113 protein-coding genes, 1 tRNA gene, 3 rRNA genes and 1 other annotated feature (2 of these 118 running past the window's edge) are annotated in these 115,343 nt (G+C 52.5%); of the genes, 8 read left to right on the top strand and 109 right to left on the bottom strand.

The features are described from left to right. The 4 genes from ABIE48_RS34395 to ABIE48_RS34380 all read right to left on the bottom strand — a co-directional run. Positions 1-1,026, bottom strand: the 5' portion of a protein-coding gene (locus tag ABIE48_RS34395; RefSeq protein ID WP_145029986.1) for an Mrp/NBP35 family ATP-binding protein. 78 nt of this gene lie to the left of the window's left edge; the window shows 1,026 of its 1,104 coding nt (coding positions 1-1,026); it begins with the start codon at positions 1,024-1,026; the stop codon falls past the left edge of the window. Between the two features lie 72 nt (positions 1,027-1,098). After that, positions 1,099-1,866: an N-acetylmuramoyl-L-alanine amidase CwlD gene (gene cwlD, locus ABIE48_RS34390; protein ID WP_076176766.1), complete on the bottom strand. Its 768-nt coding sequence runs from the start codon at positions 1,864-1,866 to the stop codon at positions 1,099-1,101. A 69-nt stretch (positions 1,867-1,935) separates the two neighbouring features. Then, positions 1,936-3,105: a sulfate adenylyltransferase gene (sat, locus tag ABIE48_RS34385; protein WP_192717552.1), complete on the bottom strand. Its 1,170-nt coding sequence runs from the start codon at positions 3,103-3,105 to the stop codon at positions 1,936-1,938. 33 nt (positions 3,106-3,138) lie between these two features. Then, positions 3,139-3,831 carry a phosphoadenylyl-sulfate reductase gene (locus ABIE48_RS34380; protein WP_076176764.1) on the bottom strand — a complete coding sequence of 231 codons (693 nt, stop codon included), beginning with the start codon at positions 3,829-3,831 and terminating at the stop codon, positions 3,139-3,141. A gap of 335 nt (positions 3,832-4,166) precedes the next feature. Between ABIE48_RS34380 and ABIE48_RS34375 the strand changes: the two genes are divergently transcribed. Further along, positions 4,167-4,400 (top strand): hypothetical protein, encoded by a 234-nt coding sequence (locus tag ABIE48_RS34375; protein WP_145029988.1) that lies wholly within the window; start codon positions 4,167-4,169, stop codon positions 4,398-4,400. A gap of 109 nt (positions 4,401-4,509) precedes the next feature. Here the strand turns inward: ABIE48_RS34375 and rpsI are convergent, their stop codons facing one another. From rpsI to ABIE48_RS34080, 59 genes are all read right to left on the bottom strand, one after another. After that, positions 4,510-4,902, bottom strand: a complete 393-nt coding sequence (gene rpsI / locus ABIE48_RS34370; RefSeq protein ID WP_076176762.1) for a 30S ribosomal protein S9 — start codon at positions 4,900-4,902, stop codon at positions 4,510-4,512. 19 nt (positions 4,903-4,921) lie between these two features. Beyond that, entirely contained in the window at positions 4,922-5,359 is a 438-nt protein-coding gene (rplM, locus tag ABIE48_RS34365) for a 50S ribosomal protein L13 (protein WP_145029990.1), read from the bottom strand. 135 nt (positions 5,360-5,494) lie between these two features. Beyond that, positions 5,495-6,319, bottom strand: a complete 825-nt coding sequence (truA, locus tag ABIE48_RS34360) for a tRNA pseudouridine(38-40) synthase TruA (protein ID WP_145029992.1) — start codon at positions 6,317-6,319, stop codon at positions 5,495-5,497. Between the two features lie 260 nt (positions 6,320-6,579). Next, positions 6,580-6,945, bottom strand: a complete 366-nt coding sequence (rplQ, locus tag ABIE48_RS34355) for a 50S ribosomal protein L17 (RefSeq protein ID WP_076176759.1) — start codon at positions 6,943-6,945, stop codon at positions 6,580-6,582. A 33-nt stretch (positions 6,946-6,978) separates the two neighbouring features. After that, positions 6,979-7,923, bottom strand: a complete 945-nt coding sequence (locus ABIE48_RS34350; protein WP_076176758.1) for a DNA-directed RNA polymerase subunit alpha — start codon at positions 7,921-7,923, stop codon at positions 6,979-6,981. 135 nt (positions 7,924-8,058) lie between these two features. Continuing rightward, positions 8,059-8,454 (bottom strand): 30S ribosomal protein S11, encoded by a 396-nt coding sequence (gene rpsK / locus ABIE48_RS34345; protein ID WP_009589209.1) that lies wholly within the window; start codon positions 8,452-8,454, stop codon positions 8,059-8,061. 19 nt (positions 8,455-8,473) lie between these two features. After that, on the bottom strand, positions 8,474-8,842 hold the full coding sequence (gene rpsM, locus ABIE48_RS34340) for a 30S ribosomal protein S13 (RefSeq protein ID WP_076176757.1): 369 nt from the start codon (positions 8,840-8,842) through the stop codon (positions 8,474-8,476). A 21-nt stretch (positions 8,843-8,863) separates the two neighbouring features. Beyond that, complete coding sequence (gene rpmJ / locus ABIE48_RS34335; RefSeq protein ID WP_026688601.1) at positions 8,864-8,977, bottom strand: 50S ribosomal protein L36; 114 nt, start codon at positions 8,975-8,977, stop codon at positions 8,864-8,866. A 155-nt stretch (positions 8,978-9,132) separates the two neighbouring features. After that, positions 9,133-9,348 (bottom strand): translation initiation factor IF-1, encoded by a 216-nt coding sequence (infA, locus tag ABIE48_RS34330; RefSeq protein ID WP_017692098.1) that lies wholly within the window; start codon positions 9,346-9,348, stop codon positions 9,133-9,135. 2 nt (positions 9,349-9,350) lie between these two features. Next, the gene (locus ABIE48_RS34325; RefSeq protein ID WP_076176756.1) at positions 9,351-9,659 is read right to left on the bottom strand and encodes a KOW domain-containing RNA-binding protein; all 309 of its coding nucleotides are present in this window, start codon (positions 9,657-9,659) and stop codon (positions 9,351-9,353) included. Between the two features lie 10 nt (positions 9,660-9,669). After that, complete coding sequence (gene map, locus ABIE48_RS34320) at positions 9,670-10,422, bottom strand: type I methionyl aminopeptidase (RefSeq protein WP_094600163.1); 753 nt, start codon at positions 10,420-10,422, stop codon at positions 9,670-9,672. A 5-nt stretch (positions 10,423-10,427) separates the two neighbouring features. Next, complete coding sequence (locus tag ABIE48_RS34315; protein ID WP_076176754.1) at positions 10,428-11,072, bottom strand: adenylate kinase; 645 nt, start codon at positions 11,070-11,072, stop codon at positions 10,428-10,430. Positions 11,073-11,158: 86 nt separating this feature from the next. Further along, the gene (secY, locus tag ABIE48_RS34310; RefSeq protein ID WP_145029998.1) at positions 11,159-12,457 is read right to left on the bottom strand and encodes a preprotein translocase subunit SecY; all 1,299 of its coding nucleotides are present in this window, start codon (positions 12,455-12,457) and stop codon (positions 11,159-11,161) included. After that, positions 12,457-12,897 (bottom strand): 50S ribosomal protein L15, encoded by a 441-nt coding sequence (gene rplO / locus ABIE48_RS34305; protein WP_076176752.1) that lies wholly within the window; start codon positions 12,895-12,897, stop codon positions 12,457-12,459. The genes secY and rplO overlap by 1 nt, the downstream gene beginning before the upstream one ends. Before the next feature lie 47 nt (positions 12,898-12,944). After that, positions 12,945-13,130 carry a 50S ribosomal protein L30 gene (rpmD, locus tag ABIE48_RS34300; RefSeq protein ID WP_076176751.1) on the bottom strand — a complete coding sequence of 62 codons (186 nt, stop codon included), beginning with the start codon at positions 13,128-13,130 and terminating at the stop codon, positions 12,945-12,947. Between the two features lie 12 nt (positions 13,131-13,142). Continuing rightward, a complete protein-coding gene (gene rpsE, locus ABIE48_RS34295) occupies positions 13,143-13,640 on the bottom strand; it encodes a 30S ribosomal protein S5 (protein WP_076176750.1) in 498 nt (165 codons plus the stop codon). A gap of 26 nt (positions 13,641-13,666) precedes the next feature. Then, positions 13,667-14,035 carry a 50S ribosomal protein L18 gene (rplR, locus tag ABIE48_RS34290; protein WP_076176749.1) on the bottom strand — a complete coding sequence of 123 codons (369 nt, stop codon included), beginning with the start codon at positions 14,033-14,035 and terminating at the stop codon, positions 13,667-13,669. 84 nt (positions 14,036-14,119) lie between these two features. Next, positions 14,120-14,662 (bottom strand): 50S ribosomal protein L6, encoded by a 543-nt coding sequence (gene rplF, locus ABIE48_RS34285; RefSeq protein WP_145030000.1) that lies wholly within the window; start codon positions 14,660-14,662, stop codon positions 14,120-14,122. Between the two features lie 30 nt (positions 14,663-14,692). Next, positions 14,693-15,091 carry a 30S ribosomal protein S8 gene (gene rpsH, locus ABIE48_RS34280; RefSeq protein ID WP_076176747.1) on the bottom strand — a complete coding sequence of 133 codons (399 nt, stop codon included), beginning with the start codon at positions 15,089-15,091 and terminating at the stop codon, positions 14,693-14,695. A 33-nt stretch (positions 15,092-15,124) separates the two neighbouring features. Next, positions 15,125-15,310 (bottom strand): type Z 30S ribosomal protein S14, encoded by a 186-nt coding sequence (locus tag ABIE48_RS34275; RefSeq protein WP_013312154.1) that lies wholly within the window; start codon positions 15,308-15,310, stop codon positions 15,125-15,127. Between the two features lie 46 nt (positions 15,311-15,356). Further along, positions 15,357-15,899, bottom strand: a complete 543-nt coding sequence (gene rplE / locus ABIE48_RS34270; protein ID WP_076176746.1) for a 50S ribosomal protein L5 — start codon at positions 15,897-15,899, stop codon at positions 15,357-15,359. A 31-nt stretch (positions 15,900-15,930) separates the two neighbouring features. Beyond that, positions 15,931-16,284, bottom strand: a complete 354-nt coding sequence (gene rplX, locus ABIE48_RS34265; RefSeq protein ID WP_076176745.1) for a 50S ribosomal protein L24 — start codon at positions 16,282-16,284, stop codon at positions 15,931-15,933. A 76-nt stretch (positions 16,285-16,360) separates the two neighbouring features. Continuing rightward, positions 16,361-16,729 (bottom strand): 50S ribosomal protein L14, encoded by a 369-nt coding sequence (gene rplN, locus ABIE48_RS34260; protein WP_076176744.1) that lies wholly within the window; start codon positions 16,727-16,729, stop codon positions 16,361-16,363. 36 nt (positions 16,730-16,765) lie between these two features. Then, on the bottom strand, positions 16,766-17,032 hold the full coding sequence (gene rpsQ / locus ABIE48_RS34255) for a 30S ribosomal protein S17 (protein ID WP_025336666.1): 267 nt from the start codon (positions 17,030-17,032) through the stop codon (positions 16,766-16,768). Between the two features lie 44 nt (positions 17,033-17,076). Beyond that, the gene (rpmC, locus tag ABIE48_RS34250) at positions 17,077-17,274 is read right to left on the bottom strand and encodes a 50S ribosomal protein L29 (RefSeq protein WP_076176743.1); all 198 of its coding nucleotides are present in this window, start codon (positions 17,272-17,274) and stop codon (positions 17,077-17,079) included. Next, positions 17,264-17,698, bottom strand: a complete 435-nt coding sequence (gene rplP, locus ABIE48_RS34245; RefSeq protein WP_076176742.1) for a 50S ribosomal protein L16 — start codon at positions 17,696-17,698, stop codon at positions 17,264-17,266. Before rplP ends, rpmC begins: the two co-directional genes overlap by 11 nt. Positions 17,699-17,700: 2 nt before the next feature. Then, positions 17,701-18,366 carry a 30S ribosomal protein S3 gene (gene rpsC, locus ABIE48_RS34240; protein WP_105441900.1) on the bottom strand — a complete coding sequence of 222 codons (666 nt, stop codon included), beginning with the start codon at positions 18,364-18,366 and terminating at the stop codon, positions 17,701-17,703. A 13-nt stretch (positions 18,367-18,379) separates the two neighbouring features. After that, positions 18,380-18,712, bottom strand: a complete 333-nt coding sequence (gene rplV, locus ABIE48_RS34235; protein ID WP_076176740.1) for a 50S ribosomal protein L22 — start codon at positions 18,710-18,712, stop codon at positions 18,380-18,382. A 35-nt stretch (positions 18,713-18,747) separates the two neighbouring features. Next, positions 18,748-19,026 carry a 30S ribosomal protein S19 gene (rpsS, locus tag ABIE48_RS34230; protein WP_076176739.1) on the bottom strand — a complete coding sequence of 93 codons (279 nt, stop codon included), beginning with the start codon at positions 19,024-19,026 and terminating at the stop codon, positions 18,748-18,750. A gap of 70 nt (positions 19,027-19,096) precedes the next feature. Continuing rightward, positions 19,097-19,927, bottom strand: a complete 831-nt coding sequence (gene rplB / locus ABIE48_RS34225; RefSeq protein WP_076176738.1) for a 50S ribosomal protein L2 — start codon at positions 19,925-19,927, stop codon at positions 19,097-19,099. Between the two features lie 12 nt (positions 19,928-19,939). Continuing rightward, complete coding sequence (rplW, locus tag ABIE48_RS34220; protein WP_076176737.1) at positions 19,940-20,233, bottom strand: 50S ribosomal protein L23; 294 nt, start codon at positions 20,231-20,233, stop codon at positions 19,940-19,942. Beyond that, the gene (rplD, locus tag ABIE48_RS34215) at positions 20,233-20,856 is read right to left on the bottom strand and encodes a 50S ribosomal protein L4 (RefSeq protein WP_076176736.1); all 624 of its coding nucleotides are present in this window, start codon (positions 20,854-20,856) and stop codon (positions 20,233-20,235) included. The genes rplW and rplD overlap by 1 nt, the downstream gene beginning before the upstream one ends. 26 nt (positions 20,857-20,882) lie before the next feature. Continuing rightward, positions 20,883-21,506: a 50S ribosomal protein L3 gene (gene rplC, locus ABIE48_RS34210; protein WP_076176735.1), complete on the bottom strand. Its 624-nt coding sequence runs from the start codon at positions 21,504-21,506 to the stop codon at positions 20,883-20,885. A 36-nt stretch (positions 21,507-21,542) separates the two neighbouring features. Continuing rightward, a complete protein-coding gene (rpsJ, locus tag ABIE48_RS34205) occupies positions 21,543-21,851 on the bottom strand; it encodes a 30S ribosomal protein S10 (RefSeq protein ID WP_005544556.1) in 309 nt (102 codons plus the stop codon). Positions 21,852-22,175: 324 nt separating this feature from the next. After that, the gene (gene tuf, locus ABIE48_RS34200) at positions 22,176-23,366 is read right to left on the bottom strand and encodes an elongation factor Tu (RefSeq protein ID WP_145030007.1); all 1,191 of its coding nucleotides are present in this window, start codon (positions 23,364-23,366) and stop codon (positions 22,176-22,178) included. 119 nt (positions 23,367-23,485) lie between these two features. After that, the gene (gene fusA / locus ABIE48_RS34195) at positions 23,486-25,567 is read right to left on the bottom strand and encodes an elongation factor G (protein WP_105441901.1); all 2,082 of its coding nucleotides are present in this window, start codon (positions 25,565-25,567) and stop codon (positions 23,486-23,488) included. A 48-nt stretch (positions 25,568-25,615) separates the two neighbouring features. Next, positions 25,616-26,086, bottom strand: coding sequence for a 30S ribosomal protein S7 (gene rpsG / locus ABIE48_RS34190; RefSeq protein WP_145030011.1), 471 nt, complete (start codon positions 26,084-26,086; stop codon positions 25,616-25,618). Between the two features lie 42 nt (positions 26,087-26,128). Continuing rightward, complete coding sequence (gene rpsL, locus ABIE48_RS34185; RefSeq protein ID WP_076176731.1) at positions 26,129-26,551, bottom strand: 30S ribosomal protein S12; 423 nt, start codon at positions 26,549-26,551, stop codon at positions 26,129-26,131. Positions 26,552-26,694: 143 nt separating this feature from the next. Further along, a complete protein-coding gene (locus tag ABIE48_RS34180) occupies positions 26,695-26,946 on the bottom strand; it encodes a ribosomal L7Ae/L30e/S12e/Gadd45 family protein (RefSeq protein ID WP_105441902.1) in 252 nt (83 codons plus the stop codon). 160 nt (positions 26,947-27,106) lie between these two features. Then, positions 27,107-30,721, bottom strand: a complete 3,615-nt coding sequence (gene rpoC, locus ABIE48_RS34175) for a DNA-directed RNA polymerase subunit beta' (protein WP_105441903.1) — start codon at positions 30,719-30,721, stop codon at positions 27,107-27,109. Positions 30,722-30,804: 83 nt separating this feature from the next. Next, positions 30,805-34,350: a DNA-directed RNA polymerase subunit beta gene (gene rpoB, locus ABIE48_RS34170; protein ID WP_145030013.1), complete on the bottom strand. Its 3,546-nt coding sequence runs from the start codon at positions 34,348-34,350 to the stop codon at positions 30,805-30,807. A gap of 357 nt (positions 34,351-34,707) precedes the next feature. Then, positions 34,708-35,313, bottom strand: coding sequence for a class I SAM-dependent methyltransferase (locus ABIE48_RS34165; protein WP_105441904.1), 606 nt, complete (start codon positions 35,311-35,313; stop codon positions 34,708-34,710). A 136-nt stretch (positions 35,314-35,449) separates the two neighbouring features. Beyond that, positions 35,450-35,815 (bottom strand): 50S ribosomal protein L7/L12, encoded by a 366-nt coding sequence (rplL, locus tag ABIE48_RS34160; protein WP_076176726.1) that lies wholly within the window; start codon positions 35,813-35,815, stop codon positions 35,450-35,452. A 65-nt stretch (positions 35,816-35,880) separates the two neighbouring features. Continuing rightward, positions 35,881-36,384: a 50S ribosomal protein L10 gene (rplJ, locus tag ABIE48_RS34155; RefSeq protein WP_145030015.1), complete on the bottom strand. Its 504-nt coding sequence runs from the start codon at positions 36,382-36,384 to the stop codon at positions 35,881-35,883. 112 nt (positions 36,385-36,496) lie between these two features. Continuing rightward, positions 36,497-36,653: a sequence feature (ribosomal protein L10 leader region), on the bottom strand. 72 nt (positions 36,654-36,725) lie between these two features. Further along, positions 36,726-37,418, bottom strand: a complete 693-nt coding sequence (rplA, locus tag ABIE48_RS34150; protein ID WP_076176724.1) for a 50S ribosomal protein L1 — start codon at positions 37,416-37,418, stop codon at positions 36,726-36,728. A gap of 83 nt (positions 37,419-37,501) precedes the next feature. Then, positions 37,502-37,927 carry a 50S ribosomal protein L11 gene (rplK, locus tag ABIE48_RS34145; protein ID WP_076176723.1) on the bottom strand — a complete coding sequence of 142 codons (426 nt, stop codon included), beginning with the start codon at positions 37,925-37,927 and terminating at the stop codon, positions 37,502-37,504. Between the two features lie 66 nt (positions 37,928-37,993). Next, positions 37,994-38,527 (bottom strand): transcription termination/antitermination protein NusG, encoded by a 534-nt coding sequence (gene nusG, locus ABIE48_RS34140; protein ID WP_076176722.1) that lies wholly within the window; start codon positions 38,525-38,527, stop codon positions 37,994-37,996. A gap of 22 nt (positions 38,528-38,549) precedes the next feature. After that, the gene (gene secE, locus ABIE48_RS34135) at positions 38,550-38,738 is read right to left on the bottom strand and encodes a preprotein translocase subunit SecE (protein ID WP_076176721.1); all 189 of its coding nucleotides are present in this window, start codon (positions 38,736-38,738) and stop codon (positions 38,550-38,552) included. A 21-nt stretch (positions 38,739-38,759) separates the two neighbouring features. Further along, the gene (rpmG, locus tag ABIE48_RS34130; RefSeq protein WP_076176720.1) at positions 38,760-38,909 is read right to left on the bottom strand and encodes a 50S ribosomal protein L33; all 150 of its coding nucleotides are present in this window, start codon (positions 38,907-38,909) and stop codon (positions 38,760-38,762) included. 404 nt (positions 38,910-39,313) lie between these two features. Next, complete coding sequence (sigH, locus tag ABIE48_RS34125) at positions 39,314-39,958, bottom strand: RNA polymerase sporulation sigma factor SigH (protein ID WP_076176719.1); 645 nt, start codon at positions 39,956-39,958, stop codon at positions 39,314-39,316. A 161-nt stretch (positions 39,959-40,119) separates the two neighbouring features. Further along, on the bottom strand, positions 40,120-40,641 hold the full coding sequence (locus tag ABIE48_RS34120) for an NYN domain-containing protein (protein ID WP_076176718.1): 522 nt from the start codon (positions 40,639-40,641) through the stop codon (positions 40,120-40,122). Between the two features lie 5 nt (positions 40,642-40,646). Then, positions 40,647-41,393 (bottom strand): 23S rRNA (guanosine(2251)-2'-O)-methyltransferase RlmB, encoded by a 747-nt coding sequence (gene rlmB, locus ABIE48_RS34115; RefSeq protein ID WP_089549793.1) that lies wholly within the window; start codon positions 41,391-41,393, stop codon positions 40,647-40,649. Between the two features lie 43 nt (positions 41,394-41,436). After that, the gene (locus ABIE48_RS34110; protein WP_145030018.1) at positions 41,437-41,901 is read right to left on the bottom strand and encodes a Mini-ribonuclease 3; all 465 of its coding nucleotides are present in this window, start codon (positions 41,899-41,901) and stop codon (positions 41,437-41,439) included. After that, complete coding sequence (gene cysS, locus ABIE48_RS34105) at positions 41,898-43,304, bottom strand: cysteine--tRNA ligase (protein WP_145030035.1); 1,407 nt, start codon at positions 43,302-43,304, stop codon at positions 41,898-41,900. The genes ABIE48_RS34110 and cysS overlap by 4 nt, the downstream gene beginning before the upstream one ends. Positions 43,305-43,342: 38 nt before the next feature. Further along, on the bottom strand, positions 43,343-44,023 hold the full coding sequence (gene cysE, locus ABIE48_RS34100) for a serine O-acetyltransferase (RefSeq protein WP_116234485.1): 681 nt from the start codon (positions 44,021-44,023) through the stop codon (positions 43,343-43,345). 617 nt (positions 44,024-44,640) lie between these two features. Next, positions 44,641-46,101 (bottom strand): glutamate--tRNA ligase, encoded by a 1,461-nt coding sequence (gene gltX, locus ABIE48_RS34095; RefSeq protein ID WP_192717553.1) that lies wholly within the window; start codon positions 46,099-46,101, stop codon positions 44,641-44,643. Positions 46,102-46,176: 75 nt separating this feature from the next. Beyond that, positions 46,177-46,665 (bottom strand): 2-C-methyl-D-erythritol 2,4-cyclodiphosphate synthase, encoded by a 489-nt coding sequence (ispF, locus tag ABIE48_RS34090; protein WP_192717554.1) that lies wholly within the window; start codon positions 46,663-46,665, stop codon positions 46,177-46,179. Next, the gene (ispD, locus tag ABIE48_RS34085) at positions 46,662-47,372 is read right to left on the bottom strand and encodes a 2-C-methyl-D-erythritol 4-phosphate cytidylyltransferase (RefSeq protein ID WP_374954596.1); all 711 of its coding nucleotides are present in this window, start codon (positions 47,370-47,372) and stop codon (positions 46,662-46,664) included. Before ispD ends, ispF begins: the two co-directional genes overlap by 4 nt. 54 nt (positions 47,373-47,426) lie before the next feature. Further along, a complete protein-coding gene (locus ABIE48_RS34080; RefSeq protein WP_145030023.1) occupies positions 47,427-48,503 on the bottom strand; it encodes a PIN/TRAM domain-containing protein in 1,077 nt (358 codons plus the stop codon). A 227-nt stretch (positions 48,504-48,730) separates the two neighbouring features. Here ABIE48_RS34080 and ABIE48_RS34075 point away from each other — a divergent pair, with 227 nt between their 5' ends. Then, positions 48,731-49,126, top strand: coding sequence for a nucleoside triphosphate pyrophosphohydrolase family protein (locus tag ABIE48_RS34075; protein WP_076176710.1), 396 nt, complete (start codon positions 48,731-48,733; stop codon positions 49,124-49,126). Between the two features lie 105 nt (positions 49,127-49,231). Here the strand turns inward: ABIE48_RS34075 and pssA are convergent, their stop codons facing one another. From pssA to ABIE48_RS34015, 12 genes are all read right to left on the bottom strand, one after another. Then, positions 49,232-49,963 (bottom strand): CDP-diacylglycerol--serine O-phosphatidyltransferase, encoded by a 732-nt coding sequence (gene pssA / locus ABIE48_RS34070; RefSeq protein ID WP_145030025.1) that lies wholly within the window; start codon positions 49,961-49,963, stop codon positions 49,232-49,234. Positions 49,964-50,017: 54 nt separating this feature from the next. Then, positions 50,018-51,094, bottom strand: coding sequence for a DNA integrity scanning diadenylate cyclase DisA (gene disA / locus ABIE48_RS34065; protein ID WP_076176708.1), 1,077 nt, complete (start codon positions 51,092-51,094; stop codon positions 50,018-50,020). A gap of 13 nt (positions 51,095-51,107) precedes the next feature. Then, entirely contained in the window at positions 51,108-52,475 is a 1,368-nt protein-coding gene (radA, locus tag ABIE48_RS34060) for a DNA repair protein RadA (RefSeq protein WP_089549786.1), read from the bottom strand. Positions 52,476-52,701: 226 nt separating this feature from the next. Beyond that, on the bottom strand, positions 52,702-55,152 hold the full coding sequence (gene clpC, locus ABIE48_RS34055) for an ATP-dependent protease ATP-binding subunit ClpC (protein ID WP_192717555.1): 2,451 nt from the start codon (positions 55,150-55,152) through the stop codon (positions 52,702-52,704). 77 nt (positions 55,153-55,229) lie between these two features. After that, positions 55,230-56,288, bottom strand: coding sequence for a protein-arginine kinase McsB (gene mcsB / locus ABIE48_RS34050; RefSeq protein ID WP_145165258.1), 1,059 nt, complete (start codon positions 56,286-56,288; stop codon positions 55,230-55,232). Positions 56,289-56,316: 28 nt separating this feature from the next. Then, a complete protein-coding gene (gene mcsA, locus ABIE48_RS34045; RefSeq protein WP_145030031.1) occupies positions 56,317-56,841 on the bottom strand; it encodes a protein-arginine kinase activator protein McsA in 525 nt (174 codons plus the stop codon). 29 nt (positions 56,842-56,870) lie between these two features. Further along, a complete protein-coding gene (locus ABIE48_RS34040; protein ID WP_076176703.1) occupies positions 56,871-57,332 on the bottom strand; it encodes a CtsR family transcriptional regulator in 462 nt (153 codons plus the stop codon). 405 nt (positions 57,333-57,737) lie between these two features. Further along, positions 57,738-58,925 (bottom strand): GNAT family N-acetyltransferase, encoded by a 1,188-nt coding sequence (locus ABIE48_RS34035; protein ID WP_192717556.1) that lies wholly within the window; start codon positions 58,923-58,925, stop codon positions 57,738-57,740. Positions 58,926-59,315: 390 nt separating this feature from the next. Continuing rightward, positions 59,316-59,432, bottom strand: a 5S ribosomal RNA gene (gene rrf, locus ABIE48_RS34030). 98 nt (positions 59,433-59,530) lie between these two features. Further along, positions 59,531-62,459 (bottom strand): 23S ribosomal RNA (locus ABIE48_RS34025). Between the two features lie 117 nt (positions 62,460-62,576). Further along, positions 62,577-62,652 (bottom strand) — tRNA-Ala (locus tag ABIE48_RS34020). 126 nt (positions 62,653-62,778) lie between these two features. Continuing rightward, a 16S ribosomal RNA gene (locus ABIE48_RS34015) occupies positions 62,779-64,331 on the bottom strand. Together the 16S, 23S and 5S rRNA genes with 1 tRNA gene alongside form the textbook arrangement of a ribosomal RNA operon. Before the next feature lie 472 nt (positions 64,332-64,803). Between ABIE48_RS34015 and ABIE48_RS34010 the strand changes: the two genes are divergently transcribed. Further along, positions 64,804-66,051 carry a molybdopterin-dependent oxidoreductase gene (locus ABIE48_RS34010; RefSeq protein ID WP_192716649.1) on the top strand — a complete coding sequence of 416 codons (1,248 nt, stop codon included), beginning with the start codon at positions 64,804-64,806 and terminating at the stop codon, positions 66,049-66,051. Positions 66,052-66,073: 22 nt separating this feature from the next. Here the strand turns inward: ABIE48_RS34010 and ABIE48_RS34005 are convergent, their stop codons facing one another. From ABIE48_RS34005 to uvrB, 15 genes are all read right to left on the bottom strand, one after another. Then, the gene (locus ABIE48_RS34005) at positions 66,074-67,936 is read right to left on the bottom strand and encodes a transglycosylase domain-containing protein (protein ID WP_192716650.1); all 1,863 of its coding nucleotides are present in this window, start codon (positions 67,934-67,936) and stop codon (positions 66,074-66,076) included. Then, positions 67,933-68,544, bottom strand: coding sequence for a hypothetical protein (locus tag ABIE48_RS34000; protein WP_192716651.1), 612 nt, complete (start codon positions 68,542-68,544; stop codon positions 67,933-67,935). Before ABIE48_RS34000 ends, ABIE48_RS34005 begins: the two co-directional genes overlap by 4 nt. 275 nt (positions 68,545-68,819) lie before the next feature. Continuing rightward, on the bottom strand, positions 68,820-70,841 hold the full coding sequence (gene ligA, locus ABIE48_RS33995; protein ID WP_192716652.1) for an NAD-dependent DNA ligase LigA: 2,022 nt from the start codon (positions 70,839-70,841) through the stop codon (positions 68,820-68,822). Positions 70,842-70,875: 34 nt separating this feature from the next. Further along, the gene (gene pcrA, locus ABIE48_RS33990; RefSeq protein WP_192716653.1) at positions 70,876-73,203 is read right to left on the bottom strand and encodes a DNA helicase PcrA; all 2,328 of its coding nucleotides are present in this window, start codon (positions 73,201-73,203) and stop codon (positions 70,876-70,878) included. Positions 73,204-73,365: 162 nt separating this feature from the next. After that, entirely contained in the window at positions 73,366-74,052 is a 687-nt protein-coding gene (pcrB, locus tag ABIE48_RS33985; protein WP_192716915.1) for a heptaprenylglyceryl phosphate synthase, read from the bottom strand. Between the two features lie 195 nt (positions 74,053-74,247). Further along, positions 74,248-75,120: a phosphatidylinositol-specific phospholipase C/glycerophosphodiester phosphodiesterase family protein gene (locus ABIE48_RS33980; protein ID WP_192716654.1), complete on the bottom strand. Its 873-nt coding sequence runs from the start codon at positions 75,118-75,120 to the stop codon at positions 74,248-74,250. A 198-nt stretch (positions 75,121-75,318) separates the two neighbouring features. Beyond that, the gene (rfbD, locus tag ABIE48_RS33975; RefSeq protein WP_192716655.1) at positions 75,319-76,197 is read right to left on the bottom strand and encodes a dTDP-4-dehydrorhamnose reductase; all 879 of its coding nucleotides are present in this window, start codon (positions 76,195-76,197) and stop codon (positions 75,319-75,321) included. Further along, positions 76,194-77,222 (bottom strand): dTDP-glucose 4,6-dehydratase, encoded by a 1,029-nt coding sequence (gene rfbB, locus ABIE48_RS33970; RefSeq protein WP_192716656.1) that lies wholly within the window; start codon positions 77,220-77,222, stop codon positions 76,194-76,196. Before rfbB ends, rfbD begins: the two co-directional genes overlap by 4 nt. Before the next feature lie 23 nt (positions 77,223-77,245). Further along, on the bottom strand, positions 77,246-77,791 hold the full coding sequence (gene rfbC, locus ABIE48_RS33965; RefSeq protein ID WP_192716657.1) for a dTDP-4-dehydrorhamnose 3,5-epimerase: 546 nt from the start codon (positions 77,789-77,791) through the stop codon (positions 77,246-77,248). 367 nt (positions 77,792-78,158) lie between these two features. Beyond that, positions 78,159-80,672 carry a U32 family peptidase gene (locus ABIE48_RS33960; protein ID WP_192716658.1) on the bottom strand — a complete coding sequence of 838 codons (2,514 nt, stop codon included), beginning with the start codon at positions 80,670-80,672 and terminating at the stop codon, positions 78,159-78,161. 369 nt (positions 80,673-81,041) lie between these two features. Continuing rightward, positions 81,042-83,000 carry a copper amine oxidase N-terminal domain-containing protein gene (locus ABIE48_RS33955; protein WP_354520534.1) on the bottom strand — a complete coding sequence of 653 codons (1,959 nt, stop codon included), beginning with the start codon at positions 82,998-83,000 and terminating at the stop codon, positions 81,042-81,044. After that, on the bottom strand, positions 83,000-84,154 hold the full coding sequence (locus ABIE48_RS33950) for a S1C family serine protease (RefSeq protein ID WP_076174514.1): 1,155 nt from the start codon (positions 84,152-84,154) through the stop codon (positions 83,000-83,002). Before ABIE48_RS33950 ends, ABIE48_RS33955 begins: the two co-directional genes overlap by 1 nt. Before the next feature lie 237 nt (positions 84,155-84,391). Next, positions 84,392-84,601: a hypothetical protein gene (locus ABIE48_RS33945; RefSeq protein ID WP_105444814.1), complete on the bottom strand. Its 210-nt coding sequence runs from the start codon at positions 84,599-84,601 to the stop codon at positions 84,392-84,394. Positions 84,602-85,347: 746 nt separating this feature from the next. Next, positions 85,348-88,209, bottom strand: a complete 2,862-nt coding sequence (uvrA, locus tag ABIE48_RS33940) for an excinuclease ABC subunit UvrA (RefSeq protein WP_192716659.1) — start codon at positions 88,207-88,209, stop codon at positions 85,348-85,350. Between the two features lie 100 nt (positions 88,210-88,309). Continuing rightward, positions 88,310-90,301, bottom strand: coding sequence for an excinuclease ABC subunit UvrB (uvrB, locus tag ABIE48_RS33935; RefSeq protein ID WP_105444817.1), 1,992 nt, complete (start codon positions 90,299-90,301; stop codon positions 88,310-88,312). A 173-nt stretch (positions 90,302-90,474) separates the two neighbouring features. Here uvrB and ABIE48_RS33930 point away from each other — a divergent pair, with 173 nt between their 5' ends. After that, positions 90,475-91,272, top strand: coding sequence for a flagellar motor protein (locus tag ABIE48_RS33930; protein ID WP_192716660.1), 798 nt, complete (start codon positions 90,475-90,477; stop codon positions 91,270-91,272). Continuing rightward, on the top strand, positions 91,256-92,053 hold the full coding sequence (locus ABIE48_RS33925; RefSeq protein WP_116233521.1) for an OmpA/MotB family protein: 798 nt from the start codon (positions 91,256-91,258) through the stop codon (positions 92,051-92,053). Before ABIE48_RS33930 ends, ABIE48_RS33925 begins: the two co-directional genes overlap by 17 nt. A 103-nt stretch (positions 92,054-92,156) precedes the next feature. Here ABIE48_RS33925 and ABIE48_RS33920 read toward each other — a convergent pair whose 3' ends face one another. The 5 genes from ABIE48_RS33920 to ftsE form a co-directional block, all read right to left on the bottom strand. Beyond that, positions 92,157-93,455, bottom strand: a complete 1,299-nt coding sequence (locus tag ABIE48_RS33920; protein WP_354520530.1) for a PDZ domain-containing protein — start codon at positions 93,453-93,455, stop codon at positions 92,157-92,159. 90 nt (positions 93,456-93,545) lie between these two features. Continuing rightward, positions 93,546-94,970: a S41 family peptidase gene (locus ABIE48_RS33915; protein WP_192716917.1), complete on the bottom strand. Its 1,425-nt coding sequence runs from the start codon at positions 94,968-94,970 to the stop codon at positions 93,546-93,548. 136 nt (positions 94,971-95,106) lie between these two features. Continuing rightward, positions 95,107-96,402: a murein hydrolase activator EnvC family protein gene (locus ABIE48_RS33910; protein ID WP_192716918.1), complete on the bottom strand. Its 1,296-nt coding sequence runs from the start codon at positions 96,400-96,402 to the stop codon at positions 95,107-95,109. 77 nt (positions 96,403-96,479) lie between these two features. Beyond that, the gene (gene ftsX, locus ABIE48_RS33905; protein WP_076174530.1) at positions 96,480-97,391 is read right to left on the bottom strand and encodes a permease-like cell division protein FtsX; all 912 of its coding nucleotides are present in this window, start codon (positions 97,389-97,391) and stop codon (positions 96,480-96,482) included. Next, positions 97,381-98,067 (bottom strand): cell division ATP-binding protein FtsE, encoded by a 687-nt coding sequence (gene ftsE / locus ABIE48_RS33900; RefSeq protein WP_192716919.1) that lies wholly within the window; start codon positions 98,065-98,067, stop codon positions 97,381-97,383. The genes ftsX and ftsE overlap by 11 nt, the downstream gene beginning before the upstream one ends. Positions 98,068-98,280: 213 nt before the next feature. Between ftsE and ABIE48_RS33895 the strand changes: the two genes are divergently transcribed. Next, positions 98,281-99,720: a VanW family protein gene (locus tag ABIE48_RS33895; protein ID WP_192716662.1), complete on the top strand. Its 1,440-nt coding sequence runs from the start codon at positions 98,281-98,283 to the stop codon at positions 99,718-99,720. A 115-nt stretch (positions 99,721-99,835) separates the two neighbouring features. Here the strand turns inward: ABIE48_RS33895 and ABIE48_RS33890 are convergent, their stop codons facing one another. Next, entirely contained in the window at positions 99,836-99,991 is a 156-nt protein-coding gene (locus ABIE48_RS33890; RefSeq protein ID WP_163882621.1) for a hypothetical protein, read from the bottom strand. 167 nt (positions 99,992-100,158) lie between these two features. Between ABIE48_RS33890 and ABIE48_RS33885 the strand changes: the two genes are divergently transcribed. Further along, positions 100,159-100,404, top strand: coding sequence for a hypothetical protein (locus tag ABIE48_RS33885; RefSeq protein WP_354520527.1), 246 nt, complete (start codon positions 100,159-100,161; stop codon positions 100,402-100,404). A gap of 9 nt (positions 100,405-100,413) precedes the next feature. Beyond that, the gene (gene dnaN / locus ABIE48_RS33880) at positions 100,414-101,541 is read left to right on the top strand and encodes a DNA polymerase III subunit beta (protein ID WP_354520525.1); all 1,128 of its coding nucleotides are present in this window, start codon (positions 100,414-100,416) and stop codon (positions 101,539-101,541) included. A 109-nt stretch (positions 101,542-101,650) separates the two neighbouring features. Here dnaN and ABIE48_RS33875 read toward each other — a convergent pair whose 3' ends face one another. From ABIE48_RS33875 to ABIE48_RS33815, 13 genes are all read right to left on the bottom strand, one after another. Further along, positions 101,651-103,183 (bottom strand): MDR family MFS transporter, encoded by a 1,533-nt coding sequence (locus ABIE48_RS33875; RefSeq protein WP_076174539.1) that lies wholly within the window; start codon positions 103,181-103,183, stop codon positions 101,651-101,653. 37 nt (positions 103,184-103,220) lie between these two features. Beyond that, positions 103,221-103,958 carry a cytoplasmic protein gene (locus ABIE48_RS33870; protein ID WP_192716665.1) on the bottom strand — a complete coding sequence of 246 codons (738 nt, stop codon included), beginning with the start codon at positions 103,956-103,958 and terminating at the stop codon, positions 103,221-103,223. 115 nt (positions 103,959-104,073) lie between these two features. Beyond that, positions 104,074-104,799 (bottom strand): polymer-forming cytoskeletal protein, encoded by a 726-nt coding sequence (locus tag ABIE48_RS33865; protein WP_192716666.1) that lies wholly within the window; start codon positions 104,797-104,799, stop codon positions 104,074-104,076. Positions 104,800-104,803: 4 nt separating this feature from the next. Further along, a complete protein-coding gene (locus tag ABIE48_RS33860; protein WP_192716667.1) occupies positions 104,804-105,439 on the bottom strand; it encodes a YhbD family protein in 636 nt (211 codons plus the stop codon). Positions 105,440-105,675: 236 nt separating this feature from the next. Further along, positions 105,676-107,079, bottom strand: a complete 1,404-nt coding sequence (gene argH / locus ABIE48_RS33855; protein WP_089549762.1) for an argininosuccinate lyase — start codon at positions 107,077-107,079, stop codon at positions 105,676-105,678. 109 nt (positions 107,080-107,188) lie between these two features. Beyond that, positions 107,189-108,421 carry an argininosuccinate synthase gene (locus ABIE48_RS33850; protein WP_192716668.1) on the bottom strand — a complete coding sequence of 411 codons (1,233 nt, stop codon included), beginning with the start codon at positions 108,419-108,421 and terminating at the stop codon, positions 107,189-107,191. A gap of 26 nt (positions 108,422-108,447) precedes the next feature. Further along, entirely contained in the window at positions 108,448-109,404 is a 957-nt protein-coding gene (gene argF / locus ABIE48_RS33845) for an ornithine carbamoyltransferase (RefSeq protein WP_192716920.1), read from the bottom strand. 46 nt (positions 109,405-109,450) lie between these two features. After that, entirely contained in the window at positions 109,451-110,647 is a 1,197-nt protein-coding gene (locus tag ABIE48_RS33840; RefSeq protein ID WP_192716669.1) for an acetylornithine transaminase, read from the bottom strand. Between the two features lie 83 nt (positions 110,648-110,730). Continuing rightward, positions 110,731-111,564, bottom strand: coding sequence for an acetylglutamate kinase (gene argB / locus ABIE48_RS33835; protein ID WP_089549760.1), 834 nt, complete (start codon positions 111,562-111,564; stop codon positions 110,731-110,733). A gap of 33 nt (positions 111,565-111,597) precedes the next feature. Next, positions 111,598-112,827, bottom strand: coding sequence for a bifunctional glutamate N-acetyltransferase/amino-acid acetyltransferase ArgJ (argJ, locus tag ABIE48_RS33830; protein WP_192716670.1), 1,230 nt, complete (start codon positions 112,825-112,827; stop codon positions 111,598-111,600). Positions 112,828-112,844: 17 nt separating this feature from the next. Then, the gene (gene argC, locus ABIE48_RS33825) at positions 112,845-113,909 is read right to left on the bottom strand and encodes an N-acetyl-gamma-glutamyl-phosphate reductase (RefSeq protein WP_192716921.1); all 1,065 of its coding nucleotides are present in this window, start codon (positions 113,907-113,909) and stop codon (positions 112,845-112,847) included. Between the two features lie 268 nt (positions 113,910-114,177). Continuing rightward, positions 114,178-114,918, bottom strand: a complete 741-nt coding sequence (locus ABIE48_RS33820; RefSeq protein WP_192716671.1) for a class I SAM-dependent methyltransferase — start codon at positions 114,916-114,918, stop codon at positions 114,178-114,180. Positions 114,919-115,036: 118 nt separating this feature from the next. Then, on the bottom strand, positions 115,037-115,343 hold the end of the coding sequence (locus tag ABIE48_RS33815; protein ID WP_145028139.1) for a YitT family protein. Its footprint extends 581 nt past the window's final position; the window shows 307 of its 888 coding nt (coding positions 582-888); the start codon falls outside the window, past its right edge; the stop codon is at positions 115,037-115,039.

Here is a 115,343-nt window from a genome sequence, read left to right as displayed (position 1 = left end):
AGACGGCGAGAAGTCCGGTTCGGAGACATGGTTATCCGGCGCTCCAAGCGGCACCTGTGCCAGTAATTCCGTATGAAGCGTCTCCGCCAATTGTCCGCCTCCGCCCCGTCCGAATACGTAATCCCGCTTGCCGCAGTCTGAGCACTCGTAATAAGCCATATTTTCGACGACGCCCAAAATGTCATGATTGGTCTGAAGAGCCATCGCTCCGGCACGAGCGGCTACAAAAGCAGCAGTGGCGTGCGGTGTCGTGACGATGATCTCCTTGCTCTGCGGCAGCATCTGATGAACGTCAAGGGCCACATCGCCCGTACCCGGCGGCAAGTCAAGCAGCATATAATCGAGCTGTCCCCAACCGACGTCGCTGAAAAATTGGTGCAGCATTTTGCCGAGCATCGGACCGCGCCAAATGACCGGGTTGTTCTCACGGATAAAGAAGCCCATCGACATCACCTTCACGCCAAAGCGCTCCACAGGGATGATGGTGTTGTCCTCTACCACCGGCCCCTCTTCAATCCCCATCATATCCGGCACGCTGAAGCCGTAAATGTCGGCGTCAATAAGCCCTACGCGCTTGCCCATACGGGCCAAAGCTGCAGCCAGGTTGACGGTCACCGTCGATTTGCCGACGCCGCCCTTACCGCTTGCTACCGCGATGAAATGGACGTTCGGATCCTGCAGCAGCTGGTTGTGCTCCAGCCCGGCGGCATGTCCCTTGACGAGCTTATCCTCGTCCTCCTGGCGCATGCGCGCCGACTCGCCTAATATTTTCTCGCGTTCCAGCTCGTTAGCCTCCCGCATCCGGATGTGAATCTCCGCACCCTCTGCGTCCCCAAGCCGTTCCCGGATGTCACTCTCAAGCGCCTTGGCGTAATCCTCACGCTTGTCTAAGGTGATGACCGACAGTGAAATCCGGCTTTCCTTCACAACGATATCTCTTATCATTTGCAGCTCAATCAGGCTCTTCCCTGTGACAGGCTCGACGATTGGCTGTAATAGCTGTTGCACTTGCTCACGTGATAACATGCTGGCAGCACCTCTGCTTTATAGTATTCATCTTAAGTTCCATCTAAAGCCTCAGGTGCTATTATACCATTCTCAAGGATTTTCTGACGACACTTTCGCCTTCTCGCCGGACAAATACCGGAGAACCCCCTTGTAAACCGATGCGGCGACCTTGCGCTGGTAGCTCTCATCCCTGAGCAGCTCCGACTCCTGCGGATGGGACAGGAATCCTACCTCCACCAGAGCCGAAGGCATTTTCAGCGCTTGAAGCAGATATACTGTATTCACCGTTTTGGCCACCCTGTCCGTATTTTCGAGGTTCCGCTTAATCTCATCCTGAATTAATGCAGCCAGTCCTGCGTTGTCCGGATGATTCGGATAATAAAACGTCTGGGCGCCACGGTATCGGTTCGACGGAAAGCTGTTCATGTGAATGCTCAAAAACAGATCCGCATGCTTGTCCTCAATGAACTTGGCCCGCTGCTTCAAATCCTCTGTCTTGCGTTTGGAGTACCCTCTCGTATCGCCGGCCAGGTCGTAGTCGCCTTCTCGCGTCATCACGACGATCGCACCCGCCTGCTGCAAATAGTCGCGCAGATATAGGGCAATTGCCAGGTTGATGTCTTTTTCGATCACGCCCTGCTTGCTGACGGCACCTCCGTCCGGCCCGCCGTGACCGGCATCCAGTGCGATTACTTTCCCCGACAGGGGCAGACCCAAGGAACCCGTCGTTTTTGCGGCAGGTATTTGGTATGTGGCCACCGCAATAAAAACAATCAGCAGGCAGAGGCCGATCAGCGCTTTTTTGACCGTGCTTACCCGGATCCACAGCACCTGTTTCTTTCGTCCCTGCTTGGACATAAAAAATCCACCTCCGTTCCCCATATCGACTCTACACATCTATATGGGGCGAGGTGGACAAATAGTACTTTATGAAGATACTTGTGCGGACATCCCTTCGATCAAAATCTTAGCGACCTCGGGACGGGTAAATTCCGGTGGCGGGCAGACGCCGTCCCGCAGAAGACCGCGTACCTTCGTACCGGACAAGGTCAAATGATCTTCCTTCGGATGCGGGCAGGTTTTGCTGGATGCCATATTGCCGCACTTTTTGCAGAAGAAGCTGTGTTCGAAAAACAGCGGGGTAATGCCGAGTTCTTCCGCCGTGAAATTCGAGAAAATTTCCTGGGCTTCATAGGTGCCGTAGTAGTCGCCTACGCCGGCGTGGTCGCGGCCGACGATAAAATGGGTGCAGCCGTAATTTTTGCGGACCATCGCATGGAAAATGGCTTCTCTCGGGCCGGCATAACGCATAGCGGCCGGGAACACGCCAAGGAACGTACGATCGGCCGGGTAGTAGTTTTCGAGCAGGACCAGATAACTCTTCATCCGGACGTTGGCCGGAACGTCATCCGACTTGGTTTCACCAACGAGCGGGTTCAGGAACAGCGCGTCGACGATCTCAAGCGCACTCTTCTGGATATACTCATGAGCCCGGTGAACCGGGTTACGGGTCTGGAAGCCGACAACCTTCTTCCATCCCTTCTCTACAAAAATACGGCGCGTCTCCGCCGGATCAAAATAAAACTCGCCAAACTTGGCCGGTTTCGGACGGTTCAGCACCTGAATGCTTCCGCCCACATAGTTCGACGGGCGCTCAAACAGCTTCTTAACGCCAGGATGCTCGGAATCGCTTGCCTTGAATACCTTGGTCGCTTCAGCGGTCTGATCGACGCTGTAAATGCTCTCGATATTAAGGACGGCATACACCACCCCGTCTTCGGCTCCTACGAGGGCTGCCTTGTCGCCTACAGCGAGTTCCGCAGCCTTTTCATCGTCCACAGCCAGCGTAATCGGAATGCTCCATACCGTGCCGTCCGCCAGCCTCATGCGGTCGACGACCGACTTGTAATCCTGCTCGTTCATAAAACCCGACAACGGGGAAAAAGCGCCTACGCCAATCAGATCGATATCCGAAATCGTCCAAGTATTCACAGGAATCTGTTTAAAACCGGCCGCAGCCTGCAGCAGCTCTTCTCTGGCCTGGCCTTCAGCAATACGGTTAATCAAGGTACCTCCGTGAGGCTGAATCGCTGTCATCTTTTCGCTCCCCTTCTACTGCTCCGTTATTTATTACTTATGAAGTCCGCATTCAATTTTGTCACTGTTTGCCCAGCGTCCTGCACGAGGATCCTCTCCAGGGGCAACTGCACGCGTGCAGTGCATGCATCCGATACTCGGGAAGTTCATATCGTGAAGCGGGTTGTAGAATACCTGGTTTTCACGAATGTAGTGCCATACGTCGTCGGAAGTCCAGTCAGCCAGCGGGTTGAATTTAACAAGTCCGAATTTGTTGTCGTATTCCACCTTCTTGGCGTTAGCCCGGGTAGGCGCCTGATCGCGGCGGATGCCGGTAATCCAAGCGTCGTACTGGGACAAGATCCGGGTCAAAGGCTCTACCTTACGGATGTTGCAGCATGCGTTAGGATCGGATTTCCACAGCTCTTCGCCATGGGCAGCCGCCTGCTCTTCGGGTGTCAGCTTCGGCGATACTCTTACAAACTCAATGCCATATTTGGCGGCCAGGCGGTCTCGGGTTTCGTACGTTTCTTTAAAGTGGAAATCGGTATCGAGGTAAAAGATGTCGGTCGATGGGCTTACCTTTTGCAAAATATCAACGAGCACGACGTCTTCAGCACCAAAGCTGCAGGCAAACGTAATGTTCGGGAATGTCTCCACCGCAAGTCGGATCAATTCTTCAGCCGTAGCATGTTCCATTTCTTCGGCTTGTTTCTGGATCCATTGTTCTTTTTCGAGCAAATTCATACCAGATGCCTCCATTCTGAATAAAAGTATCGTTTGTAATTCACTATAATCCCTACTGAAATAATATGATTAATCACAAGTATAAAGTAAAACCGCTGGTTGTCAATTCCTTTTCGCCGTATTTTTTATCATTTTGGAATAAAGATTTTGAATAAGGGGCTCGTATGGCAATTTCTTCGCATTCCCCTATGCATAAACGTACTTTTGGGGATGACATACTAATCCGGTAAAGGGATTTGGGGCTGACAAGCTTTATACGCCGCTCTGTACAGAGGGCATCGGGCCACAGCAACATTGGGCTATATACACTAGATTATTGGGAAGGGGTGTTCTTGGTGATCGTATCTTCGCATCAACTGAAAAATGTGAGCGGACCGCTGTTTTGCGAAACCTGCAGCCAGCTATCCGATCAGTTCAATGTATGGTGGACGGACGGTAAAAATGATGATGGCCTGGACTACTGCAACATTCACGTGGAATGCGCCACCTGTCACAATGAGGTATTACACAAGTCGGCCGTGGGGGATATTCATAATTTGGAAGACGCAATTAACGTACTGAGCCAATAAAACGGCTGAGTGCACTTTTGGGCGCAACGGGATATTCCTTACGTTAAAGACAACAAAAAATCGCCCTAGACCAGTAATGGCCAGGGCGATTTGTACATAAAAGTAAATATTAACGTTTCGAGAACTGTGGCGCGCGACGAGCGGCTTTGAGACCGTATTTTTTACGTTCTTTCATCCGTGGGTCACGAGTCAGGAAGCCTGCTTTTTTCAGAGCTGGACGGTATTCCGGATCTGCTTTCAGCAGAGCACGGGAGATCCCGTGGCGAATGGCTCCGGCTTGGCCGGAAATCCCGCCGCCGTTGGCAATAACGAGCACGTCGTATTGTCCCAGCGTTTCAGTCAAAGTCAGTGGTTGTTTTACGATCAGTTTGAGGGTTTCCAAACCGAAGTATTCGTTGATATCACGTTTATTGATGACAATGCGTCCTTCACCCGGTACAAGGCGAACACGAGCTACCGAATGTTTACGACGACCTGTCCCATAGTATTGTACTTGTGCCATGAAACTGTCCTCCTTTTAATTAGCCGCGAAGTTCGTAAACTTCTGGGTTTTGTGCTGCATGCGGATGTTCAGTACCTGCGTATACTTTCAGTCTCAGCTTCATCTTTTCGCCCATGCGGGTTTTAGGAAGCATACCGTGAACAGCGGATTCCAATACACGTTCTGGCTTGCTGTTCAGCAGATCCTGAGCGTTTGTCACTTTCAAACCACCTGGATGCAGGGAGTGACGGTAGTATTTCTTGTTCTGAAGCTTCTTGCCTGTCAGATGTACCTTCTCAGCGTTGATGATGACAACGAAGTCACCTGTGTCAACATGAGTGGTGAATTGTGGCTTGTGTTTGCCGCGGATCAGAGCCGCTACTTCGCTCGCCAGACGTCCGAGCGTTTTGCCTTCGGCATCAATGATGTGCCATTTGCGCTCTACTTCATTTGGCTTGGCCATATAGGTCGTACGCATGAATAGTTCCTCCTTGGTTTCGTCCGAAAATCATTTATCTTCGTTCAATTGTCATTGTTAAAAAGTTAATTTTCATGTTAGGAATGTGAATCTCTTAACTGGGGCTGTGGGAAAGCCATTAAGAAAACACAACTTTTATTCTACAGTATCGCCAGGCAAATCGCAAGCTGATTTTAAATTATTTTCATCAGCCGCTTCATACTCGACGTTCCATAAAATCAGTCCCTTGGCGACGGCTGTAGGCCCTGCTTTGGACCGGTCCTTGGCTTCGAGAATCGCCGGCATATCTTCAGGCTTCTTGCGACCTTTCCCGATCTCCAGCAGCGTCCCCACGATAATGCGGACCATATGCTGAAGAAAGCCGCTCCCTGTGACGTAGATATGGATCAGCCCCTGATCCCGCGTCCCTGGACGGCACATGGAATCATCCACCACGAGCTCGGCCTCATACAGCGTCCGGATATGGGAAGGTTTCGTTGAATGGCGCGAAGCAAAGGAAGTAAAGTCATGAGTCCCGATCAGATGCTTCAATCCTTCCGCCATTGCCGCAATGTCCAGCTTGACGGGATGATGGAATTGGGTTCGTCTCTGGAACAGATCCGGAAACTGGTTGGCATTGATGGTATACCGGTACGTCTTCCGTTTGGCCGACCTTCTGGAGTGGAATTCCAGCGGAACCTCCTCCGCCTCCCAGACGATAATGTCTTGGGGCAGCCTCGAGTTGAGGGCGATGCACCAGCGCTCGACGGGAATATCGGAAGAGGTGATGAAGTTAAACACCTGGCCGCGAGCATGCACACCGGCGTCTGTTCGCCCGGAAGCATGGATCTTGACCTCTTCCCCTGTCAGCAGCTTGATCGCCTTCTCCAGGGCATCCTGGACCGTGCTGCCGTCCGGCTGGGTCTGGAATCCGCAGTAATCAGTACCGTCATAACTGACCTTCATGCATAGGTTGCGCATTTCTTAAACCTCCTGAATCCGATACCGCATGGTTTCCCGATGAACGGGGAATCCTATCCATTCGTACGTTTTTACACAAAAACGGCCCCACCGCGATATCACGGCGGAGCCGTTCCTGTATTCTGGCTCGGATGAACCGGCTGCTTCTTTTCAGAAAAAGAAGCTCCCTTCAGGAGCTCCTTAGACACGTCCCTAGAAGTGAAAAAAAGGGTTTGATCAGAATCATGGATTCCTTCCACCCTTTCCTCATCCTCATCAGTTTACGCGCGGTCAACCAGTTCCAAATAAACCATAGGCGCGGAATCACCGCGACGAGGTCCGAGCTTCAGGATACGTGTGTATCCGCCTGGACGCTCAGCGTAACGTGTAGCCAGCTCGCTGAACAGTTTTTGGATTGCGTCTTGCTCCCCATCTACCGTTTCACGACGAACGAATGCTGCCACTTGGCGACGGGCATGAAGATCACCCTTCTTTGCTTTCGTGATCAGCTTTTCAGCGATCGTGCGAACTTCTTTCGCTTTCGCTTCTGTCGTTTGGATACGCTCGTATAAGAACAGGTCGGTTACCAGGTCACGGAACAAAGCTTTACGTGCGCTGGAATCGCGGCCCAACTTTTGGTATGCCATGTTTTCCCCTCCTTCGCTAACAATCCTAAGATGCTATTCTTCTGTACGGAGTCCCAAACCGAGCTCTTCGAGCTTCTCTTGAACTTCCTCCAAAGATTTGCGGCCCAGGTTGCGGACTTTCATCATATCTTCTTCGGTTTTCGTGGTCAGCTCTTGCACCGTATTGATACCGGCACGTTTGAGACAGTTGTAAGAACGTACGGAGAGATCCAGCTCTTCGATTGTCATCTCAAGCACTTTTTCTTTTTTGTCTTCTTCTTTTTCGACCATGATCTCCGCATCTTTCGCTTCGTCCGTGAGACCCACGAACAGCATCAAATGCTCGGTCAAAATTTTGGCGCCGAGGCTAACCGCCTCTTCTGGTCTGATGCTGCCATCAGTCCATACTTCAAGCGTCAATTTGTCGTAGTTGGTCACTTGACCAACCCGCGTATTCTCCACGCCGTAATTCACGCGGCTAATCGGGGTATAGATAGAATCGACCGGGATGACGCCAATGGGTTGATCATCACGTTTATTCTTATCTGCTTGGACATAGCCACGACCGCGGTTAGCAAAAATACGCATATGGAGTCTCGATCCAGGACCCAGTGTAGCAATATGCAGGTCCGGATTAAGAATTTCCACATCGCTGTCCGCCCGGATGTCTCCTGCCGTCACGACTCCTTCGCCCTCAGCATCGATTTCGAACACTTTCTCTTCGTCCGAATGAATTTTCAGGGAAAGAGCCTTCAGGTTCAGAATAATTTCCGTTACGTCTTCCATGACGCCCGGAACCGTTGAGAATTCATGAAGCACACCGTCAATCTGAACAGATGTAACGGCCGCGCCAGGCAGCGAGGAGAGCAGAATCCGGCGAAGTGAATTCCCCAGAGTCGTTCCATATCCTCGTTCCAGCGGCTCTACCACAAATTTTCCATAGGCTCCGTCTTCACTGACGTCTACGGTCTCAATTTTCGGCTTTTCGATTTCAATCACGCAAGTACCCCTCCTTCAAACGTCGCTCCTATATGAAACTGTCACCTTGTTCAAGTGTATCCATGTAGTATGCCTAAACAACCATTATTAGCAGATTGTGCCGGTTTTATACCACATTCCCAGGTTGACTATCAATTAGACACGACGACGTTTTGGCGGGCGGCAACCGTTGTGAGGAATTGGAGTTACGTCTTTGATCAGGTTGACTTCCAGACCAGCAGCTTGCAAAGAACGGATCGCTGCTTCACGGCCTGCACCTGGACCTTTAACCATAACCTCAACTGCCTTCATACCATGTTCCATTGCAGCTTTGGCAGCTGTTTCAGCAGCCATTTGCGCAGCAAACGGAGTGGATTTACGGGAACCTTTGAATCCGAGGCCGCCGGAGCTTGCCCAAGAAATTGCGTTACCGTGAGGATCCGTGATCGTTACGATCGTATTGTTGAACGTGGAACGGATATGAGCCACGCCAGATTCAATATTTTTACGGTCACGACGTTTAGTACGTACGACTTTTTTCGGTTTAGCCATTGTCTTTTATCCCCCCTTATTATTTCTTCTTGTTCGCTACAGTACGACGAGGGCCTTTCCGTGTACGAGCATTGGTTTTAGTACGTTGTCCACGAACCGGCAGACCGCGGCGATGACGCACACCACGATAGCATCCGATTTCAACGAGACGCTTAATATTTAAGGAAATTTCACGACGCAGGTCACCTTCAACCTTAACCCCTTTGTCGATCGTTTCACGCAATTTGCTGACTTCATCTTCCGTCAAATCACGAACACGAGTGTCCGGATTGATGCCTGTTTCGCTCAGAATTTTCTGGGAAGTCGTTTTACCGATTCCGAAAATATAAGTCAAGGCGATCTCAACGCGTTTGTCACGTGGCAAATCCACACCAGCTATACGAGCCATTTTACGCTACACCCCCTTCTCTTAACCTTGTTTTTGTTTGTGCTTCGGATTTTCACAGATAACCATTACAGTACCTTTGCGACGAATGACTTTGCATTTTTCGCACATAGGCTTTACAGAAGGTCTTACCTTCATGTTCATTACCTCCCTAAAGTTTTGCCAAGCAAAACTCTCTTCGTAGGATGACTCGGAGTCAACCGGACCAGGTCCGGATAAAATGTTCACTACGTTAATTGCTGCAAACGGGATGTTTAACATCCTGAACGTTTCCCCTAAAGGAAACGGAATTGCTATTTACGATAAGTTATACGACCTTTGGTTAGATCATAAGGCGATAACTGAACGACCACTTTGTCGCCTGTCAGAATACGGATAAAGTGCATCCGCAGCTTACCGGAAACATGGGCAAGAATCTGATGACCGTTCTCCAGTTCGACCTTGAACGTTGCATTCGGCAATGGTTCAAGAACCGTGCCTTCCACTTCAATAACATCTTCTTTGGCCACAGTCAGTCTCCTTTCTCTTCAGCTTGGGATTCGGTGGACTTCATAAACTTCATCACTGCATAACGCAGCTTTCCGTTTGTGACCCGACCGCTTTCTTTTAAACTGTCAACAACCTCACTGCTGATAAACTTTTGGGGTTCCAGATGCAATAGATTCTTCTTCTTGCACTGGTCAAACTTTCGTTTGTCCCCGTCAGCTATATACACAAATCTGCTGTCAGCTATGGATACGACCACGGCGAGCTGTCCGGCATCCTTGCCTTTCAGGATCTTCACAATTTGACCGATTTGCGGGCTGCTTTGATTGCTCAAGAACGATCACCTACACATCCAGTTTTGTGAAAATCTCCATGCCGTCCGGCGTCACAGCCACCGTATGCTCGAAATGGGCACACAGGGAGCCGTCAACCGTAACGACCGTCCAGTTGTCTTCCAGCGTCTTAACATACCTTGATCCGGCATTGACCATCGGTTCGATCGCCAACACCATGCCGGGTTTAAGCCGAGGCCCTCGGTCCGGCGTGCCAAAGTTCGGAATTTGTGGTTCTTCATGCAGTTCTGCCCCAACACCGTGCCCGACATACTCCCGGACAACCGAGAAGCCGGCATCTTCAATCACGCGTTGAATGGCATGCGAGATCGTAAACAGGCGCACATCAGGTTTGACAAGCTCTAAGCCTGCATATAAAGACCTTTCGGTGACGTCCAGTAGACGCTGGGCTTCCTCCGAAATGCTCCCTACAGGATAGGTCCAAGCGGAGTCTCCATGGTAACCACGGTACTGCGCACCGATGTCTAGCGTAATAATGTCGCCTTCGTTTAATTTGCGTTTGCCGGGAAATCCGTGCACCAATTGATCATTGACTGAAGCGCAAATGCTGGCAGGAAAACCATTGTAGCCTTTAAAAGACGGCAGCGCATGTTGACTGCGAATGTAGTGGTCTGCAATCCGATCAAGCTCTCCGGTAGTGATCCCCGGCTCGATGTGTTTGGCCATGAGGCGATGCGTTTCCGCAACGATCCGTCCAGCCTCCCTCATAAAGCCAAGTTCCGTTTCGGACTTACAAATGATCATTACAATTAACCTCGCAGTACCGATACGATTTCATCGGATACCGTACCGATTTCCTGATCCCCATCGATCTGACGCAAAAGACCTTTGTTCTCATAAAACGTAAGGAGCGGTGCTGTTTTGTTGATATATTCGTCCAGGCGGGTACCTACGCTCTCTTCGTTATCATCCGAGCGCTGATACAGTTCGCCTCCGCATTTATCACATACACCTTCCTGTTTTGGCGGGTTGAAAATCACATGATAAGTTGCACCGCAGTTCTTGCAGATCCGGCGTCCAGTAAGGCGCGCCATCAGCTTGTCGCGGTCTACTTTCAGGTTGATGACATGATCAAGCTTCGTGTTCAGTCTGCTAAGAATTTCATCCAGCGCTTCCGCTTGCGAAAGGGTTCTTGGAAAGCCGTCCAATAAAAAACCTTTTTCGCAATCGGACTGCTGCAGACGTTCTTCAACAATGCCGATCGTTACATCATCCGGTACCAGGAGTCCTTGATCCATGTATTCTTTGGCTTTCTTCCCGATGGGAGTTCCCTGTTTAATCGCCAAACGAAATGCATCGCCTGTCGAAATATGGGGAATGCCGAATTCATTGACAATGACTTCCGCCTGTGTTCCCTTACCTGCCCCAGGAGGGCCCATGAATAGTATGTTCACGTTTCTCTCTCCCTCCAAACACTACCGTTACAAGAAACAACGCAATAAGCACCGGGAAGTTCAATGGACTTCACCGGGACCTATTACTATTTATTGATAAAGCCTTTGTAATGGCGCTTAATCAATTGACTTTCGATGGTCTTCATTGTATCCAATGCCACACCGATGACGATGAGCAGTGAAGTTCCCCCGATTTTCACCGAGCTCGGCAGACCGGCAAGCGTACCGAAACCGATCGGAAGCAGAGAAATAACGGCCAGGAAGATGGCGCCGGTCATCGTTAACCGGGACATTACGCGGGTCAGGTACTTCTCAGTCGCTTTACCAGGACGAATGCCAGGAATGTAGCCACCGTTTTTCTTCATGTTATCAGCCATTTGGTTTGGATTCATCTGCACGAATGTGTAGAAGAAAGTGAAACCAATGATCATCAGAACATACAGTACCATACCAAGAGGGTAGTCATATCTCAAGTTAGTTTGGATCCATTGGGCCCAAGCATGAGTTGACCAGAAGCTCGCAATAATCGTAGGAAACTGCAGCAAGGAGACAGCGAAGATGACCGGAATAACGCCCGCAGCATTGATCTTGAGCGGAATATGCGTATTCTGTCCGCCGTACATTTTGTTGCCTACCACACGTTTTGCGTACTGCACAGGAATTTTACGAATCGCTTGCTGGATGTAGATGACACCCGCAATAATCGCCACGATCACAATAAGTATGACGATCGTCTTGAGTGTATTCATAAATACCTGACCATCTTGAATAAAGTTGGAGCTCGCTGTACTCCGGATATACATCGGGATGTTAGCGATAATCCCTGCAAAAATCAGAATGGAAATACCATTACCGATTCCTTTTTCAGTAATTTGTTCACCAAGCCACATCAGGAATGCCGTACCTGCGGTCAATACGATCGCAACGAGAAGGTAATCCACGAAGGTGGCGTTAGGAATCATTTGCGTACCGTACAACCGGTTAAAACCGATGGCCATCGCAAACGACTGAATCAGGCCCAATACTATCGTACCATAGCGTGTCAATTGCGCCGATTTCTTCTTCCCGTGCTCGCCTTGTTTAGCCCATTCGGCAAGTTTCGGGACGACATCCATCGACAACAACTGCACGATGATGGACGAGGTAATATACGGCACGATCCCGAGGGCAAAGATGGAGAACTGATGAAGCGCTCCTCCCGAGAACGTGTTTAAGAGACCAAACAACTCGCTACCCTGCTGATTCGTTTGCTCCAGGACCGTTTTATCAACGCCTGGAACAGGAACGAATGAACCGATACGGTAAATGATCAGTACAAACAAGGTGAACAAGATTCTCTTGCGTAGGTCCTCAACCCGCCATATATTCTTCAGGGTCTTAAACATTAGATCACCTCGGTTTTACCGCCGGCAGCCTCGATTTTCTCTACCGCAGATTGAGAGAACTTGTTTGCTTTTACAGTCAATTTTACGGTTACTTCGCCATTACCAAGAATTTTGATGCCGCTCTTCGTGTTTTTCACGACGCCGCTTTCCACCAAAAACTCAGGAGTTACTTCAGTACCCTCTGCAAAGCTGTTCAGTTCCTCGATGTTCACGATCGCATACTCTTTCCGCGTAGGATTTACAAATCCACGTTTCGGCAGACGACGATACAATGGGTTTTGCCCACCTTCGAAGCCAGGACGCACACCGCCGCCAGAACGAGCGTTTTGACCTTTGTGACCACGGCCAGATGTTTTACCAGTACCGCTACTTGTACCACGGCCAACACGTTTGCGTTCTTTGCGGGATCCAGCAGCTGAGGAAAGTTCGTGTAACTTCATCGTTCGTTGCACCTCCTTAATATTTCTAGGTTAATCTTGTTGCAAGATTAACCTTCAATTTCAGTAACAGATACCAAGTGGCTCACTTTGTTGATCATTCCGCGAATTGCAGGATTGTCGTTATGAACCACCGTCGAATTTAATTTACGCAAGCCGAGAGTTTTTACAGTCGTGCGCTGAGTTTCAGGACGGCCGATCAAACTGCGGACGAGGGTAATTTGAAGTTTAGCCATGACATTCCCTCCTTAACCGAGCAGCTCTTCGACAGATTTGCCACGCAATTTGGCTACATCTTCAGCACGCTTCAGACGGGACAAGCCCTCCAAAGTCGCGTTGACCATGTTCATGGAGTTCGAAGAACCCAAAGATTTTGTCAAGATGTCACCTACACCTGCCAGTTCCAGTACGGCACGCACAGGACCGCCGGCGATAACTCCAGTACCTTCAGACGCTGGTTTCAAAAGAACGCGTCCAGCACCAAAGTGGCCAGTGACCAGGTGAGGAATTGATGTTCCAACGAGAGGAACGTGAATCAGATTTTTCTTAGCATCTTCGATGCCTTTGCGGATGGCGTCAGGAACTTCGCCTGCTTTACCGATACCAGCACCAACCCAGCCTTTGCCGTCACCGACAACTACCAGCGCGCTGAAGCTGAAACGGCGTCCGCCTTTTACTACTTTAGCAACGCGGTTAATATTAACCACTCTTTCAGTCAGTTCCAAAGTGTTAGGATCTACACGCAAGTCGTTTACCTCCTTTTTAGAAATTCTTAGAATTCCAAGCCTGCTTCGCGAGCTGCGTCAGCCAGAGCTTGAATCCGTCCATGGTACAGGTATCCTCCGCGGTCGAATACGATCGAAGTATGACCTTTTTCTTTTGCACGCTTAGCAACGAGTTCGCCGACTTGACGAGCAGCCTCAACGCTGCCGCCGTTTTTCACGGAACCGCTAAGCTCTTTATCAACTGTAGACGCAGAAACGATGGTTACGCCAGCTACGTCGTCGATCAGTTGAGCGTAGATATGTTTAGAAGAACGGAATACGTTCAAACGTGGGCGTTCAGCAGTACCTTGGATCTTCTTGCGGACACGCAGATGACGTTTGAGACGAGCTTTGTTCTTATCCTCTTTTGTAATCATGTCTTCCCTTTCACTCCTTTCAGTTTTGCCATGACAGCTTCACTTTAAGACGCACGGGGTAAAGAAGGCTTAAGAAATAACGGCTTATTTCTTCTTACCTGCTTTACCTTCCTTACGGATAATGCGCTCACCTTCATACTTAATCCCTTTACCTTTGTAAGGCTCAGGCTCGCGAACGGAACGGATTTTAGCGGCGTATGCACCTACGCGCTCTTTATCGATACCGCGAACGATGATTTTCGTATTTGCAGGCACTTCGAACTCGATACCTGGTTCTGGAGTGATTTCTACCGGATGAGAGTAACCAACGTTCAGGACGATCTTATCTCCAGACTTGCTTGCACGATATCCGACCCCAACCAATTCCAGAGATTTCGAAAAGCCTTCAGTTACTCCGCTCACCATATTGTTGACAACGCTGCGGGTCGTGCCGTGAAGCGAACGATGCGCTTTGTTGTCGGATGGGCGCTCAACGACGATTTCGTTGTTTTCTACCGTTACCTTCATGTCTTTATGAAGTTCACGAGTCAAAGATCCTTTCGGTCCTTTAACCGTAATAACGGAATTGTTCAGTGTGATATCCACACCGCTTGGTACTGTGATTGGTTTGCGACCAATACGGGACATGTGTTGCACCTCCTTGTTCTGTGACGTGTATTACCAAACGTAGCAGACAACTTCTCCGCCAGCTTTGGATTGACGAGCTTCTTTGTCGGTCATAACTCCCTTGGATGTGGAGATAATCGCAATACCCAAACCGCCGAGGACACGAGGAATTTCGTTGCTCTTCGTGTACACGCGCAGACCTGGTTTACTGATTCTCTTCAAACCGGAGATGACGCGTTCATTGTTGGCACCGTATTTCAGGAAAACACGGATAATCCCTTGTTTGTTGTCATCGATATATTCTGCATCACGGATGAAACCTTCACGCTTCAAAATGTCAGCGATTTGTTTTTTCATCGTCGAAGCAGGCATTTCAACCGTTTCGTGACGCACAGTGTTGGCGTTACGAATACGAGTCAGCATATCTGCAATTGGATCAGACATAGTCATTTTGTGTGAACCTCCTTCCCGATTGTAAACTTCTTACCAGCTTGCTTTTTTCACGCCAGGGATCTGGCCTTTATAAGCTAATTCACGGAAACAAATTCTGCAAATTTTGAACTTTTGCAGTACCGAATGTGGACGACCGCAACGTTCGCAGCGTGTGTAAGCACGCACTTTAAACTTAGGCGTACGTTGTTGTTTTACCTTCATCGAAGTTTTTGCCACTTAGCCTGACACCTCCTAAAAATTTTCGGAGAAATGGATTTGCGAATTACTTCGCAAAAGGCATTCCCAATTGAGCGAGCAGCTCGCGGGACTCTTCGTCAGTTTTAGCCGTCGTTACGATAACGATATCCATACCACGGACTTTATCAACTTTATCATACTCGATCTCAGGGAAGATCAGTTGCTCCTTGAGACCAAGCGTGTAGTTGCCGCGTCCATCAAATGCTTTGGTAGACACGCCGTGGAAGTCACGGACACGTGGAAGGGTAACGTTGAACAATTTGTCCAGGAAGTAGTACATACGCTCTCCGCGCAGTGTTACCTTCACACCGATCGGCATATTCTCACGCAGTTTGAATCCGGCGATGGATTTTTTAGCACGAGTAATTACCGGCTTTTGACCAGCAATCAGCTGCATATCATTAACTGCGGCATCCAGTACTTTCGAGTTGGATACGGCATCACCCACACCCATGTTGATGACAACCTTCTCGATTTTAGGTACCTGCATTACCGTAGAATAACTGAACTTCTGCATCAAAGCAGGAGTAACTTCATTCAAAAAACGTTCTTTCATTCTTGCTGCCATGAATTATGAACCTCCTTTCTTAACGATTCGATTAGTCGATAACCTCTCCGGACTTCTTCGCAACACGGACCTTTTTACCGTTATCCAGCGTTTTGTAACCGATACGGGTTACTTTGCCGCTCTTCGGATCGATATGCATCACGTTGGATACATGGATCGGTGCTTCCTGCTCGATGATTCCGCCTTGAGGGTTGGATTGGTTCGGCTTTTGGTGTTTCTTCACCATGTTCACGCCTTCGACAAGCACACGGTTTTCACGAGGATACGCTGCGATGACACGGCCTTTTTTGCCTTTGTCTTTACCGCTGATGACCATAACCGTATCTTCTTTCTTCACGTGCAGTTTGTTGCTGTGCGATTCCAGAACCTTTTTCACTTTCGGCATTTTGTTACACCTCCTATGACTGCATGTCAGCGATTTATCGGGATCCCGTAACAGCTCACTGTCCGGGAATCAGCTACTAGATTACTTCCGGTGCCAAGGAAACGATTTTCATGAAATCTTTGTCGCGAAGTTCGCGAGCCACTGGTCCGAAAATACGAGTTCCGCGCGGGCTTTTGTCTTCTTTAACAACAACCGCTGCGTTTTCGTCAAAAGAGATGTAAGATCCGTCTTTGCGGCGTACAGAACGCTTCGTACGAACCACAACAGCTTTAACAACATCACCTTTTTTGACAACGCCGCCTGGTGTTGCTTGTTTGACGGAGCAAACGATCAAATCACCGATGGCTGCTGTACGACGTCCCGTACCACCCAGCACGCGGATACACATCAGTTCCTTCGCACCAGAGTTGTCAGCTACTTGAAGACGTGTAAATGGTTGAATCATTGAAATTTCCTCCTTTCGGAAAAACTAACTCTATCTTTAGATGATAACCGCTTTTTCAACGACTTCTACCAGTCTCCAACGTTTGTCTTTAGAGAGTGGACGAGTTTCCATGATTTTAACGGTATCTCCGATTTGTGCTGTGTTGTTCTCATCATGCGCTTTAAATTTCTTCGTGTATTTAATGCGCTTGTGGTAGAGATCATGCTTTTTGTAAGTTTCAACGGCTACTACAATGGTTTTATCCATTTTGTCACTGACAACTTTACCGATTTGCACTTTACGAGCATTGCGTTCTTCGCTCATAGTTAGCCTCCTTCCTGATTACAGACGAGCACGGCTGTGATCTATTAACTAATCCCAAGTTCTCTTTCACGGATGACGGTTTTAGCACGAGCTATTTCCTTGCGTACATCACGGATCCGAGTTGGGTTATCAAGCTGTCCGGTAGCCAATTGAAAACGGAGGTTAAAGAGTTCCTCTTTAAAGCCCGCGATCTTTTGCTCGATTTCTGCAGTGGTCAAGTTACGCAGATCATTAGCTTTCATTTGCTTCACCACCCAATTCTTCACGTTTCACAAACTTCGTTTTGATCGGCAGCTTGTGAGCGGCGAGACGCATCGCTTCGCGAGCGATTTCCTCAGACACGCCTCCAAGTTCAAACATAATCTTGCCTGGTTTGACAACTGCGACCCATTTCTCAACGTTACCTTTACCGCTACCCATACGAACCTCAAGAGGTTTTTGAGTGATCGGCTTGTCAGGGAAAATCTTAATCCATACTTTACCGCCACGCTTGATGTAACGCGTCATCGCAATACGCGCTGCTTCGATCTGACGGTTCGTGATCCAAGTTGGCTCCAGTGCTTGCAAACCGAATTCACCGAAGTTCAGTTCAGTTCCGCCTTTTGCCATACCCTTCATGTGACCGCGTTGTTGCTTGCGGTGTTTTACACGTTTTGGTACCAACATGATTAGTTGCCTCCTTCCTGAGCAGCTTGTTTCTTAGCCGTAGGAAGAACCTCTCCACGATAGATCCATACTTTTACGCCGAGACGGCCATAAGTTGTATGCGCCTCAGCCGTACCGTAGTCGATGTCAGCACGAAGCGTATGAAGTGGAACAGTTCCTTCACTGTAGCCTTCCGAACGAGCGATCTCGGCGCCGCCAAGACGTCCGCCCACTTGAGTTTTGATTCCTTTAGCGCCTGAACGCATCGTTCTTTGGATCGCTTGTTTCAGAGCACGACGGAAAGAAACACGGCGTTCCAATTGCTGAGCAATGCTTTCTGCAACCAGGACAGCGTCCAGGTCAGCATGTTTAATTTCAGAGATGTTGATGTGAACTTTTTTACCGCCTGCAATTTTCGTAACTTGGCTGCGAAGTACTTCAACTTCGGAACCACCTTTACCGATAACCATACCTGGTTTCGCAGTGTGGATAGTGACGTTCACACGATTTGCCGCTCTCTCGATCTCGATGCGAGAAACAGCAGAATCCTTCAATTTATTTTTCAGGTATTCACGGATTTTGACATCTTCCAGCAAAAGATTACCGAAATCTTTGCCAGCATACCATTTCGATTCCCAATCACGGATGATCCCGATACGGAGTCCGACTGGATTTACCTTTTGGCCCACACGTTATCCCTCCTTATTTTTCAGATACCACCAAAGTAATGTGGCTGGTGCGTTTATTGATCCGGCTCGCACGACCCATGGCGCGTGGACGGAATCTCTTCATTGTTGGGCCTTGGTTAACGAAAACCTGGCTCACAACCAAATTGTTAATATCCATCGAGTAGTTATGCTCAGCATTGGCGATCGCTGAGTTCAGCAGCTTCTCCACAACCAGGGAAGCCGATTTCGGAGTGTGGCGGAGAATGGCGATGGCCTCACCAACTTGCTTACCGCGGATCAAGTCAACAACGAGCTTGACTTTACGAGGAGCAATCCGAATAGATCTGGCATGTGCTTTTGCTTCCATTTGTTTTACCTCCTCTCAAACAAAGAGCTTCGAAATTATCTTCTTGTTTTCTTGTCATCGTCCGTATGACCCTTGTAGGTACGTGTTGGAGCGAATTCACCCAACTTGTGTCCTACCATGTCTTCCGTTACGTATACCGGAACGTGCTTGCGTCCGTCGTATACACCGAACGTGTGACCGATAAATTGTGGGAAAATCGTAGAGCGACGGGACCAAGTTTTGATAACCGCCTTCTTGTTCGATTCGTTCATCACTTCTACTTTTTTCAGCAGGTACCCGTCAATGAAAGGCCCTTTTTTCAAACTGCGACTCATCTATAAAATCCTCCCTTCATCCAATCTTCTCGTTACTTTCGGCACTTCACAAAGTTATGCACAGCGTGCATTATTTTGTGCGGCGGCGAACGATATATTTGTCAGAAGCTTTGCCTTTTTTACGCGTTTTGTAACCAAGGGTTGGTTTGCCCCATGGAGACATTGGCGATTTACGTCCGATTGGAGCGCGGCCTTCACCACCACCGTGAGGGTGATCGTTAGGGTTCATAACTACCCCGCGAACTTCAGGACGTTGTCCGAGCCAGCGGCTGCGGCCTGCTTTACCGATTTTGATCAGCTCGTGGTCTTCGTTACCAACGGAACCGATTGTAGCACGGCAAACTTTAAGCAGTCTGCGAACTTCACCCGAAGACAAACGTACGGATACGTATTTATCTTCTTTACCAAGAAGCTGAGCTTCGGTACCGGCTGCGCGAACCAATTGTCCGCCTTTGCCAGGCTGCAGTTCGATGTTGTGGATAACAGTACCTACTGGAATGTTCTCCATTGGAAGGGCGTTACCGATTTTGATGTCGGCGTTTGGACCGGATTCAATTTTGTCTCCCACTTTCAGACCTTTAGGAGCGATGATGTAACGCTTCTCTCCGTCTGCATAGTGGATCAGAGCAATATTGGAAGTACGGTTCGGGTCATACTCGATCGTAGCAACGGTACCTGGTATGCCGTCTTTCGTACGTTTGAAGTCGATGATGCGGTATTTACGCTTGTGTCCGCCGCCGTGGTGACGAACCGTAATTTTACCTTGGTTGTTGCGGCCAGCTGTTTTGCTGAGCGGTGCAAGCAACGATTTCTCCGGCTGATTTGTCGTGATCTCTTCAAAAGTAGACACGGACATGTTACGTCTAGCCGGGGATGTCGGCTTATACTTTTTAATAGGCACGTGATTTCCTCCTTACTCTACAGATTCAAAAAACTCGAGCGCTTTGCTGTCTTTGCTCAGCGTTACGATGGCTTTTTTCCACTCGGTTGTATAACCGTTGTAGCGGCCATAACGTTTCGGCTTAGCAGGGACGCGCATTGTATTTACATTCGTTACTTTCACTTTAAAGATCGATTCAACAGCTTGTTTGATCTCGGTCTTGTTCGCACGGATATCCACTTCAAAGGCATACTTCAAGTCGCCCATGTATTCAGCCGTACGTTCAGTGATCACCGGACGTTTGATAATATCACGAGGATCTTTCATTACGCGAGCACCTCCTCTACCTTCTGAACTGCTTCTTTCGTAATGATCAGTTTGTCGTACAGAAGTACGTCAAGAACATTAATGCCGTCTGCTGCAACAAATTTCACGCCAGGAATATTCCGTGCGGAAAGAGCCACATTATCATCATAGCCAGGAGCTACGATCAGAGCCTTACGTTCTACTTTCAGATTGTTCAGGATCGCTGCGAATTCCTTTGTTTTAGGCGTGTTCAGAGCGAGTTGGTCCAGAACGATCAGATTGTTAGCGATCACTTTAGAAGACAATGCAGATTTAATAGCCAGACGACGAACTTTCTTAGGAAGCTTGAACGAGTAGCTGCGTGGTGTTGGACCGAATACAGTACCGCCGCCCTTCCATTGTGGTGAACGGATCGAACCTTGACGAGCACGGCCGGTTCCTTTTTGTTTCCAAGGCTTACGTCCGCCGCCGCGCACTTCAGAACGGCCCTTCACTTTGTGTGTACCACGACGCAAAGATGCTCTTTGCAGCAATACCGCTTGGTTCATCACGTGTACGTTTGGCTCTACGCCAAATACCGCATCGTTCAGTTCCAGTTCTCCTACTTCGCTACCGCTGACATTAAACAGGGTTACTTTTGGCATTATGTGTTCCTCCTTTCCTTAGGTGATTATTTCTTCACCGTTTCGTTAATTTTAACGAAGCTGTTTTTAGGTCCAGGAATAGCACCTTTAACGAGCAATACGTTGCGTTCAACGTCCACTCTAACAACTTCAAGTTTTTGTACAGTTACCGTAGCATTACCCATGTGACCTGGCAGACGCTTTCCTTTAGGAACACGGTTAGCCTGGATCGAGCCCATGGAACCCGGTCTGCGATGGTAACGCGAGCCGTGAGCCATTGGTCCGCGGCTTTGTCCCCAACGTTTGATAACGCCTTGGAAGCCTTTACCTTTGGAAGTACCGGTTACGTCAACAAATTCGCCTTCTGCGAAGACATCCGCCTTCAGTTCTTGGCCAACCTCGAATGCTCCGAGGTCAACACCGCGAATTTCGCGAACGTAGCGCTTAGGTGCAGTGTTAGCTTTTTTAGCATGTCCTGCTTCTGGCTTGTTTGCACGCTTCTCCTTCTTATCGGCGAAACCGATTTGAATAGCTTCGTAGCCATCGTTCTCAAGATCTTTCTTTTGCAGAACAACACAAGGACCTGCTTCGATAACCGTCACAGGAATTACATTACCTTCTGGAGTAAATACTTGAGTCATTCCGAGTTTTTTTCCTAAGATACCTTTCATGTTGACACCTCTTTTCCCGTCTTAATTCATTTGGAATTACAATTTGATTTCGATATCTACACCGGACGGCAGGTCCAAGCGCATAAGAGCATCCACAGTTTGTGGAGTTGGGTTAACAATGTCGATCAGACGCTTGTGTGTGCGCATTTCGAATTGCTCCCGAGAATCCTTATACTTGTGTACCGCACGGAGAATAGTAATGATTTGTTTCTCAGTTGGAAGCGGAATCGGTCCAGATACACCAGCACCCGAACGTTTTGCAGTTTCAACGATTTTCTCAGCGGATTGATCAAGAATTCTGTGATCGTAAGCTTTCAAACGAATACGAATTTTTTGCTTTGCCATTTTAGTCCCTCCTTCTATCGCCCAATTTGGTATCGGACATACTCCGTGAAAATTTTCTAACCCACCGCTCCATGGCAAAGGGGCCGGGTGTGTCAGTAACCTCTCACATCATCGCAACGTCTCAGAACAACATTCACTATTATATATAAAGAATGGGCATAATGCAAGCTTTTAATGAAAAGGTGTTGTTGTTCTTTTCTTCCTATATATAAAGAAAAGGAATCCTCCCGCCAGGAGAGGATTCCTCTGTATCTCTTTCGTTTACAACACAGCGTTACTCGTTCCAGCACATCGTTGCTATATGGAAGGCAGTTCGCCTTTTAATTATTTGCTGATTGTTGCGATGGCACCAGCAGCTACTGTACGTCCACCTTCACGGATCGTGAACTTCGTTCCTTCTTCAATCGCGATTGGAGCGATCAGTTGAACGGTTACAGTGATGTTGTCGCCAGGCATAACCATTTCAGTTCCTTCTGGAAGGTTAACCACACCAGTTACGTCCGTTGTACGGAAGTAGAACTGAGGACGGTATCCAGTGAAGAAAGGCTTATGACGGCCACCTTCTTCTTTAGTCAAAACGTATACTTGAGCAGCGAACTCAGTATGCGGTTTAACGGAAGCCGGTTTGCAAAGTACTTGACCGCGCTCGATTTGGTTACGGTCTACACCGCGAAGCAGGGCACCGATGTTGTCACCAGCTTGAGCGGAATCCAGCAATTTACGGAACATTTCAACGCCCGTAACGACGGATTTCTTAGTTTCTTCAGCGATACCAACGATTTCAACTTCGTCGCCCACTTTAACCGTTCCGCGTTCTACACGGCCTGTAGCAACCGTACCACGACCAGTGATGGAGAATACGTCCTCGACTGGCATAAGGAAAGGTTTGTCAGTGTCGCGCTCTGGAAGAGGGATGTACTCATCGATGATGTTGAACATTTCGATGATTTTTTGTGCCCACTCGCCGTCTGGGTTTTGCAGAGCTTCACGAGCAGAACCTTGGATGATTGGAGTGTCGTCGCCTGGGAACTCATATTCGTTCAGCAGGTCACGAACTTCCATTTCAACCAGTTCAAGAAGTTCAGCGTCTTCAACCATGTCGCATTTGTTCAGGAATACAACGATGTAAGGTACGCCTACCTGACGGGAGAGCAGGATGTGTTCGCGAGTTTGCGGCATTGGGCCGTCAGCTGCGGATACAACCAGGATCGCTCCGTCCATTTGAGCAGCACCAGTGATCATGTTTTTAACATAGTCGGCGTGCCCTGGGCAGTCAACGTGTGCATAGTGACGGTTAGGTGTTTCGTATTCCACGTGTGCAGTGGAGATTGTGATACCGCGTTCGCGCTCTTCTGGAGCTTTGTCGATTTGATCGAATGCTACTGCAGCACCACCGTAAGTTTTGGACAATACAGTCGTGATAGCAGCAGTCAGAGTTGTTTTACCATGGTCGACGTGACCGATAGTACCGATGTTAACGTGCGGTTTAGTACGTTCAAACTTAGCCTTTGCCATTTGAACAATTCCTCCTTAAATGGATTGAATATAGGTTTTATGTTTGAACTGACCGGTGTTTATGCAAGCAGTTCTGGATGTAATCGTACCGGTCAGGGTTTAAAACTCAAAAGCAGAAATTACTCGTCAGATCCTTTGGACTTCGAAACAATTTCTTCAGCGATGTTCTTAGGAACTTCTTCGTAGTGGGAGAGTTCCATGGAGAACACGCCGCGTCCTTGGGTACCGGAACGAAGTGTCGTCGAGTATCCGAACATTTCGGAAAGAGGCACTTTCGCACGGATGATCTGAGCGCCGGAACGGTTATCCATACCTTCGATACGTCCGCGGCGGGAGTTCAGCATACCCATTACGTCGCCCATGTATTCTTCAGGCACCGTAACTTCGACTTTCATGATTGGCTCGAGCAGGACAGGTTTACACTTGTCTTTAGCCGCTTTAAGCGCCATGGAACCGGCAATCTTAAACGCCATCTCATTGGAGTCGACATCATGGTAGGAACCGTCTACGATTGTAGCTTTGATGTCTACAAGCGGGAAGCCGGCAAGAACACCATTCTTCATGGCTTCTTCGATACCATTCAGTGCAGGCTGGACGTATTCTCTTGGTACAGAGCCACCGACGATTTTGCTGTCAAACTGGCTGCCAGTACCTGCTTCGAGAGGTTCGAACTCAACCCAGACGTGACCGTATTGACCACGACCACCGGACTGACGAACGAATTTACCCTCAACGCGTGCAGCTTGACGGAAGGTTTCACGGTATGCAACCTGTGGTTTACCCACGTTGGTTTCTACCTTGAATTCACGACGCATGCGGTCAATGATGATGTCGAGGTGAAGCTCACCCATACCAGCCAAGATTGTTTGGCCAGTCTCTTCATCTGTATGAGCACGCAGCGTAGGATCTTCTTCTGTCAATTTGCCCAAAGCAACGCCCATTTTATCTTGGTCGGCTTTGGTTTTAGGCTCAACTGCGATTTCGATAACCGGATCCGGGAAGTTCATGGATTCCAGGATAACCGGGGCTTTCTCGTCGCAGAGTGTGTCGCCCGTACCGGTATCTTTCAAGCCTACGGCAGCCGCGATGTCACCGGAGTAAACTTCGCTGATCTCTTGACGGCTGTTCGCATGCATCTGAAGGATACGTCCGATACGTTCGCGTTTGCCTTTGGTAGCGTTCAATACGTAAGAACCGGATTGAAGGATACCAGAGTATACGCGGAAGAATGTCAGTTTACCCACATAAGGGTCTGTCATGATTTTGAACGCCAGAGCCGCGAACGGTTCTTCATCGGAAGAATGACGCTCAACTTCCGTACCGTCTTCAAGGTGACCTTGAATCGATGGTACGTCAACTGGAGCTGGCAGATAATCGATAACAGCGTCCAGCATCAGCTGAACCCCTTTGTTGCGGTAAGAGGAACCACAGATAACCGGGAAGATCTTAACTTCGCAAACCCCTTTGCGGAGGGCTGCTTTCAGTTCCGGAACAGTGATTTCTTCACCTTCCAGATACTTCATTGTCAGGTCTTCGTCGAGTTCTGCGACTTTTTCGATCAGTTCAGCGCGAAGTTCTTCGACTTTGTCTTGGAACTCGGCCGGAATGTCGACCACCTCAATATTTTGACCCAGGTCGTCTTTGTACATATGAGCTTTTTGCTCAACCAGGTCAATGATGCCCACGAAGTCGTTCTCTGCACCGATCGGCAATTGAATCGCTACTGCGTTCGCTTGCAGACGATCGCGCATGTCGTTAACGACATTCAGATAGTCGGCACCAATAATATCCATCTTGTTTACATATGCGATCCGCGGAACGCCGTAGCGGTCAGCCTGTCTCCATACAGTTTCAGACTGAGGCTCAACGCCCTCTTTCGCACTGAAAACACCTACTGCCCCATCCAATACACGAAGGGAACGTTCAACTTCAACCGTGAAGTCAACGTGCCCTGGGGTGTCAATGATATTAACGCGGTGACCTTTCCACGAAGCGGTCGTCGCAGCGGAAGTAATCGTGATCCCGCGCTCCTGCTCCTGCTCCATCCAGTCCATTGTAGCCGCACCCTCGTGAACTTCACCGATTTTGTGCGTACGGCCTGTGTAGAACAAGATCCGCTCTGTGGTGGTCGTTTTACCAGCGTCAATATGCGCCATGATCCCGATGTTGCGTGTATTTTTCAAGGAGAACTCTCTTGCCATGAAAATAGTCTCCCTTCAAAATTGAAGTGTAATTTATTGAGCCGAATCCTACCAGCGGTAGTGAGCAAACGCTTTGTTCGCTTCAGCCATTTTGTGAGTGTCCTCGCGTTTCTTAACGGAAGCGCCTGTGTTGTTGGAAGCGTCGATGATCTCAGCCGCCAAACGCTCTTCCATTGTCTTCTCACCGCGGTTGCGGGAGTAGTTCACGAGCCAACGTAATCCCAAAGACGTACGTCTTTCAGGTTTTACTTCAATCGGCACCTGGTAGTTGGCACCGCCGACACGGCGAGCTTTAACTTCCAGTACTGGCATGATATTTTTGATGGCTGCTTCAAACACTTCCATAGGATCTTTACCCGTACGTTCTTGAATCAGCTTGAACGAATTGTAAAGGATGCTTTGGGCAACACCTCTTTTACCATCCAGCATGATGCGGTTGATAAGGCGTGTAACCAGTTTGCTGTTGTACACCGGATCTGGCAATACGTCTCTCTTACTAACTGGACCTTTGCGTGGCATGGATATCCCCCTTTCTTAAGTCTTGAACTCTTATAGAATCAATTACGATTTTTTAGCTTTCGGACGTTTCGCGCCGTATTTGGAACGAGCTTGCATCCGGTTGTTCACACCTGCAGTATCAAGCGCACCGCGAACGATATGGTAACGAACACCTGGAAGGTCTTTTACCCGTCCACCGCGAACCAATACCACGCTGTGCTCTTGCAGGTTGTGTCCGATCCCCGGAATGTAAGCAGTCACCTCGATGCGGTTCGTCAAGCGAACACGGGCATATTTACGAAGCGCGGAGTTCGGTTTCTTCGGAGTCATTGTACCTACACGGGTGCAGACACCACGTTTTTGAGGAGCGCTAAGTCCTGTCTCTTCACGCTTCAGAGCGTTGTATCCTTTCTGCAATGCAGGGGACTTCGACTTGTAGATCTTAGCTTGACGTCCTTTGCGAACTAGCTGGTTAATTGTTGGCATGTTAGCCACCCCCTTCCCATAATACTTATCCTCATTACAAACCTCTTTTTAAGTCCACAGACCCAGGCGGTTCATAAAAGAACAAATGAAAAGTCTTTGCCGGAAGAACTCTGTTGATTCTCCAACAAAAACGTTCCTTACAACTATGATTTAACGATAGCGGCCATCGCTGCGCCCACTTCAATTCCACATGCTTTACCCAATTGATGCATAGTATCCACATAGGTGATCTTCACTCCATGCTTAGTGCAAAGAGCTTCAACCTTTGAAACGAGCCGGTGTTCCGCATCTTCCGCCACAAACACTTCGGCGGCTTGGCCCAATTCTACGAGTTTCATCGTTTGTTTGGCACCGATCTTGACATGAGCATCCTGTAATCCTTTATCATTAGACATCTTGCGATTCCTCCAAAAGCACAGGGGTACTTAACTACTCACGCACCTTTGCTATATTAGCACTTGCATTAGGCGATGTCAAGAATGTTTCAGGAAAGTTTTCGCGGAAGCAGCCTTTTTTCATGCCGCCTCCGCGCAAAACCGCCTGATTAGCAGTCTATTACTCTACTGTTGCCGTTTCAAGCTCCTTGGAGTCCTGATCTTCGATGTTCGGATCATCGAATTTGACACTGCGGTAACGGTTCATACCGGTACCTGCAGGGATCAATTTACCGATGATGACATTTTCTTTCAGGCCGAGCAGCTGGTCAACCTTGCCTTTGATCGCCGCATCGGTAAGAACGCGGGTCGTCTCCTGGAAGGATGCCGCGGACAAGAAGGAATCGGTCTCCAGGGAAGCCTTGGTGATACCGAGCAGAACCGGTTTGGCCACCGCAGGCTCTTTTCCGGACAGGATTGCTTCTTTGTTCGCTGCTTCGTATTCATGAATGTCGGTGAATGATCCAGGAAGAAGCGGTGTATCTCCCGCATCGACGATACGGATTTTACGCAGCATCTGCTTGATCATCACTTCGACGTGCTTATCATTGATTTCTACGCCCTGGTTACGGTATACGCGCTGTACTTCCTGCAGAATGTAGTTCTGCACACCACGGATGCCTTTAATGCGCAGCATTTCTTTCGGGTCGATGGAACCGTCTGTCAGCTCGTCGCCGGCTTCGATTTCCTGACCTTCGCTTACGCGCAGACGGGAACCGTAGGTAACGGAGTACACTTTCGTTTCCGCTTCACCTTGGACTTCGATTTCACGACGGTCTTTCGCTTCGCGGATTTCCTTCACGACGCCGTCGATTTCACTGATAGTTGCCTGACCTTTCGGATTCCGGGCTTCGAAAAGCTCCTGAATACGCGGAAGACCTTGGGTAATATCGTCCCCTGCGACACCACCGGTATGGAACGTACGCATGGTAAGCTGGGTTCCTGGTTCACCGATGGATTGCGCGGCGATAATGCCGACCGCTTCCCCGATTTCCACGAATTTGCCTGTGGCCAGGTTACGTCCGTAGCACTTCTTACACACACCATGACGGGCACGGCAGCTGAGTACCGAACGGATTTGCAGTTTTGTTACGCCGGAGTTGACGATCAGGTTCGCTTTATCCGAATCGATCAGCTCGTTGCGGTTAACCAGAATTTCGTTGGTTTCCGGATGACGAACCGTCTCGAAGCAGTAGCGTCCTTCAATACGGTCATACAGATCCTCGATAACCTCTTTACCATCCTGAATCCGGCTGACGGTAAAGCCTTTATCGGTACCGCAGTCTTCTTCGCGGACGATAACGTCCTGGGCAACGTCAACCAGACGGCGTGTCAGGTAACCAGAGTCCGCTGTACGCAGCGCGGTATCCGCCAGACCTTTACGGGCACCGTGCGTCGACAGGAAGTACTCGAGGACGGTCAGGCCTTCACGGAAGTTGGATTTGATCGGGAGTTCGATGATCCGGCCGGATGGGTTCGCCATCAGACCCCGCATGCCGCCGAGCTGAGTAATCTGCGATTTATTACCCCGTGCTTTGGAATCAACCATGAGCATGATGGAGTTAAAGCGGTCCATGGATTTCATCAGGATGTCCGTAATGTCATCCTTCGCCTTGGACCAAATATCGATAACGCGGTCGTACCGTTCTTCGTTCGTAATCAAGCCGCGGCGGTATTGGTTCGTAACGACTGCAACCTTCTCGTCGGATTCCTTCAGGATCGCCTGTTTCTCATCAGGAACGATAACGTCGGATACCGCAACGGTTACGCCGGCACGCGTCGAATACGTGAAGCCGAGCTGCTTGATTTTGTCCAGAATAACGGAAGTTTCCGTTGTGTGGTAAATCTCGAAGCAGCGGGCAATGATTTGGCCCAGATACTCTTTACCAACAGCGCTGCTTATAGGCAGGTCGTACATGCGCTCGCGGATGTCCGCGCCTTTTTCATAGACGAAATATTTTTCCGGCGTTCCGTTGAACAGATTGTCGCGGGTTGCTTCGTTAATGTACGGGAAGCTGCTCGGGAAAATTTCGTTGAAAATGATGCGTCCGACGGTCGTCAAGAGCATTGCGTCCTGCTGCTTGTCGGTAAAGCTCGTTTTGCCGAGCGCTTTTACCGGAATGGCTACCCGTGCGTGCAGACCTGCGGTTCCGCGTTGGTAAGCCGATACGGCTTCGTTCACAGAGCTCAGGATCATGCCGGAACCTTTCTCTTCCTTGTTGTCCATGGTCAGATAGAAAGATCCGAGAACCATATCCTGTGAAGGAGTTACGACAGGTTTACCGTCTTTAGGGTTCAAAATGTTGCCGGATGCCAGCATGAGGATACGGGCTTCAGCCTGTGCCTCTGCGGACAGCGGAACGTGAACCGCCATCTGGTCACCGTCGAAGTCGGCGTTGTAGGCCGTACATACGAGCGGATGCAGACGGATCGCGTGACCTTCCACCAGGATCGGTTCAAACGCCTGGATACCGAGACGGTGAAGCGTAGGGGCACGGTTCAGCAGAACCGGATGCTCTTTAATGACTTCTTCGAGAACGTCCCAGACTTCCGGACTTACGCGCTCAACCTTACGTTTGGCGCTCTTAATGTTATGGGCGAGGCCCTTGTTTACAAGTTCTTTCATGACAAACGGCTTGAACAGTTCCAGCGCCATTTTCTTCGGCAGACCGCACTGATACATTTTCAGGTACGGACCAACGACGATAACGGAACGGCCGGAATAGTCAACTCGTTTACCGAGCAGGTTTTGCCGGAAACGTCCTTGCTTACCTTTCAGCATGTGGCTGAGGGATTTCAGCGGACGGTTGCCTGGTCCAGTAACCGGACGGCCGCGGCGGCCGTTGTCGATCAGGGCGTCAACCGCTTCCTGCAGCATCCGTTTTTCGTTCTGAACGATGATGTCCGGAGCTCCCAGGTCAAGCAGACGCTTCAAGCGGTTGTTCCGGTTGATCACGCGGCGGTACAAGTCGTTCAGGTCAGACGTTGCAAAACGTCCGCCGTCCAGCTGTACCATCGGGCGCAGTTCCGGAGGGATAACCGGCAATACGTCCATGATCATCCACTCTGGCTTGTTGCCGGAGTTGCGGAAAGCCTCGATGACTTCCAGACGCTTGATCGCACGGTTACGGCGTTGGCCTTGAGCCGTGCGCAGCTCTTCCTTCAGAAACTCGAGTTCCTTTTCAATATCGAGATCCTGCAGCAGCTTCTTGATCGCTTCAGCACCCATGCCCGCTTGGAAACCATAGCCGTATTTTTCACGGTAGCTGCGGTATTCTTTCTCGGACAGAAGCTGTTTCTTCTCCAGAGGCGTATCTCCAGGGTCGGTTACTACATAAGATGCAAAGTAAATGATCTCTTCCAGAGATCTTGGCGACATATCCAAAGCGAGACCCATACGGCTCGGAATGCCTTTAAAGTACCAGATATGGGATACAGGAGCTGCCAGCTCAATATGGCCCATCCGTTCGCGGCGCACCTTCGCGCGGGTAACTTCTACGCCGCAGCGATCGCAGACTACGCCTTTGTAACGGACACGCTTATATTTGCCGCAATGGCATTCCCAGTCTTTTTGCGGTCCAAAAATCCGTTCGCAGAACAGGCCTTCTTTCTCCGGTTTGAGCGTACGGTAATTGATGGTTTCCGGCTTTTTCACTTCTCCGCGGGACCATGAACGAATTTTCTCCGGGGATGCAAGCCCGATCTTCATGAATTCGAAATTGTTAACGTCCAACAAGGAGCAACCCTCCTTAACCTAGTCCTAATGATTTAAACCGTGAATGAGGACGGACGGTATCCCCGCCCGCCTTCACACGGTCTTTATTCCACTCCGACTTCTTCGCCTTCCAGGTTGAGGCTCAGCTTATCGCCGGCTGCCTCGTCTTCATCATCGAGCTCTTTCATCTCGATCTCCTGCTCGTCACCGCTCAGGATCTTAACATCCATACCGAGGGATTGAAGCTCTTTGATCAGAACCTTGAACGATTCAGGAACACCCGGTTCCGGAACGTTCTCGCCTTTAACGATGGACTCGTAGGTTTTCACCCGGCCGACCACATCGTCGGATTTGACGGTCAGGATCTCTTGCAGTGTATATGCGGCGCCGTATGCTTCCAGCGCCCAAACTTCCATCTCACCGAAGCGCTGTCCGCCGAACTGGGCTTTACCACCCAGAGGCTGCTGCGTAACGAGCGAGTATGGTCCAGTTGAACGGGCATGGATTTTATCGTCAACCATGTGGGCCAGCTTGATCATGTGCATGACGCCGACGGTAACTTCACGTTCGAACATCTCGCCCGTGCGGCCGTCGTACAGACGCGTCTTACCGTTGCGCTGCATGCCGGCTTCTTCCATGGTGTCAAATACGTCGTATTCATTGGCGCCGTCGAATACCGGCGTAGCCACGTGAATACCAAGACGCATGGCTGCAAAGCCCAAGTGGACTTCCAGAACCTGCCCGATGTTCATCCGGGAAGGTACCCCGAGCGGGTTCAGTACGACCTGTACAGGCGTACCGTCCGGCAGGAACGGCATATCTTCTTCCGGCAGGATGCGGGCCACGACCCCTTTGTTACCGTGACGTCCGGCCATTTTGTCACCTTCAGAAATTTTACGCTTCTGAGCGATGTACACCCGAACCAGTTGGTTTACACCAGGAGGCAGCTCGTCGCCGTTCTCACGGGTAAACACTTTGACGTCCACGATAATCCCGTCACTACCATGCGGTACGCGCAGGGAGGTGTCGCGCACTTCACGCGCCTTCTCACCGAAGATGGCGTGCAGCAGGCGTTCTTCCGCTGTCAGCTCCGTTACGCCTTTCGGTGTAACTTTGCCGACGAGAATGTCGCCGGCGCTGATTTCGGCACCGATCCGGATAATGCCGCGCTCGTCGAGGTTCTTGAGAGCTTCCTCGCCGACGTTCGGAATATCGCGGGTAATTTCTTCCGGTCCGAGCTTGGTGTCGCGCGCTTCGGATTCGTATTCCTCGATGTGAATCGAAGTGTACACATCTTCCTTCACCAGCTTCTCGCTAAGGAGGATGGCATCCTCGTAGTTATAACCTTCCCAGGTCATGAATGCTACGACGACGTTACGTCCAAGAGCCAACTCGCCCATTTCCGTCGAAGGTCCGTCCGCAAGGATGTCGCCCTTCTTGATGACGTCGCCTCTCTTCACGATCGGACGCTGGTTGATGCATGTGCCTTGGTTCGAACGCATAAATTTGTGTAATTTATGTTTAACGATGTCGCCTTTGACTTCTTTGCCGTCCACGGTCTCGATGCGGCGCACCCAGATTTCGTTGGCGGAAGAACGTTCAACCACACCGTCATATTTGGAAACGATACATACCCCGGAATCCTTTGCAGACTTGTGTTCCATTCCTGTACCAACCAGCGGAGCTTTAGGCACGAGAAGCGGCACAGCCTGACGCTGCATGTTCGATCCCATCAGGGCGCGGTTGGAGTCATCGTTCTCGAGGAACGGAATGAGCGCCGTTGCGACCGACACGACCTGTTTCGGCGAAACGTCCATGTAATCCACGCGTTCGCTAGGCATCGGCAAAATGTTGTCGGACTGCTTGTTGTAACGGACGATAACCATATCCTCCGCAAACGTGCCGTCTTCATTCAGCTTTGCGTTTGCCTGTGCGACCACATAGTTGTCTTCCTCGTCAGCTGTCAGGTAGTCGATCTGATCTGTTACAACACCCGTCTTCGGATCGACCCAACGGTACGGAGCTTCGATAAAGCCGTATTCGTTGATCCGTGCGAACGTAGACAAGGAGTTGATCAAGCCGATGTTCGGACCTTCCGGCGTCTCGATTGGACACATCCGGCCGTAGTGACTGTGATGGACGTCACGAACTTCAAAGCCCGCGCGCTCACGCGTCAAACCGCCGGGTCCGAGTGCAGACAGACGGCGTTTGTGCGTCAGTTCAGCAAGCGGGTTGGTCTGGTCCATAAACTGGGACAGCTGGGAGCTTCCGAAGAACTCTTTGATCGACGCGATAACCGGTCGAATGTTGATCAGGGCTTGCGGCGTGATGACATTCGCATCCTGGATGGACATTCTTTCGCGTACGACGCGTTCCATACGGGACAGACCGATACGGAACTGGTTCTGCAGCAGTTCACCGACCGAACGCAGACGACGGTTACCGAGGTGGTCGATATCGTCCGTGTCGCCGATGCCATGCAGCAAGTTAATAAAGTAGCTGATCGAGGAAATAATATCAGCAGGCGTAATATGTTTAACCGATTTATCAATATTCCCGTTTGCAATCACTTTGACGACCTTGCCGTCTTCGATCGGGGAGAATACGTCGATGCTCTGCATCGGAATGTCGTCAGCGTCAAGCACACCATTGGCAACATGGTACGTCTTGTGTCCGACATTCTTCTCCAGGTGCGGCAGGATTTCGTCAAGGAGACGGCGGTCCACCATTTGTCCGGCTTCGGCAATGATCTCACCGGTATCGGTGTCGATCAGCGATTCAGCAAGACGCTGGTTGAACAGACGGTTCTTGATATGCAGCTTTTTATTGATTTTATAGCGGCCGACATTGGCCAGATCATAACGCTTTGGATCAAAGAAGCGCGCTACCAGCAAGCTCTTCGCATTGTCGAGGGTAGGCGGCTCGCCCGGACGGAGGCGTTCGTAAATTTCGATGAGCGCTTTTTCCGTGGAATCGGTGTTGTCTTTGTCCAGCGTGTTGCGGATGTATTCGTCGTTGCCGAGCAGGTCCAAAATTTCGGCGTCGCTGCCGAAACCAAGCGCCCGCAGCAAAACGGTAACCGGGATTTTACGGGTACGGTCGATCCGGACATACATGATGTCCTTTGCATCCGTCTCCAGTTCAAGCCAGGCACCACGGTTTGGAATCACCGTTGCAGTGTAGGTTTTCTTACCGTTTTTATCGACTTTCGTGCTGAAATAGACGCTAGGAGAGCGTACCAACTGGCTGACAATGACCCGTTCTGCACCGTTGATAATAAATGTACCGGTCTCCGTCATCAGCGGGAAATCTCCCATGAATACTTCCTGTTCTTTGACTTCTCCGGTTTCTTTGTTGATGAGCCGTACTTTCACCCGAAGCGGTGCCGCATACGTCACGTCACGCTCTTTCGCGTCATCGACGGTGTATTTGGGTTCGCCCAGGCTGTAGTCGATGAACTCCAGCACCAAATTGCCCGTAAAATCCTGAATTGGCGAGATATCCTGGAACATTTCGCGCAATCCTTCCTCCAAAAACCATTCGTATGATTTCTGTTGGATTTCGATCAGGTTCGGAATCTCAAGTACTTCATTAATTCGTGCATAACTTCGCCGAGTGCGTCGACCATACTGAACAAGATGTCCTGCCAACTTTAACTCACCCCTCATGTCTACTCACTTTAAAAATTGATTGCGAACCTCTGTTTGGAACCTTATAATGGATTCATGCAGAGGATTCATCCACAAATAAAGAAAAGCCCTTACCCGAATGCTTTCGAACAAAGAGCAACTTATCCATGGTCTTGCCTTCTAAACATAGAAGTGACTTCATATCCAGTAGATTTGCCCAAAATGTACATATTATACGTGGACATGCCCTATTTTATGCATATCTCCGCATAAAAACTATTGACATTTCAGCCAACTAAAGACAAGAAGCCTATCCTAATACTGACATTTTATAATAATATCACACATGATTTTTCAAGTCAATAGTCCTATTGCATATTATTGAAAAGATTTTGTAGCCTTAAAAATCCGGTACCCTTTATCCTTGGTGACTTCCTCCACCTGTGCGAACAAGCTCTCCAGCTTCGCCTTTGCCGATGGTGCCCCCTGCTTCTTCTGAATCACGATCCACAAGGATCCTCCTTCACGAAGATGCTCATACGCCTGCTCGAAAATCCGATGCACCGTTTCCTTGCCAGCACGAATCGGCGGATTGGTCAGGATGACATCGAAAGCTTTCCCTTCTACCTGCTGCAGCAGATCGCTCTCCAGAATCGTCACGTTCGTAATTCCGTTCAGCCTGGCATTTTCCTTGGCGAGTTCCACTGCGCGGCTGTTCACATCCAGCATCGTCACATGCCCATCCCCGGCCAGTCTTGCCGCCACCAGTCCGATAGGACCGTACCCGCAGCCCACATCCAGAACTTCGGCCCCCTGCGGAATATCCATCGCTTCGATCAGCACCTTGCTGCCAAAATCAATTCCCTTCTTGGAAAACACTCCGGCGTCGCTCGTGAACTTATAGACTGCACCCCGCAGTCGCTCTTCCAGACTCCGCCGGTCATGTCCGGCTTCGGGCTGGTTGGAATAGTAATGCTGTGACATGCTTTCCCTCCGAATCCTTGGTTTCATTACACAGGATCCCCTGGTTCTAATCGTTTAGTCACAAGGGATGCGGTTTTACAAAAACAAACCCCTTGAATGATCAAGGGGTTTGCTATGTGCTTCAACTGAGAAGGAATTACTTCACTTCTACAGTAGCGCCTGCTTCTTCCAATTTAGCTTTAACGGATTCAGCTTCTTCTTTACCCACTTTTTCTTTCAGTGGTTTTGGAGCGTTGTCAACGAGTTCTTTAGCTTCTTTCAAGCCAAGACCTGTGATTTCGCGAACGGCTTTGATAACGTTGATTTTGGAAGCACCAGCGTTAGCCAGGATTACGTCGAATTCAGTTTGCTCAGCAGCTTCAGCTGCGCCAGCGCCGCCGCCAACTACAGCTACTGGAGCTGCAGCAGTTACGCCGAATTCTTCTTCGATTGCTTTAACCAGGTCGTTCAGTTCCAAAACAGTCATACCTTTGATTGATTCCAAGATTTGCTCTTTACTCATGGTTGAACCTCCATTTTATAATAAAATTATTTTTTGTTTACTTTTAAGCTGTCAGAACGGGAAGCTTATGCTCCTTGTTCTTCTTTCTCAGCCACAGCCTTAACTGCAAGCGCGAAGTTGCGAACTGGAGCTTGAAGCACGCTGAGGAGCATGGAAAGGAGACCCTCGCGGGATGGCAGTTCTGCCAGCGCCTTGATTTGGTCAACGCCGACTACACGGCCTTCAACCACGGCACCTTTCAGTTTCAAAGCTTCGTTCTTCTTAGCAAAATCGTTAAGGATTTTAGCTGGTGCTACGGCGTCTTCTGCACTGAATGCGATAGCTGTTGGACCGGTCAATACTTCGTCCAGTTCAGACAGCTCAGCAGCGGCAGTCGCACGGCGCAGCAAAGTGTTCTTCAACACTTGGAATTCAACACCCGCTTCGCGAAGCTGCTTACGCAGTTCGGTAGCTTGGGCAACGTTCAATCCGCGGTAGTCGGCTACTACTGTCGTTGCACTTTCGCGCAATTTTGCAGTTACCGCTTCTACAGCTTCTTGTTTCGCTTGAATCACTTTTGCGTTTGCCAATGTCTACACCTCCTGAAAGTTTCAATGACTGTCCAGCCGGACTCACCGGCCGACAGTTCGATCTACGTCGGAATCCGCTTCGAGTCTGAGTACTCTTGACTTCTCCGATTTCATAGGCAAGTAAAAAGCCTCCGTAGATTTACGAAGGCCTGATGAATGATGATTGTCCGGGCAAAGCGCAGGAAAATCACATATATTCTATCACAACACCTCGGTAGGAAATTAAGCCCTTAGGCACCTACTGTCTACGGTAAGCATATTCAACTTTAGTGGTCGGTCACAAGGACCTAAACAACAACTTTTATATAGTAACAGATAACTCAGAACGAGTCAACGATAACTTATTTAAAGGTTGCTGTATTCACGCGTGCGCTTGGTCCCATCGTCGAGGATACGGCGATCCCCTTCAGATAAACACCTTTTGCAGCAGCTGGTTTAGCACGGTTGAGTGCGTCGATGAGAGATTTGAGGTTCTCATTCAGTTTGGCCGCATCAAAAGATACTTTACCGATCGGTGCGTGAATTTGACCTGCTTTGTCCAGACGGTATTCGATTTTACCGGCTTTGATTTCTTGAACAGCCTTGGCAACATCGAACGTAACTGTTCCTGCTTTAGGGTTAGGCATAAGGCCTTTACCACCGAGCAGACGACCCAGTTTACCGACTTCGCTCATCATATCAGGTGTAGCGACGCAGACGTCGAATTCGAACCAGCCTTGTTGGATCTTGTTGATCATGTCTTGATCGCCAACAAAATCTGCGCCAGCCGCTTCCGCTTCCTTCGCTTTGTCACCTTTCGCAAATACCAATACGCGTTGTGTTTTACCCGTGCCATGAGGCAGGACAACAACACCACGAACGGCTTGGTCTTGTTTACGTGGGTCAACGCCCAAACGAACTGCAACTTCAACGGTTTCGTCGAACTTGGCAGTCGCAGCCTTTTTCACAAGCTCTACAGCTTCTGCTGGCTCGTATACTGCTTCGCTGTCGATCAGCTTGGCAGCTTCAACATACTTCTTACCATGTTTAGCCATGTTTGTTCCTCCTTTGTGGTTTTAGCGGATATTCCTCCCACATGTGCCGGCCTCATAGGCCGGGTGTCGCAAGAAAAACCGGATTAGTCTTCGATTGTGATACCCATGCTGCGTGCAGTACCTTCAACCATACGCATAGCTGCTTCAACGGAAGCTGCGTTCAGGTCAGGCATTTTTTGCTCAGCGATTTCACGGACAGTGCTGCGTTTAACGGTAGCGACTTTCTTCTTGTTAGGTTCGCCGGAACCCTTCTCGATTTTGGCAGCTACGCGAAGCAGAACTGCAGCCGGTGGAGTTTTGGTAATGAACGTAAAGGAACGATCCTCAAATACCGAAATTTCAACCGGAATGATCAGACCAGCTTGATCAGCGGTACGAGCGTTGAATTCTTTACAGAATGCCATGATGTTGACACCTGCTTGACCCAATGCTGGACCTACTGGCGGCGCCGGATTCGCTTTACCTGCAGGGATTTGCAGTTTAACAACCTTGATTACCTTCTTTGCCATGTAAGACACCTCCTTCAAAAGTGGTTAGCGGGCCTCGAAGCCCTCCCACAAGAAACCTGAAGAACTTTATATCTTCTCCACTTGAGTATAATCCAGCTCAAGCGGGGTTTCCCGTCCAAACATGTTGACGTGTACCTTCAGCTTGCTCTTGTCGACGAGAATTTCTTCTACCGAGCCAACAAAATTCGCAAAAGGACCAACTTTGATACGTACGGATTCTTTAATATCGAATTCGATCTTCGGCTTCGGCTCTTCCATACCCATATGCTTCAGAATCTGTTCCACTTCTTCCGGAAGCAAAGGCGTCGGCTTGGAACCCGAACCCGTCGAACCGACAAATCCCGTAACCCCTGGCGTATTGCGTACAACGTACCAGGAATCGTCAGTCTGGATCATTTCCACCAAGACATATCCGGGGTAAACCTTTCTCATGACGACCTTTTTCTTGCCGTCCTTGTTTACCACTTCTTCCTCCATCGGAACAAGAACGCGGAAAATCTTGTCTTCCATGCCCATGGACTCAACGCGTTTTTCCAAATTGGCTTTGACCTTATTCTCATACCCAGAGTAGGTATGAACTACGTACCATCTTTTTTCCATATCAAGCCACCCGGGACCCTTCTTAAATAATCGCTTCGATCACAGCGGAAATGCCGATATCTAGAACCCAAAAATAAATCGTGACGATCGCAATGGTGCCAAGTACGATAAGCGTGTAATTCGTCAACTCTTTACGATTAGGCCAGCGAACTTTTTTAAGTTCCGCCCAGCTTTCAGAGAAAAAGGAAAACAGAGACTTGAAACCTTTCACGCCGACTACACCTCCAAAAAACTATCTGGTTTCGCGATGAGGAGTTTGCTCGTTACAAAACTTGCAAAATTTCTTCATCTCCATGCGGTCGGGGTGATTTCGCTTGTTTTTGGTAGTCGTATAGTTTCTTTGTTTGCAATTCGTACAAGCCAAAGTGATAATTACCCGCATGCTGTGCACCTCCCGAAGACGTCCTTCTATTTCAGAAGAGTCAATATTGATCCCTAGTAGGAAACAGCCTAAACTTTTCATCGCTGAAAAGAAAAAAAACCGTTCCTGCGAAATGAACGATTAAGCTCGTGCCGAAGCCTTTGCTCTCTCATTCATTAAAACACGCGAATTTAGGCCTACCTAAAACACTTTATCACAAGGGTCAAACCATGTCAACGAAAGAATGGCCTTGTCAATACGCGTTTAAAAATCACGATTCCCTGTCGTTTCAAGCCTTTTTTCTCATCATAAGCCGCCTGCATTCATTTACCAGTATGATTCATTCGTCCAGAGGTTAAACCTCGGCACTTCCGGCGTGAATAAAAAAAGACTCCTTACGAGCCTTTCTTCACCTTAGCGTCTGTTCAATTGTCACGAACTTCCAAATATCTCTCCAGCTTGCGCTTGACCCGCTGCAGAGCATTATCGATCGATTTCACATGCCGTTTCAAATCCACCGCAATTTCCTGATAGGAGCGGCCGTCCAAATACAGCATCAGCACTTTGCGCTCCAAGTCGCTCAGAATCTCGGACATCTTGTCCTCGAGTCCGACGAACTCTTCCTGGTTAATAATCAGCTCTTCCGGATCGCATACCTGCGAGCCGCAAATCACGTCAAGCAACGTACGGTCGGAATCCTCATCATAGATAGGCTTGTCCAACGACACGTAAGAATTCAGCGGGATATGCTTCTGTCTCGTCGCGGTCTTGATCGCCGTAATGATCTGCCTCGTAATGCACAGCTCGGCAAAAGCCTTGAACGAGGACTGCTTGTCCCCTCTGAAATCACGGATCGATTTGTATAAACCGATCATGCCTTCCTGGATGATATCCTCGCGGTCGGCGCCGATCAGAAAATAAGATCTGGCTTTGGCCCGCACGAAATTCCGGTACTTGTTAATCAAGTACTCCAGCGCTTCACTGTCACCTTCGCGGAAATATTCGACTACGTCCTCATCCGTCTTGTAATCATAATCAGATAACATTAACTCTTTAAGGTCGACGCTCACCAAGAAACCCCCCGGCTGCAACGCAAGGTACCCGTTACTCGTGAAATATACGAACAGTATAAATGATGCTCTCCAAGCCGTCAACCACGGATTATCCAAAAAAGAACAGCGATAGCAAAATTGTCAAGAGCTGCAAATTTGTCATTTCATACAAAAGTTGGCTATTCCCGCCGCCATCGTTCGAAGATTTCGCGGATGTCCGGCGACAGCTTGCTGTCCAGCGTATTGCGCGTCGATCTGGCCTGATCTTCCTTGATCCGCTTCTGGATCATCTGCTCGCTGTTCTCCACTTCGATCAGCAGCTCCCGGGCGGACAAGCGAAGCGCTCCCCGCGCGAAGATGACATGCTGTTCGATCAAATCGCTGGTCGCCACATAGATCTGCCTGCTTCGCCGGGTCAGCTCTCCAACAAGACGCTCAATGCATTCGTCCGCCGTCTCCTTCTCCTTCGTAAAGTACACTTGAACCTTGCTCTGCGAAAAGGATTTGCCCAGACCCGGCACCCGGTAGGCGTCAAATACCGCGATCACTTTTCTTCCGGAAAAAGCCTGGTAATCGGCCAGCCTGGCCAGCAGCTCGTCCCTGGCCTCCTGCATGCTGATCTGCGACAGCTCTGCAAGGGACGGCCATCCGCCGATCATATTATAGCCATCGACCAGAAGCACATCGCGCAAAGCCGCCATTCCGGCTAACCTTGGGTGCGGCGCCGGCGCAGAACTTCGTACATCACGACTCCCGCGGCCACGGAAGCGTTAAGCGAGTTGATTTGACCTTTCATGGGGAGTTTCACCAAAACATCGCATTTTTCGCGGATCAGTCTGCCCATGCCTTTCCCTTCGTTACCGATGACTACGGCGACGGGGCCGTCAAACACATTCGTGTCGTACATCTCGGAGGAAGCCGACACGTCGGTACCGACGACCCAAATCCCTCTCTCTTTCAGCTCCTCAATGGTCTGCCCCAGGTTCGTTACGCGTGCGACCGGGACGTATTCGGCGGCGCCGGCAGACGTCTTGGACACGGTCGCGGTAACCTGCGCCGACCGGCGTTTCGGCACGATTACCCCATGAACGCCGGTGCAGTCTGCGGTCCGGAGAATGGAGCCGAGATTGTGCGGATCTTCGATCTCATCCAACAGCAAGATGAACGGTGCCTCCCCCTTGGCTTCTGCTGCCTGCAGGATGTCCTCCACTTCGGCATAGGCATAAGGCGCCGCCTGCGCGACTACCCCTTGATGCTGCATACCCGGCGCCATCTGGTCCAGCTTACGTTTGTCCACCTGCTGAATGACAACGCCAAGCTTTTTGGCCTCGAAAATGATCGGCTGCGTCAGATGCTTTTGGGCATTTTCCGCAATCCATATTTTATTAATCGTCCGCCCGGATCGAAGCGCTTCGGTGACCGAATGCTTCCCGGCAATGATTTCTTCCTCCATCGATTTTCCTCCTGATTCTTATTGCCTGTGATGGCCTGCCGTCTTATTTCTTCTTGGGCTGCTGCTCTATGAACTTGATCCCTGTGTCGATTAACTCCTGCATGCGCTCGAACTGCCCGGTATAGTACAAGTATCCGATCAGGGACTCGAACGCGGTGGCATGCCGGTATTCCAGCACGTCGGCATTTTTCGGAATGGTGCCCGACTTGGCGTTGCGGCCTTGGCGGACCACGTCACGTTCCTCTTCGGTCAGCATCTCCTCCAGCGCACCGACAATCCGGCTCTGGGCCTTGGCCGAGACGAGTCCGGTCGCCGAACGGTGCAGCTGATTGGGCCGCAGGTTCGTCTTGGAAATCAAATATTGGCGAATGGCCACCTCATAGATAGCATCGCCAATATAAGCCAAGACGATCGGCGGAATCAGCCGGGCCGGCTTGGATGGCGGGTAGCTGAACATCCAGCTTCCCGCACTTTCCGGCAGCAATTCATTGCCGTCCGCCCCGCTCATTTGCGGCGCCAGCGCATGCCCTGCGCTGTATCCTCCAGCAGAATTCCCTTGGCCGCGAGCTCGTCACGGATTTCATCCGCGCGGCCCCAGTTTTTGTTCTTGCGGGCTTCGGCACGCTCGGCGATCAGCTGCTCCACTTCCTCGTCCAGAAGCTCGGCTTTTTCCTCGAAATACAGCCGCAGCACCGCGTTCAATTCGTCAAAAGCCGCCAGCATCGCCTGCAGTTCCGCAGGGTTCGCCACAGGCTCCTGAAGCAGCAGGTTGGCTTCGCTGACCCATTCGAATACGGAGGTAATCGCATCCGGCGTATTGAAATCATCGTTCATTTTTTCATAGTAGGAAGCGAGAATCGCATCCAGCTTCTGCTGCACGGATTCGCGGACCGGACCGTTTCCGTCCGGAGCCACCGTATCCAGGCGGTGCTTCATATTCGTAACGGCGTTGGCGATCCGCTCCACGCTCTTCATCGCCTGATCCATCGTTTCGCTGTTGAAGTTGAGCGGATTGCGGTAATGCGTGGACAGCATGAAGTAGCGGATGGCTTCTTTTTTATATTGTGCGCGCAGATCCTTGACCAAAATGCCGTTACCGAGCGATTTCGACATTTTTTCGTTATTGATCTTGATGTACCCGTTATGCATCCAGTAGTTGGCCAGCGGTTTGCCGGTCAATGCTTCCGACTGCGCAATTTCGCACTCGTGATGCGGGAACTGCAGGTCCTGCCCGCCTCCGTGGATATCCAGGGTGTCGCCAAGGTAGCGGCGGGCCATGGCCGAGCATTCGATGTGCCATCCGGGGCGGCCGTCGCCCCAAGGGCTTGCCCAGAAAATCTCTCCCGGCTTCGCGGCTTTCCAAAGCACGAAGTCTTCCGGGCTTTCCTTCCGCTCGTCGACGCCGATCCGGATGCCGAACTGCAGCTCCTCCAGCTTCTGATGCGAAAGCTTGCCATACCCCGCAAATTTGCCGGTCCGGTAGAACACGTCGCCCCCTTTTTCGTAAGCGAAGCCTTCGTCTTCAAGCTCCTTGATAAAGGAGATGATATTATCCATGTTCTCTGTCACCCGCGGGTTGATCGTCGCCTTATGAATGCCCAGCCCGTCGAGGTCCTCGTAGTACGCTTTAATGAACGTATCCGCCACCACCGGCACGGTGCTGTTCATCTGTTCGGCCTTGCGGATCAGCTTGTCGTCCACGTCCGTGAAGTTCACCACGTAATTGACTTCGTTGCCGATCTGCTCCAGATACGAGCGAACGACGTCGAAAAAGATCATCGGACGCGCATTCCCGATATGAATGTAGTCGTATACGGTCGGACCGCACACGTACATGTTCACCTTTCCCGGCTGCTTCGCCACAAACTCTTCTTTCGCCCGGATCATTGTATTATAAATTTGAAGGGACATATCCACATTTCCTTTCATCCATGAAATTCGCTGCTTCTTTATTTCGAACGTGCTCCAGCCGGGGTTTCCTCCTGCTGCAGCCGGTTGTTTTCCGTTTGTAGTCTTTCCAATTCACCGCGAAGCTGTTCGATCTCCTGCTGCATGCTGCGCAGCGAATCGACGATCGGGTCAGGCAGCTGGTGGCTGAGACGGTCCACCCGGCGCCCGTCCTGCTTCACGATTCTTCCCGGAATGCCCACCACCGTGCTGTTCGAGGGGACTTCCTTCAGAACGACCGAGTTGGCTCCGATGTTGCACTGGTCTCCGACCGTAAACGATCCCAGCACTTTCGCGCCGGACGCAATGACGACATTGTTGCCGATGGTCGGATGCCGTTTGCCTTTTTCCTTCCCGGTGCCCCCGAGGGTAACGCCCTGGTAAATGACGACGTCGTCCCCGATCTCACAGGTCTCCCCGATGACCACGCCCATGCCATGGTCGATGAACAGGCGCTTGCCGATCTTCGCTCCGGGATGGATCTCGATCCCCGTCATGAAGCGGCTGACCTGGGAAATCACGCGCGCCAGCGTAAACCACCGGCGTTTGTACAGTGCATGCGCAACCCGATGAGCCCAGATGGCATGCAGTCCGGAATAGGTGAAAATGACCTCGAACAGACTTCTGGCCGCCGGATCATTCTCGAATACGGTTTGGATATCCGATTTCATGTGCTTGAACATATCCGTTCCCCTCTTTGCTTCTTCTGTTCTCCATCGTTACGTGGAGGCACAACACCCTTCTCGTCCTGACAACAAAAGCGTTCATCGACGTTTCTTCATCGACGCTTGTTCATCGAAGCCCAACCACGCTCAGCGAAGATTCTTTCAACAAAAAACGCCCCTGCAGCATCATGCTGCAGAGACGTTATACGCGCGGTCCCACTCTGCTTGGGCCTTGCTGCTGACGTGACCGCCGGTGATTCCGGCAGACTGCATCGCAAACGAAAAGCCCCACTTTCTGTCCTCATAACGGCGGACGTCCGGCACAGTCTAACGGGGAGATCTTCCTCCGCTCATCCATGCAGCTCACAGGTGCATTTCCACTGCCGGCCAATAGGTAACTTCCAGCCTGAAGGAAAACTTGCGCCTCCCTTGCGGTCACCCTCTCTGTCAATGGCGTGATCAATGTACTTCTCCTGATCTTCGCTGATCGCACATTGGATCATTCGGCACTCCCAGTAACAGCGGGGCCGAATTGATTTTGCTTGTAATTATAGCCGATAAGTCGTCTTACTGACAAGAAGTGTTTCAGGGAGCTTATGGGTTAGAATATGCCGTGATTACAAGAAAGAATCCACTTATGCTCCCTTAATTTGCGATTTCAGCCGCTCGATAACGCGTCCGCGGCCCAGCAGGAAGATCGTCTCGTTCAGATCGCGGCCATGCATCTGGCCGGTCAGCGCGACGCGGATTGGCATAAAGAGCTGCTTGCCTTTCACGCCGGTCTCCTTCTGAACCTCTTTGATAAGCGCGGCAATATGCGAAGCGGTATACTCCTCCGAAGCTTCGATCTTCACCAGCAGCGCGGACAATACGGTAGGTACCTGCTCCTCAGCCAGTACTGGCAGGGCTTCCTGATCGATTTCCAGATGGGTGCGGAAGAACACCTCCGACAGATCGACAATATCCGATGCGGCTGTCATCTGCTCCTGATAGAGGGCGACCAGCTTGCGCGTCCAGGCCTTTTGCTCCTCATCCAGTTCGGCCGGCAGGCGGCTCGCCCGCTGCAAATGCGGTATCGCCAGCTCCGTAATCCGGTCGGTATCGGCATTCTTAATGTACGTATTGTTCAGATGAGCCAGCTTGTTCTGATCGAACACGGCCGGACTCTTCGACAGGCGGTCCGGATTGAAGATCTTGATCAGCTCTTCTCTGCTGTAAATCTCTTCTTCGCCTTCCGGAGACCAGCCCAGCAGGGCGATAAAATTCACCATTGCTTCCGGCAGGTAACCCAACTGGTCGTACTGCTCGATGAACTGGATGATCGATTCATCCCGCTTGCTGAGCTTCTTGTGGTTCTCATTCACGATCAGCGTCATATGACCGAACTGCGGCGGCTCCCAGCCGAACGCCTCGTAGATCATCAGCTGGCGCGGCGTGTTGGAAATATGGTCTTCCCCGCGCAGGACGTGGGAAATTTCCATCAGATGGTCGTCGAGCACCACCGCGAAGTTGTAAGTCGGAATGCCGTCCTTTTTCACAATGACAAAGTCACCAGTATCCTGGGTATTGAAAGAAATCGTTCCTTTGACCATATCGTTGAACGTGTACGTTTTATTATCCGGTACCCGGAAGCGAATGCTGGCCACCCGGCCCTCCGCTTCGAATGCCTGGCACTGCTCAGGCGTCAAGTCACGGTGCTTGCCGGAATAGCGCGGCGTCTCGCCGCGGGCGATCTGCTCTTCCCGTTCCTTCTCCAGCTCTTCCTCGGTGCAATAGCAGCGGTAAGCCAAGCCGCGGTCCAGCAGGTCCTGCCAGTATTTCTTGTAAATGTCCAGACGTTCGGTCTGGCGGTAAGGGCCATACGCCCCGCCCACATCAACGCTTTCGTCCCAGTCCATGCCAAGCCATTTCAAATACTTCAGCTGGCTTTCTTCGCCGCCTTCGATATTCCGCTTCACGTCCGTATCTTCGATTCGGATAATAAACTCTCCGCCCTGGTTACGGGCATACAAATAGTTAAACAGCGCCGTTCTGGCATTGCCAATATGTAAATGTCCGGTTGGACTCGGTGCATAACGTACGCGCACTTTGCTCATCCTGATCCCCTCCGTCATATCATTGATCAATAAAGTCCGTTCAGAAATACTTTACCCTATTCCAGCTTAAATCCTTCAAGATGATAGCACATCTTGGATCAAGCATACAACCGATTGGGCTGCAATGCCTTCTCCCCGACCGGTGAATCCGAGCTGCTCCGTCGTAGTCGCCTTCACGTTGACCTGCGTCATGTCGGCATCAAGCGCCTTGGCGATGACTTCAGCCATCTGCGGAATATAAGGAGCCATTTTCGGACGCTGGGCGATAATGGTCGAATCGATGTTGCCCAGGCGATACCCCCGCTCCTTGGCGAGGTCCCATACATGCAGCAGCAGCTTCAAACTGTCCGCGTCCTTGAATTCCGGATCCGTATCGGGAAAATGCTTGCCGATGTCCCCCAGCGCAAGCGCGCCCAAAATCGCATCCGCAACGGCATGCAGCAGCACGTCCGCGTCGGAATGTCCCAGCAGCCCCTTCTCGTACGGAATCGTGACTCCGCCAATGATGCACGGCCTGCCCTCCACCAGCTGGTGAACGTCAAACCCTTGTCCTACACGTATCATCCCTTTTTCTCTCCCTTGCGTTTCTGCATAAATGCGGCGTACTCCAAATCTTCCGGCGTCGTAATTTTGATATTCGTATAGCTGCCTTCCACAACCGCCACGGGAATGCCCAGCCGCTCCACGAGCATGGAGTCGTCGGTGCCGGCGAAGCCGTCCGCTGCGGCGCGTTCATGAGCCCTTTTCAAATCGGAAAGACGAAAAGCCTGTGGGGTGTGAATGGCCCACAGACTCCGGCGATCAGGGGTCGCCAGAATCGTCCCCGAATCGTTCACCTGCTTGATGGTATCCTTCACCGGCACCGCCAGCACGGCCGCTCCTTCCTGGAGCGCCTTCCGGTAGCATGCCTCAATGTGTTCCGGTTCCACGAACGGGCGAACCCCGTCATGAACCATTACCCATTCTGTGCCAATTTCCATCAAGCCGTTGTATACGGATTGTTGTCTTTCGCTTCCGCCGGCGATGACCTTGGTTACTTTACCAAGTCCGTAATCCTGGATCCACTGCTCGCAGCGCGGAATATCGTCCGCACCGGTGACCAGGACCACTTCTTTCACCAGCGGCATTTGTTCAAAAATGTCAAGCGTATGCATAATGATGGGCTTGTCTTCAAGCATAAGGTACTGCTTGCTTTCCTGCGTCCCCATCCGGGAGCCGCGGCCCGCGGATACCACAATGACGCCCACCTGATTCTCTGTGCCCAAGTCGATGCAAAGCCTCCTCAACAACTGACCGAAAAAGAGTATACCCCCATCATACCGCGTTTACTGGGCTTTTTCCAACAGTTTCGGTTTGGCGAAGATCATCCGCCCCGCGGAGGTCTGCAGCACGCTCGTTACCAGCACTTCCATCATATTGCCTATATAGTCGCGTCCGCCTTCAACCACAATCATGGTTCCGTCATCGAGATAAGCCACTCCCTGGCCATGCTCTTTGCCGTCCTTGATCACCTGCACCATAATTTCTTCCCCCGGCAGGACGACCGGCTTCACGGCGTTGGCCAAATCGTTAATGTTCAGTACGGATACGCCTTGCAGCTCACATACCTTGTTCAGGTTAAAATCGTTGGTCACTACTTTGCCCTGCAGCACCTTGGCGAGCTTCACCAGCTTGCTGTCCACTTCGGAAATTTCTTCGAAATCCCCTTCATAGATCAGCACCCTGACATCCAATTCCTTCTGGATCTTGTTCAAAATATCGAGTCCTCTGCGTCCGCGGTTGCGCTTCAAGAGGTCCGAGGAATCCGCGATATGCTGAAGCTCTTCCAGTACGAATTCGGGAATGACGATCGTTCCTTCGATAAAACCGGTTTTGCAGATGTCCGCGATCCGGCCGTCGATGATGACGCTCGTATCGAGAATTTTATGCTCCTCAATCCGGCGTTCCTCCGGCAGCTCGCCCCGGCTCCATTTGCCGGAAGTCCACAGGGAAGCGAGCTCCTCTTTCTTTTCCAAACCAATCCGGAGTCCCATATAACCGCACACAAACGTCACGCCGACAGCCAGCAAATCCCCGGCATGTCCAATCCAGGCAAGGCTGGGGTAGATTAATAGAGCCAGCAGCAGTCCTCCGATCAGACCCGACGCTCCGGCCGCCAGTTCATTCATCGGCGTGTTCGAGAACGAAGCGATAAACGAATGCAGACGATACGATACAGCTTGAGCACACAGGGAACCAATCAACATAAATAAAATTGCGCCAACCACAGCGAACATCAGGCTGCCCCACGGCGAATCATCAATACCAATTCCAGGGAACGACCAGCCTGCTGCATGATGCAGCGAGTACCCGATCCATGCCCCGCATAATCCGGCAAATGCCGTGATCGATTTCCTCAGCATCAGTTCCCTCACCTCCTTAAATCCATATTTTTAATAGTTGCAGATTTCATTAGCAGTATGGTCCATTTTGCAGCAACCTAATCCTGTATATTCCAATTTTTATTGGACGGCTGAACCTTTCTTTTGTACCATCCTACAGAAGTCTCGTTTTTGGTTGAAAATGGGGAATTGACTGGAATATAATAAGTTCAATTCAAAAAACTAGAGGTTAGAGGTGAATAGGTTACATGGGCACACCAAGTTTACAAGACTTTCAAGATCAGGTTTCCGAACTGTTGCTCCGTCACCGCAGTCTGCTGGATGTATTGTCAAAGAATGGACAAAGCAGTGCCTCCGTTAACCGGTCCGTCGCCAAGGCGATTACGGATTGCGGTTGTATTGAACTTCATGCCACCAAACAAACCTTTGCTCCGGGACTGAACCTCGAGGAAGCCAAGGAAACGGTACGGACCCATGTCCAAGGGGAGCTGTGCGAGAACTGCCGCGAGGTGATCAGCACCGAGCTGGGGCGGAACCTGTTTTATATGTCGGCGCTGTGCAATCTGCTCGATATCAATATGGATGAAGTGGTCCGGAAGGAATCGCAAAAATGCTCTACCCTCGGTCTGTTTAACATGTCATAGACGACAAGATTTTTTATACATCAAAAAAAGCATTTATCTCGCTGCTCCGGGCAGGAAATAAATGCTTTTTATTTTTGCATCCCGTTCTATTAAACAGGACGTCATTTATGAGGAGTGGTCGTTGAACACTTTATCGGACTGCTCGCGATGGCGGCGGCGTCTCCGCGACAACCTTCTCATGTTCTCCTTCACACCGTAAGCGGCATACAACACCAGCGGCAGGAAAATCAGCTTGGAGAGCTGATCCGGGAACGTGACGGCGACCGCAACTGCGGCAAGAATGACGAACGGCGCATACATCATCGCTTTCTTCGGAAAGCCGATTTTCTTGAAGTTCGGATACCGGACCGTGCTGACCATCAGGTATGACAGCAGCAGCATGGCGATGATCATATAGGGGGCGGAAATATCATCACGGAACAAAGATAATGTAGCAAGCACACCGCCCGCTGCCGGTATAGGCAGACCTATAAAGTATCCCGGGCTGCCTGATTGGACGTTGAAGCGGGCAAGCCGAAGCGCCCCGCACATGGGAAATACGGCGGTTACCGTCCAGATCAGCGCGTGATGCATATCGTGGAAACAAGAAATGTACATGATAAGAGCGGGTGCAACACCAAAGGAAATTACATCCGAGAGGGAGTCCAGTTCCTTGCCCAACTCACTCTGTGCATTGAGCGCCCGGGCCACCCGGCCGTCCAATCCGTCGAGAAGCATTGCAATGATAATCATGATGGCCGCCAAGCTCAGCTTGTTGTCGAGGGCCAGCATAATCCCTACCATTCCGAGAAACAAGTTACCCAAGGTACACATGTTCGGAATTGATTTCGTAAACATTTTCTCACCTCAAATATCGTAGTACCCCCATGTCATCCATTGATTGTATGGCATTTAAATTTGTCTGTCAATGAATACTTGTTCCTGCAAGCGTTTCAGTCCCTCTTTAATATTGCGGGCTCTGACTTCGCCAATTCCATCCACTTCATCCAATTCTTCGATCGTAGCCATCATGATATGCGGCAGCCGTTCAAAGCGTTCCACCAGGTTGTGAATGATGACGTTCGGCAGACGTGGAATTTTATTGAGGATCCGGTAACCACGGGGTGCTACAGACTCTTCTGAGGTTGCAGCCGACAACGGATATCCCAGCAGGCGGACGACATAGTGGATATCGAGCAGCTCGTCGTCGGTCGCCCGTTTCAATCCGGCGATCATCTCGCGGATCTTCTCATCGTTGTCGTCACGGGCATAGTCTTTGTACAGAAGCCAGGCTTCTTCCTCCATGTTGCTCACGAGCTCTTCCATCTGCATGCTGATCAGGCGCCCTTCGTTCCCCAGCTCGTTGATGTAGCGCTTGATTTCCATCTTGATGCGCAGAACCATCTCCACGCGCTGAATGACGTTGACCACTTCGGGAACGGTGACCAGCTCTTCGAATTCGGAAGCCGACAGGTTTGTCAGCGACTGGTTCAGCACCGCCCGGTACTTCTCCAGTGTCTGAAGCGCCTGGTTAGCTTTGGTTAGAATGACGCCGATCTCTTTCAACGCGTAGCGGAGCGTCCCTTGGTACAAGGTAATAATGTTCCGGCGCTGGGAAATCGACACGACCAGCTTGCCGGTCTGTTTGGCGACCCGTTCGGCCGTCCGGTGCCGAATCCCCGTTTCGATCGAAGATATGGACGAGTCCGGAATCAGCTGGGTGTTGGCATACAGAATCCGCTTCAGGTCTTCGCTCAAAATGATGGCCCCGTCCATCTTGGCCAGCTCATATAAGTAGTTGGGCGAGAAATCGCAGTTGATGGAGAAGCCTCCGTCCACAACCTCCATCACTTCGGGACTGTAGCCGACCACCAGCAGTCCCCCGGTTTTGGCGCGCAGCACGTTTTCCAGGCCGTCGCGAAACGGCGTACCGGGTGCCACGAGCTTCAATAAATCGTTCATTTTCTCCAATTGGCTCGGTTCTTTCATCTTCATTTGCCCCCTAATCTAACGCGACCGCTAGTGCATCTGCAACGGTACTCACTCCGATGATTTCAATACCTTTGGGGTGCCTCCATCCTTTCAAACTTTTCTCCGGTAAAATAATCCGCTTGAACCCCAGCTTCTCCGCTTCCCGGACGCGCTGTTCCACACGGGAGACGCCCCGAACTTCACCGGTCAGGCCAACTTCGCCGAACATGACGTCATACGGCTTTGTCGGAATATCCCGAAAGCTGGAGGCGATGCTGACGGCGATGGCCAGATCGACCGCCGGTTCGTCCAGCTTGACGCCCCCCGCCACGTTCAGGTACGCATCCTGATTCTGCAGGAACATACCCATCCGCTTCTCCAGCACCGCAATGATCAGTCCCATCCGGTGATGGTCGATCCCGGTACACATACGCCGGGGTGACGGAAAATGCGTGGAAGAGATCAAGGCCTGAAGCTCGACCAGGACGGGTCTGGTGCCCTCCATGCTGGCAACGACCGTGGATCCCGCCACGCCCAGCGGACGCTCGGACAGAAACAGCTCCGACGGGTTCCCTACTTCGACCAGCCCGACCTCGTTCATCTCGAAAATGCCGATCTCATTTGTCGATCCAAAGCGGTTCTTAACGGCTCTTAACAGCCGGTAGGTATGATGACGCTCGCCTTCAAAATAAAGCACACAGTCCACCATATGCTCCAGCAGCCTCGGTCCGGCGATGGCCCCTTCCTTTGTAACATGCCCTACAAGGACGGTGGCGATGCCGAGCCCCTTGGCTACCCGCATAAACCGGGCCGTACATTCCCGGACCTGCGCCACGCTTCCCGGCGCGCTGGTCACCTCGGGAATGTAGACCGTCTGGATGGAGTCGATCACCAGAAACTGAGGCTTTACACTCTCGATCGCCTCTTCGATCAGATCCATATTCGTCTCGCACAGAACGTACAGTTCTGGCGAGAGGGCACCGAGGCGATCCGCCCGGAGCTTGGTCTGACGGACCGATTCCTCACCGGACACGTACAGCACGCGCAGGCCGGACTGCGTCAGAGCGTGCGACGTTTGCAGGAGCAGGGTCGACTTGCCGATGCCGGGGTCGCCCCCGACGAGGATGAGCGATCCGGGAACGATCCCGCCGCCCAGAACGCGGTTGAGCTCGCCGATCCCGGTCAGCACCCTAGCTTCCTGGCTGCTCTCTATATTTATGATCGAAAGCGGCTTTTCTTTACTATGAAAAAGCGGGGAATTCATCCCCTGCGTCTTGATGATGCTTTCCGTTTCTTCTACCATCGAGTTCCAGGCCTGGCAGCCCGGACACTTTCCGTACCACTTGGCAGCTTCATAGCCGCACTCGGTACAGTAAAATTTCGTTTTCGATTTGGCCATGCTCTCTCCTTTGCTGCCGCCAATTTGTCTAATTATGTCGTTACCTCAGAATTTTGGCATTATTTTAAGTTTACCATTTATTAAGATTTATCGTAAAGTCTATCCAAAAACTTTACATTGATTTATCACTGCGAAACAAACAGAAAAGGGACCGACCCGCCGGGTCCATAAAAACCGGCGGGGCAATCCCTTGTGTTTCAGGCTTCTTATGAGGTCACCGGCTCATTTACGACTGTGTATTGGCCGATACATTTTCGTTTTTGCTGACCGTCAACGCGCCGTTCTCTTCATCGATGATCAGCGAGTCGCCCTTGGACACATGGCCCGTGAGCAATTCTTCCGACAGACGGTCCTCGATATGCTTCTGGATCGCCCGGCGAAGCGGACGGGCACCGAATGCCGGGTCGTAGCCTTCTTTGGCGAGGAATGCCTTGGCTTTATCCGTCAGGGTAAAGTCGACATCGAATTCGCGCAGGCGTTTACGCAGCTCTTCGGTCATCGTCGTCACGATTTCGGCGATGTGCTTCTCTTCGAGCGAGTGGAAGACGATGATTTCGTCGATCCGGTTCAAGAATTCCGGACGGAAGCTCTTCTTCAGCTCTCCCATCACTTTATCCTTCATGTTGTTGTAATCGGCCCCGGCGTCAGCGGCTGCCGTGAAGCCCATCGTGGAGTTCCGCTTGATCGCTTCCGCACCGACGTTGGAGGTCAGAATGATCAGCGTGTTGCGGAAGTCCACCACGCGGCCCTTGGAGTCGGTCAGACGGCCGTCCTCCAGCACTTGAAGCAGAATGTTGAACACTTCAGGGTGCGCCTTCTCGATTTCGTCCAGCAGAACGACCGAGTACGGCTTGCGGCGTACTTTTTCGGTCAGCTGGCCGCCTTCGTCATAGCCGACGTATCCCGGAGGCGCTCCGACCAGCCGGGACGTGGAGTGTTTCTCCATGTACTCGGACATGTCGATGCGGACTACCGCATTTTCGTCGCCGAACATCGCCTCGGCCAGAGCACGGGCCAGTTCGGTTTTACCTACACCCGTAGGTCCAAGGAAGATGAACGATCCAATCGGACGTTTCGGATCCTTCAGACCGGCACGGGAACGTCTTACCGCGCGGCTGACCGCCTTGACGGCTTCTTCCTGGCCGATAACGCGTTCGTGCAGGATTGTCTCCATATTCAGCAGGCGTTCCGTTTCTTCTTCCTTCAGCTTGCTGACCGGAATACCGGTCCAGCTGGCCACAACCTGGGCGATATCCTCAGGCGTCACTTCGGAGTCCGTACGGCCCTGTTTCTCTTTCCATTGATTCTTTGTAACGTCCAGCTCTTCGCGGATCTTCTGCTCCGTATCGCGAAGGGCGGCCGCTTTCTCGAATTCCTGGCTTTGCACGGCCGAATCTTTTTCCTTGCGGATATCTTCAAGCCGGCTTTCCAGTTCCTTCAGATTCGGCGGAATGGTGTACGTGTGAAGCCTTACCTTAGAGCCCGCCTCGTCGATCAGGTCGATCGCTTTATCCGGCAGGAACCGGTCGGAAATGTAGCGGTCCGACAGCTTCACGGCTTCCACGATCGCCTCATCCGTAATTTTCACGCGGTGATGCGCTTCGTAGCGGTCGCGCAGGCCGAACAGAATTTGAATCGCTTCTTCCGGAGACGGCTGATCCACCGTGATCGGTTGGAAACGGCGCTCCAGAGCGGCGTCTTTCTCGATATATTTGCGGTACTCATCCAGCGTGGTGGCACCGATGCACTGCAGCTCTCCGCGGGCAAGCGACGGCTTCAGAATGTTGGATGCGTCGATAGCGCCTTCCGCGCCGCCGGCACCGATCAGCGTATGCAGCTCGTCGATAAAGAGGATGATGTTGCCCGCTTGGCGGATCTCATCCATGATTTTCTTCAAGCGGTCCTCGAACTCGCCGCGGTATTTCGTACCGGCTACAACCGATCCCATGTCCAGCGTCATGACGCGTTTGTCACGCAGCGTTTCCGGGATTTCGTTGTTGATTATTTTTTGCGCCAGGCCTTCGGCGATGGCGGTTTTACCAACCCCCGGCTCACCGATCAGCACCGGATTGTTTTTGGTCCGGCGGCTGAGGACCTGGATAACTCTTTCGATCTCGTTGCTGCGGCCGATGACCGGATCCAGGTTGCCTTCCTTGGCAATCGCAGTCAAGTCACGAGCCAGGCTGTCGAGCGTCGGCGTGCTGACGTTGGATTGGTTGCCGTGATGGCTGGATACAGCCTCGCTGCTGCCCAGCAGTTGCAGCACTTGCTGGCGTGCCTTATTCAGGCTGATGCCGAGATTATTCAACACACGGGCGGCCACGCCTTCGCCTTCGCGAATGAGGCCGAGCAGGATGTGCTCTGTGCCCACATACGTATGACCCAATTTGCGCGCTTCGTCCATGGACAGCTCAATTACCTTTTTGGCGCGGGGGGTATAAGCGATATTCGTCGGCTGTTCCTGCCCCCGTCCGATGAGCGTTTCCACTTCATCCTGGATTTTTTCAAGGCCAAGTCCGAGTCCGATTAAAGCTTTAGCGGCTATGCCGTCCCCTTCCCGGATCAGTCCGAGCAAAATATGCTCCGTACCAATGTTGTTATGCCCTAAACGAACCGCTTCCTCTTGTGCCAATGCGAGCACCTTCTGCGCACGTTCCGTAAATCTTCCGAACATCATATCTCCTGCACCTCCATGAGTTTTATCATCGCTTCTCCACTTGCGTCCTTCATCGTAAAGCTGTATATCATAAAGGCTCAGCGCTTTCCGAGGGTTTCCCGGATGAGCTTCGCCCGGTAAATATCGCGTTCTTCAGTGTTCATATCGTGACCGTAGGTTTTCTGCAGGAAGCCCGGCTGGGTCATCACATTCAGTTCATTCATCACCGAAATGGACGGTCCTTCGAGAATCCCGAGGTCAACCCCAAGGCGCACGTCGGAGAGACGCTGCCCCGCCTCCTTCGAATCCATGACTTCCGCGTAGGATAAAATCCCATAGGACCGTTTGATGCGGTCGGTAATGCGAAGTCTGGAATCGTTCATAAGCCGCGTGCGTGCATTTTTCTCATGCTCGATAATCTGCAGCACGACGCTGTGGAGGTTGTCGATGATTTCATTCTCGGTCTGTCCCAAGGTAATCTGATTCGAAATTTGGAACAGGTTACCTATTGCTTCGCTGCCTTCCCCGTAAATTCCTCTAACCGTGAGCCCAACTTGTGAAACGGCGGATAAAATCCGGTTGATCTGCTGGGTCATCACCAGCGCCGGGAGGTGCATCATGACCGAAGCCCGCAGGCCTGTGCCCACATTGGTTGGACAGCTGGTCAAGTACCCGTGCTTATCGTCAAAGGCGTAATCGATGTATTCCTCAAATTTATCGTCAATGCTCGAGGCCTTCTCCCAGGCTTGGCGGATTTGAAAACCGGGGTATAGACATTGAATGCGAAGATGGTCCTCTTCGTTAATCATAATGCTGACCGATTCGTCCTCACTGAGGATCACCGCGCCGTTCTGGGATTCATTCGCCAAATTAGGGCTGATCAAATGCTTCTCTACCAGCACCCTTTTGTCCAGCGGATCGATGTGGTCGAGCTCCACGGTATAAAAAGTTCCAAAAGACTGAAGGTGATCACTGGGAATACCCGTCAGACGTTTGAGCACTTCCTCCGACTGCTGGCGGGTGGCCAATAGCGGAAAAGGAAGATGCTGCAGGTTGCGCGCAACCCGAACCCGGCTGCTGATGACGATTTCGGAAGCATCGGCCTGGCCGCGCATCCAATCGCTCAGCGCTTTCTCGGTAAACCGGAGATTTGGCATCACGCATTCCTCCTCCTTCGAGTGAACTTTACTGTTCCGACAATTCTTTCTCAAGCGTACGGATCTGGTCGCGCAGCTTCGCAGCCTCTTCGAATTCCTCTTCATGAATACGCTGCTGAAGCTCGAGCTTCAAGCCGTCGATTTTCCGTTTGGCTTGAATTTTGCTGCCGCCTCTCTTGGGCAGCTTGCCGACATGTACGGTACTACCGTGAACTCTTTTGAGCAGAGGGTCCAGGCGGTTGCCGAAGTACTTATAACAGGAGCTGCAGCCGAACCGGCCGATCTTGCTAAACTGCGAGTACGTCATCCCGCACTCTTCACATCTCAGCGATTGAGCAGCCTTGGCGCTGCTTGCCGCCCCTTTGCCGGCCATGTCAATGTCCATGAGACCAGACAGCAGGCTGTGTATAGAAAATCCGCCAGAGGTTCCGGGGATCATTTCCCCTTTCTCCCGGGCACAGGATTCGCAAAAATGAAACTCCGTCTTCTCACCATTCACAATCTTGGTAAAATGGAGAGTCGCCGGTCTCTTACCACATTCTTGGCAAAGCATACCGATGTACCTCCTTTTTCTCCGTAAGCCTATTTGCCTAACAAAGAAATCAGCATCGCCTTCATCAGCCGAGCACGTATCTCATCCCGGTAAGGAAGCTTGATCATCAGGCACTCTCTGGATATCGCGGCGCGCATAATGCTCGCTTCGCGTTTGCTAAGGATGCGTGCTTCCTCCAACTGATAGATCAGCCCTTCGGCCACGTTCTGATCGATGCGTTCCCCAATCGTTTGGTGGAGATGCGTATGAAGCGCCGAGTATTGCGGGAGTTCAATCCGTTGAATCCGGATATACCCTCCGCCACCGCGCTTGCTTTCCACAAGATAACCTTTTTCCAGCGTGAATCGTGTACTGATCACATAGTTGATCTGGGATGGAACGCATGAGAACTGATCAGCCAGATCGTTGCGCTGAATTTCAATCATTCCTTCGGGACTATCATGCAGAATACCCTTCAGATATTGTTCAATAATATCAGAGATATTACGCATTGTTCATCCTCCATTACGTTAAAACGTCAAGACCTTCATGGTCATTCGTTAGTCCGTTCGCATACCCATACCATCTTCTCTAAACTTAACCAATGGTCGTGGGCTCGAATCTGGATCTTAACCCGGTGAATATGTTATAACTGATCTAAACCTTGCGCATTCACTATTGTGAGTTCAACCGTAAACAAACATACATTTGAATTTACGTTGACTTTGACTTTCTTTGATCTAAATTATAACATATTCTCACGTTTTGCCAAGAGGGTGTATCTTCATTTTTGACGTTCTCCTTCTTTTTATACCGCACCGATACGAAATAACCCCCTGCAACGTATGCAGAGGGCTATTATTCTGACCGGATTCCAGCTCTTTAAGAACTATAAAGTAAGGAATATTATACCATGATTAAAAGAAGTCCATAAACAAGGTCTGTCGGGCGGGGATCCGCGCTTCCAATATGCTCACTGCCTTCGCACTGCCTGAAATTCGTCCGGATTGGTATAGTTCAGCCGGCCGTTTGAACCCCGTCAGCATGACGGTCAGTGCCTGGATGTCGCAGCTAAGGACCTCATCCTGCTGTTCTTGAGATGAATCCAGGGGAGAGACCGATGCGGTTCCGTCCGATGAGAACGACCAGCTCCAAACGCCTTCATTCCAAGGTGCATACATATCCGTCAGCTGAATAGTTAGACGCTCGGATCCCCCCTCGCCGGAGGCTGTAAAAGGATAAGCTTCGACGAGTTTCTTCATATTTACGATACGGGCCATCCCATATGGGATAATTTCCTGGTTAATACGTGGATCGGCCAAATGATATGTAAGACTGTCATCTATCGGCATGAAATTGACGATTACCTGCGTCACCATTGAATCGTGATTGGCGATATAAGTCCATAGCGCACGACGTGCCTCATCCGTGACATAAACGAGTTCATCGATGGTAAACTCCTTGTTTTCCACCTTATAAAGAACATATCCTTCCGGCGCACCTGATGCCGAATAATATACCGCGGTATGCCCATCTTCATCCAGTACCGAACGGGTCCACCATTCCCGGGTTCGGACCATTAATCCATTATAACGTTTGGAAAATGCAGCATAGACCGTATCCAGAACATCCACGTCCTTGGTATCCCGCCGAATCGCGCCTTCAGTGATGACCTTTGCCGGCAATTTATCGGTAGAAATGACATATTTCTTGTACTCGCTGAACATTTCCCAGCCGTATTTCCGGTAAAACGGGTAGGAAAAAGGATGCAGCATGGAAAAGACTTGCCCGTTCTCATTCATCTGCTGCAGCGCGTGCGTCAACAGATGCTTAATATAACCCTGCCTTCGGTTCTCCGGCCATGTGGAAACGCTCGCAATTCCGCCCATAGGAAAAGTCTCACCTTGAACCGATACCGTAAACGGGATTAACACCAGCTTAGCAGCCAGTTGCTCATCTTCGTCAAAAATGCCCCACACCTGCTCAGGTTTAAATCGTTCTTTGGCCAGCTGCTTTCGCTCGGGAGTCATCTTGTATTGAAAAGCATATTCGCTTAGCCGAGTGCTTTGCTCAAATTCTTCTTCCCGTAAATTCCGGATTTCCATGCTTCCACCTCGCCTATTAAGGATGTGCCTGCGAATTCAATCAAACCATCATCGTCCTGACAATCATTGAATTCAATTCAAAGACGAGTATGGCAAAACCTGTGTGCAAAGTCAATCCATCCTGCAATTTATCCTGTTTACCTGGGGACAACTAATATAAAGAATAGGATCTTGTCGTGGTTATTCACGATCATCTGTGGGTTATGGGGATCATTTTGTGTATTTGTGGATGGTTTTTTGGCGAAACGGGGAGTCGAAAACGTTATCTGTGCATAATTAAGATGAAGGAATGTCAAAAACATTGGGGGCTGTGGATGAAAAAAGCCCCTTATCAACAGGAGCGGGGGGGAACAAAAAAACCACTGTCGATGTTATCAACAGTGGTTCTTCGCTTGGCAACGTCCTACTCTCCCAGGACCCTTCGGTCCAAGTACCATCGGCGCTGGAGGGCTTAACGGTCGTGTTCGGGATGGGTACGCGTGGAACCCCTCCGCTATCGCCACCAAACGTTCAAGTGTTTGATCACCTGAAAACTAGATACGAAACGAATCTGCGAATTAATCTAAGCATATGCTTCCGTAGCAAGCTTTCTTTCAGAAAGCTTTTAGGATAAGCCCTCGACCGATTAGTATTGGTCAGCTCCATGCATTGCTGCACTTCCACCTCCAACCTATCTACCTCGTCGTCTACAAGGGGTCTTACATACTGGGAAATCTCATCTTGAGGGGGGCTTCACGCTTAGATGCTTTCAGCGCTTATCCCGTCCGTACGTAGCTACCCAGCCATGCTCCTGGCGGAACAACTGGTGCACCAGCGGTACGTCCATCCCGGTCCTCTCGTACTAAGGACAGCTCCTCTCAAATTTCCTACGCCCACGACAGATAGGGACCGAACTGTCTCACGACGTTCTGAACCCAGCTCGCGTACCGCTTTAATGGGCGAACAGCCCAACCCTTGGGACCTACTTCAGCCCCAGGATGCGATGAGCCGACATCGAGGTGCCAAACCTCCCCGTCGATGTGGACTCTTGGGGGAGATAAGCCTGTTATCCCCAGGGTAGCTTTTATCCGTTGAGCGATGGCCCTTCCATGCGGTACCACCGGATCACTAAGCCCGACTTTCGTCCCTGCTCGACTTGTAGGTCTCGCAGTCAAGCTCCCTTCTGCCTTTGCACTCTTCGAATGATTTCCAACCATTCTGAGGGAACCTTGGGGCGCCTCCGTTACTCTTTAGGAGGCGACCGCCCCAGTCAAACTGCCCACCTGACACTGTCCCCATACCGGATCACGGTACCAGGTTAGAACCTAGATACGATCAGGGTGGTATCCCAACGGCGCCTCCACCCAAGCTGGCGCTCAGGTTTCAAAGGCTCCCACCTATCCTGTACAGATCGTACCCAAATCCAATATCAAGCTGCAGTAAAGCTCCATGGGGTCTTTCCGTCTTGTCGCGGGTAACCTGCATCTTCACAGGTATTAAAATTTCACCGGATCTCTCGTTGAGACAGCGCCCAAGTCGTTACGCCATTCGTGCGGGTCAGAATTTACCTGACAAGGAATTTCGCTACCTTAGGACCGTTATAGTTACGGCCGCCGTTTACTGGGGCTTCGGTTCACAGCTTCGGGATTGCTCCCTAACCGCTCCCCTTAACCTTCCAGCACCGGGCAGGCGTCAGCCCGTATACTTCGCCTTGCGGCTTCGCACAGACCTGTGTTTTTGCTAAACAGTCGCTTGGGCCTTTTCACTGCGGCCCCCTCGTGCTATTCACACTACCGGGGCACCCCTTCTCCCGAAGTTACGGGGTCATTTTGCCGAGTTCCTTAACGAGAGTTCTTCCGCGCGCCTTAGAATTCTCTTCTCGCCTACCTGTGTCGGTTTGCGGTACGGGCACCTTCACCTGGTTAGAGGCTTTTCTTGGCAGTGTGAGATCATGACCTTCGGTACTATAATTTTCCCTCCCCGTCACAGCCCAGCCTTAAAGTGTGCGGATTTGCCTACACACCAGCCTCACTGCTTGGACGAGCATCCATCAGCTCGCGTCACTACCCTCCTGCGTCACCCCATCACTCATAACGGTTTACGGTGGTACAGGAATTTCAACCTGTTGTCCTTCGATTACGCCTGTCGGCCTCACCTTAGGTCCCGACTTACCCTGAGCGGACGAGCCTTCCTCAGGAAACCTTGGGCTTTCGGCGGATCAGATTCTCACTGATCTTTTCGTTACTCATACCGGCATTCTCACTTGTATACGCTCCAGCACTCCTTACGGTATACCTTCAACGCTGTATACAACGCTCCCCTACCCCTGATGCAAAGCATCAAGCCACAGCTTCGGTGGTGTGTTTAGCCCCGTTACATTTTCGGCGCAGAGTCACTCGACCAGTGAGCTATTACGCACTCTTTCAATGGTGGCTGCTTCTAAGCCAACATCCTGGTTGTCTGTGCAACTCCACATCCTTTCCCACTTAACACACACTTGGGGACCTTAGCTGATGGTCTGGGCTGTTTCCCTTTTGACAATGGATCTTAGCACTCACTGTCTGACTCCCGGTTACAAGTCTATGGCATTCGGAGTTTGACTGAGCTTGGTAACCCTTGCGGGCCCCGCACCCAATCAGTGCTCTACCTCCACGACTCTATTCACCGAGGCTAGCCCTAAAGCTATTTCGGGGAGAACCAGCTATCTCCGAGTTCGATTGGAATTTCTCCGCTACCCCCACCTCATCCCCGAATTTTTCAACATTCGTGGGTTCGGGCCTCCAGTGCGTGTTACCGCACCTTCACCCTGGACAGGGGTAGATCACACGGTTTCGGGTCTACGTCCACGTACTCATTCGCCCTATTCAGACTCGCTTTCGCTGCGGCTCCGGCTTCTCACCTTAACCTTGCACGGGAACGTAACTCGCCGGTTCATTCTACAAAAGGCACGCCATCACCCATAAACAGGGCTCTGACTTCTTGTAAGCACACGGTTTCAGGTTCTATTTCACTCCCCTTCCGGGGTGCTTTTCACCTTTCCCTCACGGTACTGTTTCACTATCGGTCGCTAGGGAGTATTTAGCCTTAGCAGATGGTCCTGCCAGATTCATACGGGGTTTCACGTGCCCCGCACTACTCGGGATCCGTCTCGGAGGGAACTGACTTTCGGCTACAGGGCTTTTACCTTCTATGCCGGGCCTTTCCAGACCTCTTCGCCTAACCAGTTCCTTTGTAACTCCATGTGAGACGTCCCACAACCCCGGCCAGCAAGCTGACCGGTTTAGGCTGTTCCGCGTTCGCTCGCCGCTACTGACGGAATCACTCTTGTTTTCTCTTCCTCAGGGTACTTAGATGTTTCAGTTCCCCTGGTATGCCTCACCATAACCTATGTATTCAGTTATGAGTGACTGACTATTACATCAGCCGGGTTTCCCCATTCGGACATCCCCGGATCAAAGCTTGCTTACAGCTCCCCGAGGCAGTATCGTTGTTCGCCACGTCCTTCATCGGCTCCTAGCGCCTAGGCATCCTCCGTGTGCTCTTAGTAGCTTAACCATGCTACTTTTTACTTCTTGGTCTTACAATGAAGACACAAGCAGCTAAAAGGATATTTCTAAAACGCAGATTCGTTTCGTTATCTAGTTTTCAAGGATCAAATCGATGAAAGATGATTGGTGGAGCTAAGCGGGATCGAACCGCTGACCTCCTGCTTGCAAGGCAGGCGCTCTCCCAGCTGAGCTATAGCCCCTCAAATTCCATCAAAACTGAACAAATGGAATGATGTCATAGGTTGCTTTGCTTACGCAAAGCGGGTACGGCGACTTGCGTCGACCGTTATTTGAATGCTTCCATCGCAGGAAGCGATTCTCCATAGAAAGGAGGTGATCCAGCCGCACCTTCCGATACGGCTACCTTGTTACGACTTCACCCCAATCATCTACCCCACCTTCGGCGGCTGGCTCCTTGCGGTTACCTCACCGACTTCGGGTGTTGTAAACTCTCGTGGTGTGACGGGCGGTGTGTACAAGACCCGGGAACGTATTCACCGCGGCATGCTGATCCGCGATTACTAGCAATTCCGACTTCATGCAGGCGAGTTGCAGCCTGCAATCCGAACTGAGACCAGCTTTGATAGGATTGGCTCCACCTCGCGGCTTCGCTTCCCGTTGTACTGGCCATTGTAGTACGTGTGTAGCCCAGGTCATAAGGGGCATGATGATTTGACGTCATCCCCGCCTTCCTCCGGTTTGTCACCGGCAGTCATTCTAGAGTGCCCACCCGAAGTGCTGGCAACTAAAATCAAGGGTTGCGCTCGTTGCGGGACTTAACCCAACATCTCACGACACGAGCTGACGACAACCATGCACCACCTGTCTCCTCTGTCCCGAAGGAAAGGCCTATCTCTAGACCGGTCAGAGGGATGTCAAGACCTGGTAAGGTTCTTCGCGTTGCTTCGAATTAAACCACATACTCCACTGCTTGTGCGGGTCCCCGTCAATTCCTTTGAGTTTCAGTCTTGCGACCGTACTCCCCAGGCGGAATGCTTAATGTGTTAACTTCGGCACCAAGGGTATCGAAACCCCTAACACCTAGCATTCATCGTTTACGGCGTGGACTACCAGGGTATCTAATCCTGTTTGCTCCCCACGCTTTCGCGCCTCAGCGTCAGTTACAGCCCAGAGAGTCGCCTTCGCCACTGGTGTTCCTCCACATATCTACGCATTTCACCGCTACACGTGGAATTCCACTCTCCTCTTCTGCACTCAAGTCACCCAGTTTCCAGTGCGAACCAAGGTTGAGCCTTGGCCTTAAACACCAGACTTAAATGACCGCCTGCGCGCGCTTTACGCCCAATAATTCCGGACAACGCTTGCCCCCTACGTATTACCGCGGCTGCTGGCACGTAGTTAGCCGGGGCTTTCTTCTCAGGTACCGTCACTCCGATAGCAGTTACTCTATCGGACGTTCTTCCCTGGCAACAGAGCTTTACGATCCGAAAACCTTCATCACTCACGCGGCGTTGCTCCGTCAGGCTTTCGCCCATTGCGGAAGATTCCCTACTGCTGCCTCCCGTAGGAGTCTGGGCCGTGTCTCAGTCCCAGTGTGGCCGTTCACCCTCTCAGGTCGGCTACGCATCGTCGCCTTGGTGAGCCGTTACCTCACCAACTAGCTAATGCGCCGCAGGCCCATCCGCAAGTGACAGATTGCTCCGTCTTTCATCATCCCCTCAGGAGAGGAAATGAGATATCCGGTATTAGCTCACGTTTCCGTGGGTTATCCCGGTCTTGCAGGCAGGTTGCCTACGTGTTACTCACCCGTCCGCCGCTAACTATCAGGAGAGCAAGCTCTCCATCAAGTCCGCTCGACTTGCATGTATTAGGCACGCCGCCAGCGTTCGTCCTGAGCCAGGATCAAACTCTCCAAGAAAGTTGATATAGCTCATTTTGAATCTGACGAGATTGATTTAATCTCAGTTTAAAACATCATCCATTTGTTCAGTTTTCAAGGAACTTGATCGCTGCATTCGACATTATTTTCAAATCCAACGCAGGATTATATTGTATCATGTCATTCATACCGTGTCAATACTTATTTAGCAAGCATTGAGAAGATTTGAATCACCGCCTTGTTTAGCGGCAAGAAATAATATATCACGGATACCGCCTATTATGCAACAGTTTTTTTAAATTTATGTTGTGGTAAAATTTACTCACTTATTGTTAGCCAATTCTCTTCTTCACTGACGTAACTATATTGCATTAACAGTTGATCGCCAGGCTTAGAATTCTGTTCTTGCTGTAGTTGGTTCTTCACCATGTGCTTATCAAAAAGATCATAAGTAGAAGGTCAATACTCGCAGTACCGTTACTTTGTGTTTTCTTAACAAGGAGGCTGACAAATGAGCGATTGGTTAAACAAGATCCGCAAGGGCATCGGCAAGAAGCTGGCCGCCATTCACCGCTGGAACGCATGGATGGTTGCCTTTCTGGCATTTAGCGGAGTGATTCTTCCCCTTGGGTTCTGGCGCGAGGTGCTAGGCGGAGGCAGGGTTTGGCTGAAATGGCTTCATATCGGTGTCGGCCTGGCCCTGCTCCTTCCCGTCGTCTACTACCTCTTTCTGGCGGGCAAGCACTGGAAGCTGCTGAAGGACCGCCCGAAGCAGAAGTGGAATGTCATCATCGTACTGTTCCTGCTGGCCGGCTGGTTTCTCTCCGGGGTGGTATTGTGGCAGTTCAGAGCATTCGGCCCGGCATGGTCCAACCCCGCTCTGACGATTCACGACCTACTCACATGGGTGGGTCTGCCTTATATCATCTATCACTCGGTTACCCGTACCCAATGGCTTAAAGAGCCTCACCGGCGGACGGTGAAGTCCGGGGCTGACCGGCCAGCGGCAGCAAATACTGCAAACGAGCCGCTCTACACGCGCAGAGCTTTCATCCGATCAGCGATCGGGGTAGGTATGGCGGTAGCGTTCGGGCCTTCTTTTATCAAATGGCTGGGCAGCAGTATCGGTTCGTCACAGCAAAACATGGAGGAGCTGCTCGAAAGGGATGCCAACCATCTGGTTCCGGCACCCACGCCTGCCGCGCAATCCCTCACTCCTATCGGCGGAGGGGCTAAGGGGAATTTTCGCATCTACACTGTAACCCCCATTCCCTCATTCGATAATGCCAACTGGTCTTTTACCGTAGATGGGCTCGTCAATAAACGGCTGCAGTGGAACTGGGAACAATTCGTAAACCTCCCGCGTGTGGTTCAGGTCAGCGATTTTCACTGCGTCACCGGTTGGTCAGTGTACCATAACACTTGGGAGGGCATTCCGCTTAAAAAATTGTTGGATGAAGCCGGGGTTCAGCCAGCGGCACAAACCGTGAAGTTTTATTCGGGCGATGGGGTCTACACGGACTCTATAACGATGGAACAGGCTCGCATGGACGACATTATGGTGGCCGTTCTGCACGACGGCAAGCCCATTCCAAGCGATCTCGGCGGTCCGGTACGGCTGATCGTTCCCCAAATGTATACTTATAAGTCCGTAAAATGGTTAAACCGGATCGAGCTGATTCAAGGCGACCATGTCGGCTATTGGGAAGAGCGAGGTTACGATAAGAATGCATGGCTCCCGGACGCCAAACGGACATAACTTTCTCCTTACAGCCCTTTAATCAACGTTCAAGCGCCCTCCTCATGACCGCCGAAAACAAGGCGGCGGCCTTCCCGCTGCCTGCGGTCATGTAATTATCCGCATCCGTTCTGTCAAACCCCATCCATACAGCCCCGGTCCATTCCGGCGTATAGCCGACGAACCAAAGATCGCGGTTTCCCTTGCTGCTGACGCCGGGCAGGCCAAGCTGCGTCGTACCGGTTTTGCCCGCTACCGGCCGGTTCATCCTCACTTTCATGCCTGTGCCCTCGTTCACGACGCCGCGCAGCATGCTCGTCATATTTTCCGCCGTCGAGTGCGAGATGACTTGGCTCTCATCCGGACGGTAGGCATACAGCACCCGACCTTTTGAATCCGTAACCTGCCGTACGTGATGCGCGTCACGATAAATCCCTCCGCTGGCAAACACGCTGTACGCCTGCGCCATTTTCAAGGGGGAGACGCCGGAATGAACGCCGCCAAGCGCAATGGACAGATTAGCATCCTCAGAGGTAAGTGGAATGCCCAGCTTCGCCGCGAACTGTATCGCATTTGTAATCCCTACCTGCTGCAACAGCCATACGGCTGGAGCATTTACAGACTGCTGCAGCGCTTGCCTCATGGTCATTTGCCCCTGATAAGCTCCACCCAAATTCTGAGGCTTGTAGCTCCCGTAAGCTATCTTGCGATCCTGAAGCATGCTGTCCGGTGAATATCTACCGCTCTCAAGGGCTGGGCCGTAAGCGATAATCGGCTTAAAGGCGGAACCCGGCTGCCGGGCATCAACCACGGCCCGGTTCAAGCTGCCTGCAGCAGGATGCCTGCCTCCGGTCAGCGCCACGATCTCTCCCGTCCGATGATCCATAATCACCATCGCTGCTTCAACCTGCTGACCCTTTCCGTCCGACGGAAAGAAATCCGGGTTGGCGAAGGTATCTTCCAGTGCAGCCTGTGCAGCCATATTCATTCCCGTTACGATGGTATACCCACCCGTCTTCAACTCTTCCAACGTTTTGCCTGTTCGCTGCGCGGCTTCCTTGAGAGCAGCATCCATATAAGAGGCCCCCAGCATCGGAGGATTAACCTTCGCCGGCGGCTGATATTTCGTATTCATAGCAGAGATCATGACATCACGTGTAATCAGACCTTGCCGCTTCATAATACCAAGCACTACGTTGCGCCGTTGTATGGGCAGGTCGCCCTTATGTAACGGATTGTAAATGGACGGTCCCTTCGGAATGGCAGCCAAGGAGGCGATTTGCGCCACACTGAGCTTTTTCAGATCCGTCACCCTGAAATAATGCTCCGCCGCAGATTTGATGCCGAATTGTCCATCCCCCATGTAAATCTCATTTAAATACAATTCCAATATGTCACGCTTGGACAAGCGTTTCTCCAGCGACAAAGCAATAGAAGCCTCGTTCAGCTTGCGCAACAGCGTTTGATCCCGGTTCAGATACAGATTTCGGGCCAGCTGCTGTGTAATGGTGCTGCCGCCTTCCGAAATCCGCATATGGGTGGAGTTGGTGTATACCGCACGCGCAATCCCTTTGTAATCCAGCCCATTATGCCTGTAAAAACTCCGGTCCTCCACCGCTAAAAAAGTGTCCAGCAGCAAATCAGGCATATCTTCCAGGTGCGCCTTGGCCCTGTAGCCCGACTCCGGCAGTGGTATTTTTCGAAGCTTGGTCCCATCCGAGGCCACCAGGATGCTCGACTCCGGTAATACCAGTTTCTCGGGATGACGCCCCACGACGATGCCTCCGTACGTATGTACATAAAACAGACCCGCCAGTACGATCACCGTACCGATGACCGCGACATCGAACGAGAGGTAGAACCCCCTCATCATCTTACGCCAAACCTTTGCCTGCAGGCTGTTCATGACGCCGTCATCAGGCTTTCCAGAAGCCTCTCCAATCCTTGCGCTTCCCGCTTCACGGATTCCATATCGAAGTCTGGCGGCCGCTGACTGTCCAAGTCCGCAGCCTCCAATGTGCGGAGCAGAGATTTGATTCGCAAAATGACTGCCATGACCTCTTCGTTGTCCAAAAGTGGAGTCGTTTCATTTTGGAGGGTCGGTGTGGATATTCGATCGGCTGAAGATGTTGTCATCCATCTACGAATGCCCTGTAAGTGACTCGCCAATGCCTTCAACTCACCATCGGAGGCAACTTTCAGTTCACGGAAGGATCCTCGATCTGCCAGCTCCCCCGCCGCTCTCACGATCTGCTTCATATCATCCGCAAGTTTTTGCGAGCGAAGCATGAACAAACCGGCGAACACGATCAAAAAAACAACGGCGGCAATCGGCATTCTACCAATATAGTTCACCAAACCACGGGCCAGCCTGGCAAAAAATGAATCGGGCGAAACATGCGCATAGGACCACGCAAAGACACGGTATGTCAAAAAGAGTACGATACCGCTCAACAAAGCGCTGCCCGTCACTGTATACAGATAAGCAGCCCGAACCGTTAACCATTTTCTCAAAACTCAGGCCTCCTCTCAGCAAAGCGGAAAACTCACCCACCTATGCGCAAAAGGATACCAGACAATTCTTAACAAACACCCGCGAAATCCTTAACATTCCCTTAAAATTCCACCGCGAGCAGAAATCCTGCTTCATGCAGAGAGCCCCTTCAGGCGAGTTCCATAGAGGATCCAAAACAGGCAATGTTGGCATGAGGAAAAAAGAAAAAGCCCTGGACCCATTTTTCAATGAGCCAGGACCTTGTTGGTCACGTTCCTAAAGTCACGTTCTATAACTAGTTCGCTTCTTCGTTCAAAAGACGGATGAACTCGTCCTCATCCTCGATCACCTGGATGCCGAGCTGCTTCGCTTTGGCCAGTTTGCTGCCGGCCTTCTCCCCGGCAATGAGCAGGTCCGTCTTGGCCGAGACGCTGCCCGTCACTTTCGCCCCAAGCGCCTCCAGCTGCGCCGACGCCTCGTCGCGGGTCATTTGGTGCAGCGTGCCGGTCAATACGACCGTTTTCCCACTAAAGAAGGAGTCGGTTTTAACCGCCTGAGGTGCCTCAGGAGCCTTAGCCTGCACGCCGAGGGAGAGCATTTTCTCGATGCCCGCCACCACAAACGGATCGGCAAAGAAGTTCACGATGCTCTCGGCGACAATGCCGCCGACATCCGGAAGAGCGATTAACTCCTCTATGTCGGCTTTCATCACGGCATGGAGATCCCGGTAATGGTCCGCCAGCATTTTGGCCGTGGATTTGCCGGTGTTGGGAATACCCAATGCGTACAGGAAGGAAGCGAGATCCCTTCCCTTGCTTTTCTCAATCGCCTCCAGCAGATTCATCGCCTTTTTCTCGCCAAAACGATCCAGCTTCACCAACTGCTCAAACGTCAGCTCATACAGTTCTGCCGCTTCGCGCACGTTCAGTTCGTCGTACAGCTGTCCGGCTGTTTTGTCACTGAACGTCTCGATATCCATCGCGTCACGGGAGGCGAAATGCGTAATCCGTCCGATGATTTGCGGCCTGCAGTTCAGCTTGTTGTTGCAGAACAGATGGGCGCCGCGCATTTCCAGCGGGAAGCCGCACGCCGGGCAGTGCTCCGGATAAATGATTTCACCGCCGTCGTTCTCTTCGGTCACCTTACCCAAAATCTCCGGAATGACGTCGTTGGAACGGCGAATAAACACGCGTGTGCCCAGCGCATATTTCAGGTTTTTGCGTTCGATGTCCCCCACGTTGTTCAGCGTACAGTTCTGAACGGTAACACCCGCCAGCTCCACCGCCTCTACCCGGGCGAGCGGAGTTACTTTACCGGTGCGGCCTACGTTCCAGCTGACGGATTCCAGCACGGTTGTCGTCTCTTCCGCCTCGAATTTGTAGGCTACTGCCCAGCGAGGGAATTTGTCCGTATAACCGAGCGCCTCGCGCGTGCGCATGTCGACGATTTTGATAACGGCTCCGTCAATGAGATAGTCCAGGCTGGAACGGCGCTCCTGAATTTCGGCCAGCTGCTCCATCACATCGTCGAAATTATCGAAATACGTGATATACGGATTGACTTTAAAATGATTTTCCCGCAGAAAATCCATCATTTCCTTATGGCTGTCGAACCGGATGTTATCCGAATAGCCCACGTTGTAGAAATAGGCATTCAACCGGCGCTCGGCCGTCACCTTCGGATTCAGGTTGCGCAGCGCTCCCGCCGCCCCGTTCCGGGCGTTCTTGAGCGGCTCAGCCGCTGTCTTGTTGTACTCCTCAAGGACAGAGAGGTTCATAATCCCTTCGCCCTGGACCTCGATCGTACCGTCCTTATATGGAATGCTCAAAGGCACAGACTTAATCGTCTTGATCTGCGGAAGGATGCCCTCGCCGACCACGCCGTTTCCGCGCGTAGCCGCTTGAACCAATCTTCCGTTGGTATAAGTCAAATTAAGCGTGAGCCCATCAAACTTCAGCTCCACCGCGTAGCTCAGCTCGGGCAGAGGGCTATCCGGGTTTTTCTTGTTATAGTCTTGAACCAGCCTTACAGCCCTTGCGTTCCAGCTGCCAAGCTGTTCGATATTTTGGGCCTTATCCAGGCTCCACAGCGGAGCCAGATGACGATGCTGGACAAATCCTTTGAGCAGCTCTCCCCCTACACGCTGTGTCGGAGAATCCGGCAGCGTCATACCGGTCTCCTTCTCCAATGCAACGAGCTGGTCGTACAAAGCGTCGTACTCTTTATCGCTAATGACAGGCGCATCCAGCGTGTAGTATTGATAATTGTGCTTATTCAGCTCGGCTACGAGCTGCTCCATGGTCAACTTCGGATCCATGCAGGGTCATCCCTCCGTCTATAGATTCATAATTTTAATTTTCCACTTTGGTGATCGGCGCAAACCCGGCCAGAAGGCGTTTCACGCCAACCGGCGCCGGAAAAGCGATCTGCAGCTCCGTATCGTTGCCGGTGCCTTTGACCGAAACGACCGTCCCAATGCCCCATTTGCCGTGGGAGACCTTGTCTCCCGCCTTCAGGGCGGTGAGGTCCGAGGTACTGCTCGCCGCTGCCATTTTGGCTGGAGTGGAGGTAGTCACCGTCACCCGGCTCTCCCGGCCAACCGAAGTGGCCGTGGAACCGCTCTGCGAGGATGGCGCAGCACTTCTGCCGAAGTTGCTTCCGCCGCTGCCAAAGCCTCTGCCGCCATAAGAACCGCCAATATTGCCTCCGCGGCGGTAGCGGTCACGGGCAACGACCGTATCCTCCTTCAGCTCTTCCGGAATTTCATCCAGGAAGCGGGAAGGCGGGTTGGCCGTCGTCCGGCCGAACAAGGTGCGCATCTGCGCGCAGGAGAGGAACAGCTGCTGCTCCGCGCGGGTAATCCCGACGTAAGCCAGCCGGCGCTCCTCCTCCAGCTCCTCATTATCCTGGAAGGCCCGGCTGTGCGGGAATACGCCTTCTTCCATGCCGATGATAAACACCACCGGGAACTCAAGCCCCTTGGCGCTGTGCATCGTCATCAGGACAACCGCATCCGCACGGTCCTCCTCGTTGTCGTTCATACTGTCGATGTCGGCGATGAGCGCCAAATCGGTCAGAAACGCCACCAGCGACTTATCTTCATTATTCTTCTCAAATTCCATCGTAACAGACAGGAACTCGTCGATATTTTCCAGGCGGGACCGGGATTCGATCGTATTCTCGCGCTGCAGGTCGATCCGGTACTGGGTCATCTCCAGCATTTTCTCGGTCAGCTCGGTGACGGACAAATACTCCACCATCTGGTAAAGAGCCGAAATCATATCGTAGAACTCCACCAGCGCATTGCGGGTCCGTCCGGCAAAGCCGAGATCGTCAACGAACTCCAGCACACGGAAGATGGACACTCCCCGCTCCGTCGCCGCGGCTGCAAGCTTCGCCACTGTCGTATCGCCGATACTCCGTTTGGGAACGTTAATGATCCGCGTCAAGCTGATATCGTCATCCGGATTGGAGAGCAGGCGCAGATAGGCCAGCATATCCTTGATCTCTTTGCGGTCGTAGAACTTGATGCCGCCGACGATTTGGTACGGAATGTCCGACTTGATCAAAATTTCCTCGATGACCCGGGACTGGGCGTTCGTCCGGTACAGGATGGCATGATCCTGGTACGACTTGCCCTGATTGACGTTCTTGCTGATTTCCGAGGTGACAAAATATCCTTCGTCATGCTCCGAGTCCGCCCGGTACACCTTAATCTTCGCGCCTTCGCCTTTATCGGTCCACAGCTTCTTCGGTTTGCGCCCGGTGTTCTGTCCAATGACTTCGTTCGCTGCGTTCAGAATCGTCGCAGTGGAGCGGTAGTTCTGTTCGAGCAGAATGGTGCGCGCTTCCGGATAGTCCTCTTCAAAATTCAAAATGTTGCTGATGTCCGCCCCACGCCAGCGGTAAATGGACTGGTCGCTGTCGCCGACGACGCAAATCCGGTGATGGCTGTCGGCCAGCATCCGGCACAGCATGTACTGCGCCCGGTTCGTATCCTGGTATTCGTCGACATGAATGTACTGGAACTTTTTCTGATAAAAATCCAGCACTTCCGGCACTTCCTTAAACAGCTGGATCGTAGCCATGATCAAATCGTCAAAGTCCAACGAGTTGTTGGCCTTGAGCCGCTTCTGGTACATCGTGTACACCTTGGCGACCAGGCCTTCGAAATAGTCTCCCGCCTTCTGTTCATACTGCGCCGGCGTCACCAGTTCGTTCTTCGCTGTGCTGATCACGGACTGGATCGCCTTCGGCTCGAATTTCTTCGTGTCGAGGTTCAGATCCTTCATGCAGTTACGGATAACGGACAGCTGGTCTGTGGAGTCCAGAATGGAAAAGTTCGAGGTGAATCCGATGCGTTCAATATCTCTCCGCAAAATGCGGACGCACATTGAGTGGAACGTGGACACCCAAATGTCCCGGCCCTCATTGCCGACCAGCTTGGCTACCCGGTCCTGCATCTCGCGTGCGGCTTTGTTGGTAAAGGTAATAGCCAGAATGCCCCAAGGCGGAGCCTTGCGGGTTGCGATCAGGTAAGCGATCCGGTGTGTGAGCACCCGAGTCTTGCCACTGCCCGCGCCGGCCATGATGAGCAGCGGGCCGTCCGTGGCTTCCACGGCTTGGCGCTGCTGCGGGTTCAATCGTTGTATTGCCTGTTGTATATCAATAGGTTGCATGCGTGCATGCTCCTTCCTGCTATAGAAATTCACAAATATGATAGGACATCATAAAAGCGGTATGCAGTGTGGCCCAACGGCCAGCATCTATTATACCGATTAGCGGTTATATGCATTTGGGGATTAGAGGTAGTACCGACGACGGTCTAAATCCACTTACTTTTATTCCTTAATAGCCTTAACCGTCAGCAGCGCCTGCTTCAAATCTTCGTAAACGGCGTTGCCGACGACGATGGTGTCGCAGACGTCAGCAGCCTGACGGGCCGAATCAGCATCCTTGATGCCTCCGCCATAGAACAGCTTGGCCCCGTTAAGAGAGCGGTGAATGTGACGGACGGTCTCCATGTCCCCGAACGTCCCGCTGTACTCCACATAGACAACCGGCAGAGACATCAGCTTGTCCGCAACCTGGGCATACGCCGCTGCTCCGGCTGCATCCAGCTCAGTCTGCGCCCCGGTCAAGCGGGCAACCGTGGAATCGGCGTTCAGGACGATATATCCTTCGGGAACGAGCAGTTCCCACGGGATCATGTATCCATATTCCTCCACCGCCCGCTGATGATGGCCAACGAGCCATGCCGAATCCGAAGCATTGAGCACCATGGGGATCATATACAGATCAAAACCCGGTACGATCGCCTCCAGGTCGGATACCTCCAGCACGCAGGGCACCTCATATCGCCTAATACGGGACAGCAGCTCCACGGTGTTATCGAACGTTATCCCGCTGGACCCGCCCACCATGACGGCGTCCGTACCGGACATACACACCGCATCCAGCGCCTCATCGGAGATCTCCTTATCCGGGTCAAGCTTAAACACATGCCTCCATGGCATAATCATTTGCATCAAACGGCATTCCTCCACGACAAATCTTCATAAATCTAGTCTATGTCAGCACCGGGTGAGTGTCAATTTGTGTTCGCATAAAATGCGAACATTTTTTCGCCAATCCGCCGTACACAAAAAAGAAGATATGCTCCGGGTAGAGAAGCATATCTTTCAGGTCATAAACGATTCATCCGATGAACCATATGGATGCAATTACCATCCGAGCGCAACCAGCCAGCGGTTGTCCCCAAGCTCTTGTTCCGTTACAAAGTCGGAATACACGCCCGTAACCCCCATTCGCTGCAGCCTGCCAATTTCGGAAGGATCGTTAATCGTATTCACATAAGCCGTGATTCCCGCCTTCTTCAGCTTGGCCAGAAAATCAGGCTTCGCCCGGGATTCCGGGATCGTAACTGCCTCAATCGAATGACTGCCAGCAAAATCGATGACTTCCTGATCCGTATCCTTGGTGGCATACAGGGTGTATATAATGGACGGAAATTCATAAATACCGTTCACCATTTGCAGCATCGGCTGATCGTAAATTTGCGGCACGACCCTCTCCAGCAGCGCGGGATCACGTTTTTTCGCCGTATCTACGAGGATCTCCAGCTCTTTTTGCATATCCGCCGGCTCCTGCTCCTTCGTATCCGTCACGATATAAATATCGGGATAATGCTCCATCAGGTCCAAAATATCCGACCAATCCAGCGGCTCGTATGTGCCGAGGATTTTACTATTTTTGAAGTCGCTATAGGTCAGTCTCCCCGACTGCTTGTCCTTCGGAAGCTCGCCCTTTTGCCCCAGCAGCTCGGTCATGTACTGCGTCCATTCGTGCCTAGCCACCAAATGGCCGTCCGCCGTCAGAAGCAGATCCACCTCGAATACACGGTTTCCTTTTTCATAGTTGGCAATAAACGCCTCGTAGGAATTCGTGTACGCATGCTCGCGGATCCCGCCCATCGCGTGGGAAATGACCCGGTAATCGGTAAAATTGTTGTTGATGTCCTTGGAGCTTCCCTGGGGAACCCACATCATCAGGCCGGCCGCCACGACCAGCGCCAGCAATGCCACCCATTTCCTCATCGATATCACATCCTTTTCACCAGCGTAAGCGTGAGGGGAGCGTGTCTGATTGATTGGGAGACGAAGAAAGAGATTAGTTAGTAGAGATTACCCGGACGGGAGGGGTGTCAAACGATGAGGGGGGGGGGAATGCTGGGAAAAGAAAAAAGCACCGCAGCAGCCGGTGCCTGATCGAACTTTTCATTAGAGAGTTCTAATCTACTCTATCCCTTGATTTTTGGTAGATAGACCTTGAATAAAATCATGCAATCCTTCCCGCCAATCCCTCAAATCAGTCAGCCCATTGGCCCGAATCGCCATGTGATCCATGACCGAATATGCAGGACGGGGAGCAGGACGTGGAAATTGAGCCGTTGTGCAGGGTTCAAGCCGGGCGGTCAGCTGGATTCCAGCTTTGCCCGCTTCGTCAAAAATAGCCCGGGTGAAATCAAACCAGGTACACTGCCCCGCATTGGAGGCGTGGTAAATCCCGTATTTCTCCGTTTGGACGAGTTCGAGCAGAAAGCGGGACAAATCTACTGTAAACGTAGGAGAACCCAGCTGGTCGTTGACGACCTGCAGCACGGGCTTTTCTTGACCGAGACGCAGCATCGTTTTGACAAAATTGGCTCCATGCGCACCATATACCCAAGAGGTCCGAACGATGAAGTACCGGGAAGACAGGCTCTGCACGAATTGCTCACCAGCCTGTTTGGTTTTGCCGTAGACGCTCTGGGGATCAGTTTTGTCATATTCTCGGTAAGGAACCGAAGACCTTCCGTTAAAAACATAATCCGTGCTGATGTATATCAGCTTGGCTCCGCAGCTCTCCGCTGCCGTCGTCATATTCCTGGTGCCGATCGCATTAACTCGGTAAGCCCCGTCAATGTCCGTTTCCGCCGCATCCACGGCCGTGTAGGCCGCGCAGTGGACAATCGTGTCCGGCCCAAAATCATGAACGGCCTGCTGGCACGCATCCCAAAGAGTAATATCGAGCATGGAGCGCCCGCAGCCCAGAACCTGATGCCCCGCTTGCTGGAACAAGGCGGTCACATCCCGGCCAAGCTGTCCTTCGGCTCCTGTCACAAGGACTTTCATAAGCCGTCACCCAAACGCGAACCGTACTGCTTCTTGTAATAATCCTGATACTCACCGGACTGAATACGCGCCCACCAATCCTTATGATCCAGGTACCACTGAATCGTCTCCTTGATGCCGGATTCAAAATCGTACTTCGGCTTCCAACCGAGTTCCCTCGTTATTTTGGCAGGATCGATTCCGTAACGGCGGTCATGCCCCGGCCGGTCCTGAACATGCGTAATTAATGACTCTGGTTTACCCAGTTCCTCCAATATCGTTCTGACGATATGAAGGTTCGTCCGCTCATTGTTGCCGCCAATGTTATAAACCTCGCCCGGCTTGCCCTGATGGATGACAAGGTCGATGGCAGAACAGTGGTCTTCGACGTACAGCCAGTCCCGAATATTTAACCCGTCGCCGTAAACAGGCAGCGGCTGCTCGTTAAGGGCGCGGGAAATCATGAGCGGGATCAGCTTTTCCGGAAACTGATACGGACCGTAATTGTTAGAACAGCGGGTGATATTTACGGGCAGTCCAAATGTTTCATAATAGGCCCGGACCATGAGATCTCCTCCGGCTTTGCTCGCGGAGTAAGGACTGTTTGGAGCCAGCGGTGTCTCTTCCGTAAAAAGGCCCGTATCTCCCAGCGTACCGTATACCTCGTCGGTGGACACCTGAACGAATTTGGTCACCCCATGCTTCCGGGCTGCATCGAGCAGCACCTGCGTCCCCAGAACATTCGTCTTCACGAAAATATCCGGTTCCAGAATGCTCCGGTCTACATGGGATTCAGCCGCAAAGTTGACGACGATATCGATCCCTTGCTGAAACCATAATTCCACAGCCTCCGCATCCGTAATGTTGGTTGCCGTAAAAGTATAATGGGGATGATTCTGGATGGAGCTGAGGTTTTCGAGGTTGCCGGCATAAGTCAGTGCATCCATATTGACAATTTCCAATTCAGGATACTTTTGCAGCATGTATATAATAAAATTACTTCCAATAAACCCCGCTCCGCCGGTAACGAGCATTTTCCTTCCCATCGTTTGATCCCTCCTGGTCGTAATCAAAAGTTAAGCTCCGCATCCTTCAGCAGAGGATGGCGCTGATCTTTATCCGACAGGATCGGACTGGAGACCGGCCAGTCGATGCCAAGCGCAGGATCGTTCCACAAGATGCCCCGGTCATGTTCAGGAGAATAATATTCATCCACCTTATACAGAACCTGCGTACCCGGAACCAGCGTGCAGAATCCGTGGGCGAACCCTTTGGGGACAAGCAGCTGCCGCTTGTTATACTCACTAAGAATCACTCCGGTCCACTCTCCAAACGTCGCTGAATCCCGCCGGACATCCACAATCACATCATAAATCGCACCGCTCAGAACGCGGACCAGCTTGGTCTGGGCTTTGGGGTTCAATTGATAGTGAAGGCCGCGGATGACGCCCGCTTCTGCGGAGAGCGATTGATTATCCTGAACGAATGTGTGCGTAATTCCCTGCTGGCGCAGCAAAGCCTCGTTATACCCCTCCATAAAAAAACCCCGGTTGTCACCATGAACAACAGGTTCAATCCATACGGCATCTGCCAAGCGTAATTGATTCACTTTCACACGGAAGGCCCCCTAATGGTAGTCTTGTAAGTAACCAAAATTGAATTCATTCTTATTAATATATGGTGCTACCAAACCGTAGGGTGATCTATTGGTCCGCCCTTTTTAAGTCATAAATCAGCTTAGGGAAAACTGTTTCAAGTGAGTGGGGCCAGAGAGGTTTAGGAGAGGATCGAATAAGCTGTAGTAACACTTCCAAATTCCATATATATACAATACACCATACATCCAGCACGAGGAAATGAATATTTAAGGCATAAAAAATCAAGCCATTGTCATAAGCTACGCCCGGTTGATCTCAGGGTTATCACATAAAAAAGGCAGAATCCGCACGACATGGCGGGATTCTGCCTTCATTTACTTTTTCTTATTTCACCAGCTGCCCACGAGTCACGCCAAGCTGATTCGTCGCCTTCAGTGTCTTCCAAACCTGCGTGCCGCTGATTTCGCCGCGCAGGGCACGGTTGTACAGGTCGATGACCTCGTGCACCTGTTCAGGTGTTTCCTCCAGGAACTCGACGCGGTAGGTCGAGACGCCGAGATCCATAAAGTTCGTCAGGTACTCGGCACCGGACTGCTCGATGGCGTTGTAGACCGTGTTGCGGCAGCCCTCGTCCACGCGGACCGGATGGGACATGCCAATGCGGTCCTGCAGGGACGCCCGATGCGATTCGCACGGACGGCCGCAGTTCGTGAAGTCGGTGCCTTCGCTCAGGAAGGTACAGTATACGCAGTGCTCCGTATGGAACATCGGCAGATGCTGGTGGATGACGATTTCCATCTGCGACGTTTTGGAGCGCTCCAGCAGATCGACCATTTGCTGGATGTTCAGGTCGTAAGACGGCGTAACCAGGTCACAGCCGGCTTCGAGGAACAGATCCACCGCTTTGTGGTTGGCGATGTTCAGCGAAAAATCGCCAATCAGCTGCGGATGATCGGCATCCGGGTTTTCCATCCGGTGGCGCAGGTAGAAATACAGCGCCCCGGTGTTGCGCACAAGCACGGCGTCCGGCTTGAGACGCAGAATGTTTTTGTGGTAGCCGTTCTCGTTCGGCATATGGATGCGCGGCGTGGCCAGCGCGATCCGCTTGCCGGCGGCATGAACGGCTTCCACCGCTGCCGGGAACTGCTTGATGAACTCGAAGTCGGCGTATATCATCTCTACGCCGGCTTCGAGCGCAGCCTCAACCTGCGGGAGGCTGCGGCACAGCGCGGTGAGCTTCGCCTCACCGCGGGCAACCGGCGATGCGCTGCGCTCGGCATCGCCATACACGGTCGCCGCCCGTTTTACGTACACGGGCGGCTTCGGGCGCTCGCCTGCGAGCAGCTCCACCGCCCGGCGGCGGATATTGTTCAGCTCGCGCATCGGCACGATGACGTCACCCTGCAGGTCGACGTCCAGCTTCTCGAGCTGGTAGACGGTGCCGCCCAGGCGGCCGAACTGCTCCTCGAGCAGAGCGTAATCCATCGGCCGCTTCTTGGCGATTTCCAGCTCCATCTCCGAGTCGACCTGCACCGTCGTGCCCTTCTGCACATCGGTCCAGACGGTCGTCAGGAGACCGCCGGCATGGCCCACGGCCTTCACATGTACCGGGAACACCCGGTACGGCTTCTCCGTCTCGAACGTTTGACGCAGGCGCTTGTCGAGCGCCGGATCGTTCGTTTTCCAGATGCGGTCGCCGACATGCAGCTTCCGCAGGTCTACGTCGCTCCGGCCCGGAACGATGTCCACGATCCAGCCTTCGCCGGCTTCCCCGTCAATCTTGACGCCTTTGCGGCGCAGGTCGTAAATCCGCCCGCCCTCTTCCTGCTTCGTCGGATCGCCGGCGTCGAACACGATGCCGTCACCGCGCTTCAGCGGCGCTTCGATCTTGCAGACGACGCCGTCGCGCAGGATCTTTTCGACCCGTCCGACGTACACGCCACGGCTTTTCGGGAACGTGCCGTCGACCAGTTGTTTGTTGTTCGTGCCTTCGAGGAATCCGTGCGTAAAGCCGCGCGAAAAGCTCTGCTGCAGCTCGCGCATTTCCTCTTCGCTCGGCGGTGTATTGTCGCCGTCAAAGTAACGGTCGATCGCCTTGCGGTACTTGCTGACCACGTTGGCCACGTACTCGGGGCTCTTCAGCCGCCCTTCGATTTTAAAGGACGTGACGCCCGCCTCGATCAGCTCCGGCATCAAATCGATAGCCGCCAAATCTTTTGGCGACAGCAGATAAGCCACATCGCCCATCGGCTTCTGCTCGCCGTCCACGATCAGGTCGTACGGCAGGCGGCAGGCCTGAGCGCATTCGCCGCGGTTGGCCGAGCGGCCGCCCCACATTTCCGACGTCAGGCACTGACCGGAATAGGAGACGCACAGGGCTCCGTGAACGAACACTTCCATCGGAAGTTTCGCCTGTTCCCCGATTTTTTGAATCTGCTTCAGGTTGTTCTCGCGCCCAAGCACGACACGCTCCATGCCCCAAGGCTTGGTGAATTCCACCGCTTCCGGTGAAGTGATCGTCATCTGGGTCGAGCCGTGAATCGGGAAGTCCGGGGAAATTTCCCGAATCAGCTTCACCAGCCCTAAATCCTGCACAATCACAGCATCCACGCCCGCATCGATACAGGCGTCGATCAGTTCCTTGGCATCCTCCAACTCGTTTTCAAACACCAAAATGTTAAACGTCAAAAAGCCCTTCACGCCATAGCTGTGAAGAAACGACATGATCTCCGGCAGCTCCGCCATCCGGAAGTTGTTCGCCCGGGCACGGGCGTTAAACTTTTCGACGCCGAAAAAGATCGCATCCGCTCCGTTGGCTACCGCCGCACGCATGCAGTCCCAGTCGCCGGCCGGCGCCAGAAGCTCCACGTCTTCCCTTCTTAATGCTTGTTTGTTCATCTATATCCTCCCAAACCGGTCCTGCCGGTTCAAATTCTAGAATTCTCGTACTCATTGCTGACCTAACGAAAAGAATCACCAGCACAACTTCTGCTTTAACTTATCTAGTGTACCAGACATCTTCCGATCCTTCTACTATCCCCACGAATTATCTCGATTCCCATAGGAAGGCAGCAATTTTCGAATTACATACTATCAGGTTATCCGTGTTTGGTAGGGTGCAAACTAGGTGAATGGCCATGCGCGGCTTATGTGGTGTGAAAAGCTTCTGTCGGGTATAACAAAAACCGGAACAGCCTCTGGGCTATCCCGGTTCCTGATCACATATTTTTCCACTGCACTTTTACAGCAAACAGCAGTTATCTCACGTTATTCGGCAGCCGCAGTGGTCTTGACTTCATCTTTTTTCGTAAACGTAAAAGAATTCAGCGTCTCATCCAGCGTCTTCTTCTGAATATCCGTGGCGTTGGCGTCATTCAGGGACGCGGACAGCGTATACACCGTGCCGTTATGCTGAACGACGATTTGGCGCACGCTGTACGGAATGCCGTCCTTCACCTGATGGATGGAGAAGACGACAGCTGGCTCACCGGCAAAGGTCGTGTTCTCTACCTTTTCCAGCTTCAAATCTTTCTGATACTTCACGGCTTCATTGTAGAACGCCTTCAGCTGGCTTACGGCTTCTTCAAAGGAGCTATCCTTCTCGGCCGTGATCATCATGCGTCCGCCCACGAACTGATACTCCACCGGCGACAGCTCAAACTGGTCGCGATTCGCGCTCCAGTACTGCGGAATACGAATTTGGTACTGATAGGTTTTGGACGTTTTGGTCGTTCTCTTGGATTTATCGATCAGGAACGTATTCTCTTCCATACTCCCGAAGGATTCCGGTACGACGGTAAAATCAATGTTGATCCCGTTCATCAAATCCTTGAACTTGGCCACATCCGCCGGCTGGTCTTCCGGAGCTGCATATTCCACATAATAGCGGTAACCGTCCTTCAAAATCATCACTTCATATTCACGGATCCAGCCGTCACCGTAGTTATACCTGGCTTCGTTCACCAGCGCCTGTTCCCCGGATACCTCCAGCGGGTAAGTATTGACGACCTCATACGAAGTTTTGACGAAGGACTCTTCCAGCCATTTCTTCATCTGTCCACCCCACTGGTCGAGTGAATCGCCTTTGGGTCCAGTAGACACGTTCAGCTTCAAGTAGCTGCCGTCCTTGCTTTCATAATACATGTCCGCATTATCCATGCTCCAGTCGGCCGGGATGTCTAAAGCAATGCCGTAATCCTCGTTATACACGCCTCGCATGCCATTTTTGACGGTCGACAGATCCTTCACGGTTTTGTCCGCCGGATTAAAGCTCGTATCAAAAGAGTTCAGCAGCCCGGCATATTTATTCAGGTCCTTGTAGTTGGACGCCTGCAGATCAGCAAAATACAGCTCGTACAGACGATTATGGCTCGAATACATCCGGCACTCCCAGAAGGTTCCGTCCCCGTCCTTGGTCACAATACGGGCATACGGCACCTTTGCTTTCGGGAAGGTCCCCCGGTCCACTACCATCTCGCCGCCCTGTTTGGCGTCCTCCACCAGCCGATCCAGTAAATCATCGGTGCTTAGATCCGCATCCTCATCGGAAGCGTGGACTTCAATGTAGTACTTTTCCTCTGCATCGTTAAAAGACGCAATACTCTCGGTTTCATCGCCGCTGCCGACGATCAGGCCGCTCGGATAATTCATCGTCCAGCCGTAGTAGCTGTTGCCGATCTTCGTCTTGCCTACATCCGAATCGATCCCCGGATCCTGCGGACTGGCATCATCCTCCGAAGGTTTCAGGCTGATCACCCATTCCCCCGCCGACCCTGTATTCATTTGCGCTCCGATGCCTTGCGCCACCACACGAAGCGGAACCATCAGGGTGCCGTTCACCATGGACGGGGCAGCCTCCAGCTTCACTTTATGTCCGTCCACCCAGGCCAGCTGGCTGTCAATCGTTAGGCTGATCTGATGAGGGCCGTAACCGATTTTGACCACATTGTTTTTTTCCAGCTTTACTTCGCTGCCGAACGCTTTGCTGAACACGCCCAGCGGAACCATTACGGTTCCATTTTTCTTGAACGGCTTCAAAATTTGTACCGTCTGCCCGTTAATCACCGCCGCGGTGCTTCCCGTCTTGAGCTGCAATGTCAGCTTGTCCGAGCTGCTGTCCGCCCACGCGGGCAATGCGGCTGCCAGCATGATGATGCCGGCCAGTGCCGCCGATCCGATGTTACGCAATGCGCTTCCCTTCATCCGTGACTGTCCCTTCTTCCCCATTAAAATTCCTCTCCCGGTCCGCTCTCGTCATTATAGGCATCACCATCGGCGCCAGCCTGCGACAGAACCAGCTTCCGCTCCACGATATCCCCGCCGCTCTGCATAAGCAGCTTAACCGTTTGCCCCGGTAAAAAGGACTTAAACATTTCGTTGATGTCCACGACCGAGGTCACCCGCTTGCCGTTAATGCTGTAAAGCACGTCGTCCTCCTGAATGCCGGCTTTCTTGGCCTGATCCGAAAAGACCTTCGTTACGGTTAACGGATCGTCCGTTGGCAGTCCGACAATGGCAGACCAGCTCTCTTCCATGTTGAATCCGAGGCTTGGGCGCTTCACTTCCCCATACTTGAACAGTTGTCCCATCACGTACTGCACCGTATCCGAAGGGATGGAAAAGCCCATATTTTCCACGCCGACGGCTGCGAACTTCAGGCTGTTGATCCCGATCACCTCGCCCCGCATATTGACGAGCGGCCCCCCGCTGTTGCCCGGGTTAATTGCCGTATCGCTTTGGATCAGCCGGTAAAAAGCGTTCACGCCCCGGTTCAGACCGCTGACAACGCCTACCGTTGCCGAATTGCGAAGGGAAAAAGAGATCGGCGTACCGATCGCAATGACCTTCTCCCCTACCTGCGCAGTTTGTGCGGACTTGGCAAAGACCGCAGGCACTAAAGATTTGGCATTGATTTTGATTAAGGCAATATCACTTGTTTCGTCTATGTATGAATCCACAATGCTATACGATTTGCCGTCGGATGTGACGACCAGCGTACCTTCCAGTCCGTTCACCACATGCGCGTTGGTAACGATCCAACCGTTGGACTTCACGATGACTCCTGTACCGTGCGCCAAATTGTAGCGGTTGGTCGCGCCTCCCGTCAGCGTCGTATCCGTCGAGCGGCCGATAATCCCTACAACCGAAGGCGATATGTCTTTGACGATTTGCGGGACCGGATCCGCTGCCACCTGGACGTTGACCTTCTTTGCTGTAGATGCGCTTGATGCTGCTGTTTTTGCCTTCTGCGCAGCTTGTCCCGCCTTGGATGCCGCTGTGGCCGTTTTGCCTGTGCTCTGTGCCTCGGCCGCCGCGCTTCCACTGACGAGCACGATCGTGCTGAGTAGCGTAATGACCCACTTTTTCCCCGTCGGTTTCATTCCCTCACCTGACCTTATCTTTATCTTGATCTGCAGATCTCCGGAGTCTATCCTTTCCCCTGAATCATAGCCTCAATGTATCACACAAACCGGGCGTGTACAATTGCTGGAAGCCCTATATTTAATAGGAAATTTCCACAGCCAGAATCCCGATGGCTTAAACAAAAAAAGACCCCTTGTCCGCCGGTTAGCGAAAGGTGTCTTCATTCGTCGCAACTTCGTTTAAGTTGTATCCGATTAGCTCATCCAGTTCTGGATCATGGCAAAGTCAGACGCTAAAAAGACCAGCAAGCAAATCACGCTGAATCCGATTGCAAATTTGTTCTTAACCGGTTGCTTCACCAGACGGATAACCCCGATCAGGATCAAAATCGTAAACAGGATCATGAATACGTCAAAGGTATTGAATTTGGATGCAGCCGATGCAGCAGCTTCTGCAAGCAACATGGTTGGACCTCCTCTTGTGGCTTCGCTCAATTTACATATCTCTCTACATGTTATCGTTCTGGGCGATGAGATGCAAGACTTCGGATGCAAAAAATTGAAATTGTCATAAAATCGCCTTTTTCTGGTAATTGAGGCTCGTTGCCTCCGATCAATTACCATGTGCATGTGTAGAAACCTATTCCTTAATATTATTACCCCGGTTGGCTTCAATTTATGAAAAATGGCGCTTATTTCCGGATGTGCCATAGATCCTGCTTCGTCACCATGGAGGTTGGCTAGGCGGAAATCTCCTACAGTATAAGGAATCCATATAAGTGAAAATTGAAATGGATGATGGGGCAAGTACGTAAAATGTTCCTGCGATCCCTCTTGTTTTCGGATTTCTTGATTATATGGAACCCACGTAAGGTAGAAATCCGAAAGCCAAATGTGACCGCTTCGCTTCTTCGGAATCATTTTACTCCCTTGCTTACATCGTATTCTTTAGTCTGAAGTTTATGGTTTCTTCGTATAAGAAAAACGTCTATCGACGTACCTTCAAAGAAGACAGACCGCGTCTAGCGGAAGTTTTTATTGCGAGATCAGGAAGCGGAGGCTCCGAAACGTATACTTTCTGATCTCTTCAAAAAAAATCATGCCTCCCCCGCCTGACGGCGGAATGGAGACATGATCTGGTCTATATCCTTATTTCGCGTAATCGTTCCATACCAAGCTCTGATTACGGCATTGGTACAAGCTGGTCGCTATTAGCTCGTCACCTTCAAAGCTTCGCTGCGCGCCGTGTCGCGCTCCAGGATCGGCTTCAGGTACTTGCCTGTGTACGACTGCTCGACCTTCACGATTTGCTCCGGCGTACCGGAGGCAATAATCGTTCCGCCGCCGCTGCCGCCTTCAGGACCCAGGTCGATAATGTGGTCGGCCGTCTTGATGACGTCCAGGTTGTGCTCAATGACGAGCACGGATTCCCCGGAATCGACCAAACGGTGAAGCACAGTCAGCAGACGGTCGATATCGTCGACATGCAGGCCGGTTGTCGGCTCATCCAGAATGTAGAGCGTCTTGCCGGTGCTGCGCCGGTACAGCTCGGAGGCCAGCTTCACGCGCTGCGCCTCGCCGCCAGAAAGCGTCGTGGCCGGTTGTCCCAAGGTAACATAGCCCAAGCCCACGTCGAGCAGCGTTTGCAACTTGCGGTGGATTTTCGGAATGTTTTTGAAAAATTCCGTTGCGTGCTCCACCGTCATTTCAAGCACGTCGGCGATACTCTTTTCCTTATACTTAACCTCCAGCGTTTCCCGGTTATAGCGTTTGCCTTTGCAGACTTCACACGGCACGTAGACGTCCGGCAGGAAGTGCATCTCGATCTTGATGATGCCGTCCCCGCGGCAGGCTTCGCATCGTCCGCCCTTCACGTTAAAGCTGAAGCGTCCCTTTTTATAACCGCGGATTTTGGCCTCGTTCGTCTGCGCGTAAATGTCACGGATATCATCAAACACACCGGTGTAGGTTGCCGGATTGGAACGCGGCGTGCGGCCGATCGGCGACTGGTCGATATCGATGACCTTCTCCAGATGCTCGAGCCCGCGGATTTCCTTGTGCTGTCCGGGTCTGACCTTGACCGCCTTGTTGAGCTCCCTGGCAAGCGTTTTGTACAGGATCTCATTCACGAGCGTCGATTTGCCCGAACCGGAAACCCCTGTTACTGCCGTGAAGACACCCACCGGAATTTTGGCATTGATGTTCTTCAGGTTGTTCTCTTTCGCTCCGCGGATCTCCAGCCAGCGGTTATCCGGCTTACGGCGTTCCGTATTGACCGGGATGAACTTGCGTCCGCTCAGGTATTGGCCGGTCAAGGAATTCGGATCTTTCATGATTTCCTCCGGCGTCCCTTGCGCGATGACACGGCCGCCATGAATACCGGCACCAGGACCGATATCGATGATATAGTCGGCGGCCATCATGGTGTCCTCGTCATGCTCTACGACGATGAGCGTATTGCCGATGTCCCGCATGTGCTCCAGCGTGGAAATCAACCGATCGTTGTCCCGCTGGTGCAGACCGATGCTCGGCTCATCGAGAATATAGAGCACGCCCATCAGGCTGGAGCCAATCTGCGTAGCCAGGCGGATCCGCTGGGCCTCTCCCCCGGAGAGTGTGCCCGCGGCCCGGCTCAGCGTCAGGTAATCGAGCCCGACATTCACGAGGAATCCGAGACGCGCGTTAATTTCCTTCAAAATCAAATTCGCAATCGAGCGTTCCTTCTCGGACAGCTCGAGCTGGTCAAACAGCTTCATCGCTTCGCCGATGGACAGGCTCGTCACATGCGCCATGTTGTAGTCATTGACGGTTACGGCAAGCACTTCTTTCTTCAAACGGTGACCCTTGCAGACTTCGCACGGCTTCGCGCTCATGAAGTTTTCGATAAATTCGCGGATGCCCTCGGAAGCCGTTTCACGGTAACGGCGCTCCAGGTTGGGAATGACGCCCTCAAACACCACAAACGCTTCTTTCCGTTGTCCGAAGTCATTTTCGTAACGGAAGCGGACCTTCTGGTTCCCCGTTCCATACAGCAGCTTGTTCATATCTTCTTCCTTCAGCTGGCTGACCGGAACATTCTGAGGAATGTTGTAATGCTCACATACCGATTTCAAAAATTGCGGATAATAGTTGGACGTACTGCCTGTCCACGCCAGAAAAGCGCCGTCATCGATCGATTTCTCCCGGTCCGGAATCAGCAGCTCAGGGTCGACGATCATCTTCACGCCAAGTCCGTCGCATTCCGGACAGGCCCCGAACGGACTGTTAAACGAGAACATCCGCGGGGACAGCTCCTCAATGCTGAATCCGCAGATCGGGCAGGCGAAATTGGAGCTGAAACGCAGCTCTTCCTGGCCCATAATATCGACCAGCAGCTGGCCTCCGGACAGCTTCAGCGCCGTCTCGATGGAGTCCGCCAGACGCGCCTCCACACCTTCCTTAACGACGATCCGGTCGACAACGACCTCGATCGAGTGCTTCTTGTTTTTCTCCAGTTCGATATTTTCGGAAAGATCGCGAAGCTCGCCGTCTACCCGTACGCGTACGAAGCCCTGCTTGGCCACGTCGGTAAACAAAGACTTGTGCTCGCCCTTCCGGCCGGAAATCATCGGTGCCAGCAGCTGTAAACGTGTCTTCTCCGGATACTGCATAATCCGGTCGACCATCTGCTCCACGGTCTGGGACGTGATTTCAATGCCGTGCTCCGGACAGTGAGGATGGCCCACACGGGCAAACAGAAGCCGCAGGTAATCGTAAATCTCGGTTACCGTTCCGACGGTAGAACGCGGGTTGCGGCTCGTCGTCTTCTGGTCAATCGATATGGCCGGAGACAGCCCGTCGATCGAGTCGACGTCCGGCTTCTCCATCTGCCCCAAAAACTGCCGCGCGTACGCGGACAGCGACTCCACATAACGGCGCTGCCCTTCCGCATAAATCGTGTCAAACGCCAGGGAAGACTTGCCCGAACCGCTCAGTCCGGTTAAAACAACGAATTTATCACGGGGAATCGTGATATCTATATTTTTCAAATTGTGGGCCCTGGCACCCTTAATGACGATATTCTCGCTGGCCAATGGTCGCTCATCTCCTTTGAAAGGATCTATTTATGGGATTTATCCACAAAGAGAACGACCAGTACAAGCGGCCGTTCCCTTATCTTATCCATGTTCTTGTTTATTCCGCCTTCAGTTCCAGCAGGGCGTCACGCAGCTCGGCTGCGCGCTCGAACTGCAGGTTCTTCGCGGCATCCTTCATTTCCGCTTCCAGACGCTGAATCACCGACTGGCGCTCCTTCTTCGACATCTTGCCTCCGGTGCCGGTCAAATACTCCGCCTTCGACTCGGCCACCTTCGTCGCCTCGATGACGTCCCGCACCTTCTTGCGGATCGTCTGAGGCGTGATCCCGTGCTGCTCGTTATAGGCAATCTGCATCGTGCGGCGGCGCTGGGTTTCCTTAATCGCTTTGTCCATCGACTCCGTAATTTTGTCGCCATACATCAGAACAAAGCCCTCAGAGTTCCGGGCCGCGCGGCCGATGGTCTGAATGAGAGACCGCTCCGAGCGGAGGAAGCCTTCCTTGTCGGCATCCAGGATCGCAACCAAAGATACCTCAGGCAGGTCAAGTCCCTCTCTCAGCAGGTTGATCCCAATCAGCACATGGAACGTGCCCAAACGCAGATCGCGCAGTATCGCCATCCGCTCCAAGGTCTTGATATCGGAATGCAGGTACCGGACCTTGATCCCAATCTCTTTCAGATAGTCGGTCAAATCCTCGGCCATCTTCTTGGTCAGCGTCGTCACGAGCACCCGCTCGTCGCGGTCGATCCGCTCCCGGATCTCTCCGATCAAATCGTCAATCTGCCCTTCGGTCGGTCGGACTTCGATTACCGGATCCAACAAACCTGTCGGACGGATGATCTGCTCAACCATTTCATTACAGTGCTCGATCTCGTACGGTCCCGGCGTCGCTGACACGTAGATAATTTGATTCACTTTACTCTCGAACTCTTCGAACGTCAACGGGCGGTTGTCCAGAGCCGACGGCAGACGGAATCCGTGTTCCACCAGCACCGTCTTGCGCGCCCGGTCCCCGTTGTACATCGCGCGGATCTGCGGCAGCGTCACATGGGACTCGTCGACGACGATCAGCATATCATCCGGAAAATAGTCCAGCAGCGTATATGGGGTTGCTCCCCGTTCCCGGAATGTTAACGGTCCGGAATAGTTCTCAATCCCCGAGCAGAAGCCGACTTCCTTCATCATCTCGATGTCGTAGCGCGTACGCTGCTCCAGGCGCTGAGCCTCGAGCAGCTTGCCTTGGGAGCGAAGCTCCTCGAGCCGCTCTTCCAGCTCCCGCTCAATATTGACCAGCGCCACACGCATCGTCTCTTCCTTCGTTACGAAGTGAGACGCCGGGAAAATCGCAATATGATCGCGTTCACCGATCAGCTCGCCGGTCAGGACGTCGATCTCCGTAATCCGTTCGATCTCATCCCCGAACAGCTCCACGCGGATCGCCTGTTCCCCCTTGGAAGCCGGGAAAATCTCAATGACGTCGCCGCGAACACGGAATGTCCCGCGCACGAAGTTGATGTCGTTGCGCTGGTATTGGATGTCCACCAGGCGCGACAAAATCTGATTACGCGGCTTCTCCATGCCTACGCGCAGCGACAGCAGCATGCTGGAGTATTCCATCGGCGAACCCAAGCCGTAAATACACGAGACGCTCGCCACGATAATAACGTCCCGCCGCTCGAACAGCGAGCTGGTCGCGGAGTGGCGCAGCTTATCGATCTCCTCGTTGATGCTCGAATCTTTCTCAATATACGTATCCGAAGAAGGGATGTACGCTTCCGGTTGATAGTAATCATAGTAACTCACAAAGTAATCGACGGAGTTGTTCGGGAAAAACTCCTTGAATTCGCTCGCCAGCTGGGCGGCAAGCGTCTTGTTATGCGCGATGACCAGCGTCGGCCGCTGCACCTTGGCGATCGTCTGCGCAATGGTAAAGGTCTTGCCGGTACCGGTCGCACCGAGCAGCGTCTGATGCTTCTTCCCCTGCTTCAGGCCTTCCACCAGCTCGGTAATGGCCTTCGGCTGGTCGCCCTGCGGTGTGTATTCCGACTCAAGCTCAAACGTCTTGGTACTGACGACAATATCGCTCATTGCCCAACATCACCCTTATCATCTAAAATAGATATTCTAAACTATATGTCGAGATTTCCCGATATAAGCTATAGGAAATCATTGTTGAAATAAGAATATTTGTTCCCGTCTATTATACTCTGATCAAGTGCCGTATGCAAACCCTAACTCATGAACAGGAGTGATAGCACAACATGGAAATCACAACAATACTGGGCATCCTGGCGGGACTTGCCGCGCTGGTAGGTGGCTTTTTATGGGAAGGAGGTCAGATTAATGGATTAATGCAGGCAGCGGCCGCCCTGATCGTATTCGGGGGAACTATTGCCGCTGTCGTTGTCAGTTACCCGCTTCACCGGCTCAAGACGATTCCCAAAGCGCTGCGCTTTGCCTTCAGCAAACCGGCCGAGGATACGAACCAGCTGATCGAAGACTTGGTTGGCATGGCTACGGCGGCCAGACGGAGCGGGGTGCTCTCCCTTGAAAGAATGGCGATGGACCATCACAACTCGTTCCTTCGCGAAGGCATTCAGCTGGTCGTCGACGGAACGGAAGAATCCCAGATCAAACAAATCATGGAGCTCGAAATGGACGCCGTAGAGCAAAAGCACGAAAACTACGCCAAAATATTCGAGTCAGCGGGCGGCTACGCCCCGACCATGGGTATCATCGGCACCGTTATGGGGCTGATCCATGTCCTCGGCAGCTTGTCCGAGCCGACCGATCTCGGGCCGTCGATCGCAGTTGCTTTTACCGCTACGTTATACGGCGTGGCGAGCGCCAATATTATCTTTTTACCCATTGCGTCGAAAATTAAGTCCCGCAGCGCCGATGAAATTCAGCAATTGGAACTTTTGATGCAGGGCATTCTGGCGATTCAGAACGGCGAGCACCCCAACATGGTGCGCAAAAAGCTCGTTTCCTTCACACCGGTGGACAGCTATCATGCCCCTGCCGTGAAGGAGGAATTCATCGATGAGACAGCGGAATAGACGCCAGGGCCGGAGGAAAAGCGAAGGAGACGGCGGCCGGGACCGGTGGCTGATCACTTATGCGGACCTGATCACGCTGCTCCTGATCTTTTTCGTCATGATGTTCGCGATGAGCCGGCTGGACGTTGAGAAGTACGAGGCGATTACACAATCCCTGCAGCATACGTTCAAAAGCGGCGATTCGATCCTCGAGAAGGGATCCGGCATCACCGGCCAGGCGGACAAAAATACGCATCGAAATCCCGACACGGCCAAAAAACCGCAGAACAGCGGCTCTCAGGAACTGACCGAACGGGAGCTTGCCTTCCGCAAGCAGGAGCAGGAGCTCCAGAACCTGATGCAGGTCATTTCGCAGTATGTGAAGGATAACCGGCTGGAGGACCAGATATTTGTGGCGGACGAGCCTCAAGGTATCTCCATTACGCTGAGCGACCAATTTATGTTCGATGTCGGCAAAGCTGACCTAAAGCCCGGCTCGGCACCGGTGCTGGACAAGCTAGCCAGCCTGTTCAAGAACCTGAGCACGGTGATCAGCATCGAGGGTCACACCGACAATCTGCCGATCGTACACGCTTCGAATTACAAAGACAATTGGGAGCTCTCCGGAGCACGGGCGCTGTCGGTCCTGCGGTTTTTCCTTGACCAAAAGCATCTGAACCCGGACGAATTCCAGTACGCCGGATACGGCGATACGCGTCCTGTCGGGGATAATGGCACCGAAGCCGGAAGGCAGAAAAACCGCCGGGTAGAGATCATCGTCCTCCGCCAGCTTCAGGAATGATCCGTAACCTCCTGCTTCGCCGGTAAACCACCGATTGGCCCTTTCATAAGACAAAAAAAAGCGTGGAAGCTTCAGAGCTTCCACGCTTTTTGCGTTCTTGCCTTTACATGTCGGCTTCCCGCGCATCATGCGATGCAGGGGTGGACGACTTGCTGCGGGCATGAATTTTCATGCCGATCAGCTGAAACAGATTGACCGGTTTCAGCACTAGCGCCACACCGGCATCCGGGTCCGGAGCCAGAATAACGCCCAGCTGGTGATGATCCCCGTCGTAGATTGCCCGCTGCAGGAACTTGACTTCACCCTGCAGGTTTTGCACTTCCAGCTTGCAGAAGGCCGGGTTTTTGCGGATCGCCAGATGCAGCTGCTCTTTGGACCGGATCGCCATGCCGTTGACCTTCACAATCGATTCGCCGGCCGTGATGCCCAGCTCTTCGGCAGGGCTCCCGGGAATGACGGCCAGCACCTTCAGCCCCTGCGCAGGATGGACAAACACCGGACTCCGGTGCTGCTCCTCATACCGGCTGTACCAGGCCAGCCCTTCATGAAGCACAAAGGCGATCAAGGCCGCCACAAGGGCGAGCGGACTCCACCATGCCGACAGAATGCTGAAAGCCAGCAGTACGACGCCATAGATAAGGAGGCGTTTGAACGTCCGATCGGCCTTCACCTGCGGAAGCAGGCTCTGCGTCATTTCGCTGAAGCCGATCACCATCGGCAGTGCCATCATGCTGAAGCCGCTGCTCCATCCGTCTCCTCCAAATAAAGGCGTCCAAGGCAGAATGGTATCCGAAGCTCCCGGAATCAGCAGAAACAGAGGAATCGGCCAGAATACCTGCATCTGATAGCCTCCAACGAGCTTGCCTCGCTTCCCTTCAATAAAGAGCGGATTAGCAAAGGACGCTCCCTGCAGGCGGATAAGCAGAGCCTCAGCCAAGTGCAGCACCGCGACCAAGGCAAGCAGGGCAGGAATATCCAGACCCGCTACCGTATCCTTCACCGTTTTCAGGAACCCGTCCGGACTCCAGGAAAACAGCCCTACAACAAACTGAATCACGCCCAGGATCCCGATGGCGTAGGCAAAGCATAAATACCTTACCCGGAACAGCAGCAGCACGATGGCTACCACCCAAATGCAGATGACCGCTTCCGTGGTCAGCGAAATTCCCAAAAACGCCGCGGCCACCGAGACGCCGATCCCGGCCAGCAGTCCGCCCCAAAAGGTTCGCCAAGTCTGCAGCCCCCAGCTGTGCAGCCGGACGGAGAACAGCTTTCTCTCCAGCAGTACCTGCCTACGGTACACAAGTGCCATCAAAATGATCGAAATATAATAAAACGGCTGCGTCAGCAGCTGTAACAAAGCATCCCCCAACTTCCACAGCAGTTCCAATGCGACATCCAATCCGTCACCACGCTCCTTTACCATGACATTTACGCATATCCAGGACAGACATCAGACGCAAGAAAAAAAGAAGGCTAAAGATCAGCCTTCTTAACGATTCGACGCGGCAGCGGCAATTTCCTTCCGCACCTCGTCGATCCCGCGGTTCAATTGATTATCGTATTTCGGATCGCGGATGTGCTCGATCAGCGCGTTCTCGAGTGCTTCCGCCGTCTTCGCGTCAATAACTCCGTTCGCGTTCAGCTTCGCGCTGCTTTGGAACGACTTGACGGCCGCCACGGTTTTCTCATCGAAGAATCCGTCTTTGCGTCCAGGCTTGAAGCCAAGGCCGTCCAGCATGATCTGCGCACTCTTCACGTCAGTGTTATTCATGTTGTATTCCAGCGATTTGTCCTTGTTGATCGGAGCCACCGAGAAGTAATCCGGCTGATCCACCGCAATGTCAGGCTTGATCCCCTTCTTGTGGATCCAGCTGCCGTTTGGCGTCAGCCATTTCGCGATCGTAATCTTGAGCAGGCTGCCGTCGCCCATTTGCTTGTCGAAGCTCGTCTGTACGGTTCCTTTACCAAAGGAGTTTTCACCGATCAGCTTCGCTCCGGCCGATTGCTGCAAGGCACCTGCCAGAATTTCGGATGCGCTGGCGCTTCCCTTGTTCATCAGGAGGGCGACCGGATAGCCTTTGCCCGTTCCCTTGGACTCGCTCTTCTCGCGCTTCTTGTTCTTGTCTTCAACCTGAACGATCAGCTTGCCTTTCGGCACGAATTGCTCGGCGATATCGATCACGACGGACAGCACGCCGCCGGGATTGTTCCGGACATCGATGACGAGGCCCTTCATGCCTTCGCTCTCGAGCTTCGCCAACTCTTCCTTGAAGCGATCGCCCGTGTTCAGGGAGAACTGGGTAATTTCAATCACGCCTACCTTACCCGGTTCCATGTGGGCATTGACGGTCTCCAGATCGACATCGTCGCGCACGATGGTGTACTGAAGCGGCGTCGATACGCCGCTGCGGCGGACCGTCAGCTTCGCCTCGCTGCCTTTCGGACCGCGGATTTTCGAAACCGCATCGTTCAGCTCAAGCCCGCTCAGCGATTCTCCGTTCACCGTCAGGATGATATCCTTGGCGCGGAGTCCTGCCTTTTCGGCAGGCGATCCCTTGATCGGAGACACGATGACGACATTGCCGTCTTCCGAGGACACTTCGGCACCGATGCCGCTGAACGAGCCCTCGATGCTCTCCTCAAATTCCTGTGCCGTTTGCTTACCCATATAAGTCGAGTACGGATCTTCCAGCGATTCCATCATGCCGTTGATGGCACCATCCACCAGTTTGCTCCGGTCCACATCCTCGTAATAATTGCCTTGGATGAGATCCAGAGCCGTACCGATTTTCTTCGCTTCATCCTGCTTCAAGCCGCCGCTGACCACGCTCGCTAGCACGCCCTGGCCCGTCGAGGCCTGATTCGCAAAGCTTGCGCTTGTTAACACGAGGGTCAGTACGCTTCCCAACAGCATACCTACGACGACCAACAATGCGACCGTACGTTTCTTCAAAGTAAGTTTCACCGCCTTTTATTTTCCGGCCGAACCTCTTATGACCAGACTTAACCATCCTAGTATATGTTCGGCTTGTACGGAATATTTATACGGTCTACAGATACGGCATCGGGTCCACAGGCGTTCCATTCTGACGGACTTCAAAATGAAGGTGAGGCCCCGTGACTTGTCCCGTTGCGCCGGATTCTGCAATCACCTGACCGCGGCTGACATGCTCGCCTACCTTTACTTTAATACCGCCTTCACGTATATGTCCATAGAGGGTCCACATTCCGTCCCCATGATCGATGATGACACAGTACCCGTAACCGCTCCACCATTCGGCCAGCGTGACGGTTCCTGTTTCAGCGGCGTGGATCGGCGTTCCCTGCGGAACGGCAAGGTCCACCCCTTTATGCATCTTGCCGACTTCCCCCGTAACCGGATGGACTCTTCGGCCGAAAGACGAAGAAATGCGGGCTCCGCTAACCGGCATATACAGCGGTCCGCCGCTGCCCGAGAAGCCGCCCGAGCTTTCAACCGTCGTTGTCGCGCTCCTCTTCTTAGCCGCTGCCGCAGCTGCTGCAGCCGCTCTCTTCGCAGCAGCCGCCTTGGCTGCCGCCGCCCTTCTCGCCGCTTCTTCAGCCTTCAGCTTGTTTTTCTCCTGCTCCAGGGAAGCACGCTTGCTGACAAGCGTGACGAGCAGCTGATCCTGCTCTTCACTGGTGTCGTCGGATTCTTCAATCTTCTGGTCGTACTGTGCGATCAGAATCTGCTTCTGCCGCTCGTTTTCAGCCAGAATGGCCTTCTGGTCTTCCATCTGGGCATACAAATCCTTGGCTTTGGCGTAATCCGACTCCAGTTCCTTTTTCTTAGCCAGCACCAGCGCCTTATCCTTCTTGTGCTGCTCCAGCAGGTCCTTGTCTTGGTCTACGAATTCCTTAAGAGCGTCTGCCCGCTCCAGGAAATCGGAGAAGCTGGTCGATGAGAGCAGCACCTCCAAATAGGATACGTTGCCGTCGGTATACATAAGCCGTACCCGGGACTCCAGCATTTTCTCCCGCGACTGGATCCGCTCTTCGGCGGCATCCAGCTCGGCTGCGGTCTGATGGAGCTTGTCCTGCGTATCGTCAATTTGAACCGTCAATTTGGTCATCGTGTTGCTCACCGTACTAATCTGGTTCATAACGTACTGCAGGTTTTGGGTCGTTTTATTTTTGTAATGCTGCGCTTCCTGCTTCTGAGCTTCCGCCTTGCTCTTTTGCTGCTTGGCGGTCTTCGCCTGCTGCTGCAGCACTCTCAGTTCATGGTCGATATCATCGACCGTTTTTTTCTTTGCCAGACCTTCCGAAGGCTGAAATACAGCCGCTGCGATCATAACTACGGCCAAACATGTGGCGATCTTTTTCAACTTGCGTTCCCCGTCCTTTTCCAAAAGTTTCTCCTGTATAACCAAGACTCTCCGTCAGCTGCTTATCGTTCTTGTTCTTATACCTTCAAAAATTTGCGAATAGATAGGGTCGTTCCCCACATGCCGATCAGCACGCCGAGGACAATCAGTAATCCTCCCCACTGCCACAGCTGGCTCAGCGGGAGAAGTGACATCTGGAGCGTAAAATCCGAGCCGATGGAGGCGGCCAGCCGGTCATAACCGACGAACAGCAGCGCCACCGTGATGACGGACCCAATCAGTCCGATCAGGGTGCCTTCCACGAAGAACGGCCAGCGGATAAAATAATTCGTCGCCCCGACCAGCTTCATAATGCTGATTTCCCGGCGGCGGGCGAGAATCGTGACGCGAATGGTGTTGGAGATCAGGAACATCGACATGACGGCGAGGCCGGCCACGAAAATAAACCCGATGTTGCGTACCAGGCGCGTCACTTTAAACAGCGTTTCGATTGTGCCTTTGCCGTACTTCACTTTCATGATCGGCTGCTCCGTATGGCTCGTGTTCAGCGCCTCGATCTTCTGGGCGACGAACGGAACCGTCGTCGGCTCGATCACCTCGACCATAATCGTGTCCGGCAGCGGGTTGTTATCCTTGCTGAAGCCTTCCAGCAGCTCCTTCCCCTCGTCTCCCATACTGTTGCGGAAATCGGTGAGGCCCTGCTCTTTGGAAATGAACTGCACCTTGCTGACCTCCGGCATCGCGGAGATTTCGTTCTGCACCTTCTCGCGCAGCTTCTGGTCGACGTTCAGGTTGAGATAAGCGCGGATTTGCACTTGTTTATCGGCCTTGTCGGCCAAAGCGTTGACATTGAGCACCAGGATGATAAATACCCCGAGCACGAACAGGGATACCACGATGGAGGTAACGGAGGCCACGGTCATCCACCCGTTGCGGAAGATGCTGTTAAACCCGACCCGCAAATGCCGCAGAAAGGTGTTAAAAGTCATATCCGTATTCCCCTCTCTGCTGGTCGCGTACAATGTTGCCGTGCTCGATCGCGATGACGCGCTTGCGCATCGTGTTCACGATCTCCTTGTTGTGGGTGGCCATGACGATGGTCGTTCCGCGGAAATTGATCTCATCAAGCAGCTGCATGATGCCCCATGACGTTTCAGGGTCCAGGTTGCCGGTAGGCTCGTCCGCAATAATGACCGCCGGGTTGTTCACAATGGCTCTGGCGATCGCGATCCGCTGCTGCTCCCCCCCGGACAGCTGCGCCGGAAGGCGGGCGGCTTTGGACTTCAGTCCAACCAGATCCAGCACCTCCATCACGCGCTTTTTCATCTGCCGCTTCGGCGCTTCGATGACTTCCATGGCAAAAGCCACGTTTTCATATGCCGAAAGCGTCGGAAGAAGGCGGAAATCCTGAAAAATGACGCCGATATTCCGGCGCACATACGGAATTTTCCGCTGCTTCAGCTTGCCGATATTAAAACCGTTCACAGAGATCTGCCCTTTGGTCGGCACTTCTTCTCTATAAATAAGCTTCATGAATGTCGATTTGCCTGCGCCGGACGGTCCGACGACGTATACGAATTCGTTGCGGTCGATCTTGACCGATACGCCTTGCAATGCATGGGTTCCATTCTGGTAGGTCTTCCACACGTCCTGCATTTCAATCACTTCGTTCATCACTTCCTAATTACATAATCAGCCATTATAAATTCGACACATTCCAGCTAATTCCTTTAAAAAAGCGTAGGAATCATCACGATGTGTTTCATTGTAACAAAATTGTTACCTTTTGAGTACCCGAAATTTTTCCACTTTGCCTACATATATATGGAAAGACAGCATCAATCACGATGAAGAGGAAGCGAAAGAGGTGGGAACCCTATGAAAAAAATTCATTTGAGCCTGATCATTATCGCCAGCATCCTGCTGATCGGTTCCGTCACCGCCGGGTGGGTACATCTTTATATCGGACAAAACACCCTTCCGGATAAGATCCAGGTTGCCGGCTACCCGCTCGGAGGAAAAGATTCAGATGAGGCGCTTAAGCTGCTGGACGCCCGACTCAGACAGATGGAGAGCATTCCCTTGACGCTGTCCGTGGCCGCCAAAGGCATTCCCGATGCCCAGCTGACGCTGAAGGAAGCCGGCGTTTCGTTTGAAGCGGACGCCTTTAAAGAGGCGGTTGCGAAGCTGCATGAAGGAAGCTGGCTGGACCAGCTGAAATACCGCTGGCATTTTCAGACGGACTGGAACATCGTGCCCCACTGGGACATTTCCGCGCTGAAGGAGAAATTTACACCGGAGTGGGAGCAGGATCACTTCGGCCTTCCGGTGGAAGCCACACGGCGGATCTCAGGGAAAGACGAGGTCGTGTACACGCCGGAGGTTTCAGTCTCGCGGATTGACTGGAACACGCTCAAGGAGCAGATGACAGCGCTGATTCCGAAGGACTTCACCCTGATTGCCGGCGGTGAAAAGCCCAAGCTCAGCCTGGACCTTCCCCTGTACCGGATGGTGCCGAACGTCACGATCAGCAGCCTCAAGGAAGAAGGAATCGAGCGAAAGATCATCGAGTTCTCCACCGGGCTCGGTTCGAGCGGGCCGGGAAGGGTATACAATGTCGATTCCGCAGCCAAAGCGGTGAACGGCATGGTGCTGAAGCCGGGTGACGTGTTTGACTACAGCAAGGTCATTGCCAAGGCGGAGGAAAAATACGGGTTCCAGGAGGCGCCGGTCATCCTGAACGGGAAGCTGGTGCCCGGTGTAGGCGGAGGCATCTGCCAGGTGTCCAGCACCGTGTACAATGCGGCGGTCCGGACCGGGCTTGAAATCGTCGAGCGGCGCAACCATTCCCTGCCGGTCAGTTACCTGCCGAAAGGGCAGGACGCTACGTTTGCCGAAGGCTCGATCAACTTCCGCTTCCGGAACAATACCGGGAAGTCGCTGCTGATTCAGGCCGAAGTCAAGGATCGGAATCTGATCGTCAAATTTTTTGGCACCTTCCCGAAAAATGTCACCTATGACCTCATGTCCCGCACGGTCGAAACACTCCCGGTCACCGAGAAGTTCGTGCAGAATCCGACCCTTCCGGTCGGCGGCCAGGAGATCCTGCAGAGCGGCAAACCCGGCTACGTCGTCGAGACCTATCAAATCAAGAAGGTGGACGGCAAGGAGGTATCGCGCAAACGCATTTCCCGTGATACGTACCGCCCGCAAAACCGGCTGATCGCGGTCCATACGGAAGATTCGGGAGAGGGCGGCCCCGCTCCAGGCTCTGAAGAGCAAATCGTGGAGGACGGCGTAAGCGGGCCGAACTTCTGAGGGCAGATGAAGGGCAGCAATGGATTGTCAGCTATCATCCAAACGAAGCAAAAGGGTGCCTCCGCCGGTTTAACGAAACCGCTGGAGACACCCTTTTTATAATCATATGTGAGCTCTACTGAATAATCCCGATCCGGCGCGCCTGCTCCTCCGTCAAAATGTACTCCTCGCTCGGCCACACTTCCTCCTCGGCCTCGACGCCAAACATCTTCATGACTTCGCCCCAGATGCCCTTCTCTACCGCTTCCGCCTGCGTAATAATGATTTTCATGACGCTCACTCCTTTTCGGTTCTTTTACCCTTTTATACCCCGTTTTGGGTAGGTTGATTCGCTTGGCGCAAAAAGGAGTGCTTCTTGCCCAACACTTTCGAACTGTGATAGATTAATATTAGAAAATATTTGAAATTGGTTACCTTATTCAAATAGGAGGCATGATCATGGAGCCGCGCAACAAAGTAAAAATCGGCATCCCCGATAAGGAAGGTCAGCTGAGCTTCATGTTTACCCGAGGCGGAGCGCGCCGAGGAGCAGGCAGAAAAGGGATCGGGACGACCCGCAAAGTATCGTTAACTTTATCCGAGGCAACATGGAGCCGCCTTGATGCCTATTGTGACGACAATCAGTTTACTCGGTCCGAGGTTCTGCGTGGAATGATCGAACATTATTTTTCCGACCAAAATTAAAAGAAAAAGGTGACGCCCGTGTTGGTCCGTATCCCAGGTGATCTTCTGGCTCAAACCGTTCAACAGGTTGCCGTCGCAGCTTCGGTATCCTCAGCACAACCGCAGAACTCTATGATTCATTTACATACGAGTCTGAATGGACTGACTCTTGCATCAGGAACAAGCTCGGGAATGGTCATTCAAGCAAGGCTTCCACTCGATGAGGGACACTGTCAAACGGAGTCCATTGCCGTGCCTTCGCGTCTATTTGCGGACATGATTCGCAAGCTGCCTGCCGGAGTGGTGACCCTGGAAACACAGCCGCCTTTCCTATTAAAGATTAGCTCAGGCAGTACTGTATTCCGACTCTACGGAATGGATCCGGAGGATAGGAGTTCCGTTCCAGACCTCGGAACCCACCTTTTGGATGTGGAGCTATCGAGCTCTCAATTTAAAAAAATGGTTCAGCAGGTCGTTTTTGCATCCGCCAGATCCAATGAAGCCAGGCCAGTATTAACCGGCGCCCTGTTTCACATTGCAAATGGCTCAATGAAGCTGATGGCTACAGACGGTGTGCGCCTGGCTTCATGCACAACCCTTCTTGACCGCAATCTGAGCAATGAAGTTGAGGCCATCATACCTTCCGCATATTTAAAGCATGCCTCCAAACTGCTATCCGGAGAGAAACTGCGGCTGTCCTTCAGTAACCACCGGATGGTGATGCAGAATCATAATCTCACGGCATACATTCCTCTAATGACCGGATCCTTCCCGCCAATGGAAACGATGACCAACGCCACATATGTAACAGAAGTTCGGGTTTCCTCAGCAGCCCTTCTCAGCGCGATCGAGCGGGTTAATTTGGTTGCAGGCGGACAAACGGTTCTGCTGAATGGAACACCCCATTCCTTGGAATTAAGCTCCAATACGCCGGAAGTTGGCGATGTTCATGAGACTACTCCTGTGCAGGACTTTCAAGGGGAGCCATTTCGTATTGCTTTCAACGGGAAGTATATGCAGGACATCATACGTGTAATTGACAGCGAATGGATCAGTATTCAATATGCAAGTCCTTTAAAACCCCTCATTGTTACTGCCGCTTCTAAAAATGAGTCCCTGGTTTATCTAATCACTCCGCTAAGGACTAGAGCTACATAGATAGAAACAAGCACCATGAATTGCAATCACCTGCCAAAATAAAGAAGAAGCCAGGGCACGCCCCAGCTTCCTCACTTCCAACAATGCAAGCTTTCAAATCACGGTTTCATTAATGATGCGCCCCATCTTTACGCGCTCCCGGCCCCATCTGGGACATTTGCAGCCGTGATCCGCCCATCAGGGAGACCGAAACGAGCGCCAGAGCCGCCGGTATCACGGCCCACAGGAACGCATGGTCCACGGAGACGGACAGCGCGCTGCTGATCTTCTCCATGACCGGTGCCGGAATAAGCGCTCTGCGCTCCGGCGAGAGCATCTGCTGCGGATCCATCGTGGCCGGCATATTCTGGCCGGAAGCTCCGCCCAAGGTGCTGCTCAGCCGGTCATGGAAGTCATTTCGCTGGATGATGCCGAAGATCGTAATCCCCACCGTCATTCCCAGCGAGCGCAGGAAGGAAATCGTCGAGTTGGCCGAGCCCCGCTGTCTGGCGTCCACACCCTGGATGGCCGACATCCCGAGCACGGAGAATGAAAATCCCATCCCGAAGCCGGCGACCAGCATATAGATGGACAGCATCGTCCGCGTCGTCTCCGGCGTAATCGTACCGAGCAGCAGCATGCCGCCGCCGAATATGACTGCCGATAGGATCATGACGCTGCGGAACGACATTTTGGTGGACAGCATGCCGCCTACTTGCGAGGCAACTACGGAACTCAGTGTCATCGGAAGTAGTATCAACCCGGAGTTAGTTGCATTTCCACCCATGACCCCTTGCACGAAAATCGGAATGTACACGGCTGCGGTAATGAAAGCCGCCCCATAGAACAAAGCCGCTGCGCTGCTGAAGGCGAACAGTCTTTTGCGGAACATGTCGTAGGACACGATCGGTTCGGCCACCTTGGCCTCCACGGCCAGGAAGACGATCATCAGCACGGCAAACGCGGCGAACAGTCCGATAATGACCGGTGAATCCCAGGCATATTTGCTGCCGCCCAGCTCCAGCGCGAACATCAGGCTGACCACGGAGCCCACCAGCGTAGCGGCTCCCCAAATGTCGATCTTTTGCTTGGAATGCTCATGGGACTCATGATAGAACAGCACCACCAGCAGAAAGGCTGCAATGCCTAAAGGGAGATTAATATAGAAAATCCAACGCCACTCCAGATAGTCGGTGATATACGCTCCGAGAAGCGGCCCGAACAAGCTCGACACTCCGAATACGGCGCCAAACATGCCCGCCATCTTGCCTCTGGACTCCACCGGGAAAATATCAAACACGATCGTAAATGCAATCGGCACCAGTGCCCCGCCGCCGATTCCCTGAATCGCCCGGTAAATGCTCAGCTCAGTAATGCTGTGCGCCGTCCCGCACAAGGCCGAACCCAGCAGGAACATGATGATCCCGAATACGAAAAATCTTTTCCTTCCATACATATCGGACAATTTGCCGAAGATCGGCATGCCGGCCATCTCTGCCACCATATAGGCGGAGGTGACCCAAACGAATTGGTCCAGACCGCCCAGCTCGCCGACAATCGTCCCCATTGCGGTCGAGACGATCGTGTTGTCCATCGCGGCGATCAGCACGCCGAGCAGCAGACCGGCGACGATCAGACCCAGCCTGTTCTTTTTCTCTGCCATATCACGCACTACCCCTTTATGTTATTTGTAAAATATCTTATCCCAGCCGGACAAACCGGCCTACGCTTGCCGCCGTGTCCTGCTTGAATTCGTCCGTATATTCCACCAGTCCGATCTCGCATCCGCTCCCGATGTTCACCCTTCTGCCCCGGACGACGGCAGCCTTGGTGTTCTCCAGATAAACGACGTCGCCTTCAATGCTATCCGCGCTCAGATCCCCGCCGTCGTAATGGGAAGTCATCTTCCCGAACAGCGGAATCTCCAGCCCTTTCTTGACGGTGATCTTGGCACCTACGAGCTCTCCAATCCGGCTCGGTCCATACATTTTGATCTCGACGTTTTCGCCGTTCAGCATGCCCGGGACTTCTACTACGCCCCGCACGAGCAGCTCCTCCGTCTGGCCGGACGCCGCCCGGAGACCGCCGTTGATCTTGACGAAATCCGAAGACACATTGCCGCCGACGGCCAGCTCGCCGTTAATGCTGATGCTTTTCAACTGCAAATCCCCGGACACGCTTACCTCGCCCTGAGACTTCAACAGTCCGCCCTGAAGGTTCTCTCGGACGTTCAGCGTTCCGTTGACGGATGCGGTTTCCGCGATCAGGGAGCCGTTCACCTGAGCCGTACCCAGGCATTTAAACAGCCCGCAATCCGCCGTACTGCTGATTTCCGCGTCACCCATAATTTTGACCTGGTTAAAGGTTCCGCCTCCCGAGCTCCCGCTGCCCGTTATTTTGATATCGCCAAGCCCTTGGCGGTTTCCATTTGCCGTCATGACCTTTTCCTCCCTTATGAATACCCGGTCGTCCGAGCATTCCCTGAATGTTATCTAATGCACCCCTGTTGGGACTTTGCTCTATTGCTGCCTAGCAGCTGGTTTCAGCGCAGATTCAGATCTGCTTCGTCGATCCGACCTGAGCGTCTCCGTCCCGCTTGAAGTCGACCTTGTATTCGACTCTGCCGATTTTGCAGCCGGGGCCTATCCTTACTTCGCTGCCGCGGACGACATCCGCTTCGGTATATTCCAGGTCCACGAAGTCCCCTTCAATGAGATCGGCCTTCAGGCGGTTGTTGAAGACCGGGGCCAACTGCAGCAAAATAGGCGCTTTCTTCAATCGGCGCACGGTAATATGATCCCCGCCAATTTCCTTGGCTTTGCTGGCCAGGCTCATCTTCAAGTCGATCTCGCCGGCATTCACCAGCCCATCCACGTTAAAGCCGCCGTGAACCGAAAGCACCTCGCACTGCACGTCCCCTCTCGACTTCAGGCTGCCCGACACTTCCACTTTCTCGCTGTTGAGCCCCTTTTCCAGGGTGACCTGGCCGTTGATCGCAGCCGATTCGCTGCAGCGGGTCATCTCTTTGACCGATCCCATGCCGTCCAGGATCAGACGTTCGGCCGATAAATTGCCGCCGATCGACATCGTCCCGTTGATCTTGACCGTTTCCCCAAGCACCGAACCCGAAATGTTCAGGGTGCCGTTGGAATCCAGCGTAATGCAGTCGATATCTCCCTTCACCTTGCTGATCCCGTCAATCCTAACCGTTTTATACACACCGGACGCCACCGTCCCGATGCCCGACATCGACATGTCATGTCTTTGTTCCCGCTCCATCGCCTCAAACCTCCGATTGATTGATTTTTAATTTCAATTCCTCGATGCAGCCCCTTAAAGGCAGGCGGAACACCCACTTGGCATCCCGGTCCACATATACATGCTCGGTAGTCTCGATTAGCAGCAGCAGCGGCACGCCCATTTTGCGGACGAGCGCCAGCTCGCACGGTTTGCTGGCCACCTTGGCGTAATGATCGCGCATGAGGGATAGCAGCATCTTGCCTTCATCCCGGGTTATTTCTCCGCTCTTCAGCAGCTTCTCCAGTACATAGACCGAGAGAATGTCGGCGAACGTCAGCACGTCCTGCTTCCCCAGCTCCTGTTCAAACAGATCCAGCGTCATATTTGTAACAATGTTACGTTGTAAAAGCTCGCCGGGGGTGATCGATACTTCACCGGAGCTCGGCGAAAACACATCGGCCAGCTCGTCGAGGGACAAACCGTCCTTCATATTGATAATGCGGTCTATGCGCTGCAGTATTTTTTGCTTCGGAAAAAAGGTCTCCTGTCCCGTGAAGGAAGACTTGCGGATAAACCATTCCTCGGGAATGAGGTTTTTCCGCTTCCAGCGGTACAGCTGTCCATAGGAAATTCCGGTCAGCTCCAGCAGATCCTTTTTGGAAATCTCTTCTTCGTTCATTGCACATCCTCCTCGCAGAAATAATGTAACATAACATTGTTACGTTGTAAATACGGCAAATAAAAAATATGGTGGACCTAACGAAAAAAGACACCTCCACAAGGGAAGCGCCTTTTTCTATCTGCTATTTCTGATCTGCAATTTATTATTCCGCTGCTAAAAATAGTCCGTCTGCCTGAAGTCCAGATTGAAGCCCAGATCAGACTCAACCAACTCTTTACGGTATCGGCTATCGCTTATACGTGCTCGGCAAGCCACTGCTCTGTCATGCTGAGCAGCACCTCACCGCGTTTAATCGCTTCCGCCACCTGATCCGTCGCCGTGCCTCCGTACACATTGCGGGCGTTCACGACAGTTTCCGGCCGCAGCACCTCGTAAATTGTATCGTCGAACAGCGGCGAAAACTGCTGGAACTCTTCCATCGTCAGGTCAAGCAGGTACTTGCCCTGCTGGATGCAGTACAGCACCGTTTTGCCGATGACTTCATGTGCCTGGCGGAACGGCAGCCCTTTGCCCACGAGGAAGTCGGCGATGTCCGTCGCGTTCGAGAAGTCCTGGTTGACCGCTTCGCGCATGCGGCTCTTGTTCACCTTCATCGTGGCGATCATCGGCGCAAACAGCTGCAAGGCTCCCTCCAGCGTGGCCACCGTGTCGAACATGCCTTCCTTGTCTTCCTGCATATCCTTGTTGTACGCCAAAGGCAGCGACTTGAGCACCGTAAGAAGGCCCATCAGGTTGCCGTACACGCGGCCGGTTTTACCGCGAACCAGCTCCGGCACGTCCGGGTTTTTCTTCTGCGGCATGATGCTGCTGCCGGTACAGAAGGCGTCGTCCAGCTCGATAAAGTTAAACTCCGTGCTGCTCCACAGCACCAGCTCTTCGGACAGGCGGGAGAGATGCATCATGATGATGGACGCGTGGGACAGGAACTCCACGATAAAATCGCGGTCGCTGACCGCATCCAGACTGTTCTCGTAGACCCGGTCAAATTGCAGCTGCTCCGCCACGAAATGGCGGTCGATCGGGAACGTCGTCCCGGCCAGGGCGCCTGCGCCAAGCGGCAGGACGTTGATACGCTTGTAGCTGTCCATTAGGCGCTCAATATCACGCTGGAACATGGAGACGTACGCCATCAGGTGATGGGCGAACAGAATCGGCTGCGCCCGCTGCAGATGCGTATACCCTGGGATAATCGTATCCAGGTTGTCCCTTGCTTGTCCGATCAGCGATTTTTGCAGCTCATGCAGCATGCCGGCCAGCTCGACGACCCGCTTGCGCAAATACAGGTGCATATCGGTCGCCACCTGATCGTTCCGGCTGCGTCCCGTATGCAGCTTGCCGCCAACCGGGCCGATCTCGGCGATCAGATTTTTCTCCACGTTCATATGGATGTCCTCGTCCGCCACCGAAAACTCGATTTCGCCGCGGCGGATTTTGTCCAGCACGGTTTGCAGTCCCGCCTTGATCGTCTCCACGTCTTCCTGCGGAACGATTCCGCATTTGCCCAGCATCGTCACATGAGCCAGGCTGCCTTGAATATCCTCCTCGGCGAGCGCCTGGTCAAAACCGATCGAAGCCGTATATTCGTCTACCAGATGGTTGGTCTGCTTCGTAAAGCGCCCTCCCCACAGTTTGCCCACTATCGTTCTCTCCCCTCTTGCTTGACAGCAGAGGGCCGCTCCTTCCCGTGACCGACAAGGAACGGCCTCCCTACGACATGCTTGTGCTATTGATTATATCATGGAAAAATTATTTGTTCTGTGCCACACCTGTGCCGACTTTAAGACGCAGGGCGTTCAAATGGATGAAGCCGGTAGCATCCCCTTGATCGTACGCTTGGGTCGGATCGGCTTCCATCGTGGCGATGTCCGGGTTGTACATGCTGACCGGGCTCTTCACGCCTGCGGCGATGATGTTGCCCTTGTACAGCTTCACGCGCACCGTACCGGTCACGTTCTTCTGACTTTCAGTCACGAGCGCCTGCAGTGCCAGACGTTCCGGTGCGAACCAGAAGCCGTTGTACACGAGCGTGCTGTAACGGGTGATCAGGCTGTCGCGCAGGTTCATCACTTCGCGGTCCATCGTGATCGACTCCATTTTGCGGTGCGCGGTGAACAGGATCGTGCCCCCTGGCGTTTCATACACGCCGCGGCTCTTCATGCCGACAAAGCGGTTCTCCACCATGTCCACGCGGCCGATGCCGTGCTTGCCGCCGAGCTCGTTGAGGCGCTCCATTACGGCCAGCGGGTTCAGCTTCTCGCCGTTAATGGCGACGCAGTTGCCCTGCACAAAATCGAGCTCCACGTATTCCGCCTCATCCGGCGCATCTTCAGGAGACACGCTGAGCAGGTACATGTCTTTATTTTCCGGAGCGCTGGCATCGAACCAAGGATCTTCGAGCACGCCGCTCTCATAGCTGATATGCAGCAGGTTGCGGTCCATCGAATAAGGCTTCGCCGCCGAGGCCGTAACCGGAATGCCGTGCTTCTCGGCAAAAGCAATCATTTCCGCGCGTCCCGGAAACTCGTTACGGAACTCCTCAAGACGCCATGGAGCGATAACTTTGATGTCCGGAGCCAGGGCCGCAGCCGCCAGCTCGAAACGCACCTGGTCGTTTCCTTTGCCCGTTGCGCCGTGTGCAATCGCGGTCGCGCCTTCCGCGCGGGCGATGTCCACCATGCGCTTGGCGATCAGCGGGCGCGCAATGCTCGTGCCGAGCAGGTACTGCCCCTCATACAGCGCCCCCGATTGGAACATCGGGAAGATAAAATCCTGTGCAAACTCGTCGCGGAGATCGTCAATGTATACTTTCGAGGCGCCGGTAGCCAGTGCCTTTTCTTCCAAACCGTCCAGCTCTTCCTTCTGTCCGATATCGGCCGTAAATGCGATGATTTCGGCATCATACGTTTCCTTGAGCCACTTCAGAATGACCGACGTATCCAGACCTCCGGAATACGCCAATACGATTTTTTCTTTTGCCATGTCTTAACTCCCTCTCCTGACTAATCTTAACCCATCAATGCGGCCATCAGCGCTTTTTGCGCATGCAGACGGTTTTCAGCCTGGTCGAAAATAACCGAGTTTTTGCCGTCGATGACCCCTTCGCTCACTTCTTCCCCACGGTGTGCCGGCAGGCAGTGCATGAACAGGTAGTCTGCCTTCGCCAGCTGCGCCAGCTTCTCGTCGACTTGATAGTTTTGGAACGCCGCCTCGCGGACCTTCTGCTCTTCCTCAAAGCCCATGCTGGCCCATACATCGGTATAAATGACGTCCGCGTTCTTCACCGCTTCTTCCGGACTGTGCGTAACGACGATCTGCGCGCCGCTCTCCTTGGCAATCTCTTGGCTTGCCTTCACCACGGCCGGATCCGGGGTGTACCCTTCCGGACTTGCGATTGATACGTTCACGCCCAGCTTGGCGCCACCGATCATCAAGGAATGGGCCATGTTGTTGCCGTCGCCGATGTAGGCGAGCTTCAGGCCTTTCAGTTGGCCCTTGTGCTCATAGATCGTCTGGTAATCCGCCAGCACCTGGCACGGATGCGCCAGATCGCTAAGGCCGTTGATCACGGGAACGGAGGCGTATTTCGCCAGATCCGTCACATTGTGATGCCCGAAGGTGCGGATCATGATGCCGTCCAGATAACGCGACAGCACCTGCGCCGTATCGCTGATAATTTCTCCGCGTCCGAGCTGAATGTCGTTTTTGCTTAAAAAGAGCGCGTGGGCTCCGAGCTGGAACGCCCCCACTTCGAACGATACCCGGGTACGGGTGGATGATTTTTCGAAAATAAGTCCGATCGTTTTGCCCTTCAGCGGCTGGTATTCCTCGCCGTTCTTCTGCTTGCGCTTGAGTTCGATCGCCAGATCGATCAAGTACTGAATTTCCTCCGGCGTATAATCGTCGAGCTCCAGCAGGTCTCTTCCCTTCAGGTCGATATCCTGCAGCAGCCCGGTTTGGCTCAACATCGTTACGTCCTCCTTTATCAGTGCATGCTCTAATGCTGCCTGGCTACGCCTTATTTACTGCGGTATGATCATGGATCAGCTCGGCAATCATGCCGACGGCCTGATCGATTTCTTCTTTGGAAATATACAGGTTCGGAAGCAGGCGGATCACGTTCGGACCGGCGGTCACGAACAGCAAACCGCGTTTCTGCCCTTCCAGCACGATGTCGTTCACCGGCTCCTTGCATTCGATGCCGATGAGCAGCCCCAGGCCGCGCACTTCATTGACAAAAGGATGCACAGCCACCTTTTCGTTCAGCTGCTGGATCAAATACTCGCCCAAGTCCGCGGCGCGCTGCGGCAGCTGATCCTCGAGAATCGTCTCGATCGTGGCGATCATCGCTGCCGTTGCGATCGGCGTGCCGCCAAAGGTGGAGCCGTGGCTGCCCGGCGTAAACGCGTCTTTCAGATAGCCTTTGCCGAGCATCGCTCCCGCCGGAAACCCGCTGGCAATGCCTTTGGCGAGTGTGAAAATATCCGGCTCAATGCCGTAATGCTCATACGCAAACAGCTTGCCTGTACGTCCCATGCCGGTCTGCACCTCGTCGACGATGAGCAGAAGCCCATGCTGCTCGCACAGCGCCTTCACTGCCTTCAGGAAGTCCGGCTGCACGACGAGCACGCCGCCTTCTGCCAGCACCATCTCGATCATGATCGCGGCAGTGTCCAGGCCGATGGCCGCTTTCAGCGCGTCCAGATCATGCAGCGGTACGCTCTTGAAGCCGGCAGGCAGCGGCAGGAAGCCGTCTTTTACCTTGTCCTGGCCGGTTGCCGTCAGGGTAGCCAGCGTACGTCCGTGGAAGGACTGATGGAAGGTGATGATTTCAAAGCGTCCGGTGCCTTTCACTTTCTGGTGGTAGCGGCGGGCCAGCTTGATGGCCGCTTCGTTCGCTTCGGCGCCGCTGTTGCAGAAGAACACCGCATCCGCGCAGCTGTTCGCCGTCAGCAGAGAAGCTGCTTTTTCCTGATTCGGAATGTGGAACAGGTTCGATACATGCCACAGCTCATCCAGCTGAGCTTTCAGCTTCTCGGTCACTTTCTTCGGCGCATGGCCCAGATTGGTCACCGCCAGACCGCACATAAAGTCGAGGTATTTGTTTCCTTTATCGTCCCACAGCCAGCTCCCCTGCCCTTTCACCAGGCTGATCGGATATCTGGCATAGTTCTGAAACAATGAGCTTGCCTGTTCGCTTGCGCTCATCCCTATTCACTCCTTCTCCCGGAGCCGCAGGTCCCTCCCTGTGCCCCTGTATTCTATAAACTTAAAATGGTCCTGCCCTTATCTTAATCCCGCACGATGCGGGTACCCAACACTTCACCCTGCAGCACCCGGCTCAGTACCCGGGGCTCACTGCCGTCCACGATGACGACTTCCTGCACGTCTCCTTGAATGCAGCTCACCGCGGCCCGAACTTTCGGAATCATGCCGCCGTAAATGTCGCCGCTGGCGATCATGTCTTCGATTTGCTGTACCGTCACCGACGGCAGCACCTGCTTCTCGCCATCCACGGCTTTCAGGATGCCGGGCACGTCCGTGACCACGATCATCCGGTCGACTCCCAGATGGGAAGCGACGGCGCCCGCCGCGGTATCGGCGTTAATGTTGTAGCGCTGCCCGGCCGCGTCCACCCCGACCGGTGCGATGACCGGCATGTAGCCCATGGCCGTGATGCCTTTAACGATCGCCGATTCCACATAGGTCACGTCGCCGACATGGCCAACCTCGGCTGCGTTGGCAACCGGCTCGGCCTGGATCAGTCCCCCGTCGACGCCCGACAGGCCAAGAGCCCGGCCGCCCGTGCTCTGAATCCGCCGCACGATCTGCTTGTTGATCGTTCCGGCCAACACCATCTCCACGACATCTAGGACGTCCTCGGTTGTCTTGCGCAGGCCGTTCACGAATTCCGTTTCAATGCCCAGCTTGGCGAGATTGTCCGAAATGGCCGGACCGCCCCCATGGACGATGACCGGCTGCACGCCCTGCTGCTGCAGCTGCTTCAGATCCTCAAAGAAGGAATCCGGCAGTGCCGCCAGCGTGCTTCCCCCGCACTTCATGACAAACGTCTGCTGGCCATCCGCCCCAATATGGGAGCCCTGCTCATTCTCCAGCGTCTTCATATGCATTCACTCTCCCCTGCAGCTGCCTTCGCCTTATGTCCGGTAAGCTGCATTGATCCGCACGTAATCATAAGTCAAATCGCAGCCCCAGGCGGTGGCTTGCCCGGCTCCGCCGTTCAGATCCACGACGATGCGGACGGTGTCCCCTTTCAAGTAGGCCAACGCTTTATCTTCATCAAAAGCGACCGGACGCGATTGTTCCAACACGCTGATATCGCCCAGCCGGATGTCGACCGTCTCCGGATTTACCGGCTCACCCGCACGCCCGACAGCAGCGATGATCCGTCCCCAGTTGGCATCGGCGCCAAACACGGCCGATTTGACCAGGCTCGAGCCAATGACCGTCTTGGCAATCGCCCGCGCCGACAGGTCGCTGACTGCGCCGGTGACGCTGACCTCGACCAGCTTCGTCGCACCTTCGCCATCCCGCGCAATCGCTTGGGCCAAGCTCCGGCACACATACGTAAACCCTTCGGCAAATGGCTCCCAGTCGGGATGCGCCGGCGTCAGTACTTCGTTCCCCGCCAATCCGCTGGCCATGGCGATCAGCATGTCGTTCGTGCTCGTGTCGCCGTCTACCGTAATCATGTTGAATGTCACGTCCGTCGCCTGCCGCATCAGCTGCTGCAGTGCTTCCTGGTCAATAGCCGCATCCGTCGTCATAAAAGCAAGCATCGTCGCCATGTTCGGATGAATCATCCCCGAACCTTTGGCCGCGCCGCCAATCGTTACCTCTTTGCCGTTCACCAACACCGATACGCAGGCTTCTTTTTTCACCAGGTCCGTGGTGAGGATCGCCTGCGAGAAGTCCTCCGCGCCCGAATGGGCGCTGCTGAGCCGCGGCGGCAGCGATTCGATGCCCGCGTTCACGCGGTCCATCTTGAGCAGCTCGCCGATCACGCCCGTGGACGCGACGGCCACGTCCTGCTCCGCCACACCCAGGTGGCGGGCTGCGGCCGCCCGCATGTCATAGGCATCGGCTTCGCCCTGCTGCCCGGTGCACGCGTTGGCGTTGCCGCTGTTCACGATCACAGCCTGCAGCGTGCCGTTCTGCAGGCTCTCGCGCGTCACCTTCAGCGGTGCCGCTTGAAACACATTCGTGGTGTACACGGCCGCAGCCACGGCCGGCACCTCGCACAGGATCGCGCCAAGGTCATGGCGATCCGTCTTCTTGAGTCCGCAGTGCACACCTCCCGCCGAAAAACCTTTCGGCGTGACGATCGATCCGTCCTTCACCTGCGTAAACGTCGTTAATTGTCCCATGTCTATGTTCATCCCGCTTACGGATACACCGGAGTATAGCCGAGTCCGAGATTCTCCTCCCATCCCATCATCAGATTCAGGTTCTGTATCGCCTGGCCTGCCGCACCTTTGACGATATTGTCAATGACCGAAATAATGGTGACCCGGCCCGTCCGCGGATCCGCCGCAAAACCGATATCGCAATAATTGGAGCCCAGCACTTCCTTCGTCGCCGGCCAAATGCCCGTGTCGCGCACGCGCACGAACGGCCGTCCTTGGTAATACTGCCGGTACAGCTCCACAAAATCTTCGTCGTTATACACGCCGTTCAAGTTTGCATACATCGTGCTCATAATGCCCCGGGTCATCGGCACGAGCTGGGTCGTAAACGTCACGGTCACCTGCTCACCAGCCACTTGGCTGAGCACCTGCTCAATTTCCGGGATATGCTGATGCTTATTCACTTTGTAAGCTTTGAAATTTTCATTAATTTCCGCAAAATGGGTCGTCAAGCTCGTTCCGCGTCCCGAACCCGATACGCCGGACTTGGCATCGATGATGATGCTGTTCGGGTTGATCCAGCCGGCACTGATGGCCGGAACCAGACCGAGCAGGGTAGCCGTCGGGTAACAGCCGGGATTGGAAATAAAGTCCTTGCCGGCGACTTCTTCTCCAAACAGCTCGCACAAACCGAAAACGGCTTGGTCCAAGTAGGCCGCATCCGGCGCGGTGTGCTTATACCATTTTTCGTACGTGGCGCCGTCCTTGATCCGGAAATCCCCGGACAAATCAATGACCTTAAGCCCCTCTTCCAGCAAACCCGGCACCAGCTTGGTGCTCACGCCCGAAGGGGTAGCCGTAAAGACGACATCCGCTTTGGCGGCGATTTCCTTCGGATCGGTACCGTCCAAATTTTGCACGATAATATCCGTTAAATGCGGAAAACCTTCCGAAATCGGCGTTCCCGCGCTCGATGATGAAATCACTGACGTAATGACTGCTTTGGGATGCCCCTGCAGCAGCCGGATCAGCTCAACCCCGCCGTAGCCGGTTGAACCGACGATCGCAATCCTAACCTTCTCCCCAGTACCGTGTTCTCCCATTCCCCGCGTTCCCCTCTCTACTGCCGCTTCTGTATAAATCATGAATAATTATGTATTATTATACGACCGCTTTTATATAAATACAACACTTTGGAACGAATTTCCCTTATCCTGTAAGGGCTTATCCGCTCCCGTCTCCTAGGGTCCGAGCCTATGTACCTTTCGATCTCCAAGAAAAAAAGACCCTGTTCAAGGTCCGACCAGATTCATTTTCTATGGAGTGATTCATGCGTTGATCCCGAACCGCCCTTGTTTGTGTGACAGTCGTTTATTTTTTGATGCCGGTGACGATTCGGACGGGCGGGAACATCTGAACGTACAATGCGGATATCCGTACATCCCGCAAGCCGGAATCGGCCATGTACCGTGCATATTCCCGGGCGTGCTGGAAATCCAGGATCGCTGCTTGGCCACCTCCTTTTAATACCCGCACCATTTCTTCGATGGCCTTCCGCCTTTCCTTCGGCTCCTGAATATTATGAATCACCAGGCTGGAAACGACCTTATCGAACGTATCGTTATCAAAAGGAAGCTTCCGCGCATCCGCATGGATCACTTCAACCCGGCTTCGAATACCTTCCAGCTCTGCATTGTGCAGCGTCACCTTCGGATCATTCCCGGATTGGTCCCGGGGATTCCATATGTCGATGCCTATGGCTTTCCCACTGGAGATCTGCTTCGCCAGAGCATTCAGCACGAAACCTCTGCCGCATCCGACATCCAAGATTCTGTCGTGCTCGCCGATATCCAGCTGTTCGATGAGTTTCCGGATGACGATCCCTTTTCCCCACTTGCTGCTCCACAGCATCAGGAGGACTTCCACCCAGCACACAAGGCCGCCGAGAAAAAGCAATCCCGCCGCGATGGACCAAACCACCCCATGCAAACACAGGAGCAGGATGCCGGCAACGACCGGCAGGACGCCGATCCAGGCCAAATTCCGAATGACAGTTGGGGCATCAATCCCGTAATTCCCCTGGTTTGCGATCTCGGGTCTCCGCTGTGCCATCTAACCATTCCCTCCGACCATTTCATAATGAAAAAGAGGCTGCCCAGTCCGCATGGATAACTGTTCGCCTCTTTTTGTTGTTCATTATTAAGCTATGATGGGTTGTGAAAAAAAATGCTCAGCTGCCCTGCAGCTTAAAGCCCTCGCCCAGCACCTCATGTGCATTGCTGATGATAACAAAGGCCTCCGGATCCACCGACTGCACCAGCGTTTTCAGCCGGGTCGTTTCGCTCTGGCCGATGACGACCATCAGCACGGTCCGGTCCGTCCCGGTATAACCGCCGGTGGCGTTTAGCTTGGTACAGCCGCGGTCCAGATCCTTCAGCACTGCCGCCGTTATCGGCTCGATATGGTCCGAGATGATATAAGCCACCTTCGAGTAGTTGAAACCGAGCTCAATGGCGTCGATCACCTTGCCGGTGACA

The organism is Paenibacillus sp. OAE614, assembly GCF_040546645.1.
GTDB classification, from domain to species: Bacteria; Bacillota; Bacilli; order Paenibacillales; family Paenibacillaceae; genus Paenibacillus_AQ; species Paenibacillus_AQ favisporus.
The sequence above is the reverse complement of the archived record's forward strand: the minus strand, read 5'-3'. Positions and strand labels throughout refer to the sequence as shown.

Bases quoted from the DNA above. Each gene is read 5' to 3' on its own strand.
- ispF (WP_192717554.1), bottom strand. From the start codon at position 46,665: ATGATACGTGTAGGACAAGGGTTTGACGTTCACCAGCTGGTGGAGGGC.
- rpmD (WP_076176751.1), bottom strand. From the start codon at position 13,130: ATGGCTAAACTTCAAATTACCCTCGTCCGCAGTTTGATCGGCCGTCCT.
- nusG (WP_076176722.1), bottom strand. From the start codon at position 38,527: ATGGAAAAAAGATGGTACGTAGTTCATACCTACTCTGGGTATGAGAAT.
- cwlD (WP_076176766.1), bottom strand. From the start codon at position 1,866: ATGTCCAAGCAGGGACGAAAGAAACAGGTGCTGTGGATCCGGGTAAGC.
- ABIE48_RS33890 (WP_163882621.1), bottom strand. From the start codon at position 99,991: ATGAAAATCATTATTACGCAGGCGGAAGCGGTAGAGAAGGGCATCTGG.
- fusA (WP_105441901.1), bottom strand. From the start codon at position 25,567: ATGGCAAGAGAGTTCTCCTTGAAAAATACACGCAACATCGGGATCATG.
- rpsL (WP_076176731.1), bottom strand. From the start codon at position 26,551: ATGCCAACAATTAACCAGCTAGTTCGCAAAGGACGTCAAGCTAAGATC.
- ABIE48_RS34120 (WP_076176718.1), bottom strand. From the start codon at position 40,641: ATGGCGGCTTTGCGCGATGTGCTTCTGGTCGATGGCTATAATATGATC.
- rfbD (WP_192716655.1), bottom strand. From the start codon at position 76,197: ATGAAAGTCCTTGTGACAGGAGCCGAAGGACAGCTTGGCCGGGATGTG.
- rplM (WP_145029990.1), bottom strand. From the start codon at position 5,359: ATGCGTACGACCTATATGGCCAAGCCAAATGAAGTAGAGCGCAAATGG.
- ABIE48_RS34040 (WP_076176703.1), bottom strand. From the start codon at position 57,332: ATGCGTAATATCTCTGATATTATTGAACAATATCTGAAGGGTATTCTG.
- rpsM (WP_076176757.1), bottom strand. From the start codon at position 8,842: ATGGCTCGTATAGCTGGTGTGGATTTGCCACGTGACAAACGCGTTGAG.
- cysE (WP_116234485.1), bottom strand. From the start codon at position 44,023: ATGTTCAAGCACATGAAATCGGATATCCAAACCGTATTCGAGAATGAT.
- radA (WP_089549786.1), bottom strand. From the start codon at position 52,475: ATGGCCAAATCGAAAACGAAATTTTACTGTACCGAGTGCGGCTATGAA.
- rplQ (WP_076176759.1), bottom strand. From the start codon at position 6,945: ATGGCATACCAAAAGTTGGGCCGCGATTCCAGCGCACGTAAAGCTTTG.
- rplK (WP_076176723.1), bottom strand. From the start codon at position 37,927: ATGGCAAAGAAGGTAATCAAGGTTGTTAAACTGCAAATCCCTGCAGGT.
- secY (WP_145029998.1), bottom strand. From the start codon at position 12,457: ATGTTTAAGACCCTGAAGAATATATGGCGGGTTGAGGACCTACGCAAG.
- rplO (WP_076176752.1), bottom strand. From the start codon at position 12,897: ATGAAGTTACACGAACTTTCCTCAGCTGCTGGATCCCGCAAAGAACGC.
- rfbB (WP_192716656.1), bottom strand. From the start codon at position 77,222: ATGGGAAGGAAAATGCTCGTTACCGGCGGAGCGGGGTTTATTGGAAGT.
- rplF (WP_145030000.1), bottom strand. From the start codon at position 14,662: ATGTCCCGTATTGGTCGCAAACCAATCACAGTACCAAGCGGTGTGGAT.
- argJ (WP_192716670.1), bottom strand. From the start codon at position 112,827: ATGGGACAATTAACGACGTTTACGCAGGTGAAGGACGGATCGATCGTC.
- disA (WP_076176708.1), bottom strand. From the start codon at position 51,094: ATGAAAGAACCGAGCCAATTGGAGAAAATGAACGATTTATTGAAGCTC.
- rpsH (WP_076176747.1), bottom strand. From the start codon at position 15,091: ATGACTATGTCTGATCCAATTGCAGATATGCTGACTCGTATTCGTAAC.
- rpsJ (WP_005544556.1), bottom strand. From the start codon at position 21,851: ATGGCAAAGCAAAAAATTCGTATTCGTTTGAAAGCTTACGATCACAGA.
- rpsQ (WP_025336666.1), bottom strand. From the start codon at position 17,032: ATGAGCGAAGAACGCAATGCTCGTAAAGTGCAAATCGGTAAAGTTGTC.
- ABIE48_RS34380 (WP_076176764.1), bottom strand. From the start codon at position 3,831: ATGAATTTGCTCGAAAAAGAACAATGGATCCAGAAACAAGCCGAAGAA.
- ABIE48_RS33955 (WP_354520534.1), bottom strand. From the start codon at position 83,000: ATGGGGAAGAAGGGACAGTCACGGATGAAGGGAAGCGCATTGCGTAAC.
- ABIE48_RS34035 (WP_192717556.1), bottom strand. From the start codon at position 58,925: ATGGAAATCCGGAATTTACGGGAAGAAGAATTTGAGCAAAGCACTCGG.
- ligA (WP_192716652.1), bottom strand. From the start codon at position 70,841: ATGGATCCGAAGTTGACCATGGAGCAGCTCGTAGCCGAGCTGAATAAG.
- ABIE48_RS34165 (WP_105441904.1), bottom strand. From the start codon at position 35,313: ATGTCACAGCATTACTATTCCAACCAGCCCGAAGCCGGACATGACCGG.
- rpsG (WP_145030011.1), bottom strand. From the start codon at position 26,086: ATGCCACGCAAAGGTCCAGTTAGTAAGAGAGACGTATTGCCAGATCCG.
- ABIE48_RS34005 (WP_192716650.1), bottom strand. From the start codon at position 67,936: ATGAACAGCCTGCAGGCAAAGGTTTGGCGTAAGATGATGAGGGGGTTC.
- ABIE48_RS33875 (WP_076174539.1), bottom strand. From the start codon at position 103,183: ATGGCAGAGAAAAAGAACAGGCTGGGTCTGATCGTCGCCGGTCTGCTG.
- ftsX (WP_076174530.1), bottom strand. From the start codon at position 97,391: ATGACTTTTAACACCTTTCTGCGGCATTTGCGGGTCGGGTTTAACAGC.
- ABIE48_RS33895 (WP_192716662.1), top strand. From the start codon at position 98,281: ATGAAAAAAATTCATTTGAGCCTGATCATTATCGCCAGCATCCTGCTG.
- ABIE48_RS33980 (WP_192716654.1), bottom strand. From the start codon at position 75,120: ATGAGGAAATGGGTGGCATTGCTGGCGCTGGTCGTGGCGGCCGGCCTG.
- mcsB (WP_145165258.1), bottom strand. From the start codon at position 56,288: ATGCCAAATCTCCGGTTTACCGAGAAAGCGCTGAGCGATTGGATGCGC.
- cysS (WP_145030035.1), bottom strand. From the start codon at position 43,304: ATGTCCCTTCAAATTTATAATACAATGATCCGGGCGAAAGAAGAGTTT.
- rpmC (WP_076176743.1), bottom strand. From the start codon at position 17,274: ATGAAAGCTAATGATCTGCGTAACTTGACCACTGCAGAAATCGAGCAA.
- ABIE48_RS34010 (WP_192716649.1), top strand. From the start codon at position 64,804: ATGAGCGATTGGTTAAACAAGATCCGCAAGGGCATCGGCAAGAAGCTG.
- ABIE48_RS33870 (WP_192716665.1), bottom strand. From the start codon at position 103,958: ATGACGGCAAATGGAAACCGCCAAGGGCTTGGCGATATCAAAATAACG.
- ABIE48_RS34110 (WP_145030018.1), bottom strand. From the start codon at position 41,901: ATGAGCGGGGCGGACGGCAATGAATTGCTGCCGGAAAGTGCGGGAAGC.
- rpmG (WP_076176720.1), bottom strand. From the start codon at position 38,909: ATGCGGGTAATTATCACTTTGGCTTGTACGAATTGCAAACAAAGAAAC.
- ABIE48_RS33865 (WP_192716666.1), bottom strand. From the start codon at position 104,799: ATGGAGCGGGAACAAAGACATGACATGTCGATGTCGGGCATCGGGACG.
- ABIE48_RS33960 (WP_192716658.1), bottom strand. From the start codon at position 80,672: ATGAACAAACAAGCATTAAGAAGGGAAGACGTGGAGCTTCTGGCGCCG.
- ABIE48_RS33930 (WP_192716660.1), top strand. From the start codon at position 90,475: ATGGAAATCACAACAATACTGGGCATCCTGGCGGGACTTGCCGCGCTG.
- ABIE48_RS34075 (WP_076176710.1), top strand. From the start codon at position 48,731: ATGGGCACACCAAGTTTACAAGACTTTCAAGATCAGGTTTCCGAACTG.
- rplL (WP_076176726.1), bottom strand. From the start codon at position 35,815: ATGAGTAAAGAGCAAATCTTGGAATCAATCAAAGGTATGACTGTTTTG.
- ABIE48_RS33860 (WP_192716667.1), bottom strand. From the start codon at position 105,439: ATGAACGAAGAAGAGATTTCCAAAAAGGATCTGCTGGAGCTGACCGGA.
- ABIE48_RS33850 (WP_192716668.1), bottom strand. From the start codon at position 108,421: ATGGCAAAAGAAAAAATCGTATTGGCGTATTCCGGAGGTCTGGATACG.
- tuf (WP_145030007.1), bottom strand. From the start codon at position 23,366: ATGGCAAAGGCTAAGTTTGAACGTACTAAACCGCACGTTAACATCGGT.
- sat (WP_192717552.1), bottom strand. From the start codon at position 3,105: ATGACAGCGATTCAGCCTCACGGAGGTACCTTGATTAACCGTATTGCT.
- ABIE48_RS33840 (WP_192716669.1), bottom strand. From the start codon at position 110,647: ATGAGCGCAAGCGAACAGGCAAGCTCATTGTTTCAGAACTATGCCAGA.
- argC (WP_192716921.1), bottom strand. From the start codon at position 113,909: ATGGGAGAACACGGTACTGGGGAGAAGGTTAGGATTGCGATCGTCGGT.
- truA (WP_145029992.1), bottom strand. From the start codon at position 6,319: ATGCGCAACCTATGCATGAAGGTCAGTTATGACGGTACTGATTACTGC.
- rplW (WP_076176737.1), bottom strand. From the start codon at position 20,233: ATGAAAGATCCTCGTGATATTATCAAACGTCCGGTGATCACTGAACGT.
- ABIE48_RS34180 (WP_105441902.1), bottom strand. From the start codon at position 26,946: ATGTCTAATGATAAAGGATTACAGGATGCTCATGTCAAGATCGGTGCC.
- rplR (WP_076176749.1), bottom strand. From the start codon at position 14,035: ATGATTACAAAAGAGGATAAGAACAAAGCTCGTCTCAAACGTCATCTG.
- map (WP_094600163.1), bottom strand. From the start codon at position 10,422: ATGATCATTTGTAAGTCCGAAACGGAACTTGGCTTTATGAGGGAGGCT.
- ABIE48_RS33925 (WP_116233521.1), top strand. From the start codon at position 91,256: ATGAGACAGCGGAATAGACGCCAGGGCCGGAGGAAAAGCGAAGGAGAC.
- rplA (WP_076176724.1), bottom strand. From the start codon at position 37,418: ATGGCTAAACATGGTAAGAAGTATGTTGAAGCTGCCAAGCTGATCGAC.
- argB (WP_089549760.1), bottom strand. From the start codon at position 111,564: ATGAAGACGCTGGAGAATGAGCAGGGCTCCCATATTGGGGCGGATGGC.
- rpsK (WP_009589209.1), bottom strand. From the start codon at position 8,454: ATGGCTAAACCGAAAAAAGTCGTACGTACTAAACGTCGTGACCGTAAA.
- rplN (WP_076176744.1), bottom strand. From the start codon at position 16,729: ATGATTCAACCATTTACACGTCTTCAAGTAGCTGACAACTCTGGTGCG.
- pssA (WP_145030025.1), bottom strand. From the start codon at position 49,963: ATGTTTACGAAATCAATTCCGAACATGTGTACCTTGGGTAACTTGTTT.
- rpsS (WP_076176739.1), bottom strand. From the start codon at position 19,026: ATGAGTCGCAGTTTGAAAAAAGGGCCTTTCATTGACGGGTACCTGCTG.
- ABIE48_RS33945 (WP_105444814.1), bottom strand. From the start codon at position 84,601: ATGTTGCTTGCAGAAGCTGCTGCATCGGCTGCATCCAAATTCAATACC.
- ABIE48_RS33885 (WP_354520527.1), top strand. From the start codon at position 100,159: ATGGAGCCGCGCAACAAAGTAAAAATCGGCATCCCCGATAAGGAAGGT.
- rpsI (WP_076176762.1), bottom strand. From the start codon at position 4,902: ATGGCACAAGTACAATACTATGGGACAGGTCGTCGTAAACATTCGGTA.
- rlmB (WP_089549793.1), bottom strand. From the start codon at position 41,393: ATGGAGGAAGAAATCATTGCCGGGAAGCATTCGGTCACCGAAGCGCTT.
- rpmJ (WP_026688601.1), bottom strand. From the start codon at position 8,977: ATGAAGGTAAGACCTTCTGTAAAGCCTATGTGCGAAAAATGCAAAGTC.
- ABIE48_RS33820 (WP_192716671.1), bottom strand. From the start codon at position 114,918: ATGGCACAGCGGAGACCCGAGATCGCAAACCAGGGGAATTACGGGATT.
- ABIE48_RS33915 (WP_192716917.1), bottom strand. From the start codon at position 94,970: ATGCTGTTGGGAAGCGTACTGACCCTCGTGTTAACAAGCGCAAGCTTT.
- pcrA (WP_192716653.1), bottom strand. From the start codon at position 73,203: ATGCAACCTATTGATATACAACAGGCAATACAACGATTGAACCCGCAG.
- ABIE48_RS33950 (WP_076174514.1), bottom strand. From the start codon at position 84,154: ATGAAACCGACGGGGAAAAAGTGGGTCATTACGCTACTCAGCACGATC.
- pcrB (WP_192716915.1), bottom strand. From the start codon at position 74,052: ATGCAAATGATTATGCCATGGAGGCATGTGTTTAAGCTTGACCCGGAT.
- rplP (WP_076176742.1), bottom strand. From the start codon at position 17,698: ATGTTGGTACCAAAACGTGTAAAACACCGCAAGCAACAACGCGGTCAC.
- gltX (WP_192717553.1), bottom strand. From the start codon at position 46,101: ATGAGCAAAGTGCGCGTACGTTATGCACCGAGTCCAACCGGACATTTA.
- rplE (WP_076176746.1), bottom strand. From the start codon at position 15,899: ATGGCAGCAAGAATGAAAGAACGTTTTTTGAATGAAGTTACTCCTGCT.
- uvrB (WP_105444817.1), bottom strand. From the start codon at position 90,301: ATGAGCGATATTGTCGTCAGTACCAAGACGTTTGAGCTTGAGTCGGAA.
- mcsA (WP_145030031.1), bottom strand. From the start codon at position 56,841: ATGCTTTGCCAAGAATGTGGTAAGAGACCGGCGACTCTCCATTTTACC.
- rplC (WP_076176735.1), bottom strand. From the start codon at position 21,506: ATGAAAGGTATCTTAGGAAAAAAACTCGGAATGACTCAAGTATTTACT.
- rplX (WP_076176745.1), bottom strand. From the start codon at position 16,284: ATGCCGAAAGTGAAAAAGGTTCTGGAATCGCACAGCAACAAACTGCAC.
- rplV (WP_076176740.1), bottom strand. From the start codon at position 18,712: ATGGAAGCAAAAGCACATGCCAGATCTATTCGGATTGCTCCTCGTAAA.
- clpC (WP_192717555.1), bottom strand. From the start codon at position 55,152: ATGATGTTCGGAAGATTTACGGAACGTGCGCAGAAGGTGCTCGCATTG.
- ABIE48_RS34080 (WP_145030023.1), bottom strand. From the start codon at position 48,503: ATGCTGAGGAAATCGATCACGGCATTTGCCGGATTATGCGGGGCATGG.
- rplD (WP_076176736.1), bottom strand. From the start codon at position 20,856: ATGCCAAAAGTAACCCTGTTTAATGTCAGCGGTAGCGAAGTAGGAGAA.